The 110,904-nt window shown below is 61.7% G+C and carries 118 protein-coding genes and 2 riboswitches (1 of these 120 cut by a window edge); of the genes, 44 read left to right on the plus strand and 74 right to left on the minus strand.

All coding sequences use genetic code 11. The annotated features are described in order from the left end of the window. The first annotated feature begins 16 nt into the window (after positions 1-16). The 7 genes from CQ012_RS09770 to CQ012_RS09800 are packed head-to-tail and all read left to right on the plus strand — an operon-like array spanning position 17 to position 5,510. Positions 17-697 carry a GntR family transcriptional regulator gene (locus CQ012_RS09770; RefSeq protein ID WP_286134632.1) on the plus strand — a complete coding sequence of 227 codons (681 nt, stop codon included), beginning with the start codon at positions 17-19 and terminating at the stop codon, positions 695-697. Between the two features lie 30 nt (positions 698-727). Then, positions 728-1,396, plus strand: coding sequence for an amino acid synthesis family protein (locus CQ012_RS09775; protein WP_105656183.1), 669 nt, complete (start codon positions 728-730; stop codon positions 1,394-1,396). Continuing rightward, complete coding sequence (locus CQ012_RS09780; protein ID WP_105656182.1) at positions 1,393-1,944, plus strand: amino acid synthesis family protein; 552 nt, start codon at positions 1,393-1,395, stop codon at positions 1,942-1,944. Before CQ012_RS09775 ends, CQ012_RS09780 begins: the two co-directional genes overlap by 4 nt. Positions 1,945-1,978: 34 nt before the next feature. After that, on the plus strand, positions 1,979-2,731 hold the full coding sequence (locus CQ012_RS09785) for an alpha/beta fold hydrolase (RefSeq protein ID WP_105656181.1): 753 nt from the start codon (positions 1,979-1,981) through the stop codon (positions 2,729-2,731). Further along, complete coding sequence (locus CQ012_RS09790) at positions 2,728-4,212, plus strand: aldehyde dehydrogenase (protein WP_105656180.1); 1,485 nt, start codon at positions 2,728-2,730, stop codon at positions 4,210-4,212. The genes CQ012_RS09785 and CQ012_RS09790 overlap by 4 nt, the downstream gene beginning before the upstream one ends. A gap of 14 nt (positions 4,213-4,226) precedes the next feature. Then, the gene (locus tag CQ012_RS09795) at positions 4,227-4,433 is read left to right on the plus strand and encodes a tautomerase family protein (protein WP_286134045.1); all 207 of its coding nucleotides are present in this window, start codon (positions 4,227-4,229) and stop codon (positions 4,431-4,433) included. Positions 4,434-4,463: 30 nt separating this feature from the next. Continuing rightward, a complete protein-coding gene (locus CQ012_RS09800) occupies positions 4,464-5,510 on the plus strand; it encodes an LLM class flavin-dependent oxidoreductase (RefSeq protein ID WP_105656178.1) in 1,047 nt (348 codons plus the stop codon). A gap of 68 nt (positions 5,511-5,578) precedes the next feature. Here CQ012_RS09800 and CQ012_RS09805 read toward each other — a convergent pair whose 3' ends face one another. Beyond that, complete coding sequence (locus CQ012_RS09805; protein ID WP_105656177.1) at positions 5,579-6,364, minus strand: VOC family protein; 786 nt, start codon at positions 6,362-6,364, stop codon at positions 5,579-5,581. 191 nt (positions 6,365-6,555) lie between these two features. On the opposite strand from CQ012_RS09805, the gene CQ012_RS09810 reads away from it, so the two are divergent. Continuing rightward, on the plus strand, positions 6,556-8,115 hold the full coding sequence (locus tag CQ012_RS09810; RefSeq protein ID WP_105656176.1) for a long-chain-fatty-acid--CoA ligase: 1,560 nt from the start codon (positions 6,556-6,558) through the stop codon (positions 8,113-8,115). Between the two features lie 6 nt (positions 8,116-8,121). Here the strand turns inward: CQ012_RS09810 and CQ012_RS09815 are convergent, their stop codons facing one another. From CQ012_RS09815 to CQ012_RS09835, 5 genes are all read right to left on the minus strand, one after another. Beyond that, a complete protein-coding gene (locus tag CQ012_RS09815; protein ID WP_105656175.1) occupies positions 8,122-8,916 on the minus strand; it encodes an enoyl-CoA hydratase/isomerase family protein in 795 nt (264 codons plus the stop codon). A 212-nt stretch (positions 8,917-9,128) separates the two neighbouring features. Further along, positions 9,129-10,118, minus strand: a complete 990-nt coding sequence (gene yjfF / locus CQ012_RS09820; protein WP_105656174.1) for a galactofuranose ABC transporter, permease protein YjfF — start codon at positions 10,116-10,118, stop codon at positions 9,129-9,131. Then, positions 10,115-11,137: an ABC transporter permease gene (locus CQ012_RS09825; RefSeq protein WP_105656173.1), complete on the minus strand. Its 1,023-nt coding sequence runs from the start codon at positions 11,135-11,137 to the stop codon at positions 10,115-10,117. Before CQ012_RS09825 ends, yjfF begins: the two co-directional genes overlap by 4 nt. Further along, complete coding sequence (locus CQ012_RS09830; RefSeq protein WP_105656172.1) at positions 11,134-12,696, minus strand: sugar ABC transporter ATP-binding protein; 1,563 nt, start codon at positions 12,694-12,696, stop codon at positions 11,134-11,136. Before CQ012_RS09830 ends, CQ012_RS09825 begins: the two co-directional genes overlap by 4 nt. Before the next feature lie 110 nt (positions 12,697-12,806). Further along, a complete protein-coding gene (locus CQ012_RS09835) occupies positions 12,807-13,796 on the minus strand; it encodes an ABC transporter substrate-binding protein (RefSeq protein WP_105656171.1) in 990 nt (329 codons plus the stop codon). A 335-nt stretch (positions 13,797-14,131) separates the two neighbouring features. On the opposite strand from CQ012_RS09835, the gene CQ012_RS09840 reads away from it, so the two are divergent. Further along, on the plus strand, positions 14,132-14,632 hold the full coding sequence (locus CQ012_RS09840; RefSeq protein WP_208294262.1) for a DUF456 domain-containing protein: 501 nt from the start codon (positions 14,132-14,134) through the stop codon (positions 14,630-14,632). Here the strand turns inward: CQ012_RS09840 and CQ012_RS09845 are convergent. Genes CQ012_RS09845 through CQ012_RS09860 form a run of 4 tightly spaced genes read right to left on the minus strand, consistent with a single transcriptional unit; the run spans position 14,629 to position 18,051 of the window. Continuing rightward, entirely contained in the window at positions 14,629-15,234 is a 606-nt protein-coding gene (locus tag CQ012_RS09845) for a response regulator transcription factor (protein WP_105656169.1), read from the minus strand. The genes CQ012_RS09840 and CQ012_RS09845 overlap by 4 nt on opposite strands. Continuing rightward, complete coding sequence (locus CQ012_RS09850; protein ID WP_181148762.1) at positions 15,231-16,385, minus strand: sensor histidine kinase; 1,155 nt, start codon at positions 16,383-16,385, stop codon at positions 15,231-15,233. The genes CQ012_RS09845 and CQ012_RS09850 overlap by 4 nt, the downstream gene beginning before the upstream one ends. Beyond that, positions 16,382-17,134: an ABC transporter permease gene (locus CQ012_RS09855; RefSeq protein ID WP_286134633.1), complete on the minus strand. Its 753-nt coding sequence runs from the start codon at positions 17,132-17,134 to the stop codon at positions 16,382-16,384. The genes CQ012_RS09850 and CQ012_RS09855 overlap by 4 nt, the downstream gene beginning before the upstream one ends. Next, positions 17,134-18,051 carry an ABC transporter ATP-binding protein gene (locus tag CQ012_RS09860; RefSeq protein WP_105656166.1) on the minus strand — a complete coding sequence of 306 codons (918 nt, stop codon included), beginning with the start codon at positions 18,049-18,051 and terminating at the stop codon, positions 17,134-17,136. Before CQ012_RS09860 ends, CQ012_RS09855 begins: the two co-directional genes overlap by 1 nt. A 347-nt stretch (positions 18,052-18,398) precedes the next feature. Between CQ012_RS09860 and CQ012_RS09865 the strand changes: the two genes are divergently transcribed. Continuing rightward, the gene (locus CQ012_RS09865; RefSeq protein WP_388023432.1) at positions 18,399-19,073 is read left to right on the plus strand and encodes a DedA family protein; all 675 of its coding nucleotides are present in this window, start codon (positions 18,399-18,401) and stop codon (positions 19,071-19,073) included. A 3-nt stretch (positions 19,074-19,076) separates the two neighbouring features. Here the strand turns inward: CQ012_RS09865 and CQ012_RS09870 are convergent, their stop codons facing one another. Continuing rightward, on the minus strand, positions 19,077-19,433 hold the full coding sequence (locus CQ012_RS09870) for a DUF2695 domain-containing protein (protein ID WP_105656164.1): 357 nt from the start codon (positions 19,431-19,433) through the stop codon (positions 19,077-19,079). A gap of 104 nt (positions 19,434-19,537) precedes the next feature. Next, positions 19,538-20,734, minus strand: coding sequence for a pyridoxal phosphate-dependent aminotransferase (locus CQ012_RS09875; RefSeq protein WP_105656163.1), 1,197 nt, complete (start codon positions 20,732-20,734; stop codon positions 19,538-19,540). A 238-nt stretch (positions 20,735-20,972) separates the two neighbouring features. Here CQ012_RS09875 and CQ012_RS17890 point away from each other — a divergent pair, with 238 nt between their 5' ends. The 3 genes from CQ012_RS17890 (at position 20,973) to CQ012_RS09885 (ending at position 22,373) form a co-directional block, all read left to right on the plus strand. Further along, on the plus strand, positions 20,973-21,101 hold the full coding sequence (locus CQ012_RS17890; RefSeq protein ID WP_286134044.1) for a hypothetical protein: 129 nt from the start codon (positions 20,973-20,975) through the stop codon (positions 21,099-21,101). A 24-nt stretch (positions 21,102-21,125) separates the two neighbouring features. Next, entirely contained in the window at positions 21,126-21,974 is an 849-nt protein-coding gene (locus CQ012_RS09880; RefSeq protein WP_286134067.1) for a fibronectin type III domain-containing protein, read from the plus strand. Between the two features lie 153 nt (positions 21,975-22,127). Continuing rightward, positions 22,128-22,373 carry a hypothetical protein gene (locus CQ012_RS09885; protein ID WP_105656161.1) on the plus strand — a complete coding sequence of 82 codons (246 nt, stop codon included), beginning with the start codon at positions 22,128-22,130 and terminating at the stop codon, positions 22,371-22,373. A 50-nt stretch (positions 22,374-22,423) separates the two neighbouring features. Here CQ012_RS09885 and CQ012_RS09890 read toward each other — a convergent pair whose 3' ends face one another. The 6 genes from CQ012_RS09890 to CQ012_RS09915 all read right to left on the minus strand — a co-directional run bounded on the left by CQ012_RS09890 (position 22,424) and on the right by CQ012_RS09915 (position 27,727). Beyond that, positions 22,424-22,909 carry a carboxymuconolactone decarboxylase family protein gene (locus tag CQ012_RS09890; protein ID WP_286134043.1) on the minus strand — a complete coding sequence of 162 codons (486 nt, stop codon included), beginning with the start codon at positions 22,907-22,909 and terminating at the stop codon, positions 22,424-22,426. A 94-nt stretch (positions 22,910-23,003) separates the two neighbouring features. Beyond that, positions 23,004-24,215, minus strand: a complete 1,212-nt coding sequence (gene rlmN, locus CQ012_RS09895) for a dual-specificity RNA methyltransferase RlmN (protein ID WP_166650787.1) — start codon at positions 24,213-24,215, stop codon at positions 23,004-23,006. A 198-nt stretch (positions 24,216-24,413) separates the two neighbouring features. Beyond that, positions 24,414-24,734 carry a hypothetical protein gene (locus tag CQ012_RS09900; RefSeq protein WP_105662045.1) on the minus strand — a complete coding sequence of 107 codons (321 nt, stop codon included), beginning with the start codon at positions 24,732-24,734 and terminating at the stop codon, positions 24,414-24,416. A 32-nt stretch (positions 24,735-24,766) separates the two neighbouring features. After that, entirely contained in the window at positions 24,767-25,900 is a 1,134-nt protein-coding gene (locus CQ012_RS09905) for an FAD-dependent oxidoreductase (protein ID WP_105662046.1), read from the minus strand. Next, positions 25,893-26,621, minus strand: coding sequence for a methyltransferase domain-containing protein (locus tag CQ012_RS09910; protein ID WP_286134635.1), 729 nt, complete (start codon positions 26,619-26,621; stop codon positions 25,893-25,895). The genes CQ012_RS09905 and CQ012_RS09910 overlap by 8 nt, the downstream gene beginning before the upstream one ends. Continuing rightward, positions 26,606-27,727 (minus strand): type III polyketide synthase, encoded by a 1,122-nt coding sequence (locus CQ012_RS09915; RefSeq protein WP_105662047.1) that lies wholly within the window; start codon positions 27,725-27,727, stop codon positions 26,606-26,608. Before CQ012_RS09915 ends, CQ012_RS09910 begins: the two co-directional genes overlap by 16 nt. 167 nt (positions 27,728-27,894) lie before the next feature. Here CQ012_RS09915 and CQ012_RS09920 point away from each other — a divergent pair, with 167 nt between their 5' ends. Continuing rightward, the gene (locus CQ012_RS09920) at positions 27,895-28,560 is read left to right on the plus strand and encodes a GntR family transcriptional regulator (RefSeq protein WP_105656154.1); all 666 of its coding nucleotides are present in this window, start codon (positions 27,895-27,897) and stop codon (positions 28,558-28,560) included. A 39-nt stretch (positions 28,561-28,599) separates the two neighbouring features. Here CQ012_RS09920 and CQ012_RS09925 read toward each other — a convergent pair whose 3' ends face one another. The 3 genes from CQ012_RS09925 to CQ012_RS09935 form a co-directional block, all read right to left on the minus strand. After that, positions 28,600-29,262, minus strand: a complete 663-nt coding sequence (locus tag CQ012_RS09925; protein ID WP_105656153.1) for a GOLPH3/VPS74 family protein — start codon at positions 29,260-29,262, stop codon at positions 28,600-28,602. Between the two features lie 60 nt (positions 29,263-29,322). Continuing rightward, positions 29,323-30,495 (minus strand): hypothetical protein, encoded by a 1,173-nt coding sequence (locus tag CQ012_RS09930; RefSeq protein WP_146112210.1) that lies wholly within the window; start codon positions 30,493-30,495, stop codon positions 29,323-29,325. A gap of 78 nt (positions 30,496-30,573) precedes the next feature. After that, positions 30,574-31,311 (minus strand): sulfite exporter TauE/SafE family protein, encoded by a 738-nt coding sequence (locus CQ012_RS09935; protein WP_146112945.1) that lies wholly within the window; start codon positions 31,309-31,311, stop codon positions 30,574-30,576. A gap of 101 nt (positions 31,312-31,412) precedes the next feature. Here CQ012_RS09935 and CQ012_RS09940 point away from each other — a divergent pair, with 101 nt between their 5' ends. After that, positions 31,413-32,588, plus strand: coding sequence for an FAD-dependent oxidoreductase (locus tag CQ012_RS09940; RefSeq protein ID WP_105662049.1), 1,176 nt, complete (start codon positions 31,413-31,415; stop codon positions 32,586-32,588). Between the two features lie 4 nt (positions 32,589-32,592). On the opposite strand, the gene CQ012_RS09945 is transcribed toward CQ012_RS09940, so the two are convergent. Both CQ012_RS09945 and CQ012_RS09950 read right to left on the minus strand, forming a co-directional pair. Further along, on the minus strand, positions 32,593-33,624 hold the full coding sequence (locus CQ012_RS09945; RefSeq protein WP_219844106.1) for an agmatine deiminase family protein: 1,032 nt from the start codon (positions 33,622-33,624) through the stop codon (positions 32,593-32,595). Beyond that, positions 33,617-34,594, minus strand: a complete 978-nt coding sequence (locus CQ012_RS09950) for a nitrilase-related carbon-nitrogen hydrolase (RefSeq protein WP_105656149.1) — start codon at positions 34,592-34,594, stop codon at positions 33,617-33,619. Before CQ012_RS09950 ends, CQ012_RS09945 begins: the two co-directional genes overlap by 8 nt. A gap of 140 nt (positions 34,595-34,734) precedes the next feature. Between CQ012_RS09950 and CQ012_RS09955 the strand changes: the two genes are divergently transcribed. After that, positions 34,735-35,340, plus strand: a complete 606-nt coding sequence (locus CQ012_RS09955) for a TetR/AcrR family transcriptional regulator (RefSeq protein WP_105656148.1) — start codon at positions 34,735-34,737, stop codon at positions 35,338-35,340. Here the strand turns inward: CQ012_RS09955 and CQ012_RS09960 are convergent. The 7 genes from CQ012_RS09960 to glsA form a co-directional block, all read right to left on the minus strand. After that, positions 35,337-36,467, minus strand: a complete 1,131-nt coding sequence (locus CQ012_RS09960) for a signal peptidase I (RefSeq protein WP_105656147.1) — start codon at positions 36,465-36,467, stop codon at positions 35,337-35,339. The two genes, CQ012_RS09955 and CQ012_RS09960, sit on opposite strands and share 4 nt — an antisense overlap. Before the next feature lies 1 nt (position 36,468). Continuing rightward, positions 36,469-37,044, minus strand: a complete 576-nt coding sequence (locus CQ012_RS09965) for a hypothetical protein (RefSeq protein WP_105656146.1) — start codon at positions 37,042-37,044, stop codon at positions 36,469-36,471. Continuing rightward, a complete protein-coding gene (locus CQ012_RS09970; RefSeq protein ID WP_105656145.1) occupies positions 37,041-37,727 on the minus strand; it encodes a hypothetical protein in 687 nt (228 codons plus the stop codon). The genes CQ012_RS09965 and CQ012_RS09970 overlap by 4 nt, the downstream gene beginning before the upstream one ends. After that, positions 37,724-38,293, minus strand: coding sequence for a signal peptidase I (locus CQ012_RS09975; RefSeq protein WP_105656144.1), 570 nt, complete (start codon positions 38,291-38,293; stop codon positions 37,724-37,726). The genes CQ012_RS09970 and CQ012_RS09975 overlap by 4 nt, the downstream gene beginning before the upstream one ends. After that, complete coding sequence (locus CQ012_RS09980; RefSeq protein ID WP_105662050.1) at positions 38,290-38,865, minus strand: hypothetical protein; 576 nt, start codon at positions 38,863-38,865, stop codon at positions 38,290-38,292. The genes CQ012_RS09975 and CQ012_RS09980 overlap by 4 nt, the downstream gene beginning before the upstream one ends. Positions 38,866-38,890: 25 nt before the next feature. Further along, on the minus strand, positions 38,891-39,445 hold the full coding sequence (locus tag CQ012_RS09985) for an alternate-type signal peptide domain-containing protein (protein ID WP_105656142.1): 555 nt from the start codon (positions 39,443-39,445) through the stop codon (positions 38,891-38,893). 337 nt (positions 39,446-39,782) lie between these two features. Further along, positions 39,783-40,811: a glutaminase A gene (gene glsA / locus CQ012_RS09990; RefSeq protein WP_105656141.1), complete on the minus strand. Its 1,029-nt coding sequence runs from the start codon at positions 40,809-40,811 to the stop codon at positions 39,783-39,785. A 243-nt stretch (positions 40,812-41,054) separates the two neighbouring features. On the opposite strand from glsA, the gene CQ012_RS09995 reads away from it, so the two are divergent. Next, the gene (locus CQ012_RS09995) at positions 41,055-41,477 is read left to right on the plus strand and encodes an acyl-CoA thioesterase (RefSeq protein WP_105656140.1); all 423 of its coding nucleotides are present in this window, start codon (positions 41,055-41,057) and stop codon (positions 41,475-41,477) included. Between the two features lie 198 nt (positions 41,478-41,675). Further along, positions 41,676-42,098, plus strand: coding sequence for a VOC family protein (locus tag CQ012_RS10000; protein WP_105656139.1), 423 nt, complete (start codon positions 41,676-41,678; stop codon positions 42,096-42,098). 4 nt (positions 42,099-42,102) lie between these two features. Here CQ012_RS10000 and CQ012_RS10005 read toward each other — a convergent pair whose 3' ends face one another. From CQ012_RS10005 to CQ012_RS10015, 3 genes are all read right to left on the minus strand, one after another. Continuing rightward, positions 42,103-42,942, minus strand: coding sequence for an SGNH/GDSL hydrolase family protein (locus CQ012_RS10005; protein WP_105656138.1), 840 nt, complete (start codon positions 42,940-42,942; stop codon positions 42,103-42,105). Positions 42,943-43,046: 104 nt separating this feature from the next. Further along, positions 43,047-44,159 carry a 3-isopropylmalate dehydrogenase gene (locus tag CQ012_RS10010; protein ID WP_105656137.1) on the minus strand — a complete coding sequence of 371 codons (1,113 nt, stop codon included), beginning with the start codon at positions 44,157-44,159 and terminating at the stop codon, positions 43,047-43,049. Further along, positions 44,156-44,815, minus strand: a complete 660-nt coding sequence (locus tag CQ012_RS10015) for a GntR family transcriptional regulator (protein WP_181148761.1) — start codon at positions 44,813-44,815, stop codon at positions 44,156-44,158. The genes CQ012_RS10010 and CQ012_RS10015 overlap by 4 nt, the downstream gene beginning before the upstream one ends. A 207-nt stretch (positions 44,816-45,022) precedes the next feature. On the opposite strand from CQ012_RS10015, the gene CQ012_RS10020 reads away from it, so the two are divergent. From CQ012_RS10020 to CQ012_RS10030, 3 genes are read left to right on the plus strand one after another with little or no spacing between them, the layout of a single operon-like run. Further along, positions 45,023-46,471, plus strand: a complete 1,449-nt coding sequence (locus CQ012_RS10020) for an aldehyde dehydrogenase family protein (RefSeq protein ID WP_105656135.1) — start codon at positions 45,023-45,025, stop codon at positions 46,469-46,471. Between the two features lie 30 nt (positions 46,472-46,501). Next, entirely contained in the window at positions 46,502-47,272 is a 771-nt protein-coding gene (locus CQ012_RS10025) for an SDR family NAD(P)-dependent oxidoreductase (RefSeq protein ID WP_105656134.1), read from the plus strand. Between the two features lie 50 nt (positions 47,273-47,322). Then, entirely contained in the window at positions 47,323-48,102 is a 780-nt protein-coding gene (locus CQ012_RS10030) for a FadR/GntR family transcriptional regulator (RefSeq protein ID WP_105656133.1), read from the plus strand. Between the two features lie 79 nt (positions 48,103-48,181). Here the strand turns inward: CQ012_RS10030 and CQ012_RS10035 are convergent, their stop codons facing one another. From CQ012_RS10035 to CQ012_RS10055, 5 genes are read right to left on the minus strand one after another with little or no spacing between them, the layout of a single operon-like run. Continuing rightward, a complete protein-coding gene (locus CQ012_RS10035; protein ID WP_105656132.1) occupies positions 48,182-49,597 on the minus strand; it encodes an amidase in 1,416 nt (471 codons plus the stop codon). Positions 49,598-49,625: 28 nt separating this feature from the next. Continuing rightward, complete coding sequence (locus CQ012_RS10040; RefSeq protein WP_105656131.1) at positions 49,626-51,383, minus strand: dipeptide ABC transporter ATP-binding protein; 1,758 nt, start codon at positions 51,381-51,383, stop codon at positions 49,626-49,628. A 3-nt stretch (positions 51,384-51,386) separates the two neighbouring features. Then, positions 51,387-52,238 carry an ABC transporter permease gene (locus tag CQ012_RS10045; protein ID WP_105656130.1) on the minus strand — a complete coding sequence of 284 codons (852 nt, stop codon included), beginning with the start codon at positions 52,236-52,238 and terminating at the stop codon, positions 51,387-51,389. After that, entirely contained in the window at positions 52,238-53,185 is a 948-nt protein-coding gene (locus tag CQ012_RS10050) for an ABC transporter permease (protein WP_105656129.1), read from the minus strand. Before CQ012_RS10050 ends, CQ012_RS10045 begins: the two co-directional genes overlap by 1 nt. A 33-nt stretch (positions 53,186-53,218) precedes the next feature. Next, entirely contained in the window at positions 53,219-54,739 is a 1,521-nt protein-coding gene (locus CQ012_RS10055; RefSeq protein ID WP_105656377.1) for an ABC transporter substrate-binding protein, read from the minus strand. A gap of 214 nt (positions 54,740-54,953) precedes the next feature. Here CQ012_RS10055 and CQ012_RS10060 point away from each other — a divergent pair, with 214 nt between their 5' ends. Then, on the plus strand, positions 54,954-55,685 hold the full coding sequence (locus CQ012_RS10060) for a FadR/GntR family transcriptional regulator (RefSeq protein WP_286134041.1): 732 nt from the start codon (positions 54,954-54,956) through the stop codon (positions 55,683-55,685). Positions 55,686-55,745: 60 nt separating this feature from the next. Here CQ012_RS10060 and CQ012_RS10065 read toward each other — a convergent pair whose 3' ends face one another. Beyond that, entirely contained in the window at positions 55,746-56,354 is a 609-nt protein-coding gene (locus tag CQ012_RS10065) for a GNAT family N-acetyltransferase (RefSeq protein ID WP_105662051.1), read from the minus strand. A gap of 125 nt (positions 56,355-56,479) precedes the next feature. Between CQ012_RS10065 and CQ012_RS10070 the strand changes: the two genes are divergently transcribed. From CQ012_RS10070 to CQ012_RS10080, 3 genes are read left to right on the plus strand one after another with little or no spacing between them, the layout of a single operon-like run. Next, positions 56,480-57,772: a sensor histidine kinase gene (locus tag CQ012_RS10070; protein ID WP_105662052.1), complete on the plus strand. Its 1,293-nt coding sequence runs from the start codon at positions 56,480-56,482 to the stop codon at positions 57,770-57,772. Then, positions 57,760-58,449 (plus strand): response regulator transcription factor, encoded by a 690-nt coding sequence (locus CQ012_RS10075; RefSeq protein ID WP_105656125.1) that lies wholly within the window; start codon positions 57,760-57,762, stop codon positions 58,447-58,449. The genes CQ012_RS10070 and CQ012_RS10075 overlap by 13 nt, the downstream gene beginning before the upstream one ends. Next, complete coding sequence (locus tag CQ012_RS10080; protein WP_105662053.1) at positions 58,446-59,309, plus strand: hypothetical protein; 864 nt, start codon at positions 58,446-58,448, stop codon at positions 59,307-59,309. The genes CQ012_RS10075 and CQ012_RS10080 overlap by 4 nt, the downstream gene beginning before the upstream one ends. Positions 59,310-59,395: 86 nt before the next feature. Here CQ012_RS10080 and CQ012_RS10085 read toward each other — a convergent pair whose 3' ends face one another. The 3 genes from CQ012_RS10085 to CQ012_RS10095 all read right to left on the minus strand — a co-directional run bounded on the left by CQ012_RS10085 (position 59,396) and on the right by CQ012_RS10095 (position 63,037). Next, entirely contained in the window at positions 59,396-60,223 is an 828-nt protein-coding gene (locus CQ012_RS10085) for a PspA/IM30 family protein (protein ID WP_105656123.1), read from the minus strand. A gap of 84 nt (positions 60,224-60,307) precedes the next feature. After that, positions 60,308-61,027, minus strand: a complete 720-nt coding sequence (locus CQ012_RS10090; RefSeq protein ID WP_105656122.1) for an AAA family ATPase — start codon at positions 61,025-61,027, stop codon at positions 60,308-60,310. A gap of 111 nt (positions 61,028-61,138) precedes the next feature. Further along, entirely contained in the window at positions 61,139-63,037 is a 1,899-nt protein-coding gene (locus tag CQ012_RS10095; RefSeq protein ID WP_105662054.1) for an FAD-dependent monooxygenase, read from the minus strand. Positions 63,038-63,206: 169 nt separating this feature from the next. Between CQ012_RS10095 and CQ012_RS10100 the strand changes: the two genes are divergently transcribed. Beyond that, the gene (locus CQ012_RS10100; RefSeq protein ID WP_105656120.1) at positions 63,207-63,872 is read left to right on the plus strand and encodes an IclR family transcriptional regulator; all 666 of its coding nucleotides are present in this window, start codon (positions 63,207-63,209) and stop codon (positions 63,870-63,872) included. A gap of 408 nt (positions 63,873-64,280) precedes the next feature. Further along, positions 64,281-65,045, plus strand: a complete 765-nt coding sequence (locus CQ012_RS10105) for a DUF2786 domain-containing protein (RefSeq protein ID WP_105662055.1) — start codon at positions 64,281-64,283, stop codon at positions 65,043-65,045. On the opposite strand, the gene CQ012_RS10110 is transcribed toward CQ012_RS10105, so the two are convergent. Together CQ012_RS10110 and CQ012_RS10115 are read right to left on the minus strand one after the other, a co-directional pair. Further along, on the minus strand, positions 65,042-66,289 hold the full coding sequence (locus CQ012_RS10110) for a CynX/NimT family MFS transporter (RefSeq protein WP_286134065.1): 1,248 nt from the start codon (positions 66,287-66,289) through the stop codon (positions 65,042-65,044). The two genes, CQ012_RS10105 and CQ012_RS10110, sit on opposite strands and share 4 nt — an antisense overlap. 115 nt (positions 66,290-66,404) lie before the next feature. Then, the gene (locus CQ012_RS10115; protein ID WP_105662056.1) at positions 66,405-66,863 is read right to left on the minus strand and encodes a GatB/YqeY domain-containing protein; all 459 of its coding nucleotides are present in this window, start codon (positions 66,861-66,863) and stop codon (positions 66,405-66,407) included. 109 nt (positions 66,864-66,972) lie between these two features. Between CQ012_RS10115 and CQ012_RS10120 the strand changes: the two genes are divergently transcribed. Continuing rightward, on the plus strand, positions 66,973-68,397 hold the full coding sequence (locus tag CQ012_RS10120) for a DUF4232 domain-containing protein (RefSeq protein WP_105662057.1): 1,425 nt from the start codon (positions 66,973-66,975) through the stop codon (positions 68,395-68,397). A gap of 36 nt (positions 68,398-68,433) precedes the next feature. Here the strand turns inward: CQ012_RS10120 and CQ012_RS10125 are convergent, their stop codons facing one another. Both CQ012_RS10125 and CQ012_RS10130 read right to left on the minus strand, forming a co-directional pair. Next, complete coding sequence (locus CQ012_RS10125) at positions 68,434-69,708, minus strand: carboxylate--amine ligase (RefSeq protein ID WP_105662058.1); 1,275 nt, start codon at positions 69,706-69,708, stop codon at positions 68,434-68,436. 13 nt (positions 69,709-69,721) lie between these two features. Then, positions 69,722-70,864: a lipid II:glycine glycyltransferase FemX gene (locus tag CQ012_RS10130; protein WP_105656114.1), complete on the minus strand. Its 1,143-nt coding sequence runs from the start codon at positions 70,862-70,864 to the stop codon at positions 69,722-69,724. Positions 70,865-70,960: 96 nt separating this feature from the next. Here CQ012_RS10130 and CQ012_RS10135 point away from each other — a divergent pair, with 96 nt between their 5' ends. From CQ012_RS10135 to CQ012_RS10155, 5 genes are all read left to right on the plus strand, one after another. After that, the gene (locus tag CQ012_RS10135) at positions 70,961-71,290 is read left to right on the plus strand and encodes a metal-sensitive transcriptional regulator (protein ID WP_105656113.1); all 330 of its coding nucleotides are present in this window, start codon (positions 70,961-70,963) and stop codon (positions 71,288-71,290) included. A gap of 59 nt (positions 71,291-71,349) precedes the next feature. Continuing rightward, on the plus strand, positions 71,350-71,664 hold the full coding sequence (locus CQ012_RS10140; RefSeq protein WP_105656112.1) for a heavy-metal-associated domain-containing protein: 315 nt from the start codon (positions 71,350-71,352) through the stop codon (positions 71,662-71,664). Positions 71,665-71,720: 56 nt separating this feature from the next. Further along, positions 71,721-73,979 carry a heavy metal translocating P-type ATPase gene (locus CQ012_RS10145; protein ID WP_105662059.1) on the plus strand — a complete coding sequence of 753 codons (2,259 nt, stop codon included), beginning with the start codon at positions 71,721-71,723 and terminating at the stop codon, positions 73,977-73,979. Positions 73,980-74,207: 228 nt separating this feature from the next. Continuing rightward, positions 74,208-74,306: riboswitch (glycine riboswitch) on the plus strand. After that, a riboswitch (glycine riboswitch) is annotated at positions 74,307-74,415 on the plus strand. A 216-nt stretch (positions 74,416-74,631) separates the two neighbouring features. Next, a complete protein-coding gene (gene cycA, locus CQ012_RS10150) occupies positions 74,632-76,134 on the plus strand; it encodes a D-serine/D-alanine/glycine transporter (protein WP_105656110.1) in 1,503 nt (500 codons plus the stop codon). Positions 76,135-76,302: 168 nt separating this feature from the next. After that, positions 76,303-76,626 (plus strand): 4a-hydroxytetrahydrobiopterin dehydratase, encoded by a 324-nt coding sequence (locus CQ012_RS10155; protein WP_166650861.1) that lies wholly within the window; start codon positions 76,303-76,305, stop codon positions 76,624-76,626. Here CQ012_RS10155 and CQ012_RS10160 read toward each other — a convergent pair. The 4 genes from CQ012_RS10160 to CQ012_RS10175 form a co-directional block, all read right to left on the minus strand. Next, positions 76,610-77,665, minus strand: a complete 1,056-nt coding sequence (locus tag CQ012_RS10160) for an FUSC family protein (RefSeq protein ID WP_146112946.1) — start codon at positions 77,663-77,665, stop codon at positions 76,610-76,612. The genes CQ012_RS10155 and CQ012_RS10160 overlap by 17 nt on opposite strands. Beyond that, positions 77,662-78,114 (minus strand): MarR family winged helix-turn-helix transcriptional regulator, encoded by a 453-nt coding sequence (locus CQ012_RS10165; protein ID WP_105662061.1) that lies wholly within the window; start codon positions 78,112-78,114, stop codon positions 77,662-77,664. Before CQ012_RS10165 ends, CQ012_RS10160 begins: the two co-directional genes overlap by 4 nt. A 170-nt stretch (positions 78,115-78,284) precedes the next feature. After that, entirely contained in the window at positions 78,285-79,808 is a 1,524-nt protein-coding gene (locus tag CQ012_RS10170) for a GMC family oxidoreductase (RefSeq protein WP_105662062.1), read from the minus strand. Positions 79,809-79,935: 127 nt separating this feature from the next. Further along, positions 79,936-80,913, minus strand: a complete 978-nt coding sequence (locus tag CQ012_RS10175) for an EamA family transporter (RefSeq protein WP_105662063.1) — start codon at positions 80,911-80,913, stop codon at positions 79,936-79,938. 124 nt (positions 80,914-81,037) lie between these two features. Between CQ012_RS10175 and CQ012_RS10180 the strand changes: the two genes are divergently transcribed. Together CQ012_RS10180 and CQ012_RS10185 are read left to right on the plus strand one after the other, a co-directional pair. After that, positions 81,038-81,589: a CGNR zinc finger domain-containing protein gene (locus tag CQ012_RS10180; RefSeq protein ID WP_105656104.1), complete on the plus strand. Its 552-nt coding sequence runs from the start codon at positions 81,038-81,040 to the stop codon at positions 81,587-81,589. 322 nt (positions 81,590-81,911) lie between these two features. Then, positions 81,912-82,220: a hypothetical protein gene (locus tag CQ012_RS10185; protein WP_105656103.1), complete on the plus strand. Its 309-nt coding sequence runs from the start codon at positions 81,912-81,914 to the stop codon at positions 82,218-82,220. Between the two features lie 16 nt (positions 82,221-82,236). Here the strand turns inward: CQ012_RS10185 and rraA are convergent, their stop codons facing one another. The 6 genes from rraA to CQ012_RS10215 all read right to left on the minus strand — a co-directional run bounded on the left by rraA (position 82,237) and on the right by CQ012_RS10215 (position 87,949). After that, the gene (gene rraA, locus CQ012_RS10190; protein ID WP_105656102.1) at positions 82,237-82,713 is read right to left on the minus strand and encodes a ribonuclease E activity regulator RraA; all 477 of its coding nucleotides are present in this window, start codon (positions 82,711-82,713) and stop codon (positions 82,237-82,239) included. A gap of 83 nt (positions 82,714-82,796) precedes the next feature. Further along, a complete protein-coding gene (locus CQ012_RS10195) occupies positions 82,797-84,191 on the minus strand; it encodes an amino acid permease (protein WP_286134649.1) in 1,395 nt (464 codons plus the stop codon). Positions 84,192-84,398: 207 nt separating this feature from the next. Further along, a complete protein-coding gene (locus tag CQ012_RS10200; RefSeq protein WP_286134039.1) occupies positions 84,399-84,692 on the minus strand; it encodes a hypothetical protein in 294 nt (97 codons plus the stop codon). 38 nt (positions 84,693-84,730) lie between these two features. Continuing rightward, positions 84,731-85,324 (minus strand): DUF308 domain-containing protein, encoded by a 594-nt coding sequence (locus tag CQ012_RS10205; RefSeq protein ID WP_105662065.1) that lies wholly within the window; start codon positions 85,322-85,324, stop codon positions 84,731-84,733. 56 nt (positions 85,325-85,380) lie between these two features. Beyond that, a complete protein-coding gene (locus CQ012_RS10210) occupies positions 85,381-86,601 on the minus strand; it encodes an alpha-hydroxy acid oxidase (protein WP_105662066.1) in 1,221 nt (406 codons plus the stop codon). Positions 86,602-86,635: 34 nt separating this feature from the next. Beyond that, entirely contained in the window at positions 86,636-87,949 is a 1,314-nt protein-coding gene (locus CQ012_RS10215) for an MFS transporter (RefSeq protein ID WP_105662067.1), read from the minus strand. Between the two features lie 130 nt (positions 87,950-88,079). Here CQ012_RS10215 and CQ012_RS10220 point away from each other — a divergent pair, with 130 nt between their 5' ends. Both CQ012_RS10220 and CQ012_RS10225 read left to right on the plus strand, forming a co-directional pair. After that, complete coding sequence (locus CQ012_RS10220; protein ID WP_105656097.1) at positions 88,080-88,715, plus strand: GntR family transcriptional regulator; 636 nt, start codon at positions 88,080-88,082, stop codon at positions 88,713-88,715. Between the two features lie 77 nt (positions 88,716-88,792). After that, complete coding sequence (locus CQ012_RS10225) at positions 88,793-88,987, plus strand: hypothetical protein (RefSeq protein WP_181149050.1); 195 nt, start codon at positions 88,793-88,795, stop codon at positions 88,985-88,987. A 130-nt stretch (positions 88,988-89,117) separates the two neighbouring features. On the opposite strand, the gene CQ012_RS10230 is transcribed toward CQ012_RS10225, so the two are convergent. Beyond that, positions 89,118-90,458, minus strand: a complete 1,341-nt coding sequence (locus CQ012_RS10230; RefSeq protein WP_105662068.1) for an MATE family efflux transporter — start codon at positions 90,456-90,458, stop codon at positions 89,118-89,120. 152 nt (positions 90,459-90,610) lie between these two features. Here CQ012_RS10230 and CQ012_RS10235 point away from each other — a divergent pair, with 152 nt between their 5' ends. Continuing rightward, a complete protein-coding gene (locus CQ012_RS10235) occupies positions 90,611-91,444 on the plus strand; it encodes an MBL fold metallo-hydrolase (RefSeq protein ID WP_286134037.1) in 834 nt (277 codons plus the stop codon). Between the two features lie 41 nt (positions 91,445-91,485). On the opposite strand, the gene CQ012_RS10240 is transcribed toward CQ012_RS10235, so the two are convergent. The 9 genes from CQ012_RS10240 to CQ012_RS10280 all read right to left on the minus strand — a co-directional run bounded on the left by CQ012_RS10240 (position 91,486) and on the right by CQ012_RS10280 (position 102,970). After that, positions 91,486-92,685 (minus strand): MFS transporter, encoded by a 1,200-nt coding sequence (locus CQ012_RS10240; RefSeq protein WP_105662069.1) that lies wholly within the window; start codon positions 92,683-92,685, stop codon positions 91,486-91,488. 3 nt (positions 92,686-92,688) lie between these two features. Further along, positions 92,689-93,459 (minus strand): CPBP family intramembrane glutamic endopeptidase, encoded by a 771-nt coding sequence (locus CQ012_RS10245; protein WP_105662070.1) that lies wholly within the window; start codon positions 93,457-93,459, stop codon positions 92,689-92,691. 138 nt (positions 93,460-93,597) lie between these two features. After that, positions 93,598-94,362: an aquaporin Z gene (gene aqpZ, locus CQ012_RS10250; RefSeq protein WP_105656091.1), complete on the minus strand. Its 765-nt coding sequence runs from the start codon at positions 94,360-94,362 to the stop codon at positions 93,598-93,600. A gap of 158 nt (positions 94,363-94,520) precedes the next feature. Then, a complete protein-coding gene (locus CQ012_RS10255) occupies positions 94,521-95,315 on the minus strand; it encodes an FUSC family protein (protein ID WP_219844363.1) in 795 nt (264 codons plus the stop codon). A gap of 464 nt (positions 95,316-95,779) precedes the next feature. Beyond that, positions 95,780-96,703 (minus strand): LysR family transcriptional regulator, encoded by a 924-nt coding sequence (locus CQ012_RS10260; RefSeq protein ID WP_208294295.1) that lies wholly within the window; start codon positions 96,701-96,703, stop codon positions 95,780-95,782. Positions 96,704-96,852: 149 nt separating this feature from the next. Further along, positions 96,853-98,937, minus strand: a complete 2,085-nt coding sequence (locus CQ012_RS10265; protein ID WP_105656089.1) for an ABC transporter ATP-binding protein — start codon at positions 98,935-98,937, stop codon at positions 96,853-96,855. Further along, on the minus strand, positions 98,938-100,671 hold the full coding sequence (locus CQ012_RS10270) for an ABC transporter ATP-binding protein (RefSeq protein ID WP_105662072.1): 1,734 nt from the start codon (positions 100,669-100,671) through the stop codon (positions 98,938-98,940). A gap of 256 nt (positions 100,672-100,927) precedes the next feature. After that, positions 100,928-102,178, minus strand: coding sequence for an amidohydrolase (locus CQ012_RS10275; RefSeq protein WP_105662073.1), 1,251 nt, complete (start codon positions 102,176-102,178; stop codon positions 100,928-100,930). 141 nt (positions 102,179-102,319) lie between these two features. Then, positions 102,320-102,970: a 4a-hydroxytetrahydrobiopterin dehydratase gene (locus tag CQ012_RS10280; protein WP_105662074.1), complete on the minus strand. Its 651-nt coding sequence runs from the start codon at positions 102,968-102,970 to the stop codon at positions 102,320-102,322. Positions 102,971-103,160: 190 nt separating this feature from the next. Here CQ012_RS10280 and CQ012_RS10285 point away from each other — a divergent pair, with 190 nt between their 5' ends. Both CQ012_RS10285 and CQ012_RS10290 read left to right on the plus strand, forming a co-directional pair. Further along, a complete protein-coding gene (locus CQ012_RS10285) occupies positions 103,161-103,697 on the plus strand; it encodes a hypothetical protein (protein ID WP_105662075.1) in 537 nt (178 codons plus the stop codon). Next, positions 103,697-104,152: a DUF421 domain-containing protein gene (locus tag CQ012_RS10290; protein ID WP_105656084.1), complete on the plus strand. Its 456-nt coding sequence runs from the start codon at positions 103,697-103,699 to the stop codon at positions 104,150-104,152. Before CQ012_RS10285 ends, CQ012_RS10290 begins: the two co-directional genes overlap by 1 nt. Positions 104,153-104,226: 74 nt before the next feature. Here CQ012_RS10290 and CQ012_RS10295 read toward each other — a convergent pair whose 3' ends face one another. From CQ012_RS10295 to CQ012_RS10310, 4 genes are read right to left on the minus strand one after another with little or no spacing between them, the layout of a single operon-like run. Next, a complete protein-coding gene (locus CQ012_RS10295; protein WP_105656083.1) occupies positions 104,227-104,565 on the minus strand; it encodes a hypothetical protein in 339 nt (112 codons plus the stop codon). Beyond that, positions 104,556-105,152 (minus strand): cysteine hydrolase family protein, encoded by a 597-nt coding sequence (locus CQ012_RS10300; protein WP_105662076.1) that lies wholly within the window; start codon positions 105,150-105,152, stop codon positions 104,556-104,558. Before CQ012_RS10300 ends, CQ012_RS10295 begins: the two co-directional genes overlap by 10 nt. Beyond that, complete coding sequence (locus CQ012_RS18050) at positions 105,149-105,361, minus strand: metallothionein (protein WP_105662077.1); 213 nt, start codon at positions 105,359-105,361, stop codon at positions 105,149-105,151. Before CQ012_RS18050 ends, CQ012_RS10300 begins: the two co-directional genes overlap by 4 nt. A gap of 36 nt (positions 105,362-105,397) precedes the next feature. Next, positions 105,398-105,652, minus strand: a complete 255-nt coding sequence (locus CQ012_RS10310; protein WP_146112202.1) for a hypothetical protein — start codon at positions 105,650-105,652, stop codon at positions 105,398-105,400. Positions 105,653-105,845: 193 nt separating this feature from the next. Here CQ012_RS10310 and CQ012_RS10315 point away from each other — a divergent pair, with 193 nt between their 5' ends. Then, positions 105,846-106,262: a CBS domain-containing protein gene (locus CQ012_RS10315; RefSeq protein WP_105662078.1), complete on the plus strand. Its 417-nt coding sequence runs from the start codon at positions 105,846-105,848 to the stop codon at positions 106,260-106,262. Positions 106,263-106,367: 105 nt separating this feature from the next. On the opposite strand, the gene CQ012_RS10320 is transcribed toward CQ012_RS10315, so the two are convergent. Genes CQ012_RS10320 through CQ012_RS10325 form a run of 3 tightly spaced genes read right to left on the minus strand, consistent with a single transcriptional unit; the run spans position 106,368 to position 107,084 of the window. Next, positions 106,368-106,616 (minus strand): hypothetical protein, encoded by a 249-nt coding sequence (locus CQ012_RS10320; RefSeq protein WP_146112949.1) that lies wholly within the window; start codon positions 106,614-106,616, stop codon positions 106,368-106,370. A 27-nt stretch (positions 106,617-106,643) separates the two neighbouring features. After that, complete coding sequence (locus tag CQ012_RS17595) at positions 106,644-106,799, minus strand: hypothetical protein (RefSeq protein WP_181149051.1); 156 nt, start codon at positions 106,797-106,799, stop codon at positions 106,644-106,646. A gap of 24 nt (positions 106,800-106,823) precedes the next feature. After that, positions 106,824-107,084, minus strand: a complete 261-nt coding sequence (locus tag CQ012_RS10325) for a DUF7218 family protein (protein WP_105662080.1) — start codon at positions 107,082-107,084, stop codon at positions 106,824-106,826. A 311-nt stretch (positions 107,085-107,395) separates the two neighbouring features. Between CQ012_RS10325 and CQ012_RS10330 the strand changes: the two genes are divergently transcribed. After that, entirely contained in the window at positions 107,396-108,316 is a 921-nt protein-coding gene (locus CQ012_RS10330; RefSeq protein WP_105662081.1) for an SDR family oxidoreductase, read from the plus strand. Between the two features lie 37 nt (positions 108,317-108,353). Here the strand turns inward: CQ012_RS10330 and CQ012_RS10335 are convergent, their stop codons facing one another. After that, positions 108,354-109,448 carry a hypothetical protein gene (locus tag CQ012_RS10335; RefSeq protein ID WP_146112950.1) on the minus strand — a complete coding sequence of 365 codons (1,095 nt, stop codon included), beginning with the start codon at positions 109,446-109,448 and terminating at the stop codon, positions 108,354-108,356. Positions 109,449-109,693: 245 nt separating this feature from the next. Here CQ012_RS10335 and CQ012_RS17600 point away from each other — a divergent pair, with 245 nt between their 5' ends. Then, positions 109,694-109,864, plus strand: coding sequence for a hypothetical protein (locus CQ012_RS17600; RefSeq protein WP_181149052.1), 171 nt, complete (start codon positions 109,694-109,696; stop codon positions 109,862-109,864). 47 nt (positions 109,865-109,911) lie between these two features. Beyond that, a protein-coding gene (locus CQ012_RS10345) for an alcohol dehydrogenase catalytic domain-containing protein (protein ID WP_105656074.1) crosses the window boundary here: on the plus strand, positions 109,912-110,904 show its 5' portion. 180 nt of this gene lie beyond the right edge of the window; 993 of the gene's 1,173 nt are visible here — the first part of the coding sequence; its start codon is at positions 109,912-109,914; its stop codon lies off the right edge, out of view.

Here is a 110,904-nt window from a genome sequence, read left to right on the forward strand (position 1 = left end):
GCAAGAGAGTTCAAGCGTGGAATCAAAAACCAGGAGCACCCCGGAGACGCCGTTGCTGGGCCGGCTCCGTCAAATGATCGTCACTGGAGTTGTTCAACCCGGAGACCTATTGGCAGAGACAGCCCTGGCGCAAGACTTCGAGGTCAGCCGTACTCCAATTCGAGAAGCATTGAAGCAGCTGGAGCGCGAGGGCCTAGTTGAGGTGCGTTCGCGGGTTGGAACATTCGTCAGGAAGCCCACCCAGCGCGAAATTCACGAGATGTTTTCCCTGAAGGAGGCCTTCGAGGGACTAGCCGCTGGCCTGCTGGCCAGACGTGGAGCCGTACCTGAATTGGAGCAGCTCAAGGAAAACGTTGCACGCAGCCAACGGGCCGTCGAGCGCGGCGACGCGGAACTCTATTCGCAACTGGTCCATGAATTCCACAGCACGTTGGTTGCCGGGGCTGACAACAGGAAGCTCACCGAGCACTATGACCTGTTGATGAACCAGCTGGCCTACCATCGCATCGTTTCGCAGACCCTGAGCTTGCCCGGGCGCTTGCAGAATTCGAAGGACGAGCACCAGGCAATCATCGACGCCATCAGCTCCAAAGATCCGTTGGCCGCAGAACTTGTGATGCGCAGGCATGTTGCCGCATCAAGCCAGTCGGCGGCCCTGGCCGCAATGAAAGAAGAAGACGAAGAACAACCGGGTTAGCCCCAAAATAGCCATGCAAAGGAATACCAGATGAATTCTCCACTGGCCCAGCCGCCTCAGCTCATTGATTTGAGCACCCGATCAACGCTCGAAGACTACCAGGATTTGGCCCAGGCCATTGGTTTGCGCAAAATCTCGTGCACGGTGGAAGAAGTTCCCCACCACGAATTAGGCAGCATCACCCGCGCGACCGCCACCGCAGTCATCCCCAATCCTTGGCTCGGCACCGGAACGTCGCAAGATTTATCCGAGCGGACCGAGGCCATCGCCCCATTGCTGGCCAAGCTGCTGTCGGATCGCCTGCTCAATGCCCTGGGCGGAGCCGAACAAGTTGAAGCTTTCGGCAAGGCCGCATTGGTTGGCAGCGATGGGGAATTGGAGCATGCCGGAGCGCTGATCCACACCCCGTTCTTCGGCAACCTGCTGCGCGAAGCCCTCGGCGGCACCTCGATCATCTGCTTTGTCGACGGTCGCGGCGTTCCTGGTGAATCCCTGCGAGTACCGATGTGGCATAAGACCGCAGCTGCCACCCGAACCCACTACCAGACCCTGGAGCTGTCCTTGCCCGATGCCCCGCATGCTGGCGAGATCGCGGTCATTGCCGCGGCATCAAGCGGCCCCCGGCCACATGCACGCATCGGCGATCGAACCACCGACCGAACGGTCACTTCCGAAATACTGAAGGGAATACAACTATGAACTACCGCAAACTGGTAACCATCGTCGAGGAAATTGCCACAGAGGGCGGACGCCCGGTGGATCCGGTAGCCCGCGTGGTCATTGTCGCCGCCGTATTCGACAACCCGTGGGCAGGGCAAGGATTCGTCGAGGACTTGAACCCGGGAATCGACTCGGCAGCCTCGGACCTCGGAGCGCTGCTGGCACCGCGGGTCATCGAAGCGCTGGGCGCCCCGCTCCAGGCCTATGGCAAGGCTGCAATCGTCGGCCTTGACGGTGAAGTCGAGCACGGCTCGGCCCTGATCCACACCCTGAAATTCGGCAACCACTTCCGCGACGCAGCCAAGGCCACCACCTTGCTGCCGGCCGTGGAAAAGCGCGGACAGGCCGGAGTGCAGTTCGACATCCCGCTCAAGCATTTCACCGATGCCACGATCCGCTCGCACCACCAGAGCGTCGAGGCCAGGATCGCCGATGCTCCGCATCCTGGCGAAATCCTGATCGCCCTGGCCGGCGCAACCCGTGGCCGGCCGCAGGAACGCCTGGCCCCGCTGTCCACCGAACAGTAGCAGAGCGCATCAGCCGGAACGGAGCGAAGCACGCATGACAAGCACGAAGCAGCCATTGGTTGTCCTCCTGCATGGAGTCGGATTGGACCGGGCCATGTGGAAGCCGCTGCGCGAGCAGCTGGCGCACGAATCAGTGGCCCTGGACCTGCCTGGGCACGGGTTACGCCCGCCCCTGCGCAGCGAGCAGAATCTGGCGAGCTTGGCCGCCGATGTGCTCGAACGCCTTGAAACTCGCGAGCCTGTGCATCTTGTGGGATTCTCGCTCGGTGCCTTGGTTGCCCAGTACCTTGCGCGCTTCGCTCCCGGGCGCGTGCTGACCTTGTCTGCGGTGAACTCCGTATGCCGGCGCACCGCCGAAGAGTCGGCCGCGGTGGAAGAGCGCCTGGCTACCGCCGGCACGAACTTCTCCCAGGGAGTGGACCGCGCCATCGAACGCTGGTTCCCGGCCGCGGCCACCACGGTGGACGCGCAGCTCATCGAGGCTACGCGCCAAACTATGGCGGGCAACGATCTCGAATCCTATCTGCACGCCTACGCGGTTTTTGCCCGCGGTGACCAGGAGATTGCCGGCGAACTCGATGCGATCAAGCAGCCGACACTGGCCATCACCGGCGAGCTGGATCCCGGATCGACCCCGCAGATGTCCCGCCGGTTGGTTGCCGCCGTGCCTCATGGGCGGCTGCGCATCATCCCCGGAGCACGGCACATGCTTCCGGTCGAGAATCCGCGAGCTTTGGCCGCGGAATTAAACAGTTTTTTCAGCGATAACGAAGGGAAACAGGCATGAGCGAGCGTTACATGCATTTCATCAACGGCGAGCACATTGCTCCCAGCGAAGACCGTTTCTTCACCAGCACCAACCCGGCGACCCTCGATGAGCTTTACGAGGCCGCGCGTGGCAATGCCGAAGACGTGGATCGCGCAGTCAAGGCCGCCCACGAGGCATTCTCCGCACCCTCGTGGAGCACCCTGAGCGCTACCGCCCGCGGGCATCTGCTGCGCCGCCTGGGCGATCTGATCGGCGAGAACGCCGAGAAGCTGGCCCGCTTCGAATCCCTGGACAATGGCAAGCTGCTGCGCGAAATGCGCGGCCAGCTGGCCACCCTGCCCGAGTACCTCTACTACTATGCGGGACTGGCTGACAAGGTGCAGGGCGCCCAGATCCCGAGCATGAACCCGGCGATCTTGAACTACACCCAGCGCGAAGCATTGGGCGTGGTCGGAGCCATTACCCCCTGGAACTCGCCGCTAACGCTGACCACCTCGAAAATCGCCCCGGCGCTGGCTGCTGGCAATACCGTGGTAATCAAGCCGAGCGAGTACACCTCGCGGACCGTGCTGCTGCTGGCAGAGCTGGCAGACCAGGCCGGATTCCCTCCGGGCGTCATCAACGTTGTCACCGGCTTTGGAGCCGAGGCCGGCGCCGCGCTGGTCAGCCACCCGCTGCTGGCCAAGATCTCCTTCACCGGTTCCACTGCCACCGGCTCGAAAATCGCCGCCGAGGCCGCCAGCCGCTTCATCGGCTGCACCCTGGAACTGGGCGGCAAGAGCCCGAACATCGTCTTCGATGACGCCAACGTCGCCAATGCGGCCATGGGCGTGGTGGCCGGAATCTACGCCGCGGCCGGCCAGACCTGCATTGCCGGCAGCCGGGTCTTCGCCCACAGGTCTGTCTACGACGAGCTGCTGGAACGGGTTACCGAACGTGCCAAGTCCATTGTCATCGGAGATCCGCTCTCCGATGCCACCGAGCTAGGCCCGCTGGCGTTCGCCGACCAATTGGAAAAGGTCGCTTCCTATGTGAAGATCGGCGCAGACGAGGGCGCCAAAGTACTGGCCGGCGGCACCCGCCCCGAAGGCCTGGACCTGCCGGGCTACTATTTCTCCCCCACCGTGCTCACCGACGTCAATAACGACATGCGCGTGGTCCGCGAGGAGATCTTCGGCCCGGTGGCTGCGATCATGCCCTTCGAGCACGAAGACGAGCTGCTGTCCATGGCCAATGACACCGAGTACGGGCTGGCCGCCGGCGTGTGGACGCAGAACCTTGCCCGCGCCCATCGCATGGCCCGGAGGCTGGAGGCCGGCACGATCTGGGTGAACACCTACCGCGCGATGTCCCCGATGTCCCCTCGCCAAGGCTTCAAGAACTCGGGCGTTGGCATCGAGCACGGCCTGGAATCCATGAACGAATACACCCGCCTCAAGAGCGTATGGATCAACACCGACGAGTCCCCCGTCGCAGATCCGTTTGTGATGCGCGGCTAAGGAAAGGGAACCCCATGCCACTGATCGATGTATCCATTGCCAAGGGCCGCAGCCCCCGGCAGCTGCGCGCCCTGATCGACGCCTTGCACCGGGCCGCCGAAGAAACCGTTGATGCGGCCCCCGAGAACATCACAGTCATCGTGCGCGAAGTCGACCATGAACATTGGTCCCGGACCAACCAAACCATCGCCGAACGCAACCGCACCCAGGCAACTGCCTAAGGGCAGCAGAGCAACGAAAGAAGGACAGATATGCGCTTTTCACTGTTCATCCACATGGAACGCTATGACGACTCGATCAGCCACGCACAGCATTTCGAGAACCTCGTCGAACTGACTCAAATGGCCGAAGCCGGTGGCTTCTCCACAGTCTGGATCGGCGAACACCACTCGATGGAATACACCGTCTCCCCGAACCCGATCCCGCAGCTTGCTTACCTCGCGGCTCGGACCTCCACGATCCGGCTCGGAGCCGGCACCATCATCGCACCATTCTGGAACCCGATCCGAGCAGCCGGCGAACTCGCGCTGCTCGATGTCATCAGCAATGGCCGTGCCGAATTAGGCGTGGCACGCGGTGCCTACCAATTCGAATTCGATCGCATGACCGATGGCATGAAGGCCACCGACGGCGGAGCCTCCATGCAGGAGCTCATCCCGGCAGTCAAGAAGCTTTGGGAGGGCGATTACGCCCACGACGGAGAAGTCTGGCAGTTCCCGACGTCCACTTCGGTGCCCAAGCCCGCGCAAAAGCAGATCCCTGTCTGGGTTGCCGCCCGCAGCCCCGAGTCACACGAGTACGCTGTGGCCAACGGGTGCCACGTCATGGTGACCCCGCTGATGAAGGGCGACGAAGAAGTCGAATCATTGGTCCAGAAGTACGAAGCCGCCATTGCCGCCCACCCGGAGGTGCAACAGCGCCCCGACATCATGGTGCTTCGCCACACCTATCTGCACTCCGCCAACGAGCCAGAGGCCTGGCGCCCGGCCGCCGAAGGCATCAACAAGTTCTACCGCACCTTCGATGCGGTCTTCGGCAACAAGGCGGAGCCGGTCAACGGCTTCATCGATCCCAGCCCGGAGGAGAAGTTCTCCGAACGCGAGGAATTCACCCCTGAGTCCCTGCACCGCACCGCAATGATCGGCACACCGGACGTGGTTGTTGAGCGACTGCGCCACTACGAAGATCTGGGCGTCAGCGAATACAGCTTCTGGAGCGACAACGCCCTGAGCCACGAGGAAAAGAAACGCTCGCTGAAGTTGTTCATTGACGAAGTTGTGCCGAATTTCGTGAAGTAGGCTGCGAAGAACCAGCCCGAACCGAGGCCGCCGTGCATCCGATTTTTCGGTGCCGGCGGCCTTTGCCATCAGGCTTCAGATTCCTGTTTGCGCGACGGGGCGATGATCGCGAACTCTGCGCCGGTGACGTCGCTGAGCACGGCCATGCGGCCGAAGTAGGAATCATGGGGCTCATGGATGATCGTGCCGCCGAGCTTCTCGGCGAGCGCCACGGTCTGTTCGGCATCCGCCACCGCGAAGTAGGCGCGCCAACCGGCCTTGGAATCCGGATAGCTGGAGATGTCGAAGATTCCGGCCACCGCCTCGGAACCTTGGCCGTAGGTGTGGTAGCGGAATTCGTCCGTGTCCGAGACCGGGGACAGGCACCAGCCCAGTGCTACACGGTAGAAGCGGGCCACCGCCTCGAAGTGCCTGGTGTGCAGCTCGTTCCAGATGCGGGTGCCCGGTGCGCGGCTGGCGGTTGTGTCTGCTGATTGGAATGCCTGGAAGAGTCCAACGCCGGTTCCCGCTGGGTCCCCGATGATGGCCATGGTTCCCTGGCCGGGAATGTCGATGGGCTTGAGATAGACCTTGCCGCCGTGCATCTTGGTGGCATAGGCGGCGGCGTGCACATCGGTCACATTCAGGTAGGTGGTCCAGGCATCTTGCACCTCGGAATCCGGGTCATTGGCAATGAAGCCGGTGGCCATTTCCCCGTTGAGGTAGACCTCGGCATATCCCTCGTCGCGGGTTTCCTCGTCATGGCGGACTTCCCAACCGAAAAGCTGCCCGTAGAACTGCGTGGAGCCCTCCATGTCGCTGGTGAGCAAATCGACCCAGCACGGCTCGGCTCGAGGATCCTTTGGTGCCGGCATCGCTTCCCCATTCCACAATTCATCCAGCTCGTTTGGGCTGAGTCTATGTCCTTTTTACCCAGATCAGCAACGGAAATTTTCCATTGTTCAAGATATTTCGAAACTCAATACCTCGTACTGAACCGCAGTTCCAATATGGTTTAATGTGACACAACACACAATGCACTGCTGGGCGACCCGAGGAGTTCACCATGAGCGTTTCCACATCCAATCTCACTGTTTCAGTGGCGGCCATCCTCGCAGAAGGGGCTGCCCGCTACGGCGAGCTGAACGCCATCACCGTCGATGGCCGCAGCACCACCTATGAGCAGCTGTGGGAGCAGGCCCGGCAATACGCCGGAGCTCTGCAAGCCCAAGGCATCGAGGCGGGCGACCGGGTGGCCTTGCTCATTCCCAACGTCACGGACTTCGCCCGCGCCTACTACGCGGTTCTGGCCCTGGGCGCCGTAGCGGTACCGGTCCACGCGCTGCTCAAGGCGCGCGAGATCTCCTACATCCTGGAGGATTCCGAAGCCAAGCTGATGATCTGCGCCGCACCCCTGCTCGCAGAAGGAGCAGCGGGGGCCGCCGCTTCCGGGGTGCCGGTGCTCAGCGTGCTGGCTCCGGAGGAATCGGGCGCCATCCGGTTGGAAGACCTGGCCCGGCACGCCGCGCCGATTGGCACCTACCTGCCGCGCCGCCCCGAAGACCTGGCCACGATCCTGTACACCTCGGGCACCACCGGCAAGCCCAAGGGGGCGCTGGGCACGCATCTGGCGTTGATCGAGCAGACCCACACCACGTTGCTGAACACCATGGAATTGCGCCGCGGCGACAAGCTCTTCGGCGGGTTGCCGCTGTTCCACACCTTCGGCCAGACCTGCGTGCTCAATACCGGGCTGCGGGTGGGGGCCGAGGTCATGCTGTTACCCAAATTCACCGCCGAAGGGGCCCTGGAACTGTTGCTGGAGGCTGGCATCGACGTCTTCTTCGGGGTGCCCACGATGTATGTGGCCCTGCTCGAAGCGGGCAAGCAGCGCGAAGGGATGCCGGAAAAACTGCGCTACGCCATTTCCGGAGGGGCCTCGCTTCCGGTATCCATCCTCACCGCCTTCGAGCAGCGCTTCGGCGCGCGGATCCACGAGGGCTACGGGCTGACCGAGACCTCTCCGGTGGCTTGCTTCAACCATGTGGGCGTCGACCCGCGGCCCGGAACCGTGGGCACCCCGGTCTGGGGCGTGGATGTGGAAATCGCCGATCCTGCCTGCCCCGATGAAATCCGGCTGCTGCCGCGCGGGGAGCTGGGCGAGCTGGTGGTGCGCGGGCACAACTTGTTCTCCGGCTACCTGAACCGGCCCGAGGCCACGGCCGAAGCGGTGGTTGATGGCTGGTTCCGCACCGGGGATCTGGGGACCAAGGACGAGGATGGCTACCTGCGCATCCTGGACCGGACCAAGGACATGATCCTGCGCAACGGCTACAACGTGTACCCGCGCGAAATCGAAGAGGTACTGGTTTCCCATCCGGAGATTTCCAATGCCGCCGTGTACGGGGTGCCGCACGAAACCCACGGACAGGAGATTGCCGCATCGGTGACCTTGGAGGCCGGCTCCACGCTGGGCGCGCAGGAGCTGGTGGCGTGGGCCAGCAAGCAGATGGCCGCGTACAAGTATCCGCGGCTGATCGAGATCGTCCAGGAATTCCCGCTGGGTCCCAGCGGGAAGATCCTCAAGCGCGAACTGGTTGCGCAGTTCACTGCCGAGCAGGACTAGCGAACACTACTGGGGCCGTCCACCGTAATCCGGTGTGCGGCGCGAGCAGAACGCGGATCTGCCTTCGGCCAGGTCCGCGTTCGCCCCGTTCTCTTCCCACATCGCTTCCCACCAGCCCTCGGTGGCTTCTCCCTGGCGCACCAAGTTGATGGCCTCATTGGTGCGCGCAATGGAATATGGCGAGTTCGCGGACAGCTTGCCCAGCAGTGCGGCCAGCTCTTCTTCGAGCTGCCCATGGGCAATCACGCGGGTGAACATGCCCCAGCGTTCCGCCTCGGCAATGGAAATCTCCGCGCCGGAAAACAGCAGGTACTTGGCCCGGTGCTCCCCCACGGTACGCACCAGCCGTTCGATGCCCGGCCGCGGGAAAACCAGCCCGATTCTTGCTGGGGTGATCGCGAGTCGCACGTTATCCGAGGCCAACTGGATATCGCAGGCCGAGGCCAGCTGCCAGGCCCCGCCAAAGCAATGGCCTTCCACCACCGCGATGGTGGTTTTCGGGCAGCCCACGATGATCTTGTCGAGCAGGTCGAAATGGTTGATCAGCTCCCCGTCGGCGTCCCGGTCGAAGAGCACCTGGTCCATCTCGTCGATGGCAATTCCAGCGCAGAAGTTCCCTTCCGCGCCGCGAACCACAATGGAACTGACCTCGTCGTCGGTCGAAAGGCCGGCAAAGGCGCCCACCAGCTGCAGGCACATGTCCTTGGTGAGCGCGTTGAGTTGGCCCGGGTTATCCAGCAGCACCACGGCAGTGGACCCGGCTATTTCTACGCTGACCCGTGCTTCATTGTCCTTGCCCATCAGGTTCCTCCCAGTCGCGTGCAAGCCGCAGAAGTTTTAGAGGCAATAGCAATGCCCCCACTTCGCAATCTATCGCGAAATGGGGGCAAGCTGTTGTCCAGGCTGGAAATTATTACTTCCCGGTTCGTTGTACGCGAATTGGAGCTAGGTGGCTGGATACGACCCAGGGCCCGGTACGCTAATACCGGGCCCTGGGCCCTTCCCTTCCGGGCTTAATTTCGCCGCAAGGTAAGAATTCGTTGCAAGACCACGAAGATCAGCAGCAATCCGCCGATCACGATCTTGGTCCACCAGGAACTCAAGGTTCCCTCGAAGGTGATGATGGTTTGGATCAGTCCGAGCACCATCACGCCAACCACCGAGCCGAGAATGAAGCCCATGCCGCCGACAAGCAGGGTTCCACCGATAACCACTGCGGCGATCGCGTCGAGCTCCATGCCCACACCGGTCAGCGCATAGCCCGAGCGCGAGAACATGGCGAAGAGGATTCCGCCCAGCGCCGCACAGGTGCCGGAGATGACGTAGACAACCACCTTGGTGCGTGCCACACGCAATCCCATCAGGGTGGCTGATTGCTCGCCGCCGCCCACCGCGTAAACGGTGCGGCCGAAACGGGTGCGGTGCAGCACCCACCAGGACCCGGCAATCACCAGCACGGCGATGACCACGGCCGCGGTCAACCGCCAGCGCCCCGCAGAAACACCCCAGCTCGACAGGGCGACAAAACCCTCATCGCGGATCGGCACGGATTCCGGGGCGAAGATGAAGCACAGGCCGCGGGCCAAGAACATGCCGGCCAAGGTAGCCACGAAGGGCTGCACCTCGAAGTACTGGATCATCACTCCCATGCCCAGGCCGATGATCGACCCGCTGAGAATCGCGATAGGCAGCACCAGGGACAACGGGATCCCGGCATTGAGCATGGTTGCGGTGATGACCGAGGACAGGGCCAGCACCGCACCGACCGACAGGTCGATGCCGCCGGTGAGAATCACGAACGTCATTCCTGCTGCCAGCACGATCAAGTGGGCATTGTTGATGAACAGGTTGGATAGTACAGCGGGCGAAAGGAAATTCTCGTAGCGCACTCCGCCGATGACGAGCATCAGCCCGAAGACGACCACAGTGCCCAGAACCGGCAGGTAGCGCCGGTCCACATTCAATTTGGATACGGACTTGCGCGGAACACTGAGGATGCTCATGCTCCCACCTCCTGGTAGCGGCGGCGTTCGCGCAAGGAACCGAGCATGGCGCGCAGCCGGGTTGACATCATCAAGGTCACGGCAATGACCACGATGGCTTTGAATAGCGAAGTGACCAGCGGTGAAACGCCCAGAACGGTCACAGCCAGGCTCAGGGTGGTAATGATCAGCACGCCAATCATGGTGCCCGCGAGGTTGAACTTGCCGCCGGCCAGGGACGTGCCGCCGATAACCACGGCGAGAATGGCATCCAGCTCTATGAACAGTCCCGCATTGTTGGCATCAGCGGCCATGGTGTTGCCGGCGAAGATCAGTCCGGCCAGGCCCGATAGCAGGCCGCACAACACATAGACGGTGAATACCAGAGTTCTTGATTTCACCCCTGAAAGCCGGCTGGCTTCCGGGTTGATGCCTACCGCTTCGAGCAGCATGCCCAGCGCAGTACGCCGTACCACGAGGGCCACCACCGCAAACACGCCGTAAGCGATGATCGCGGCCACCGGCAGGCCCAGCACATAGCCCGAGGCCAGTTTGCTGAAAGGTGCGCTATTGACCGTGGTGATCTGGCCGTTGGTAATCAGCATGGCCACACCGCGGCCGGCAGTCATCAGGATCAGCGTGGCGACGATCGGCTGGATGCCGAAGTTCGCCACCAGCACGCCGTTGAATGCGCCGAGGATCAGGCACAGCCCCAAGGCCACGATGACGGCGCCGACGGCTGTACCTGCGGATCCCGGATTGGCCGAGCTGGCGATGAATGTCAGCGCCACGGCTCCGGAGATCGCGACGGTGGCACCCACCGACAGGTCGATGCCGCGGGTGGCGATCACCAGAGTCATGCCCACGGCAACCAGCAGCAGCGGCGAGCTATTGCGCAGGATGTCTATGGGGGCACCGAACAGGTGCCCGTCCAGCACGCTGATGCCCAGGATGTCCGGGCGCTTGATGGTGCAGGCTAGCAGCAGCGCGAGCAGCGCAATCGCTGGCCAAAACAGGCGATGCTTGTAAATACGGGTCATTTGTTTTCTTCCCCGGTGGCGATGATTTCGATCAGGCGTGGCACATCCACATCTGGAGTGCTTGGAATTTCGGCAACCTTGGCGTGATCGCGCATCACAACGATGCGATCCGAGAGGCGCAGGACTTCTTCTAGCTCAGCGGAGATGAAGACCACCGACATGCCCTGTTCAGCTAGTTCGGAGACCAGGTTCATGATTTCGGTCTTCGCGCCGATGTCGATTCCGCGGGTGGGCTCATCGAGGAGCAACAGCTTCGGAGCGGTGGCGAGCCAGCGGGCCAGCAGAACTTTCTGCTGATTCCCGCCCGAGAGGTTCTTGAGCAGGGCGTTCGGATTGGCCGGACGGACGCCCAGTGCCTTGATATAGGCGTCCACGATTTGGGTGGCTTTGGTCTTGGGCAGCGGGCGGATCCATCCGCGCGCTGCCTGCAGGCCGAGGATGATGTTCTCGGCCACGGTCAGCTCCCCCACAACCCCTTCACCCTTGCGGTCTTCGGATGTGTAGGCGATTTTGCGGCCCAGGGCCTGCCGGGGAGTTCGCAGCTTCACCGGTTTCCCGCCCAGCTTGATCACCCCGTCATCTGCCTTGTCCGCTCCGTAAAACAGGCGCGCGAGTTCGGTACGGCCTGAGCCCAGCAGGCCGGCCAAGCCGATGACTTCCCCGGGATAGAGGTCCAGATCGAAAGGCTGCACCGCTCCCTTGCGCCCGAGTCCCACTGCCTGCAGCAACGGTTCGGCGTCGGCCGCGCGTTCGGTTGCGGCGGTGCGTTCATTGGCGCCGCCCACTTGGGCATCGGAGGTGCCAGCGATCATCAGCGAGACCAGTTCACGTTGCGGCAGCTGGTCCTTCTCTCGTTCTTCCACCAATTGCCCGTTGCGCAGCACGGTAATGCGGTCGGCAATGGCGTAGATCTGGTCCAGGAAGTGCGACACGAAGAGGATCGCCACACCATCATCACGCAACTTCCGCATGACCTCGAAGAGCTGGGCCACCTCGTCGGTATCCAGGCTCGAGGTCGGTTCATCGAGAATCAGCACCTTGGCGTCGACCACCATGGCGCGGCTGATGGCCACCAGCTGCTGGACGGCCAATGAATGGGACCCCAGCGAGCTGGCCGGGTCTATCTTCAGCCCCATCCGCTCCAGATAGGTTTGGGCCTGGCGCCGCATGGTTCGCCAGTCAAGACCACCGAAACGGCGAGGCTCGCTGCCGAGCATGATGTTTTCGGCCACGGTGAGATTGGTGCAGAGATTCACCTCTTGGTACACCGTAGAGATGCCGCGTTCGCGGGCATCGGCGGGGCCTGTGAAGCGGGTGTCGTTGCCGTTAACCGTGATGGTTCCGGAAGCGATCGGATTCACTCCAGTCAGAGCCTTGATCAGGGTAGACTTTCCAGCGCCGTTCTCCCCCATCAGGGCGTGGACTTCACCGGGAAAAAGCCGGAAGCCAACGTTGTCCAATGCTTTGACCCCGGGGAACTCCACGGAAATTCCAGCCATTTGAACGATGGGCTTCGTTGTAGGAGAATGCTGCACGGTGATTTCCTCAGTCCGTGACATGGGTGTTGAATCAATCATTAACTTGCCTCTGCGAGTTGCTTGTCCTGCCACCTGGTGGTGAACCGGCGGGCCAGCTTGTGGCCCGCCGGTTCGTGCTCTTGCCTGCGTTTCTAGTAGGTGCGATCGGCCAGGACCTCGGCCGCTTCATCCTGGGTGAAGGCGGCGTCTTCAACGACGATGCGCTTCTCCACAGATTCGCCGGCTACAACCTTCTTGGCGATTTCTGCCAAATCCTCGCCCAGCAGCGGGTTGCATTCGACGATGTAGTTGATCTTGCCGTCAACCAATGCCTGCATGCCGTCCTTGACCGCGTCAATGGTGACAATCTTGATGTCCTCGCCTGGCTTCTTGCCTGCTGCCTCGATGGCTTCAATGGCGCCCAAGCCCATGTCATCGTTATGGGCGAAGACCAGATCGATATCGTCATGGGAGTTCAAGAAACCTTCCATGACCTGCTTGCCGCCTGCACGGGTGAAGTCACCGGTCTGCGAGTCGATAATCTCGATGTCCGTGCCCTCAATGGCCTTTCCGAAGCCTTCCTTGCGGTCGATGGCCGGTGCTGAGCCGGTAGTTCCCTGCAGTTCGACAACCTTCAGGTCCTTGTCCAGATTCTCTACAACCCAATCCCCGGCCCGCTGTCCTTCTTCAATGAAGTCGGAGCCGATGAACGAGGCAAAGAGCGTGTCATCGGTGGTGTCAACGGCGCGGTCCGTGAGGATCACCGGGATATTGGCGCTCTTGGCTTCTTGCAGCACAGCATCCCAGCCCGTTTCTACCACTGGGGAAAACGCCAGGACGTCAACGCCCTGCGCGATGTACGAACGCAGAGCCTGGATCTGGTTCTCCTGCTTCTGCTGGGCATCAGAGAAGCTGAGCTTGAAGCCGTTTTCTTCGGTCAGGGTGTCTTGGATGTCCTTGGTATTCGCCGCGCGCCACCCGGACTCGGCGCCAACCTGCGAGAAACCGATGGTAATGGTCTCAGAACCGGATCCTCCGCCTTCGCTGCCACTGGAATCCGAGCCGGCGCATGCGCTCATGGCTGCCATAGCTGCGATGCTGAGCGTTGCCAAGCCAGTGCGCAAAAAGGTCTGTCGTTTCATCGTGAGTTCCTCCTCGTAGGTCCCCGCCGGATAATGGTGGAGTGAATGGTCTCCGGCACCAGAACAATGTGTCGATGGTCACAATGTTAGCGCTAACAATTTAGGGTGTGAAGAGCCTTCCGGCTTTTGATTTCTTTTTCCATTGCCAACGGGCGACGCTTTTCAATCTAAATCGATATCCGACTAGGTAAAAAGGAATCAATGAGAGAAGGGAAATTATCCGGATTTAATCAATTGTTTGTTCGTCAGCTCGGCATTCGGAACAAATATCCCTGAATTCTTGTCCTGCTTGACGGTGCGCCTCATGCAAGGATGCAGTGTGCGAAACTGGGCATGTGGATGCACAAATTATTTACACGATTATCGCCGGGCTGCTGCTAGTTGTATCGGCATTGGGCACCATCTTCCCGGTGCTGCCCGGCTCGTTGCTGACGATCGGCACGCTCTTGGGCTGGGGCTGGCTGCTGGGTTCCGGCGCTTCCTGGTGGGCGGCCGGCCTGGGCATGGCGATCGCCCTGCTGGGCTGGTCCGCCTCTGCGATCCTGACCGGCAAGAAACTCAAGGAACATCAAATCCCCAAGGGTTCCATTCTCTTTGCGGTCGTGGGTGCCATCGCCGGTGCTTTCCTCATTCCCGTGATCGGCATGTTCGTCGGTTTCGCAGTGGGCCTATTCGCCGGTGAAAGCGTGCGCCGGCGCGAAGTCTCCGGCGCGCTCGGCTCATCCTGGGCCGCGTTGAAGGCCATGGGCCTGGGCATCGTCGTGGAATTCGGCTGCGTGCTGCTGGCCTCCTCAATTTGGGTCATAGGCCTGATTACCCACTTCGTAACGCGCTAGATCCAGCCCATCTCGCGGGCGTAGCGCGCGGCCTCAATGCGGTTGGCAGTGCTGGTTTTGCCGATCGCATTGGACAGGTGGTTGCGCACAGTTCCCACCGACAGGTGCACCGCCGAGGCAATCTGCGATACCGGCGAGCCTGAGGCGGCCAGTGAAAGGATCTCGCGCTCACGCCCGGTTAGCGGGTTGCTGCGGCTCTCCACGCTGAGCATGGCACGCTGCGGATCCACTACCTTGTCCCCGCAATAGACCCTGCGGATGGCGGCAATCAGCTCGGCCGGCGGAGAATCCTTGACCAGGAAGCCGTGCGCTCCGGCTTCGAAGGCCTGGCGGAAATATCCGGGACGGTCAAAGGTGGTCAGGATCAGCACCTTCACCTCGGCGTGGCTGGCCTTGAGTTCTGCTGCGGTGCGCAGCCCGTCGTGCCGCGGCATCTGCACATCCAGCAACGCGATGTCGGCGGGGTGCGCATCCAGTGCGGCGGCGACCTCGTCACCGTCGGCGCATTGCGCAACGACGTGGATGTCTTCTTCGAGGTTCAGCAAGGCTGCCAGTGCGCCCCGGACCAGGTGCTGGTCATCGGCGATGAGAATCCGGATCACGCTGCACTCCCCTCTGCCTCGAAGGCCACTTGCACGCTGGTTCCGCCCAGCCGCGATGCCCCTACTGTACAACTGGCACCGAATTGCTTGGCGCGTTCCTGCATTCCCCGGATGCCGTGGCCTGGCGTGCTGGCTTGCAGGCCATCCCCGTCGTCATCGACGCTGACTTTTCCGGGTTCCAGATGCAGCACGATGGTGCTGGCGTGCGCGTGGCGCAGCACATTGGTGACCGCTTCGCGCAGGATCCATGCCACATGCGAACGCAGCTGCATCGGGACTTGCTCGGCGGTTCCTGCCACCGTGAATTCGAGGTTGTTGTCGTCGCACGCCTGCTGCAGCTCGGCCAGTTCCCCGGCCAGGTCCTGGCGGCTGAGCCCCTGCACCGTCGTGCGCACGGAGTCCAGCGCGTCCACGGCCAGGGCGCTGAGTTGTTCCAGTTCCCCGCGGGCCTGGGCGTACTGTTCCTGGTCCATCAGGCGCAGGGCCAGCTGCGCCTTCAAATTCAATGCGGTCAGCGAATGCCCGATGCCATCATGCACGTCCCTGGCCACGCGTTCCTGCTCGGCGACCAGCAGGTAGTCGCTGCGGATCTTTTCTGCTGCGGCCGAGCGCCGAATGGCGGCCACGGTAATCGCGTACACCACCATCAGCACGAGGTTCAGGCCGATCAGGAAGATCGCGTCCATGAACTGCCCGTAGACGATCGGCAGCGCGAAACTGAGCACCAGCACCGCGGCGTAGGCCGCGATGGCCCACTTCCTGCTGAGCAAGAAGATCGCGAAGGAGGTGATGAAGGGGAAGAGCCCCATGGTGGTCAGCCCGATGACCGGGATGCCCAGGGCGATAATCGCGCAGAGGACCAGGAAGTTCGCATGCGCCCTGCGAGCGCTGGTTCCGCCTTGCCCGATGTTCTGGGAGAATTTGGCGTACGACTGCAGGTAGACGGCGGCGAAGAGGGCGATCAGCGCCAGGCCGATGATCCGGGTGGGCAGCGTGTAGTCTTCCACGAGAAGGTCCAGCACCGGGAAGACCAGGAAGATCACCCAGACGCCGGCGATCAGCCAGCCTCGGCGATCCCAGAATTTCTGGTCCTCGTCGATCTCGCAGAGCGGATCGTCCGCTGGCGCGGCGCCGGGCAGGTTGCGGCTCACTGGCGTGCCTTGGCCTTCCTGGTGGCGAGTACCGCGAAGAGAACGAAGATGAGTGCCCATGCCACTAGGTTAGCGGTTGGGATCCACAATGCGTCCGGGGCCATTTCGACTCCGGCGGGCATGTCCTTGAGCAATGGGTAGCGGGCCAGTGCTACGTAGCCGTACATCGGGGTGAAGCGGGCCGCGTCGAGCATGCCTCCTTCCAGGGGCATGAAGACATTGCCGAAGAAGGCGAAGAACACCATCAAGCCTGAGGCCAGGCCCAGGGCCGATTCGGATTTGAACACCATGCCCACCCCGATGCCGTAGCAGGCGAAGACCATGGCGCCGAGCAGGATGATCAGGTAGCTCGCTCCCCAGATCCAGCCTTCTTGCACTTCGGCTCCAGTCGCGGCGCCCAGGGCGAAGACTACTGCTGCCGAGGCACCGGCTACGGTGGCCGCGACGATCATCTTGCTGCTGACGAACATGGCCGGCGGCATTTTGGTCAAGGCTATTTGCCTGCCCCATCCCTGCATGGTTTCGGTGGCCACGGTCCCGGCGATTGCCACAGTGCTGACCGCCGCCCCGTAGGCTGCCATGGAAATCATCAGATAGAACTTCACGTTGCCTGCGCCCAGCTCGAACTCGGTGTAGCTGGGGATGTTGCCGAACAGGATGTACATGGCGGCGGGCAGCAGCAGGGCGAAGATCAGGTTGTACCCATCGCGGAAGTGCCGTGCGAATTCCACGCGGATGTAGGTGCTCATCATGATGCGTCCTTGGTCAGCTGGATGAAGGCCTCTTCCAGGCTCGGCGAGGAAATTTCCAGGTCGTAGCCCTGGTAGTCGGCGAGCAGGGCGGCCGCGAAGCGGTCCGAATCGACGCTGTGGAAAGCGAAGCGCAATCCGTTGCGTTCGGCTACCTGCACCGAATTATCAAAAGCTCCGGCTCGTTCGGCATGCTCCGCCGAGGGGAAGGAAGCGCTGACGGTGCGTCCGGAGATGAGCTTGCGCAGCTCTTCGGTGGCGCCGTCGGCGACAATGCGGCCTTGGCTCATCAGCACGGTGCGTTCTGCGAAGTTCTGGGCTTCTTCCAGATAGTGCGTGGCGAAAATGACGGTGCGCCCTTCGGTAGCTTCTTCTCGCATCGTGGCCCAGAAATCCCGGCGGGCCATCACGTCCATTCCGGCAGTTGGCTCATCGAGGATCAGTACATCCGGGTCGGGCAGCAGAGCCAAAGCGAACTTGATGCGCTGCTGCTCGCCGCCAGAGCATTTGCCCACGCGCCGCTTGGCGATTTTATCAAGCCCCGTGCGTTCCATGACCGGCCCAATGCGATCTGCTTGCTCATGCATGTGGGCGATGACTGACACTGTCTCCTTGACGGTCATATCGCGCAGCAACCCACCGGTTTGCAAGACGGCAGAGACCCTTCCAGCGGAGATGGCTTGGCGCGGATCCAAGCCGAGGATTTCCACCGACCCTCCTGTGGGTTGGGTCAGGCCCAGGATCATGTCCACGGTTGTCGTCTTGCCAGCTCCGTTGGGTCCTAGGAAGGCCACGATCTGTCCGGTCTGGATCTGCAGGTCAATGCCCTTGACTGCTTCAACTTTGCTGCGCGGCGTTGAGAAGGTCTTCTTCAAACCGCTGAGCGAAACTGCATTCGTTCTAATCAGCGTTTCCATGCTTCTTAGTCTTCCCCCTTTGCCGGGTGTGCAGAAGAGCAGAAAGTCATGCGTTGCCCATGACCGTTGTCATGGACCGAATCCAGGTGGCTCGATGCAACCTCGCCGACTTTTACGTCGAATCCCGCTGTGAGCTTGGCAACTTGCCGCTTCCCAATGCTCCCTCGGCTCTCGTTGCTGGCCCCGTGAAAAGCCATGATCACTACGGGTCAACGAACAACTTGGAGATTTTCGCCCTTGTGGCCGGGTTGTCCCCCATCAGAGATTACGGATGGCACTCTGGGAAACTCACAGCGTACTCACGTAGGATTTTTGCTGTGCTAGATCATTCTTCGTTTCTTTCCCTTGTGACCGATTATGCGGCTCCAACCATGGGCGCGGCTTTCCTGCCCGACTGGTTGAACCCAGTCGTCTTCCTGAACAACCCCGCGCTTGGCCCATGGGTCTTGCTGCTGGTTTGCGCCATTGTCTTCGCCGAGACCGGCTTGCTGGTGGGCTTCTTCCTGCCAGGCGACTCGATGCTCTTCACCGTTGGCATGCTCATTGCCACCGGCACCATCCAAATTCCGTTGTGGCTCTTCGCCGCCGCGATCTTTGTCTGCGCCTTCGCAGGTGACCAGACCGGCTACATCATTGGCAAGAAATCCGGACCTGCCATCTTCAAGAAACCGGATTCCCGCTTCTTCTCGCAGAAGAACGTTGAGCGGGCCCACGAGTTCTTCGAGAAGTTCGGCGGCCGCGCGGTGATCCTGGCACGCTTCGTTCCAGTGGTCCGCACCTTCGTCCCGGTAATCGCTGGCGTAGCGAGGATGAACCACAAGACCTTCATCCTCTACAACCTGATCGGTGCCGCCCTGTGGGGTATCGGCGTCACATTGCTGGGTTATTGGCTGGGCCAATTCACCTGGATCGAAGAGAACATCGACCTGATCTTCATCCTGATCGTCCTCATCTCGGTGATCCCTATTGGTGTTGAACTGCTCAAGGCCCGCAAGCCGAAGAGCAAGACCCCCGAAAACTGATCTTCAAGCACTTCGGCGGCGGAACTGACCGCCGCCCCACTGTACGCCGCGGCGCATCAACCAATGTTCACATGGTTGGATTGTGCCGCGGCGTACTCCTTTGCAGACAAGATTTTCGTCATTGTCCACGGCTTGAATCGCTTCACGCGTGATCGGGCGGATGGCATTGGCCAGCACTTCGCAGTCGCAGAATCCGCCCAGCAGCTGCATTTTCCGGTCAATCGCGGTAGCTCGCGGAGCGCTCGCATCGCGATAAGACAAGAGGAAGAGATGGGTCCCGTCGCATCCTTGCGCGCAGACCGCACGATACAAATAGCACGCAAGGCATTCATGTTCGACAGGTTCGAGTACTGCAGGCATTGGTGGCTCCTTGAAACAGTGGATGGCAGTAACGAAGCGTTACTGCCATCCACTGTCCATTTTGAAGCGCCGCGCGCAGCGCATTGCTCACCTAATGTGGAAAACTAGCTTCCTGCCAAGCTCTGCCGTAGGAAAGCCGCAACGCGTTCCAGGGCTTCTGCCACACGCTCATATCCGGCCGCGAAGGACAAGCGGATAAACAGGTGGCCTTCGAACGGATCAAAGTCGCCGCCAGGGGTCAGCGCAACATGCGCATGCTCCAAAACCGCTTGGCAGTACTTGCCCGCAGAACCGAAATGCTCCAAGACTTCGGGGGCCAACCGGCCGTAGAGGTAGAAAGCCCCATCGGCGGGAGCTGCCTCGCTGATGCCCAAGCTGCTGAAGTGCTCCAACACGTGGGCTCGGGTGCGGGCGAACTCGTCCACGCGCTCATTGGCTTCATCGAGGCTCCGCTGTTCAAAGGCAGCTACCACCGCGCGCTGTGCTGGCGCTGGAGCGCACAAGGCGAGGTTCGAAGCCAGTGCGTCCACCGTTGGCACTAGCTCATCGGGCACGATCATCCAGCCCAGGCGCCAGCCGGTCATCCCCCAGTATTTGGAGAAGGAGGAGACAACGATGGACGAGCGGGAGAACTCCCACGAGGTATGTGCCTTGCGGTCTGGGACGAATTCAATGCCGTGATAGATTTCATCGCTAATCAGCCGCACATCATTTGCTTCGCACCAGGTGGCCAAGTCCGAGAGCTCGCCTGCGCTGAACATGGTTCCGGTGGGATTATTCGGCGACGCAACAACCAGCCCATCGAGGCGTCCATGCTCCTTCTTGGCCGCCTCAAGCAGCTGCACGGTGGGCTGGTAACGCTGCGCTGCACCGGTGGGCAGGTCGACAACTTCCAGCCCCAGGGCACCCAGAATATTGGCGTAGGCCGGGTAGCCGGGACGGGCCAGCGCCACCACGTCTCCAGCATCGAAGGCTGCCAAGAACGAAAGCTGGAATGCACCGGAGGAACCTGTGGTCATCACGAAGTTCTTTGCGGGGATCTGTAAGCCATAGGTATCGAGGTAGTGCTTCGATAAGGCCTGTCGGGTTTCGAGCAGTCCCGCAGTTGAGGTGTACCCGAAGTCGGCATGCTCGGCATGCAGCTTCGCGGCCAGGTCATTCACGGCCGCTGGAGCACCGCCGCCAGGTTCTCCCACGCACAACGAGATCACGTCGTGGCCGGAGGTCCGCATCGTGGCGACCTGATCAACAATTTGCATCACTTCAAAGGGAGCTACCTTGGAACGCTGGGAGGCTTGCACTGTTTGTCCTTCTTTTCGCAGGCGTGGAAAACCGAAGCGCCCTCGCTTTGGTCTTCTCAGCTATCTGCTTCAAGGCTATCGGCTCCAGCTTGGTATTAGTGCGCGAGACAGCCGGTGAGCAGGCTCACCGACCCAGTTCACCCTTCGTTTGCCTCATATCCACCCTTGGGGCACGCGCCCCGGGCATCCTCAAGGTACCCGCCTTTTGCAGGCGACACCTCGCACAGGAGAACGCACTATGAACAACAAGCCCCTCTCGGCCGCACTTGCCGCCGCTGTATTGATCCCGTTGGTCTTGGCGCCGGCAGCCAGCGCCGCTGCTCTGCCAGGAACCGCTGCTTCCGCGCTTCCAGCGGTAACGGCCTAGTCCCCAGAACCGGGTTTCCGCGTACTGCCCTACCTCCAAGCTCCTGCTGCCACGTCGATGACCATCAACTGGATCAGCGAAACCGATGAGCCGGGCACGATAAGCCTCTCGGGACCGGGACTGGGAAAGTCCGGGAAGCAGAGCAGCGCACCACAGTACCTGGATCTCATGGAATACACCCGGGCCGAACTTGATCAGCAGATCGAGGGCTTGGAACAGGGCTCGTGGTTGAAGTCGAATTCGAACTACAAGCACTCGGTGACCCTCCAGGGCCTGCTGCCCGGAAAGTCCTACAACTACACCGTGACCCAATCAGGAGAAACCCACAGCGCGGCTTTCAAAACAGCTCCCAAGGGCGGGGCGTGGAAAAACGTGCGCATCATTGCGTTCTCAGATTCTGAAACCGAACCACGCGGACGCACCGAACACCGCGAGTGGGAGCTCTCCCCGGTCAACGGCTACACCGCAGATTCCATCCAGCGTCCGGGCGCGGGGTCCAAATGGGACCAGCAGTTCGGCATGACCACCCGCAACGGCGAACCGACCCTGCGCTACCCGCTGGACCAGTCCACCGCATTCAACGAGAACCTCAAGCACATCGAAGCTGCCGATCCGGACCTGGTCATGATGGCAGGCGATCTCACCCAGGGTTCGGGATACCAGCCGGCGTGGGATGAGTTCTTCGGCCATGTGGCCGGCGAGCATTCGGACTTGGCCTCCAGCGTTCCGCTGCTTCCAGCTTTGGGCAATTGGGAAACCTATGCGGCGCTGAACGGCGGCTACGGCACGGAAACCGACCTTGACCCCGGTTCACATTTTCCCCCAGCAGGATTCGGAATACCAGTTGGAAAAGACCGAGCGACGCGCCTATGACGACGTCGTGAGCTTCGCGGTAGGCAAGGATGGCGTGCCGCTGGCGAAGTAGTGCCCACGGCAGCGACGACTTGTCGCCACGGCTGCACGTAGTGGAGTATTGAAGCAGACGGCAAGACGCTGGTCAGAGCATCGTAGAGAGTAAGGCAGCAGATGAGTGAGCAACGCGTTTTCAAGGCAGTAGTCGGCAAGGAAGGCGGCTGGTGGAACATCTGGGTTCCGGAATTGGACCATGTGACGTCCACCCGGAAATCACGCAAGATCGCCCTTTACACCCGCTCACTGATCGCTGCGGTTCTGGGGATTGACGAGTCTTCATTCCGCGTGGAACGAGAAGTGGTCAGCGCCGAGGAATTCGAACGCCGCTACACCGAAGCCGTACGCAAAGCCAACGCCTGAGTTCGTATTGGCCGCCGTTTACCCCCACCCGGGCAAACGGCGGCCTTTTGCTATTTGTCCGCCTTTTCCAGTTCGCGTTCCTTGACCGGGTGGCGCGAAAGGATGGAAATCCTGTTGAAGGCATTCATGGCGACGGCGATCCATTGGATGGCTGCCACTTGCTCATCGCTGAGCACCAGCCGGGCCGAAGCCACCGCTGCTATGCGCTCATCGGGATTAGGCAGGTCCGTGGCGGCTTCTGCGATGGCCAACGCTGCGCATTCTTCTTCGCTAAACAGGCCGCCGCATTCATCCCAAGTGCTCAGCAGGTTGATGCGTTGCAGACTCTCCCCTGCGTCCAGTGCCTTGCGGGCGTGAAGGTCCAAGCAGTAGGCACACCCATTGATCTGCGAGACGCGCAGGTTGATCAGCTCGGCGGTGCGGTCGCTGATTCCGGCTGCGCGGTAGGACTTGGCGACATCTTTGGAAAATCTGCCAATCGAGTTCCATAGCTCTGGATTGGTCTTATCAAGGAAAAGCGGGTCTGAAACGGCCATATCAGAACCATACATGCAGTCGTAGACCTCCTGCACGAAGAGGGGTCGTTAACGCACCGTGGAGACCAGCGAAAGCTGGTCTCCACGGTAAATGCTACTTGTCGCCGTCGGCTGCGAGCTGGCCGCAGGCGCCGTCGATTTCCTTGCCTCGGGTATCGCGCAGCGTGGTTGGCACGCCGAGCTCATCGAGGCGGCGAACGAACTTGGATGTGATATCCGGTTCGCTGCGGGTCCAAATGGAGCCCGGCACCGGGTTCAGCGGAATCGGGTTCACGTGCACCCAGCCGCGGCCGCGCGCGTTCAGCTTCTTGGCCAGCATTTCTGCACGCCATTCGTGGTCGTTCATGTCCTTGATCAGCGCGTACTCGATGGAGACGCGGCGACCGGTCTTCACGTAGTAGTCGTACGCGGCATCCAGTGCCTCGTCGACCTTCCAGCGCGAGTTGACCGGGATCAGCTCGTCGCGCAGCTCGTCATCCGGCGCATGCAGCGACAGCGCGAAGGTGACCTGGACATTCTCCTCGGTCAGCTTGCGGATCGCCGGAACCAGGCCAACGGTGGAGACGGTGATGCCGCGGGCGGCCATGCCCAAGCCCTCAGGGGCATCGGCGACCATGCGGTGCACGGCGTTCATCACGCGCTTGTAGTTGGCCAGCGGCTCGCCCATGCCCATGAACACGATGTTGCCCACGCGCTCCTCGGGGTGCTGGCGTCCGCCCAGTCCGCCTTCGGCGATCACGCGGTTGGCCTGGACGATCTGGTCCAGGATTTCAGCGGTGGACATGTTGCGGGTCAAGCCCGCCTGGCCGGTGGCGCAGAACGGGCAGTTCATGCCACAGCCGCACTGCGAGGAAATGCACAGGGTGATGCGGCCCGGATAGCGCATCAGCACGGACTCGACCAGCGAGCCGTCGAACAGGCGCCAGAGGAACTTGATGGTCTTGCCATCATCGGTTTCCAGGCGCTTGACCTCGGTGAGCAGCTTCGGGAACATGGCCTCGGCCAGTTCCGCACGGCGCTCCTTGGGAAGATCGCTCATCTTCTCCGGGTCGGTGGTGTAGTGCTGGAAGTAGTGCACTGAGAGCTGCTTGGCGCGGAAGGCCGGCAGTCCCAGTTCCTTCAGCTTGGCCTGGCGCTCGGCCAGGGACAGGTCAGCCAGGTGCGTTGGCGGCTGGGAGACACGGCGCTTGGTGGCGAACTGCAGCTCTGGACGACCATCGGCACCCATCTCCTGCTTCCAGCCTTCGGCGGTTGGAACGACCTGGGCGCGGCCTTCGGCTTCGGCTCGGGACTTGGAGATGCGCATCTGCTGGGCGCGCTGGGCCGCGGCCTGCTCATTGCGCAGTGCCTTGCGTTCTTCGGCGGAAAGTGGGGTGGAATCGATGGAAGTCATTGCTACCTATTGTTTCATGTATCCGCGAGTATTTGGCGGTGAGTTTGGGCACGCAAAAACAGTGCCGCACCGCCAATCTACCGGCGGCGCGGCACTGCTGCATTCGGGTGTTCAGTACTTGACGGATTCCTTCAGGTGGCCGAGGTTGCCCACGGCACCGGCAAGGTCCATGTCTCCCAGATGCCCGCTGGTGGCAGAGGCCGGTCGGTCTTTGCTCCAGTGCCGGAATCCATCCTGATGCTCGTAGGTGACCACCGCATCACCGGTGCCGGCCATGACCGCCTCCAGCTGGAAGGTCTCGCCCCAGATGGACTCGCCGTGGTCGGTTTCACCCAGGTAAGCCCTGACTTCTCCGCTGACCGAGCCGTTGGCGAGCTGCTTGTCGATGTGCACTTCCTGCGCCGTTGGGCGCCATCCGGATAGATGCTCCATTCGCAATCAGTCTTCGAAACGTTGCCATTTCGTCATGCGACGGGAACCGAACGCTGTCCGGGACCGGTCATCGTGAAGTCGCGCGCCACCTTCTCATGCAGCCAGGCACTGGAGGCCAGCCGGGAAAACGCCGAATCCCGCAAAGGGACGGCCCAGCGCGGCAGTGCACGGCCCAGCAGCATGTTCGCCTGCGCACGCCGGGCCGCACTGCGGGCGGCCCCGAGCCGCAGGTCGTCCAAGGCTTCAAGGGGTGCCCTGGCGGCAATGAGCTGCACCACCGCCTGCGCATCAGCCAGCCCCAAGCTCAGCCCCTGCCCACCGATCGGGCTGATCTGGTGGGCCGCATCGCCCAGCAGCACCACGCGCCCATGGACCATCGAGGGCACCATCCGGGTGGCAGTGCCGAAATTGCTGGTCATCGTGCAGGCCTCGGCGTCAAGAAGGTATCCGGTGCGGTCCAAGATGGTCTCGGCCAGCATGCCCGGCGAATCATCGACCTGCGTTTGCTCGATGCGCACCACCCAGCGCCGCCGCGCAGCGGGCAGCGGGAAGGATTCGACAATCCCCTGCTGATGCAGGAAAAGCGCGGCAGTGTGCGCCAGCCCAGTGGTCTCCGGGAAGTCCCCCATCAGGTAGCGGTCCCGATGGTCCCTTCCGGCAAAGCCCACGCCGAGATCCCTGCGGACCGCGGAACGGACCCCGTCGGCTCCGGCCAGCCGCAGGGCCCGGTGAACCACGCCGCCAGCGGCAAATTCCACGGCTTGCTCCGATTGCCCAAGTACCTGCTCGAAAGCGCACTCCATCATCAATGACCCCGGTGCCAGCTGCTCCAAGCGCTCGCGCAGCAATTGCTCGGTGTCCTGCTGCGGCAAGGACAGCACATAGGGATACTGGCCGCCAATAGTGGAGAAATCCATCGAAGCGATACTCCGCCCGCGCGAGATCCCCAGTCCGCCGCGGATCTGCACGCCGCCGCGCTGCACCGCCGGTCCCACGCCGAGCCGCGCCAGGACCTCTTGCGCTGGAGGATGCAGGCCGATGGCGCGCGAGTGGGCTACCGGTGCGCCGCGCTGCTCGAAAACCCGAACGGCATGCCCGCTTTGGGCGAGCTCTATGGCCAGCGCCAGGCCCACCGGCCCGGCGCCGATGATCGCGGCGTCATCCATGGCCGCCAGCTTCCCAGAGCAGCAGGTTGCGGTAGGGCCGCTGCGTGCGCACCTCCCAACCAGGGCGGAGCAATGGCCCCAGTTCCCCCGGCACGAAGCTGCGCCGAATGGAGGTCAGGCCATCGCGCCGGATCAGCGAACTGCCTGCCAGCGGCAGGGTCGCCAGCCCGAACAGGCCCAGCGCCACCGGGGAACGCCGGATATCGCTGTGCAACCCGATCCCGGTGCACAATTGCTCGGTCTCGTCCTGCAACTGGCGCAGCTGGTCCGTACCCAGATGGTGCAGCAGGTGGTTGGAGAGCACCAGGTCGAACTGCTCGCCGTCGGCCGCTAGCCGGGTGCTGGTCGTTTCCCGGAATTCCAGCACCCCGCGCGGCAGCTTGCAGCGTTGCAGCGCTTGCCGGGCGTAGGAGATGGCCCGGGGATCCGGGTCGATACCGCACACTGCCACCTCGAACCCGTCGGCGAGCGCCCAGCGCGCCAGATTCGCCGCAATGTCTCCTCCCCCGCAGCCCACGTCCAGTATCCTGGCCCGGACCCGGCGCGCCAGCAACGGGCGGATGCACTGCACGTAATTGCCCCGCCAGCCGGCTACTATCCGGTTCACCAGAGGGAACTGGGCGTAGGTGCGGCGCAGCAGCACCGGGTCGCAATCCGGGCGGTCCATTTCCTCGATGGCTTCCGCTGCCCGCGCCAGCCGGAGCATTATCCTTGCCGGCATATGGTGAACAGCCCGGATTCCACGGTCAGCCCCGGACCGAATGCCATGGAGCAGACCCTTTCGCCCTGGTCCGCAGCGGCCGCTTCCAGGATTTCCTTGAGCACGAATAGCACCGTGGCGCTGGACATGTTCCCGTAGCGATCCAGGATCGCGCGGGCTGGCACCAGCTGCTGGTCATCCAGGCCCAGCCGGTTTTGCACCCGGTCCAGGATGGCCCGGCCCCCGGGGTGCAGACCCCAATGCTGGATCCGGTCCACAGAGAGTTCCGGGTCGGCGTCCTTGGCCAAGAGCGGCTGCAGCGCCCCGGTGATGTGCTCGTCGATGATGTGCGGAACGTAGGTGCCCAGCACCATCTCGAATCCATGGTCGCCGATATTCCAGGCCATGGCCTCCTCGCCCACCGGGGTGAGCACGGTTTCGAAGCCGTCCATTTGCAGCAGCCCGCTGCCCTGCGCCGAGACGATCACCGCCGCGGCCCCGTCGGCGAAGATGGCCGAACCCATGATGGTGTCCGGGTCATTGGAGCTGTGCACATGCAACGTGCACAGCTCGGCGCAGACCACCAGCACGGTGGCTTGAGGATCGGCCAGGCAGAAGTCGCGGGCCGCGCGCAGGGCGGGGAACGCCGCGTAGCATCCCATGAAACCAAGGTGGTGGCGCACGGTGCTCGGTGCCAGCCCCAGCGCCCGCACGATCTGGTAGTCCGGGCCCGGGTTGTAGAACCCGGTGCAGGAGACGGTTATGACGTGGGTGATATCTTCCGGGGCAAGGTCCGGGCAGGCGTCGAGGGCCTTTTTCGCGGCGTTCGTGAACAGCGCGCTGGCCTGCTTCGCATAGATGCCGTTGCGTTCGGCGGTGCTCGGGGAGAGCAACCGGCCTTCAACCCGGTCGTAGAACAGCGGAGTTTCGGGTTCGGGCAGGGAGAGGTCGAATTCATCGACGCAGCTGTACCTGGTGCTGATCGCGGCGGAGTTGAACGAGGTGGCGATGAGCCGTTCACCCAGCCGGCTCAGGTTCGGCTGGCTGGCGAAGACATCGCGGATCTCTTCCTGGGCCAGGGTCGTCGCGGGAACTGCGGTTTGAATCGTGCGGATCTTCACTGACATGACCCGAGCCTAGGACCGACGCGGCGGAAGGTAAACAGTTTTGGCGAATTACCAGCAATAGCCCGGGTATTCTGTTCCGCCGTGCGCGTGGATTATCTATCCCCTGCGAAGAATATGATTATTGTTATTAACATCAGATTCAATCGATCACGCATGAAGAGGTCAGCTTGGCAAAGGCATCAGTTCATTCCCTGGAGGGTATCCGCCGAACCATCCTTGATGGCTTCTGGTCCCCCGGCGACCGCCTTCAGCCGACCACTTTGGCAGAACAGTTCGAGACCAGCACCACCGTGATCCGCGAATCGCTGACACGGCTAGCGGGGGAAAACCTGGTGGTCATCCGCCCAAACCGCGGCTTCTTCGTGCCGGATCTGAACCTGCGCGAACTGGCGGATATCACCGAACTGCGGTGTTCCACCGAGGCACTGGCCGCCCGCTTGGCGGTGGAGCGCGGAGATGTCGCGTGGGAATCGAACTTGATCGCAGCCCACCACAAGCTTTCGCGCACCCCGCGGCGTTTGCCGGAGGAACCTGGCACCGTCAACCCCGCATGGTCCGAGGCGCACCGCGAATTCCACCATGCATTGCTGGTACCGTGCGATTGCCAGCCGATGCTCAAGCTCTCTGCCGACCTTTCGAACTTCACCGAGCTGTACCGCCGCTGGGCTGCCCCGTCGAAGGCCGCAGGCAAGCGCAACGTTGAGAAGGAGCACCAGGAAATCCTGGATGCCGCCTTGGATCGTAATGCAGCCCTGCTCGGCGAGCTGCTCAATAGCCATTACCGCTCCACTATCCAGGTGGTCATGGATGCGGGATTGAGCACCCTGCGCTGAATCATCGCGCAGTAGTCTTTCCTTGCGGGCGCCGTCCAGCTATTTCTTTCCGGGCGCGGGCGGAATGACGCGCTGGGTAACGATGGCGGCGTTCATCGCTGCCACTGCCCGTTGCGCTGAATCGGCTGCCGGTGAATCCTGTGCGAGTTCCGCAATCCGGGACTGCGCTTGGCTTCCCGACATGGGTGCCAGCTCGTCTTCCAGCACATGGTTCACCAGGCCTATCGCCTGCAAGATCGCGAGCACGGTGGTATCGCTGGTTCCCGGGATCTTCTGTCCGTGCAGGGCGCCTTGTAAATCGGTCCGGATCTGGCGCTGGATCTGCTGGTTGATGAGGCGGACCCGTTGCTTGCCCAAGCCCAGCAGTGTGCGTTCGCCGTATTCGATAATCCCGGCCTTGGCCAAGGAATCGGTCAGCGAGCGGGCATCGCACAAGGAATTGATCTTCACCGCTTCGTCGAGGCTCAGATTGCCTCTCTTTTCCAGCTTTTCCAAAGGCGCGGCGAGAACTGGATCCGGGCAGGGGCCGGCACCGATGAGGTGGATCTGCCGATGCTGATCCTCGCTCAACGCCACACGCCCAGCGATCATCAAGTCGGTGATGATGGCAGCATTCATGCCGTATCCCGTAGCTGATACAACTGTCTCCGGCTTTTCGGAGTCATCGGCCATTAGCAAGTAGAGCTTTTCCGCAATCAACATATTTTCAGGCTACCGGCCCGCAGAGGCGAAATGCTTCAGCCTTCCGACGGATATTCAAGTTCAGCCGCCCTTGGCCGCGGACTTCTTCGCCTTGGCTACTTCGGAAGGCGAGTGGGTGGTTCGGGGTTCTGAACGGTCCTGGGTCATCGCCGAAGTCGTGCGGATGAACACCGAGATCCAGCTGAACATGATGGCCACGACCGAGAGCTCGAAACCGGTCAGGTTGTAGTAGGACCATTCGCTCCACAGCTGGAAGGCCGCCCAGATCGCGCCAATGGCCGCGTAGGACAGCATATGGAACACCGCAGGGTAGCCAGGCAGCAGCACGACGGTGCCCAGCAGCAAGAAGATCATGGCTGCCGAGACCATCTGCACGAAGGCCGAATGCACTTCCATGGCCACGTCGAAGGGAACCAAGCCAATGCCGATAATGCCGACCGAGACAATCAGCAGGCACCAGCGCACGAGCCACGGCCGCGGACGCACCATTCGTGCAATCCTGTATCTTTCCAGCGCCGGGCGGCAACGGTAGGACTGCGCCAGGCGGACCAGGTCGCGGGTCAGGAACTCGGTGAAGGCCGCCAGCACCAAACCGGAAATCACCAGGGTGAGGTTGAAGGTCCAGAAGGAGCCCATGCCGGCCTGCGTTGTTCCCAGCGAAGAGAACATGCTCTGCCACCAGCCTTGGTCTTCAGCCAGCAGCATGCTGATCAGCACGCCAGCGCCCATGAAGATGCCCAGCACCACGGAAAGTGATTCCGCGTTGATCCGCGCGGTTGCTTCCAAGGACAGGTAGGCGGAGATGCCCGTGGCGACGCTGACCGCCAACGCGCCTGCCAGCACATCCAGATGCAGCCCGTAGAAGGCCTGTTGGAACAAATGGAACACAACCAGCAGGATCATGACAGAACTGGCTACGTGCACCAATACGAGGCCCAGGGCCGTGATGATCTGGCGCCATTTGGGGATCTTCTTCAGCCACGGTTCACGTGCCCGCAGCATCGAACGGAAAGCATAGGCGCTGCTGGTTCCGGCCGAGACAGCACCGCAAGCGGCGGAGACGATGCCCACGGACAGATCGCCAAAGAGCGGCGGACGCTCGCCGGCAAAGACAATGAGCCCCACAACCAACCCGAATAGGGAACAGAACAGGCCAGCCCACAGGGCACGGCGCTCAATGTCTAGTTCGCTGACTCGTTTGCTGAGAGTTACATCGGGATATTGGGAATGCACGGAGTACATTCTCTCATTTTCATTGAAGAACGTGTACCGCTCGCGGCGCCGCCGCACACCGCGCAGCAGCGCACTGCGCTAGTGGGAGGCCAAGTCGACCAAGCCGCTTGCCATGAGGCTCAAGGCACCGCCGAAGGCAATCAGTATCACGAATGCGCGACTGAATTTTTGCGGGATCCTCGGAGCCAGGTAATTGCCCAGCAAGATGCCCAGCACCATCGCACCAAGACAGGCACCCCACTGCTGCCAATCCAGTTGAGGCATGCCGCCCTTGGCGGCCAGGGACGTCAGCGACAGCACCAGGAAGTAGAGCTGCACGGAGATGGCGAATTGCGCCTGCGGCCAGCGGCTGGCCACAGCGTATCCCGCGATGGCCGGGCCGGAGACACCGGCCGTCACCGACATGAAACCGGAAACTGCCCCGGCACCGACGGCCAATCCCTTGCTTTGGGCCAGCGCTAGATTTCGAATCATGAAACTCGAAACCAGTGCCAGGATCACCATGAACGAAATGCCGATGGAAAGCCATGGACCCTCCAGCGAGTTCGCCAGCCAAGCCCCCGGAACGGTCATGAGCATGGCCGGTATGAGCATGAAGGCGACCTTCCGGTACTCGACCTGACGGAAGACCTGCGCAAAGATCAGCAAACTGCTGCAGGCGCCGAGCAGGTTGACCAGCATGACCCCCTCATGGGGTCCCAAGACCATGACCAGGAAGGGCGAGGAGACCAGCGCGAACCCCATTCCAGAGATCCGTTGCGTGGAGGCGCCCACGAAAACCGCAGCTGCCAAGCCGATTACCGCCACTAGTTGCACGCTGCCTCCGCTTTCCCGATTCCCATCCTCTATTACGTTAGTCCACGGCCAATGAGTCAATTGAATGGAGCCCGCTTCAGTTGGAGTTTTACGCTGTAGAGGTGAGCAATGACGTAGATTTCCTGATTATCGGCGGCGGCGCGATGGGCTCGGCGGCCGCGTGGTCCCTGGCCTCTGCCGGGCACGAGGTCCTGCTGCTGGAACGCTTTGCCCCGGGGCATATGGAGGGCGCCTCGCACGGAGCAACCCGCAACTTCAATCCTGCTTACACCGAACTGGAGTATCTTCGCCTGCTGCAGCGTTCCGACGCTTTGTGGGATTCGCTTTCCGAGCAAGCCGGCACTCCGCTGCTGGAACGCACCGGATTGGTCAATCACGGAATCGTTGCCGAACAACGGGCAATGCAGCAGAGCCTCGCCCACGCAGGATTCGGCAGCGAGCTGCTGAGCATCGCTGCGGCAGAAGAGCGTTTCGCGGGAATGAAGTTCGAGACCGAAGTCCTGCATATCCCCGCCGGCGGCCAGATCAATGCCGATCTTGCGGTAGCTTCGCTGCAGAAGCTGGCCGTAGCGCACGGAGCTGCCGTGGAATACGGGCACCGGGTGACCGCTCTGCAGGTGCTTGCCGATGACCGTGTCGAGGTGCAAGTCCAGCACCAGGGCACCGTTTCGGCTATCCGGGCCCGCCATGCCATCGTCACCGCGGGGGCTTGGACCGCGCTGCTGCTGGGCGATGCGCTCAAGCTTCCTGCCATCCACGTCACCGAAGAGCACCCGGTGCATTTCGCGCAGAAGGACCTGCCGGCGCACTGGCCGGGGTTCAACCACACCCTGGATCCGGCACGGGATATCGGATCACGCGTCTTCGGGCCCATCTACGGCATGCGCACCCCGGGGGAAGGCATCAAGGTGGGCTGGCATGGTTCCGGACGGATCATCGATCCGGAGCACCGGCCGCACCAGGCCAGCGACGAGCAGCTGCGCGGACTGCAGGACTACGCGGCACGCTGGCTTCCGGGAGCGGATCCTTCGCGCTACGAAACGGTGTCCTGCACCTACGCCAACACCGCCGACGAGCACTTCATCCTCGATTCGCTGGGGCCGGTCACCGTCGGCGCGGGATTCAGCGGCCACGGCTTCAAATTCGTGCCCGCCATCGGCGAATACCTGGCCGACCTGGCCCTGGGCCGGCGTGCGGCCGACCCCCTGTTTTCCGCGACTCGCACGGCGGCGAAACCGGTCTTCCTGGAACGCCGCCGCGCGGTCGGCCTGGGCTAGGGGCCTATTCCCGTTCGGTGGCGGGCAGCTGCTGGGTGATGCAGTGGATGCCGCCGCCGCGGGCGAACAGCTCGCGTGCATCCACGCTGGCCACTTCCCGTCCGGGATAGGCCGCCTCCAGGATGCTCGCGGCCTGGTGGTCGTTGGGATCATCGAAGCTGCAGGCGATGACCCCGCCGTTGGTCACCAGGTGGTTGATATAGGAATAGTCCACCCAGTCCTCGGCATCGCGCAGCACCGTCGGCGCCGGAACGGCAATGAGCTCCAGCGCCCGTCCCTGCGCGTCGGTTGATTGCTCCAGCCGTTCGCGCACCGCCTGCGAAATCGCGTAGTCCGGGTGCCGCGGATCCTGCTGGTCGTGGTAGAGCACCACGCCGGGCCGGGCGAAGCAGGCGACTATGTCCACGTGGCCGCGCGTGCCGAATTCCTCGTTGTCGCGGCTCAGCCCGCGATCGAGCCAAATGGTCTTCCGGGTTCCGAGCAGCCGGGCGAACTCGTCCTCTATGTCCTTCTCGGTCTTGCCCGGGTTGCGGCCCGGATCCAGCTGGACGCTGCGCGTGGCCAGTACCGTGCCCTCGCCGTCCACGTGGATCCCGCCGCCCTCGTTGGTGATCGACGCCCGAATCTCCTCTGCGCCAGCAAGGCGCGCGACATGGCCCGCCACCAGTCGGTCCTTGTCCCAGGACGCCCAGCTCTGCGCGCCCCAGCCGTTGAAATTCCAGTTCACCGCCTTGAGCTGGCCCTGTGCGGTGCGCACGAAGCTCGGGCCGGAATCACGCATCCAGGCATCGTCCAGCGGGTGCAGGCAGTAGCTGACCGCATCACCCAGATGGCGCCGGGCTGCGGCTTCGCTGGCCGGGTCCACCACCATCGTGACCGGGGTGAAAGCGCTGACCGCCCGGGCCACGGCGCTCCAGGCGGCGCGGGCCGCTTCGGCCTGCGCTTCGGTTTCTCCCAGCGTGTAGCCGCCGGAGGGAAATGCCATGAAGATGCGCTCATGGGCTTCGGTTTCTGCCGGCATGCGCAACTCAGGCATGGGTCTGCGTCCGTTCTCCCAGCTGGGCGTCTTCGCGCGGCGCCGCCAGCGCCGCGTAGGTATCGGGACGGCGGGTGCGCAGGAAGGGGAAGAGCTCCAGCCAGTCACGCCGGGCGTCCAGGTCCAAGGTGGCCACGAGCACCGCTGAGGCATCGCGCGGGGCGCGGGCCAGGATGCGGCCGTAGGGGTCCGAGATGAATGACGAACCGTAGAAGTCCAGTGCTCCCTCGTCGCCCCACCGGTTGGGGACAACCATGAACAGCCCGTTGGCAATGCCGTTGCCGATGATGGTCTGGCGCCACAGCGGCTCGGTGTCGAAGTCCGGGTGGTCCGGCTCGGAACCGATTGCGGTGGGATAGGCCAGCAGGTCCGCTCCGGCCAGCGAATAGATGCGCGGCGGCTCGCTGAACCATTCATCCCAGCAGGTGGGCAGGCCCATGGCCAGGTCCCCGAGCGCCGCGATGCGGTGCACCGGATAGGGCTCGTCATTGGGCCCTTCGCGGAAGTATTTGTCCTCGTAGTAGCCTGCGGTCCGCGGAATATGCAGCTTGTTGGTCAGCGCGACGATCCGGCCCTGCGGGGAAAGAACCACTGCGGTGTTCAGTCCCAACCCGTCGGCGGCCGGAGCCTTGCGGAACAGCGAGATGTGCACGTGCAGGTTGTACTTCGCGGCCATCTCGCGGGCGAAGGCCACGGTCGGCCCGTTCTCCAGATCCTCGGCGGTCTCGTCCGCGGCGTCGGCGTCCGGGATCTCGAAGGCCGGATATTTGCCCAGGGTCAATTCCGGGAGGAAGACGATGCGCGCGCTATGCTTGGCCGCGCGGGCAATGCCGTCCTCCAGTTCCCCGCGCAGTTCCCGCGGGTCTTCACGCCAGCGGTGCTGCACCAGCGCAATGGTGATCTCGCCGCGCGACTTGGCTTCGGCACGCGCTGGGGAAACGGGTGGTTCAAGGGCCAGGATCTCTTGCATTGGGCTCCCCTTCAGATATTAAACGAATGGTATTCGTTTACAGATTAGGTCCAGCGACGGCCTCGGCGCAAGAGATTTAACGAATGACTTTCGTTTATTTGTGTAAGCTCTACCCAGAACCTTCAACAACGGGAGAATTCATGGCCAGGCCTTCCAAGCCGAAGCTCAGCACCGCCGCGATCGCCGATGCCGCACTCAAGCTCGTCGACGCCCATGGCGAGTTCACGCTTCCGCAATTGGCCAAGGCCCTCTCGGTCTCCGCTTCGTCCCTGTACAACCACGTGTCCGGCAAGGATGAGATCATCGAGCTAATGAGAGGCCGGGCCATGTCGGCGATCAGCCTGCCAGATAGCGTTTCCAGCGACTGGCAGGAGATCGTACAGCAAATTGCCACGTCCTACTGGGAGTCGTATTCAAGGCACCCACGGCTGATCCCGCTGCTCACCAGCCACACAGTCCGCGACAGCACCACGCTGCGCGTCTACGATGCACTGGCCGAGGCCTTCGCTATGGCCGGGTTCGAACCGAAGCGGCGGCTGCAGGCCATCACGATCGTCGACTCCTTTGTGCTCGGATCCGCCTTGGATGCGGCGGCACCTGAGAATGTATGGGAAATCGACGGAGAGTCGACACGCGCTTTCAGCGAGACACTGGCCACTGCCCTGGGCGACGAGGACCGGGCGTCAAAGACCTTTGCGGTGGGCCTTGATCTGATTATCAATGGTCTATATTCGCTGCCAGGCTAGTGCGGTTGGCAGGTTAAACGCTTGTTGCTGCCCAGAAGTCCAGCGCTGCCATGAATTTGAGTAAAGCTCACCGGGGCTGAACTCCATGATCCGTAATTCGCCCTGATCGCCACCGTGAATTTTCTGTCGAAGCCTACGAGCAAATCCAGCAGGGCACCCAGTAGACCCTGGCTCGAAGACAGGGATGTCGTGTAGCTTCGCGTGTTGCCAGCAAGCGACTCTGTCTTTACCGTCGAGCTGCCATTGAGTTGTCCGGTGATGGTATAGGACGTTGGTTCTGGTCCGGAAACTGACCAATCGAATCGGATGGTTTGCTGGTCCCCGACATTGCCTGTGCATTTAGCGTTGGCTGGGGGCAGAGCCGTGAGCGCAGTAGCCGTGGCGGAAGCCGCCGCTTGGCTGGAGAAAGCTGCCTGGGTTTGTTCGATTTGAATCGGCAAAAGGCACAACGTGAGCATTGAAAACATGCCAGCCATCTGAATCAGGGTCCGTCGCCGAGATCGTTGCGACATGGATTCCCGACTAGCTCCGGATACCCGAAATTCAGTGGCTTGATGCTCGCGACCAGCAAAAGGGCCTGGGTCCATTTCGGCCTCATTCATGCCCTGCCCGGATGAAAGTCGGCCGCTTCCACCATCCCTCTTGATGAACGCGACATAGAGCAGGTAGGCGCACAGCAGTCCGCCGAGAAAATAGGCCCATGGCTGGGACAGCCACGATACGACGTAGCCCAGGACCGGTACACTGGCCAGCAGTTTGTCGACGCTGTCCACCGCATACGGTTGCAGGTCCGCGACGGGATTGGCATCACCCTTGAGGACCAGCCCCGCGTCCGTCTTTTCGACAACCCGGTGCGTCACCCGCACTTCGTCACTGATCACCACCGAAACCACGTCGCCCACGGCGACGTCCTCTACCGCGGTCGGAACAGCCAGCCCCAGGGAACCGGTGGGGATGCCCGGTCCCATTGATCCCGAGGCGAAAACCAGGGGCTTGATCCCGAAAGCCAACGCCAGCACCGCCATGACCAGGCACAGGGTCCCGGCCGCGGCGCAGGCGTTCAGCACGAGGCGCTGGAACAGCGTCAGCGAAGATCCTGTGCGGGGTCCAGTTCGATTCAACTTCATCTCATGAACCCACCGTCGAGGTGAAGTCCAGGGTGATTGCCGTCGTGGCGCCCTGCAGGGTATTGGCCGCGGTTACTGGCAGCGAGTACTGCACGCACAGGGTTTCGCTGCTGCCGGCGGCCAAGGGCCTGGCGGCCGAGGCACTGCCGAACTGGGATCCAGCGTTCTTCGACAGCAGCGTGGTTCCGCCCGAGCAAGTAACGCTGGAGCCGGTGCCGCTGACCGTGGCGCCTGTTTTTACAACGATATTGAGTGCCGCCCCCAGCGCAGCGTTGCCCGATTCGGTGATTCTTCCGCCGAAAACATAGGGCGCCGAGATGGAACCGGTGTTCTTCACTGTCACGACGGATGCCGATGTCGAGCCCGGAAACAGGTTATTGCCGCTGATGGGCATCTGGTAGCTGGCCGAGGTTGCGCTGGTCGCAGTAGCTCCAACTCCCAGGGCAACGGTGGCCGTGCTGACGTTCGAGGTAGCTGTCGCTTGTCCGGTCCATGAGGCCAGCGTCGAGACGGTGCCGAATCCTACGAGGACGCCCAAGGACAGAATTGCCTTGATGCGCATTGAACGGTCGCTCATTCTTCCACTCCGTCCGTTTCAAGTTCCTTTTGTTTCCTTCGTTGCGCAGCAAGCAACGATAATCCCCCGATACCCGCGATGCCTGCCGCCGCAAGCAGCGCCGCACCGCGGAACCCGGTATCTCCGAGCCCATCATGCCGCTCGGGAGGATCCGATTGGGGCAGCTCTTCCCTCGGCGCATCACTGTCGGGCGAATACCCTTCGTCAGGCGGCCGCGAAGAATCCGGAGCTTGCCCATCTCCGCCTGCTAATTCGACGGCGTCGATGCGCACCTGCAACGAAGGCACCTGCTGGTCCTCCGACTCATTTTTCGCCGACCAGGGCAGTCCGACCCTCAGTCCGAATTCCGCGGCTTTGTCCGGTTCCAACCGGACTACCGTGGCTCCGGCTGTTTCGAAATAGATCCTGGTTGACGCAGCGGGCTCGATCGTCCGGATGCGGACTTCGATATCCGACTCCCGGTCATTGCGAATCCACAAGGATCCTGTGGATTCAACGCCCGGCGCCAAGACCGGGGCTCCTCCAAATACCTGCGGTGGGGCATCGGAATAGACCCGGCCGTCCAAGCTGTAGCTTAGGCCCTGGTCAGTTTCCGCGGCTGATGCGGGCAGTGCCAGGCCGAGTGCCGCGCAGGGAATCACGGCCGTCATGGCCGCGCGGGCTGCAAGAAAACGGAGCTTCATCGATGCCCTTTCCCCTGCCGTTCACGCCATGCCCCGCCGAACATCACCAGCGAATACACGATCAATCCGCTCGTTGCGATCCAGGTCAGCCACGTTCTCTGCTGGAGTGACAGAGCGCTGTTCACGTATCCCAGGAGCGGGACGGAATACCAGAGCTTGCCCCGGATCTGTTCGGGTTGCACCGGCTCGTCATCGGCATTGTTTGCATCCCCGCGGAAAATGAATTGTTCTTCCCCGCCCAGGCTCGCGCCGATAGCGGAAACACGGTGCGTAACGACTTCAGGCTCACCTGATTCCAGCTGGTAGGTGGCAACCTCGCCAATGCGAAGGTGCTGTGGGTCAATCGGCTTCACCACCACCAAAGTACCGGGCGGCAAATGCGGCCGCATGGATCCGGTGAGCACGGTATACGCCGTCGCCCCGCCCAATTTCGGAACCACGATCATGACGGCAATCAGGGCAAGGACGATGAACAGCACGAGCCAGGAAAGCACCTGACCGCACCACCACCGGATCCCTGTGCGTTCCTGCTGTTCCCTGCGCCGGACGCGATTCCCAATTGTCATCGTTGCTGCCCCGCGAACCCCAGCTTGAGCGCTACTTTCCCGCCGGAAGCCGTTTGAGGTGCCCCGGAGGGAACCGAAACACGAATGCACAAGGCCTCATTCGCCATCGCCGGCGCGGCGCGCAGCACCCTGGCAGCTGCGAAGGAGGCGGTGGATCCCAGCGGCCCGGCATACAGCCGTTCCCCGGCCAACGGCTGGTCGGCTTCGCAGGCCGCTTGGTCCATGCCGGAATAGATGCTCAGTTGCAAAACGCTGGACAGGGCACGATCAGCGGCAGTCGGCGAAGCGGTCGCATTGACCGCCCCATCCAGCTGATAGGTCAAGTCCACAGTGCCAGCATTGCTGATCACCAGTGATGCTTGCGTAAACGCCCCGGGGATCAGCTCGCTGCCGGACAGCTTCGCGAACTGGTGCTCGGTTTCGCCACCGGCCAGCAATGCCAGCGAACCGGTTTTCAAGGCTGGCGGATCCACCGTGCTTTCGGCGCGCCAAGTTGCGGCCGTGCCTTGCGCGCTGATACCCAGCAGCAAGAGCACAACCGCGACTATGGCGAACTTCAAGGGTTTGGGCATGCACCAGCCAATCCACGATCCATGACTAAGCGCGGACTTGGTCCAAGGTCAGCGTCAGCGCTTCAAGATCCAGCGGCTGGTCGTAGGTCGACGGCGGGGTGTCCCCTACCGCTCCTTCGGCAAAGGTGACGGTGATCAGGAATGGAACTGAATAGGTGCCCGGATCGGCAAAGCTCAGTGTGCCGTCAGCTTCCTCCGTAATCCCCGGCGCCGATGCGTCGACCTGCAGAGCGACGGTCACGTATCCTTCCAACGCTCCCAGCGCCGTAGCCGCCTGGTCGACGCTCAGGGATCCAGCAATGTTCTTGCCTTCGGCATCGATGGTGGCGGTCTGGCTGAACGCAACGACGTCGCCGGGAACGAGCTGCTGGGTTGCCGGGTCGAACGGCTCGGGCGCTTCCGGATTGCTGATGTCCTGCCAGTTGCCCTCCCCGTTGGTCGTCAAGTTCAGGTGGCCGGTTTCCACGGTGCCCGCGTCAATAGTCTGCTGCGCCTGCCAGCGCGCGATCGTTCCAGCGCCGCCGAGCAACAGCGCTCCGGCTGCAACAGCAGCAATGGTTGCCTTGGTTACTTTCTTCATGAATTACGCATCCTCAAAGTTTAGGTGCCCCCAGTGACACACACTTTAAGTAAAGCTTGTTTAGTAGGTTTTACAACCCCCGGACGTCACATGACAATGCCGCCGGCTTGCACCGCTAAAGGAAACAAGACAACCGCCGTGAAAACGTATTCTCATGCCATCGAAAATTCTTGCTAACCAGCAGCTGACCAGTTCCTTTGCGCGAGGATTTCAACTCTCGAAACGATCCGGCGCCAGATGGCGAAAGATGGACGGCAAAGGCCATCCACCTGTCCATAAAAGTTTAGCTAGTTAGCGAATCAATCCGCCTTTTGGATAATGCGCGAAACGCCCGGGATCAGCTTTCCCGATCTGGCGCCGACGCAAACAGATTCAGGCCCATGGCACGCGAAAGCTGCCCGATGGCCAGCTGCGCGCGCACCGAGTTCCCGGCCATATCCAAGGGCGGCGAGAACGCGCCGATGGCACCCTTGCCCGGAGCTACCGCGACAATACCGCCAGAAACCCCGGACTTCGCCGGGATCCCGATCTCGAATAGCCACTCGCCAGAACGCTCGTACAAGCCGTTGGAGGCCACGGTCGCCAGGGTATCGCGGCAAACGTCTGCATCGACGACGCGCTTTCCGGTCACCGGGTTCACTCCGCCATCGGCCAGCGTCGCGCCCATGACGGCAAGATCATGCGCGCTGATATTCAGCGAGCACTGCTTGGTGTACACATCAACGGCATCCGCAGGTTCGTTCTCCAGCCGCCCATAGCTCTTGAGCAAATGCCCCAAGGCCTTGTTGCGCTCGTTGGCCAGCGATTCTGAGTGGTAGACCTCGTCATCCAGGCTCAGCGCCCGGCCGGCAAAGGCGGATAGCCCTTCCCGGACGTTCTCCCACTTCTTGGCAGCGGTCTTGCCGGGCATCATTGCTGTCGTGGCGATGGCGCCGGCATTGACCATGGGGTTCATCGGCAAGCCGTTGTTCAATTCCACGGCCATCACAGAGTTGAAAGACATGCCCGTATTGTTCACGCCGATGCGTTCGCGAACGACCTCGCGCCCGTGCTCTTGCACCACTAGCGCGTAGACGAACATCTTGGAGATCGACTGGATCGAGAACAGATGATCGCAATCGCCAACCATGTGGACAGAGCCGCCGACGTGGGACATGGCGATGCCAAAGAGATTGGGGTCCGCTTGGCCCAGGATCGGAATGTAGTGGGCAAGGAGCCCGTCGTCTGCATCCGCGTATCGCTCATGGGCTTCCTTGAGCAGGGAATCGATGCGATCATGTTCCAGCTCACCGGTAGAAACTTGCTGAACGACGTCGTCGAAATCGGTGGGAATAGTTTCGTTATTCCCTTCCGAAGGATAGGTCATCTTCACCTGCCTTTTAGTCCTGGGTCCGTTGATTCATGCTGCTTGATTTGACCTTATCAACAGCATTGCCGCTTAGCACCTTGGAACAGCCGTGAGCAGACAGGAAGCATTGGGCCAGTTCTCCCGGCACCCGCCCCAATCACGCGTCCACTTGGTATTCAATGCATGAATCGCATGTGTTTTCCCCTACATTGTGGAGCACCTTACAGCGCAATGCACCCGATCTGACTTAGCATTTTGTGTATGGCTAAGGGTATTACTTTTCATACGCGCAAGTGGGTTCGCCCAGAAGACTTGAACGCAAACGGCACGCTGTTCGGCGGCAGCCTGCTGCGCTGGATCGACGAAGAAGCTGCGATCTACTCGATCATCCAGCTGGGCAACAAGCACGTTGTCACCAAGTTCATGTCCGAGATCAACTTCATCGCCTCCGCAAAGGAAGGCGACCTGATCGAGATGGGCCTGACCGCTATCGACTTCGGCCGGACTTCGGTCACCCTGCGCGCAGAGGTGCGCAACATCTTCACCCAGGAATCGATCCTGACCATCGAGAAGATCGTCTTCGTGAACATCGGCGAAGACGGCAAGCCGGCACCGCACGGCTACGACCACATCACCTACACCCGCGATCGCATCCCGCTGGAAATCACCAAGGCACTGATCTAGTCCCCGCTTGAATGCCCGAAGCCCTCAAGAATTCAAGGGTTTGGTTCAAGGCCCCGCACGGCCGCGCTTAACTGCGTGCTCTAGCGGGGCCTTGTTTCATTTCAAGGTTAATCCCGCATAGCTCTTGCGCTCGGTTCATGCGTCCAGCAAAGTTGTTTTTGCACTGAGGAATTCCCCCGACGCAGAAGCGAGAAACCCATGGGCCAGATGATTTTCGTCAACCTACCGACCGCTGATCTAGCCAGAGCCGACAAGTTCTACGAGGCCATGGGCTTCACCAAGAACACGACGTTCTCCGATGAAAATGCCACCTCATGGATCATCGCCGAGAATATTCTCGTGATGGTGCTGCGCCAGGAGTTCTTCGCAAGCTTCCTGGTCAACGGCGATAAGCCGGCGCTCGGAAGCGGCCTGCGCGAAACCCTCAATGCCCTGTCGGCAGAAACCCGCGAAGGCGTCGACGACTTCGTCGCACGGGCCGAGGCCGGTGGCGGCAGCATCTACCGCCCGGCAGATGAGCCATTCCCGGGCATGTACCAGGCAGCCGTCCAGGACCCGGATGGCCACGTCTGGGAAATCGCGTGGATGAGTCCAGAAGCAATGGAAAACCCAGGCAGCTAGGCAGCTAGCCGACCTCGGAATTCCGCAGGTGCCGCAGCTCTTCTGCTTTGCGGCGCTTGCGGAACTGCTTCTTCATCCCCTTGGCCGGATGCATCGGCTCCGGCCAGCGGGGACGCAGCTGGTCCCCCAGGGTAATGCCGCGCATGCGCCGCCCGAACATCGGCAGCACCCACTGCCTCAGCCACTCCACGTCGCGCTGCGTGGCCTGCCAGAATCCGACCCGGTCCGCGGCGCCAAAGGGATCGAAAACCAGCTGGTGTGGATACCCGAGGATCTCCAGGATCCTGATGGCCATGTAGCGATGGCCGGCACGATTCATGTGCAGCTTGTCGATATCCCACATGCGCTTATCCCGGTACGCCTCCCAATTCCAGTAGTCAACGAGCACTACTGAGTCCGGATAGCGTTCAGCGAGCCGGCGCACGTGGTCATTGAAGCGCCAGTTGCGCCGCTTGAACGGGGCGAGCACCGGGTGCACGGGGATATCGAACCCGGTGAACAGCAGGACCTTGGCACCCGTGGAAACCAGGGCTTCGACAGCTTGCGAGTATCGGGCAAGGAATTCCTTCATGTCCTTGCGGAATTCCAGGATGTCGTTGCCGCCGGCATAAAAGGTGATCACCTCCGGCCTGAGTTCCAGGGCTATGGGGATCTGCTCGTCGATAATCGACTGGAGCCGTCGGCTGCGGATTCCCAGGTTCACGTACTGCCACTCGGGATCCGCTTTGGATAGCTGCTTGGCCACGCGATCGGCCCATCCGCGTACCCCGTTGGGCAGCCTCGGTTCCCAGTCCCCCACGCCTTCGGTAAAGGAATCCCCGATCGCCATAAACAGCCGTCCCATGATTGGCTAATCTACAAGGAACAGTTGACTAAGCAATGACGGGAAAACGAACTCCACCACTCTTTTAGATGACAATGGCGTGCAGTCGGTCTATTGGCATAAGCTCATCGTGCCGCAGACAAGCTCTTCATCACCGATAAACCCGGAACCATAACGAAATCCTCGGATACAAGCCGAGCAATATCGTCTGCAATGCCAGAGGTGTCCTTCCCCATGTTCGGTCCGGCTAGTTCGGGAAGCTCGCGCACCACGCTGACGGCAGCAGATTCAATGGCCATTGCGGCCCGCTCTTCTCCTAGATGCGCGAGCATCATCGCACCAGACAGGATCGCACCGACAGGATTGGCCCAGCCCTTTCCGGCAATGTCGGGAGCCGAGCCGTGGATGGCTTCGAACATGCTAGGTGAGTTTCCATCCAGATTGAGATTCGCGCTTGCTGCAACGCCCAGGCCACCCTGGATGACGGCTCCAAGGTCCGTGATGATGTCTCCGAAGAGATTGTCGGTAACTACTACATCGAATCTTTCCGGGGCAACAGGGAGATGGAAACACATGGCATCGACATGAACGTAGTCGACTTCAACTTCGGGATAGCGCCCAGAAACGTGGTCCACGACTTCCTGCCAAAGCTTCCCAGCTTCGATAAGTATGTTCTTCTTATGGCACAAGGTAAGTTTCTTACGCCGGCTCATAGCCAGCTTGAAGGAATACTCCACTACTCGCGAGATCCCCTGCCGGGTGTTGACCGATTCTTGGAGCGCCACAGTGTGAGGTGTATTTGCGTGGACTGTCGAACCTTGGCCAATGTAGGCACCTTCGGTATTCTCACGGACGATCACCAGATCGCAACGTTCAGGTGTCAGCCCGGCAATGGGGGTGGCGACGCCCGGGTAGAGCTTGACCGGGCGCAGGTTCACCGCCTGCTCGAATTCCTGGCGCATCGCTAGGATAAATCCGCGCTCAAGTATGCCTGGCTGCACTGCTGGATCCCCCATCGCGCCGAAGAGTATGGCATCATGGCCCCGCAGCTTTCGAGTCAACTGCGGGTTCCATAGCTCGCCGGTCTGCAGATAATGCTTAGCACCTGCGTCATAAGTAGTCAGATCCAGCGCGAAGCCGAATTTCTTCTCAGCTGCAGCCAAAACGTCAAGTGTTCCCCCCATGACTTCCGGGCCGATCCCGTCTCCGGGGATGACGGCAACGCTGTAGGTTTTCATTGGATAGGCCTTTCACTAGCGGCTAGGTGGTTTTGAAGTTCGTTGAAGTATTCGCGTACTCGGCGTTGTGCAGCCTTACCGTCTGATTCGGCTAAACACTCCAGGATGCCTACCTGGAGGTTCCGCAGTTTTCCGGTATTCGTCGGGAACCACGCGGTAGCTGGCAAATGCACTTCCTCGGTTATCCGCACAAGGGTCGAGAATCCTTGAAGATAGCGATTGCCCGATGATCCCAGCAGCAATAGGTGCACCTTGGAAGCATTATGTGGCGTGGCGGTTCCCGAGTTGCGCAACGCTTGAAGCAGGTCGGCGAGCAAGGGCCTCGATATCTTATCGACTGCCATGCCGCAGGCTGCCGATTCCAATAGTTCGCGGAATTTCAGTGCTTCACGCAGATTCGTTATGTCCATCTTCGTAACCGTGGCTCGCCCGTAGGAATCGAGCTGAACCACGCCTTCATGCTCTAGCAAGGCAAAGGCTTCACGCAAGGGTGTCCGACTGACGCCAAGCTCTTCGGAGAGCCGCTGCTGCGCCAAGACTTGTCCTGGCGCATACCGTCCCGAGAAGACTCGCTCACTGATGACGCCAGCAGTTTCCCGAGCCAGCGAAACGTTGCTCCTCCAGTCAAAAGCCACCGCCACCGCCTGTACTCGCACATCCGAATTTCTCGGTATCCCGAAGTGGAATTGTGAGCATTACTGTTCCCGGAGTTTCGCTTAATGTCAATGAATTCAACGTTTTAGAAGTGTGAAAGGGTCATTTTCCTCAAACCCGTTGACTGCGAGCTAGATCACTGATTAGCTTTGGTCATCTACTGGTCAGACCAGTAGGACTTCCATGGCGCCAATTCGAAAGTAGGAACGATGACTTCTCACTCAGATGCTTACCCTGCGGGATTGCCCATCGGCGATCGGTGGGTGCACTGCGCGGAAACAGCCCCCGTTATTTTCCCTTTCGATGGTTCAGTAGTTGCGCACGCGCCTGTAGGCTCCGCGGCACTAGCCAGCCAGGCATTGGACGCCGCCCAAAGCGTCGCCAAGGAAGTTGAGAGGCTGAGCACCGGCACCAAGCGGTCAATCCTCTTGGCGGTCCATCACAAGATTTCCGAGCACCGCGAAGAGCTCGAGAATCTCCTGGTCCTCGAAACCGGCAAACCCCTGGTGGACTGCCGGGTAGAAGTTGCGCGCACCCTGACCACATGGGCCGCGGCAGCCGAAGAAGTTGCGAACCTGCGCGGCGAAACAGTACCCCTGGATCTGCAGGCCAGCGGCGATGGCATGATTGGGTACTGGACCCGTAAACCGGCAGGAATCGTGATCGGCATCGCCGGTTTCAATTACCCTTTGCTCTTGGCCAGCCATAAGCTTGCGCCAGCGCTGGCGGCTGGGTGCCCGATCATCATCAAGCCAGCACCGAATACTCCTCTGTCCACGTTGTGGGCTGTGCACTTGATCCGCGAAGCCCTCGCCGCCCATCAGGTCAGCACCGCAGCGGTGCAGCTGGTTACCGGCGGCATTGACGTTGGCGAGACATTGGTCGCAGACCCTCGCTCAGCGGTGGTTTCCTTCACCGGGTCCGCGGCCGTCGGCCACCAGATCGCCAAGAATGCGGCACCACGCAAGGCAGTGCTGGAGCTGGGGTCTAACACCGGTTTCATTGTCGCCGAGGACGCCGACATCCATGCAGCAGTCGATGCCGTGCTACGCGGGGGGTTCTATGCCAACGGGCAAGCCTGCATCTCTGTTCAGCGCGTTCTGCTCGATGAGAAAATCGCTGGCGACTTCCAGCGGGAGCTGCTGGCGCGCATCGGCGAAATAGCGGTTGGCGACCCCCGCTCGGAACAGACCCGGGTGGCTCCGCTGATCAATAAGGCATCCACCGGACGCGTGCTGTCATGGATCGAGAAGGCAAAAGAACGCGGAGCACAGGTGCTGACCGGCGGAGGCTTGCTAGGAGAATCCATCCAGCCCACGATTCTGAGCGGCGTCCCGTCCGATGCAGAACTATGGTGCGAGGAAATATTCGGTCCTGTCATCTGCTTGCGCACGGTGCCTGACCTCGATGCAGCTTTTGAGCTGGTGAACGATTCACGGTACGGACTGCAGGCAGCCATTTACAGCAAGTCGCTGAAGACGGCCTTCCGCGCCATCGATGAACTGGAAGTTGGCGGTGTCGTAGTGAATGAAATCCCGGGATTCCGGTCAGACATCATGCCCTATGGAGGAGTCAAGGACTCCGGGATCGGCCGTGAAGGCCCCCGCTTCGCAATGGAAGAATTCACTGTCACCCGGATGGCCATCATCCGCCCGTAGCCCGAGGCAACATAAACGAAGGACAACATAATGGATTACACGCAGCTCTTCCAATTTGCCGGCCAGCGCGTCATGGTCATCGGTGCAGGCAGCGGCATTGGCCGTGAAGCGGCTCTGGCCCTCGACGCCCACGGCGCCCACGTGATTTGCGCCGACCGCGATGTCGAAACCGCGCAGGAGACCGCCGACATGCTCAGCAGCGGTTCCACGGTTATCGAGCTCGACGTTCTGGATATTCAATCTGTTCAGGCCGCTTCCAATGAATTCAATGACATCGCTGCCCTGGTGTTCACCGCTGCCACGAATGTCCGAAAGCGCATCGTCGACTACACGATGGAAGAATTCGACCGCGTGGTGAATTTGAACCTGAGGGCTTCATTCGGACTGATCCAGGCCTTCGCACCTCGGCTGGCAGCCAATGGCGGCGGATCCATCATTGGCATCTCGTCCATTCGCGCATCAGTTGTCGAGCCCGGGCAAAGTGTCTATGCGGCCACCAAGGCTGCACTGGTCCAGCTGGCCCGTACCGCGGCCGCCGAATTCGGCCCGCAGGGTGTCAGGGTCAATGTTGTTGCCCCAGGGGTTGTTGAAACCCCTCTGACCGCACAGATCAAGGCCAACCCCGGCTGGTACAACGCCTACGCCCAGAAGAGCGCCTTGGGCCGCTGGGCCAGGCCAGAGGAAATGGCTGGAGCCATTGTCTATCTTGCATCGCCGGCATCGAGCTTCGTGACTGGTTCGGTGCTCACCGTCGATGGCGGTTGGACCGCCATCGATGGTCGTTTCACCCCACCGAACTAGGCGGTGGTGCCAAGGATTCTTCAGACAGACCACCACGAAAGCGACTTAAGATGTCACAGACACCAGAGGTGCCAGCTGCAACTAAGACGCGCGCTTTTGAAGCCATCGTCAGTTCCATTGAAAGCCAGGTACTTAGCGGCGAACTGAAAATCGGGGATCATCTGCCCGGAGAGCGTGAACTTGTAACCCAGTTTGAGGTGAGTCGTTCATCGGTGCGTGAAGCGATGCGGGTCTTGGAAAGCAACGGGATAGTTGCCTCTAGGCCGGGTGATCCGCGCGGAGCGGTTGTCCTCTCTCCCACGTCAGCGCCTTTGCGCAAAATGATAAGCCGTTTGGCCACGACCTCTTCGTCGAGCCTCGCGGATCTGCTCATTTATCGCATGACCATGGAATCTTCGGCCAATTCGCTGGCCGCAACGCGACGTTCCGATGCGGACTTATTGAAGCTCGAGAAGGCGATGGCGCGGATGCGGGCGGCGCGTTCGCAGAGCCAAAGCGCTTTCAGCCAGGCAGACCTCGATTTCCATGACGTGATCGCGCAGGCCAGCGGCCATGCACTGCTGCAGATTACCGGCGAAGCAGTCCGCCAGTCCATCGAGCAGCTCATCACGTCCAGCATTGAACAAAGTTCCGATGACGAGGCTTTGATGCAACGCACCCTCGACCATCATCACGAGGTCTTCATGGCCATCCAGAAGCAAGATGCGCATCTGGCTGAGCATCTTGCCCGCAGCAGCCTGTTCGAATACTACGGTCATCTGGTACCTGCCGATGACCGGACAGCTCTTGCCGCGCTGGCGTCCTTCGGACAGGCCACGCAAACCAGCTGATTTCCCGATACTGCAGATCAGAACAACAAGCAGGGCACAGCAACTGCGGTGGTTGCTGTGCCCTGCTTATACGGGATTTTCAGTCCAAGTTCGACCACTGCGGTTTGGCGCTATCTGGCCGAGCTGCCTCATACCAGCTGGCTGCGCGAAGCACATCGTCATCGGTTCCAACTGCTCCGGCCAGCTGCACGCCAATGGGCTTGCCCTCGGACGTGAAACCGCAATTGACGGTAGCCGCTGGCTGACCGGACATGTTGTACGGGACGGTGAAGGCAATATGGCCCATGGTGGCGTCAGGATCCACCACTGGCATCGGTTGTTCCGCAGGAAAAGCAGCCATCGGGGAGACCGGAGAGATGATGAGGTCATACCCGGCGGTAGCCGCGATGGTCACCTTCTGCATCTGGTCGATCGCACCGAAATTCCTGATCGTGTCGGCGCCATCGAACTTGGCTCCTCCTTCGCACCAGCGCACGATGTAATCCAGGACCTTCGCCTGCTCGCTTTCGCTCAGTTCACGGAAATCGGCCCAGGACCGGGTACGCCAAAAGCGGTCAAGCTGGTCAAGCATGCCTTGGTCGATGAAGGGCGGCAACTCTTCCACCCTGGCACCGTCCTGCGCAAAAGTGTCCGCTACCGACTGCACCGCCGATCGGATTTCGGGGTCGACAGCGACCCCAGCGTTAGCTTCAAGCTGCAACCCGATTCTCATCCCGCGGACGCTGCCAAGCTTTGACTGCCATTGCATGGCCGGATAGGCCCGTGCCGAATAGTCACGGATATCTGGTTGTCCGAGCACTGACATGAAAAGGGCAATGTCATCCACGGTACGTCCCATCGGGCCGGCCGCCCGGCCAATGTACGGGACATCCAGGGGAATCAATCCTGCACTGGGTTTCAGTGTTGCCAACCCCTGCCAGCCGCCGGGCAGGCGAATGGATCCACCGATGTCGGTGCCGACATGCAGTGGCCCGTATCCAGCAGCAGCCGCCGATCCCGCACCCGCACTGGAGCCACCGGTGGTCCATCCAGGGTTCCAAGCGCTACGCGATATTCCGTGAAGGCTGGAAACACCCGAAGAGAGCATGCCCCAGTCCGGCATCGTAGTCGAGCCAGCCAGGATGCCGCCGGCTTCAAGAATCCGATCGGTGATCGGCGCGTTCTGCGTGGGCACCTTGGGGTTGGATAGGGCCGTTCCCGAAGGCATCGGGATGCCCTTGCGTGCTATGTTCTCCTTGACCGTTGCCGGCACCCCGTCTAGTGGACCGAGCGCTGTTCCGCTGGCCCAGCGTTGCTCGCTTTCGCGTGCCTGGCTCAGCACGTCTTCCGGATCGAACTGGTACATCGCGTTGAGTACCGGTTCACGTTCCTGAACCCGTTTGATGACCGACTCTGCTACATCCACCGGCGAGATGTCCTTCGCAGCATAGGACGCGTGAAGTTCCTGCGCGGACAGCTGGTGCAGTGCGGTGGTGTGTTCAGAAAGCTGGGACATGATGGCCTCTCAAGGAAAATGAGCATTACTAGCGCAGGGCCAGTTCGTTGCGCAGGGACATGGATGAATTCACCAAAGTCCGCGTATACGCATGCTGCGGACTGTCATAGATCTGTTCGGTGGTTCCGCTTTCGACGATCCGCCCTTCATTCATCACCACGACGTTGTCGCAGATATGCCGCACCACGCCAAGATCGTGGGAGACGAAGACGAGGGTCAGATGGTAGTCGTCGACCAAGTCCGAAAGCAGGTTCAGTACTTGGGCCCGGACGGAGACATCAAGAGCGCTGACCGGTTCATCAGCCACCAGCACCCGAGGCTCGCAGATCAGCGCACGAGCAATGGAGATTCGCTGGCGCTGTCCACCGGAGAATTGATGCGGGAAGCGCTCCGCGGCATCGGCCGGCAGTCCCACCGATCCGAGCATCTCTGCGACCATCTTCCGGTGCTTGGCGCTATCCACCTTTTGCCCCGGAACAAGCAAAGGCTCAGCGATAATGTCGCGGACACGCATCCGCGGATCCAGCGATCCCATGGGATCCTGGAAAACGATCTGCAGCTGCTGGCGCAATTGGACCAGATCCCGCTCCTTGGCCCCTGCAACCTCGCTTCCTGCCACACGAACACTGCCTGAGGTGGGTTGGTCCAGACCTGCCAAGATGCGCAAGAGGGTGGATTTTCCGGAACCGGATTCACCGACCACACCGAAACGTTGCCCGGCAGCAACGTCAAAGGAAACGCCTTTCAACGCATGCACCTCCGACCGCTTCCCGAAGAGCGACGAGCGTCCGACAGGATAGATTCGCGTCAGGTCCTTGACACTGATCAACGAGGGCACTTCGGGAGCAGTGTCCCCCGCGGCCTGGTCGTGTTCCCGGAGATCGCTTATTTCCGCGTTTGCTGCTTCCACGACTGGCTGCGCTTCGGCCAAAGGCGGGATGTAGGAAGCGGCCGAAGCCACGGTGAATAACCTGCCGTCGGCATCTGTGGCATTCAGGTCCGAGGCAGCCAGCAGTCCTCGGGTGTAAGGGTGTTGCGGATTGCTGAATACCTCGCCGGTATCGCCTTCTTCAACCACTTGGCCGTTGTTCATCACCAGCACCCGGTCGCAGACGTTGGCGACCACCGAAAGGTCATGGGTGATGAACAGCAACCCGGTGCCGCGTTCTTGGACCGATTCCAAGATCAGATCCAGAACTTGGCGTTGAACCGTAACGTCCAAAGCCGTGGTCGGTTCATCGCAGAGCAAGAGACCCGGGTTATTCGCCAAGGCCATCGCCAGCATGGCGCGCTGTCGCTGGCCTCCAGAAAGCTGGTGCGGATAAGAGCGGGCGGCCCGTGCCGGATCCGGGAGCTTAACCGATCCGAGCAGTTCCACCGCACGAGCCTGAGCCGCTGATTTTGAAGCGACGGTCTTATGACTGGTCATAATTTCCGCGACCTGCGGACCGACTTTCATCAGCGGATTCAATGCGGTCAGCGGCTCCTGGAAGACCATGCTCATATCCTTGCCACGGATTTTCTGCAGTTCCCTGTCAGTTGCCTCGACCAGATTCCGTGGGTGACCCGCAAGCTGGATGGAGCCACTGGCGCTGACACCTTCCGGGAGCAACCCCATAAGGGCGGATGTGGTCATGGACTTTCCGGAACCAGATTCGCCAATCAGCCCTACACGATCCCCCGGATTCATGCGCAGATTAAAGTTCGAGACAAGCGTGCGGTGCTTGGTGCTGATTGTCAGGCCCCTGACATCTATCAGAGCGCCGGTAGTTGTTTTCTTATCCATGGATTACCGATCTCCATTCAGTTTCGGATCGAACCGATCACGCAGACCGTCACCAAGCAAGGTGAAGCCCAACACTGCAACGGCAATGGCGGCGCCCGGCCAAACGGCGAGCATCGGGAAGGTCCCCAGGAATTGCTGGGATTCTTGCAGCATGCGGCCCCAGGATGGGACCGGTGGTGGAGTGCCCAAGCCAAGGAAGGACAGCGCAGCTTCGGCAAGTACCGCAATTGCGAACGATACCGAGCACTGCACCACGACCATGCCGATGATATTGGGCAACACATGGCGCCGGGCGATACGCCAGCTGCTCTGGCTGGATGCCTTGGCAGCCATGATGTATTCGGTGCTCATCACCTGCAGGGTGCCGCTTCGCGCAACACGCGCAAAGCCGGGTATCGAGCCAATGCCGATTGCAAGCATGGCCGTGAATGTGCTGGCTCCAAATACGGCGCCGAACATGATCGCTACCAGCAACGCGGGAAAAGCGAGGAGAATATCAGCGCCACGCATGGTAACTTCCTCGGTGATGCCGCCTCGCATGCCAGCCAGAATACCTAGCGGCGTCCCTATGATCAGGGCGATGCCTACCGCAACCAAACCCACCAGCAAGGTAATGCGCGCTCCGTACAGGATTCCCGAAAAGACGTCGCGTCCGTACCTGTCGGTACCCATCAGATGGGTGACGCTGGATCCTTGCAAGCGATCCTGGGGAACTGCTTGTACCGGATCGAAGGGGGTCCAGACAAAGGAGACGAGTGCAGCGAGCACCACGAGAGCTACGAGGATGCTGCCTACCAGCAGCGTCACGGAGAGTTTGCGACGGGTGCTTGAAGCGGTAACTGGTTCTGCAGACATTACGCGCCCTTTCGAATGCGTGGATCCAGGATTGTGTAGAGCACGTCCACGACCAAGTTGATGATCAAGGTAATCGCGACGAGCACCATGACCACCGATTGCACGGTAAGAAGATCGCGGTTGCCCACCGCGTCGAGCAGCATGGACCCAAGGCCTGGGATCACAAACACCCGTTCAATGACCACCGCGCCAATGATCAATGCCGCCAACTGCACGCTGGTAACTGTCAGAACCGGGATGGAGGCGTTGCGCAGACCATGCTTGATCAGCGATTCAAGCTTCCCGAGGCCCTTGGACCGTGCGGTCCGCAAGTAATCCTCGTTCATCACTTCCATCACCGCCGAACGGACATAGCGAGTCAGGATAGCTCCCTGCACGGATGCCAGAGCGAGCACCGGCAGGACGACGCGGGAAATGAAATCTCCGAAGTCCTCGCCGGGCGGTGTCCACCCGTTGGCCGGAAGCCAACCCAGGCCCACGGCAAAGACGACCACCAGCAGAATGCCGGCGAGGAAGTTGGGAATGGCCACGCCTACCTGGCTGATTCCGCTGACAATGATGCCGCTCGGATTGCGGTGCTTGACCGCCGCGTAGGTGCCGAAAGGAATCGCAATCGCCAGGGCGAGGACCATTGCCAGCAGTACCAGGATCAGGCTGACTTGCACCCGGTCGACAATCAGCGGACTGATATCTTGCCGCGTGACGTAGGATGTGCCGAAGTTGCCGGTGGGCAACCCCAGCGCCCAGTCAAAGTACTGGACGATCAGCGGCCGATCGGTCCCGAACTCGGCTCGCGTTTTGGCCAATAGCTCCGGGGTGGCGTTCACACCCAGGGCAATCTGGGCAGGATCTCCGGGAATTGCTCGCATGAAAAGGAACACTGCAACCGTTGCAATCACATAAGTGACAACGAATCTTGCCAAGTTGATCAGTAATCTAATACCCACGTGATTTTCCCTTTGTCGGTGCGGCTATGGAAGCTATTTCCAGCCGATATTGGTCATATCCAATGCTTCGGTCACGGAGTTGGCCGGAATGCCGGTCACCTCTGCCTTGGCTACCACGATGTTCGGGAAGATGAACAGGGTATCTGCAGCTGCATCATCAACGATGGTGCGAACCACCTTTTTCATGCCATCCACGTATCCGGCTTCGTCGGCAGCATCGGCTTTTGCGGCAAGCTCCTCAATGCCTGAATTGTCGTAGCCCAGGTAGTAGTCCGGGTTGTTGAACATTGCCAAAACATCTCGGCTCTCCACTGCCAGGACGACCGACATCTGGTAATCGTGCTTGGTGAAGACCTCGTCGAGCCAGACCGCGGGGAATTCGGAGGACTCGATCTTAGCGTCGATTCCGACATCAGCCAGTTGCGAGACGACTATTTCAGAGACTGCGGTTGCGTAAGGGCGAGTTGGAACCTTGAAAGTGATCTGCAGGTTCTCGGCTCCAGCTTCCTTGAGTAACGCCTTGGCCTTCTCCGGGTCGTACGGGTAGATATCGTTCAGATCCTCGTAGTACGGGTCGGTGGTCGGAACCGGTCCGCCCACCACCGTGCCGTAGCCGTTCCATGCGGTGTCGACTACAGCTTGGCGGTCGATGGCATACATGACGGCTTGGCGCACGCGCTTGTCATCGAACGGAGCTTTTTTGTTATTCATGGACAAGACGATCTCGCCATTGGAGGTGCCGTCAAGGACCTGGTACTTGTCATTTGATTCGAAACGGGACAGCAGTTCCGGGGACTGCATGTTGTAGACGACATCCACGTCGCCGGATTGAAGTGCATTGGTCGTGGCTACCGCATCGGCGAAGTAGCGCAGTGAGACCTTTTCAACCTGCGGTTTCTCGCCCCAGTAGTCATCGCGTGTCGCGAGTTCGATGGACTGCCCGCGGTTCCACGCATCAATTTCGTATGGCCCAGTCCCAATGGCGGTCGAAGCTAGTTCGTCAACGCCGCTTGGATCGAACATGGCTCCGACCAAGGTGCCCATGTCGAAAAGCCAGGCATTACTCGGCTGCTTCAGGGTAATGGCGACTTCGGAATCACTGAGGACATCGACAGAGTCCACGATTTCCATTTTCGTCTTCAAGCTAGAGACCCAGTCATCGGATTGGACTCGTTCGATACTGAATTTGACGTCATCGGCAGTGAACGCTTCGCCATTGGAAAAGGTTGCGCCTTCGCGAAGCTTGAACGTATAAGTCTTGTTCCCGTTGCTCAGCTCCCACGATTCGGCGAGCAACGGCTGGATCTTTCCTTCTTGGTCGATCTCGACCAATCCTTCATAGACATTGGACATGAGCGCTTGCGGAATAGCAGCGCCTGCAGTCGTGGTGAAGTCCAGATTGACCGGTTCACCAGTTAGCGCGACGGTCACTGAAGTGTTTTCGGCCGAGCCTTCCGACGAAGTCCCGCCTGATCCTGCAGAGCACGCGGTTAGCGCCAGAGAGCCAACCAGCACTGTCGCCGCAAGCCGACTGTAGTTCTTTTTCTCTTTCATGGGATCTCCATCGGTCAACATGTCCATTGAGTGATGTGATCCATACAACACCATATATGCTGATATTTCTACTAAGTTTTCTGGTCTTACCAGTTGTCGAAATATTTGACTGGGGCGGTGCCGCCCCGGAGAACTGCAATACCTTGTCCGCTAACCGTTTCCACTCGCAGCTAAAGGAAGGCCCCAATTGAGCAAGCTAACTTTCACGCCGGCCGTGCCAACATTGACCTACGAGCGAGTAGTGCAACAAATCGAGGAAGCGATTCTGTCCAAGGAAATTGAACCTGGCCAGCACCTTCCCAGTGAACGCGAGCTCATGGTGCAGTTCTCCGTCAGCCGGCCAACGGTCCGCGAGGCATTGCGAGTATTACAGAGCCAAGGCCTCATTGCGTCGCGTCCCGGTAGCCGCAGCGGTCCAGTTGTCTTGCCGGTTTCCACGGATAATCTGGGCAGATCCTTTGCCAATATGGCGCGCATAGCTACCCTCTCACTCTCGGAATTGGTTCAATTCAGAATCGTTCTGGAGAGTTCCGCCTGCCAGCTAGCGGCCGTAATGCATAGTTCCGAGCAATTATCGGTCATGCGCGATGCAGTTGAACGCATGGAATCTGAGGCGGCTGCGGGCTCCGGATCCTTCAACCGAGCCGACCTCGATTTCCACGCGGCCGTATGGGAAGCCAGCCACAACAGCCTGTTGCGGATCTGTGGCGAGGCGGTATCCGGTGCCATCTTGAGCGTCATGAATGACCAGATGAGCCACGCGGACAACGAGTCCCTAGAAATGAAAAAAGTGGTGGCATTGGACCGAGCTATCTTCGATGCAATTGAAGCCAGAGAGCCAGTCACCGCCGGAAACGCAGCCAAGACGGCCATTTCCACGTATTTCAAACCTCGTCTGGATGATGAAGGGGTGCGCGGCGTTGAAGCGCTGACGGAACCTCGCTAATTCACGCCGGTTCCTTATCCCGGTGCCAAAGCGGAGCAAATGCAACACAGCGTCACCGGGTCAGAGCAGTTTGCGCATGATCAGCCGGGGCATCCTGCTGGCCTGGGCGTCGCTGACCCCGACGACCTCGAACCCGGCCTGCTCGAACATCTTCCTGGTTCCGACGAAGGCCATGGTCAGGTCCATCCGCCCTGCCGGATCCACGGGGTAGGCTTCGACCGCTGGCGCCCCGAGGTCCCGCGCATACTGCACTGCGCCTTGGACCATTTCCCGATTCACGCCCTGGCGGCGGTAGCCGCTGCGCACCACCATGCAGGTGATGCTCCAAGCCTCCAGATCATCCACGGGCCTGATGAGCTTGGACTTTTCCAGCAGTGGGATCCTCGATCGCGGAGCGATGCTGCACCAGCCCACCGGTTCCCCTGCGCGATAAGCGATCACTCCCGGGGCAATCGGCTCGGTGCTCAGTGAGCGCATGGCGGCGAACCGGTCCCCTGCGCCTCGTTCCCTGATCTCGACGGCACCGATCCGGTGCGACAAGCACCAGCAATGCTTCTGCCTCCGGCTCGGATTCACTACCGTCGCGAAGTCGTCCATGCGTTCTTCGGCCAGCGGCCTGATCTCGAGGGGCGCTGTTCCTGCCGCCTGCGGATCCTGGTTCGTGTCCATCTGTCCATCCTGCGCTCCGAAAAGCCCAAAGGGCACCCTGGGAGGCAAATTCTTCGGGTTTTCCATAATGAAGAACTCCGGTTCCCTCGGTGTTGGCGCTGACCTGCGCGCTCTAGTGTTGAGGTATGACTTCGACACCTAAGGTTCTACCGGGCACCGCACCTGCCCGTCCCCCGCTGAGATTGGGCATGACGCTGCTGCATATGGCATTGTTCGGGTCTGCCGGCCTGATCCTGTTTTCGCTGCTGCTGGCCTGGCTCTCGGTAGGCGTCGCGCTGACCCCGATCCTCGGTTTGGGCCTGGTCGTCTTGGCCGGAATGGTCTATGCGCTCTTCGGCCTGGCCCGCTTCGAGCTGACTCGAATCAGCAACCTCTACGACATGGACGTCGCTCCGCTGACCTGGCGGCCACGCCGCCGTGAAGGCTTTGGCGAATACGTCCGTTCGCTCGGACGCAATGTGTCCAACGGACGCATGTGGGCGCTGCTGGGAAGCTTGCTCTTCTCCTGCCTGGCCGGCTCGCTGATGCTCACTGCCCTGCAAATGGCCGTGCGTTCGTCCATCGTTGCCTTCGCCCCGGTCTTGCAGGCAGATAGTGCCGACCCGCTGGCAACCGTTCCCGGGCTGTGGGGCTTCCAGACCCCGGTAAGCCAGGCACCTTGGCTGGTGCTGGCGGCGCTGCTGGGAATAGCAGTGGTTATCGGCTTGGTTTTCTTGCACCGGATGGTCACCGTGGGAATCGTCGGCTCTATTGCCCGCGAGAGTGCACTGGTCGAACGCGTGCGCACCACCGCGGTGCAGCGCGAAGGAGCGGTGCGCGCCGCAGAGGTGGAGCGCACCCGCATCGAACGCGACCTGCACGATGGGGTCCAGCCCCGGCTGGTCTCCGTGGCCATGACCTTGGGGCTTGCGCACCAGCAGATCGACAGCGATCCGCGCCAGGCCAAGGAACTGGTGGCCGAAGCCCACGCTTCAACCAAGTCCGCGATTACCGAACTGCGCCAGCTCACCCGCGGAATCTACGCGTCGGTACTCGATGACCGCGGACTGGATGCGGCACTCTCGGCTATCGCAGGCCGCTCGCATATCCCGGTGGGCCTGGATATCCAGCTCAATGGGCGCTATCCGCGCGTGGCCGAAGCGGCGGTGTACTTCGCCATTGCCGAGGCGCTGACCAATGCTGCCAAGCATTCGCGGGCCCAGCGCTGCCAGATCACCGTGAGGGTCCGGGAGCATGAGGGCCAGCAAAGCCTGTGGGCCCGCATCGAGGACAACGGCACCGGCGGGGCGCTCATCACCCCCGGCGGCGGCCTGGATGGAATCAATAATCGGGTGCTCGCCGCCGGCGGCACCTTCAACCTGGACAGCCCCCAGGGCGGGCCAACTGCAGTGGAGGTGAACGTGCCATGCGCGTACTGATTTGCGAGGATTCGGTCCTTCTGCGTGAAGGGCTGGTCAGGTTGCTGGCCCACAGCGGCCACCATGTTGTCGCGGATTTGCCCGAAACCAGCGGGCTGATGGATTTCCTGGACAACTCGTCCGCCGATGATTTCCCGCAGGTCTGCATCCTGGATGTCCGCCTCCCGCCGACCTACACGGATGAAGGCATCCGTGCGGCGCTGGAACTGCGCAAGAAGTATCCAGACCTGCCGGTGCTGGTGCTCTCCCAGTACGTCGAGGAGCGCTACGCCTCGGAACTGATTTCCACCCAGTCCGGAGCGATCGGCTACCTGCTCAAGGACCGCGTTGCGGATGTCAGCGAGTTCATTGCCTCGCTGGAGCAGATTGCAGGTGGTGGAACCGTCTTGGACCAGGAAGTGGTGGCACAGCTGTTGACTCGACGCAATCACGATGACCGCATGCAGAAGCTGACCGACCGGGAACGCACAGTCCTGGCCGCACTGGCCGAAGGAAAATCCAACCAGGCGATCGCCGCGCTGCTCTTCCTCTCGGAGGCCAGCGTAGAAAAGTACATCACTTCCATCTTCCAGAAACTCGGCTTGGAAGCCGACGGAACGGGCAACCGGCGCGTGCTGGCAGCCCTGGCTCATATTGAAACCCTGGGCACCAACCGCACAGACAGGACAGGATCATGACTACCACGCAAACCATGCCGCTACCGCCAAACCCACCGGCGCCACCCAACAACGGCAAGCCGCTGAATATCATCCTCGCGGTGCTCGGCGGGCTGGTCATTCTCACCTTGGTCATCGCCACGGCACGCAGCGCCTTTGCTTCGGTCTCCCGGGAGCATTCGGTCCACGAAGCAGAGGTCTCCGGGGTGACCGCCTTGGAAGTTTCGGCGAGCTCGGGACGCTTCGATCTGGTCTTTGCGGACACCGACAAGGCAACACTTGAAGTCAAAAGCGCCAAGGCCGCGAGCTGGAAGCTGCATCGGGAGCGCAATCGGCTCATCGTCGAAGCCCCGAATGCCTGGGACAACTTCTGCTTCTTCGGCTGCGGATTCGACGACAACGAGGCAACGCTGGTGCTTCCGCAATCCATGGACAACGGAACGCTGGATGCGGACTTCGAGCTGTCCACCGGATCCTTCAACGCAGTCGGCGCCTACAAGGACCTGGTGGTTGAAGTCGGTGCCGGGGAGCTGAACCTCACCGGCAGCGCGCACACCGCCGATATCGACTTGGGCGCAGGGGAAGCAACGGTGCGCCTGGACAATGTCCGAAGCGCCCGGTTTGATATCTCGGCCGGCGAACTCATTGGCGAACTCTCGGGCACGGCGCCCAAGAGCATCGAGGGCAGTGTCAGCGCCGGCTCGCTGGAGCTGGAACTGCCCGAGGCCACCTACGACCTGCGGCAGAATACGGCCGCCGGATCCGTCGAGAACCTGCTCGCCACCGATCCGAACTCCCCTAACAAGATCACGATCGATGTCTCCGCAGGCAGTGCCACCTTGCATCCAGCAGGCACCGCCCAGGAATCGGTTGGCCGCTAGACCCGGTTCCCACGAAAAAGGCAAAGCGTCCCTTCCCGGATCAGTAGTGATCCGGGAAGGGACGCTTTGGCGCTTGTGGCTAGGACCTAGGCCTGGTTCTTCTTCAAGGCAGCCAGGCGTGCTTCGATCTCGGAAACCTGCGGTGCGCCGGCTTCGATCTGCGCTGCGCCGTCGGCTTCCTCGAGGATGTCCTGTGGGGCGTTGCTGGCCTTCAAGGCTGCCAAGCGCGCATCAACTTCGGTCTCGGCACCGAGGTCTTCCAGCTGCGCGAACTGCGCATCCAGGGAAGAGGCCGCCAGTTCCTGCGCACCGCGGACCTTGGCTTCGTCCTGGCGGATCTGCTGCTCGAAGCGGCTGATCTCGCTGGTCGGGTCGTTGATGTCCAGGGCCTTGAGGGTGTCCATCATCTGGTTCTGGGTCTTGGCATTGCGCGCGCGGGCCACCAGCTCATCGCGCTTGGCCACCAGTTCCTGGCGCTTGGTCTGCATGGTGTTCAGACCGGTCTTCAGCTTGGCCACGACATCACGCTGGGTGGTGATCGTGGATCCCAGGTTCTTGGCGCGCTTCTCGGCGTCCATCTGGCGCTGGATGGCCACCGTGGCCAGCTGGTTGAACTTCTGCTGGTTGGTGCTGTCACCGGCGGCAGAATATTCGTCAGCCTTGTTCGACGCGGCCAGCGCCTTGTTGCCCCAGTCCTTGGCTTCCTGCTGGAACTTGGCGTGGTCGTCCTCGGCCATGCGCAGGTTGCCGATGGTCTGGGCAACCGCCTGCTCGGCCTGGGCAATGTTGTTGGTGTATTCGCGAACCGACTGGTCCAGCATCTTCTTCGGATCCTCCAGAGCATCCAAAGCGGCGTTGGCGTTAGCCTTGCCGATACCGAACATTCGAGCCCAAATTGAGCGCTTCTTGGCCATAGTGCGTCCCTTCGTCTTCCGTTGCTTAAAGCTTAGGGGAATTAGCAGCGCCGCTCTAACCGAAGACCACGCTGCGTCGGCAATCTAGTCATTGAAATGGCGCAGGTACCGTCCCGGGGCATCCAGGAAAAGCCGCCAGTTCCGCACCATGTCCAACTCGTCGTAGTCCGATTCGCGGATTCCCCACTCGCCAATTTCATAGATTCTCGCCTCCGGCAAGGAAGCAAGAATTGGCGAGTGGGTGGAGAGAATCACCTGGGAACCGGAACGCAGCAGATCTGCAATATGCGAGAGCAGCATGAGGCAGCCATTGAAGGACAGCGCTGACTCGGCTTCGTCGAAGACCCACAACCCATTGACATACGATCGCTCGGTGAAGAACTCGACGAAGGATTCGCCATGGCTCTGGAAATTGTGCTTTCCGCGCGAGCCGATGGAGCCCAGATAGGCGAAGTGCCCGTGCATGGTTTCTGCGCGCAAGAACACTCCGGCCTTGGACGCACCGGCTCCGCGTTCCAATTGCAGGTGCGAGGACAACCCGGATTCGGTGGGTTGGGTCTGGTGCATGCTGTTGCGGGTTCCGCCCTCGGCATTCAGCCCAAAGGCCGCTGCAATCGCCTCGACGAGCGTTGATTTTCCCGCGCCATTTTCCCCCACCAGCACAGTCAGCTGGCCCAGTTCAAGGCCCTCGTCAAGCAGTTGCTGCACCGCCGGGATCTGGGCGGCCCAGTCGGAACGATCCATGGGTGCCTTGGGATGTTCGGTGACGCGGCGAACCGGCAGCGTGTCGAAAAGTGCGCTCATGCACCCGAGGCTACCAGCAGCGCGCGACAGCTTGGCGGCAGTTATGCAGGCTTGGCCCCTTGGCCGCACCCATGGTTCAGTCGGGTGCGGCCAAAGAGCCAAGAGGGTTTTCTAGCCGTTGGCCGGAAGCATGTTCCCGGCGAAGAACGCGGCGATCTCCTCACGCGCATCCAGCGGGAAGATCCCGGCGACGTACTGGTCCGGGCGGACCACCACGATGGCGCCGTTCTTGCTGATTTCGCGGTCGCGGAAGATGTCGCGGCCGTGGCCGGCTGCGAATACCTGGTTGATGTCGTGCAGGCCGTACGGGACCTTCAACGGCTGGAAGGCCTTGGGCACATCATGCAGCTCGACCTGCGTATAGTCCTGCTGGTAGATGGCCTTGGTATCGAAAACGGCATCCTCGTCCCCGCCCGCCGGGGTGTACAGGTTGCGCGGCGATGCCGGATCGGCGCTCCACCAAGCGGCGAAGTCGGCCATTGCGGTGCCCTCCAGTGCCGGTGCTGCCGCATCGGCGAAGGCGTAGATGCGCCAGCGTCCGTCAGCCTCGTGGAAGTGGCCCAAGTGGCGCCAGCGGTTATCAGAACGGCGGATGACCTCGGCGGACTTGAAGCGCTTGCCCACCGGGAAGCCCGGGGCCAGATCCTGGTGCTCCAGGCCGGCGGTGATCGGCGATTGGGTGTACTGCGTCATGAACCCGGCAGGGAATTCCTGGGTCTTGGTGTAGTACTTCTCCAGCTCGTCAGGGTCTTCCCAATCGTCCACCGACTTGGCCATCAGGGTGGACCATTCCTTGTCGAAGTCGATCAGGTTCTGCGCGATGACCTTGCGTTCCCCGGCGTAGGTATCCAGCAGCGCATCCGGGGCGCGGCCTTCGAGCACGGCGGCCAGCTTCCAGCCCAGGTTGAAGCCATCCTGGATGGACACGTTCATGCCCTGCCCGGCCTTGGCCGAGTGGGTGTGGCAGGCATCGCCCATGATGAAGGCACGCGCGCAGCGGGTGCCGCGCTCCTCATCGGAAACGTCGTCGAAGCCGTCGGTGATCCGGTGGGCCACCTCGTAGACCGAGAACCAGGCGACGTTCTTCACGTCCATCGTGTACGGGTGGATGATGCGGTTGGCTGTGGCCACGATTTCCTCGACCGGGGTGTTGCGGATGGCCCCGGCATCCTCGGCGGTCAGCTCGCCCAGGTCCACGTAGAAGCGGACCAGATAGCCGCCCTCGCGCGGGATAAGCAGGATATTGCCCGCGTCATGGGACTGGATGGAGCATTTGACCTGGATGTCCGGGAAGTCGGTGTTGACCATGACGTCCATGACGCCCCAGGCATGCAGGGCCGCATCGCCGTGCAGCTTGTGGCCCAGCGAGCGGCGCACCTGGCTGCGCGCGCCGTCGCCGCCAACCAGGTACTTGGCCTTCACAGTGCGCTCTTCGCCAGTACGCGGCCCCGCCACGTATTTGATGCGCGCGGACACCGGGTATTCGGCGTCCGGGTCGATCTCGCAGCCGAGGTATTCCACGCCGTAGTCCGGGGTGATTTTGCCCGGCGCGCGTTCGGCGTCACGCAGGAAGTAGTCCAGGATGCGCGACTGGTTCACGTAGATGTGCGGGAACTCGCTCATTCCGGTGGAGTCGTCGGCAGCACGCGAATGGCGCTTGATGTTCGCCGGGTTCTCGGGGTCCGGGGTCCAGAAGCACATTTCGACATTGCGGTAGGCCTCTTCGACAACCTCGTTGGCGAAGCCGAAAGCCTGGAAGGTTTCCACCGAGCGGGCCTGGATGCCGTCGGCCTGGCCGACGTCGAGCCGGCCCGGGCGCATCTCGATGGCGCGGGCGTTGATGCTCGGGAAGCGCGAGAGCTGCGCGGTCACCACGGCGGCCGCCGGACCGGTTCCAACGATCAGCACATCCATTTCATCGGGAATTTGCTCGGCGCGGTCGATGCCGTAGCCGGCCGCTTCCTTGACCCGTGGATCCCCGGAAACGTATCCCCTGTGGTGAATCTGCATAATGTGGCTCCCCTATCGCTGTGCCGCTGAACTTCATTGTCTCTATAATTGCGACACTGTTCTAACTATAGAAACAATCGTAGCTTTCACGTAGGCTGTAGGCAAGACGTGGATCACACCGGGAACAGCACGGCAGGCATCTGCGCAGGCCAGATGGAATGATTGGAACATGAGCAAAACCACCGAAGGCGGTTCGCAGACCCTGGGCCGCGGGCTAGAGGCACTGACCCTGATCGGGGAATCCGCGACGCCGCTGAGCGTCTCGGAACTCGCCGGACTGCTGGGCGTGCACCGCTCCATGGCCTACCGGCTGGTCAAGACCTTCGAGCAGTACGGTTTCGTGGAACGCAATCCTGCAGGCGAGCTCGAGTTGGGAGCCCGCCTGGGCGCGCTGGCGCGCAACGTCGCCAAGTCCCTGCAGGCCGCGGCCGCACCGCATCTGGCCACCGTCTCCGATGAGCTGCAGATGACGGCGCTGCTTGTCGTCTTCGATGGCGAGGCAGCCGTTACCCTGAGCACCGCAGAACCCCGGCTCGCCGATGCCACCGTAGCCCAGCGCCCGGGCACCCGCCATCCGATCGACAACGGCGCACCGGGACGGGTCATCCGTTCCATGCTCAATCCCCAGGAGCACCCGGCCAAGGACTTCGAATTCAGCCATGACGAAGTGATCCCGGGACTAACCTCGATTGCCGTTCCGCTGGTGCTCCCGCAGGGCAAGCCCGCGGCCATCGCCGTCATCTACCCGCCACTGGAACGCGATCGCAACCACATTGCAGCCGTGCTTACGGCCGCCTCGGCACGCATCTCGGCAAGCCTGGGCATCCGCTCGTGAGCGGTACCTGCCCGCACGCTGCGCTAGCTAGGCGGTGCAGGCCTCATTGGAGCACCCCGCATCACGCGGACGGTAGGTCTGGGTTCCTTCAACCTTCTCCCACACTATGTGGCGGTGCTGCCCGCAGCGATCGCATGAAGGAGCCAGGTACGTGGCCCGCTCTTCCATGGTGTATGCACGAAAATCACCCATCACAACCTCCGATGACCAGCCGCGAAGCGAAGTTCGCGGGCCTGCTGGACCTGCTTGGTGCCTTCACTCTACGCGCGGTTTGCACAACCGGCTAGGGTCCACTGGCGGCAGTTACCCACAGCCCCTCAAGCAGGGCTCTGCACCTCGTGGCAAACTAATGCAGAGAACCGGATATGACCGCTTCGCCACCGCCGGACCGCTAGCAAGGAAGAAGCCATGAGCACCTCTGAGCAAAAGCTGCAACGCTTGAAAGAACGCATTGCCCTATTGCTGAACAAGGCCGAGAACACCACTTTCCCGCACGAAGCGCAGGCCTTCCAGGAACATGCCGAACGGCTCATGGTGCGCTATGGCATCGGCCGTGCGGAACTGGATGCCGACTCGGCCCACCGGGGCAAGAAGAAGGAAGCCATTATCGAGGAGCACTTCGATATGCGCGGCGTCTACCGCCTGGGACAGCGCGATGGCCTGTCCGCTGTGGGCCGGGCCTTCCGCACGGTGTCCATGCTGCAAAGCAACTACTCGACCTCGTGCAGGCTGTACATCATCGGCCATGAATCGGATGTAGCTACCGTCAAGAATCTCTTCGCCTCCTTGGTTGTCCAGGCGACTGCCGCCATGGCCCACTGGTGGGCACAGGAGGGCAAGCTCTACGCGAACTGGTACACCGATTCCGAGAAAACCATTGAACGCCGCGAATTCCAGCGCAGCTTCTACCTGCAAGTCGCTTCGCGCATCGCCATCCTCTACCAGGAAGAAAGCGTGCACAGCGGCAGCGGGACCGAACTGGTCCTGGCTAGCCGCAAGGAACAGGTCGACGAATTCGTCAGCAACCAATATCCGTTCCTGCGCCGCAGCAGGAACCGCGCCGCAGCCGGAAGCGCCAATGCCTCATTGGCCGGACGGGTCGCAGGAAGCCAGGCAGATCTCGGTTTCGACAAGCACGTCGACTCAGCCGCGACCGGCGAAGTCGCCAGCTAGCGCACTTGCTCTAGTTGCGTGTCCTCGATGTAGCGCGGACGCCCGGCCATGATGCCGACCAGGGTCTGGAAAACGATCAAGCCGGCAATAAGCCACATTGGCGCAACCCATGAACCCGAAGTTTCGTGCAGCACCCCGACCAGGAACGGACCGGGGAACGCCAGCAGATAGCCCGCAGACTGGCCGAAGGTGGAGAGCTTCGAGACACCCGCGGCGGTGCGGGCCTTCAAGCCGATCATGGTCAAGGCCAGCGGGAAGTTCGACCCGCAAATGCCCAGCAGCACCGCCCACAGCACCGCTCCCTGGACCGGAGCAAGCAGCATGCCGATGATCGCGATGATGCCCACGGCACCGTTGAAGATCACCAGTGGCGCCTGGTTCGAGAATTTGGCAGCGAGCGCCGGCATCACGAAGGACAAAGGCACGCCCACACCCAGCAGGATCGCCAGCAGGGATCCAGCGAATGCCGGCGAGACTCCCAAGTCGATGAAGATCTTGGGCAGCCACCCCATGAAGATATAAGCCACGGCGGACTGCCCGCCGAAGAACAACGCCACCCACCATGCGGTGGCGTTCTTGCTCATCGGCCCGATGCCGGCCGCATCATTTGAGTTACTGGCAAGATGCTGCTGCTGGGCTGCGATTTGGTTGCGCATCCCGAAGTACACCAAAAGCCACAGCACCAGCGCCAGCAAGGCCAGAATTGCCCAGAATCCCAAGCCCACGCGCCAGTTTCCGCCGAGCATCTGATTCACCGGCACGGCGACCCCCGCAACTCCGGAAGCACCCAAGGCAACCGCCGTAGTGTAGGCGCCGGTGACAATCCCGATCTTTCCCGGGAACCAGCGCTTGACCAGTACCGGCATGAGAATGTTGCCCACCGCGATGCCTGCAAGGGCCAATGCGGTGCACAGCAGGAAGAATCCGGTCCCCGGAGCCACCGCGCGCAGGGCAATGCCCAACAGGACAGCACCCATGGCTGAGGCCACCACTAGTTCCGGTCCGCGCTTCCCGGCCAGCCGTGGCGCCAAGGGACCCAGCAGCGCGAAGCACAGTGGAGGGATGCCGGTGATCATTCCGGCCACGAAGCCATTCATCTGCAGGTCGCCAATCACCAGATCAAGCAGGGACCCCAAGGAGGTGACGGCAGGACGCAGGTTCAGCGAGGCCAGGATGATGGCAAGGATCAGCAGTGCGCCAGAGCCCTTGGACAGGGTGGCGCGGTTTTTCGGGAAGTCAGGCATGGTATCCACAGACTATCTGCTTCAAAACCCGGATCCCATCCCCGTTGCCTGGACTACGGCAACGGGCCGCCCCAAAAGTTGGACGGCCCGTGCCGAATGAAAAGTCCAGTGTTGGCTAGCCCAGTTTGGCGCGCACCATCTGGGAGACAGCCTTGCCATCGAAGCGGCCAGCGATTTCGGCGCCGACCAGCTTCATGGCCTGGCCCATGTCCTTCATGGTCAGGTCGTGATCGGCTGCAAGTTCGGCCATGATCCTCTCGACAATGTCCTGGGCTTGCGCTTCGTCAAGCATCTTGGGCAGGTACGTGGAGATGAAGGCGGCTTCGGCCAATTCGCGTTCAGCCAATTCGGTGCGGCCGTCCTTGGCGGCCAGGCCAGCAGTTTCCTCGCGGTTGCCGACTTCCTTGCGAAGCAGGTTCTCGACATCCTGGTCGTTGAGCTCGCTGGGGTTCTTTCCCGACTTCTCCTTGGTGCCGATGGCACTGAGGATATTGCGCAGGGTCGTCTTCTCCAGCTCGTTGCCGGCCTTCAGATGGGCGATGCTGTCATCGCGCAGGCGATCTTTCAAACTCATGGGAACTCGCTTTCAATACGTGTGCTTGAAATTTTACTCGCATTATCCCGTTACCGTTTTCCGGAGTACCAGCGGTCAAGCATGAGGTCGCATTTGATACAGTAGCCAGATGAATTCACTGCGCGCTGGAGCTAGCGTCATCGCACTGGCTCTTATCGCAGCCATCCTGGTGATCTGGCAGCCATGGAATTCCTGCGACGCGCCCGATGAAGTTTGCGATTTCGTTGCAGCCGTCGAGGACCGGGACGGGGTCCTTGGCGTCCAGATGTCCTCTGAGGTCATGGATCACGATGCCTTGGCCGCACCGGATCTGTCAGTTGACCTGCAATTCGTGCTCTCGGATCAGCTCGATCCTGTGCAAGCGGAAGAAATCGTGCGGGAGATGGCACAACAGATCCAGGCTGGGGCCCATGCCCTGAACTTGCGGGACATCGATCTGGCCTTTGTCGCCGGTGAACCCCAAAATGTCCCAGGCTCAAAAACAAAAACCCACCCTCTGGAAGTCTCCGACAATCTTTCGCACTTTGGAGGCGAAGAGCAAGCGAAGCCTGGTCTTCTCGGCGAGCGAGCTTCATTCGCATTCCGCCTACGCGAGCTGGGCGCGGCAAGTGCGGCTAACTACTCGGCCACGGCGCTTAGCTTGGAGCAGCTGCTGGCTCTGGGAAAATTCGCTGCACGGGCCAAGCATCCCACCGACCTGGCACTAGCAGACCGATCCGTGCGCTATTCGCCCGCGAATCGCACTGATATTCCCGAGCTCCAGCTTCTTATCGAGGCGGCCAAGCGAGGTGTCTTCGAGAACGCCAGCATTGACCATTCCGGATTGAACCTGGTCCTCGGCAACGAGGCGCCAGCAGAAGCGGAAAAGGAAACCCGCTTATGGCTGGAGAGGCATGATCCATTTGGCGAGCCCATGCCCTACACGCTGGCATCGCCTCGATACGAGGTCCTTGCTGAAGGCTGGGTTGGAAACAAGAAACCACAATGGCTGATTCCCAAGCCTGTGGTTCTTCCCGACAAGGTCAAAAGCTGGCCAGCGAATCAGCCAGCTCCGTTGTGCGCAGAGGGGGACTTGGAAATAGCCCTCGGCGCACCCGATGCAGCTGCCGGTTCACGGTACATGGCGGTCTACGCCAAGAACATTTCTGCTCGCTCGTGCGCGTTGCAGTCCTACCCGCAGATCGATTTCCTCAACGAGGCCGGCGATGCCCAGCCGGATATCGAGCTGCAGCCCGAACCGGATATCCTCCTTGAACGCGTTGCCATCCCTTCCGGCGAAGCGGTGATTTCGACGCTGGATTGGAATGCCATGTCAACGTCCCAGGATCCGGATGAAACCGTTGCCCTGGTCATCGCCGCAGCCAAGGGAATGAAACCGGTCCAGCTCGCACCCCAATACGATGGCCAGCCGACGTCCCTTGACATCCTGGACGGGGCGCAGATCGCCCAAAGCCCCTGGGTCCAGGCGCGCGACGGGTGGGCAATTCCTGGAGACGCCTTCAAACCGCAACCACCGGCCACTCCTAGGCCCTAGGCCTGGGCCTGGGCCTGGGCCTGGGCCTGGGCAAGCCTACTGGGTGCGCGGCGGGAACGCCTTGAACTTGCGGTAGTGGTTGGCCGCATTCAACAGCAGATAGAGCTTGCGGCGAGGGTTCTTCTCGGCTGCGAACTTCAACGGGTTCGAGACCTTGCCTGCCTTGAGCAGTGCTTCTGCCTTGCGGCCGGTTCCGCTGTCCAGGAAGCGGCGCAGCAAGTGGTGCGGCAGCACGGTGAATAGCCGCTGGCGCGACAGCTGCAAGACACCTGTGCCGGTGTCCACCACCGCGTCGGTTTCCGGGTTCGACTGATCGAACTGCGCGCCGAGGAACTCGGTGACATAGAAACGGGCCGGGTTCACCCCGGCTGCGGTCAGGTAGAAGTGGTTGCGGCCCAGGCGCGGGTTGATCTCGAAGAATTTGATCTGGCCATCGCGGTGATCGTATTTGGCATCGATCATGGCAATTCCGCGCCAGCCCAGTTCTTCGAGCATGCGCGCGCCATCGGCGGCCATCGCATCGTTGCGACCGCTGACAATGGCGGCCGAATTGCCCAGCACCAGCGGGGCATGCTCCTCGATCACCACTTCGCCGTAGCCGGCGAAGATGACCTTTTCTTCCTGGGTGGCGAAGTAGGTGCACAGGCGCATCGCGTCATCTCCACCCGGAATGTACTCCTGGAAGATGTAGCCCGAGTCGTAGCCGCTGCCATCGATTCTGGAAGCCAGGGCTTCGAGGTCGGCGCGGCTGTCGATGGTGTGGATTTTCTGCTTGCCCTCGAACTTGGCGGCGATCCAATCCGCGGAGCTCGATGGCTTGCCGATGACCGGGTAGTCGAAGGAACCTACAAGCGAATCCAGCGGGGTTCCCGGGTAATACACGGCGGTGCGCGGATGGGCGATGCCCAATTTTTCGGCGAGCGCGTAGAAGTTCTCTTTCAGTGCCGCACCCTCGATGGTTTCCAGCTGGGGGTACGGGATGACGTACTGTTCCTCAAGCTGCTCACGGTTCTTGGCGATCAGCATGATGTGGAAGTCCAGGGAGCCGAAAAGCATCAGCGGCCGATCCGCCGCGGCCTTCAGCTCATCGGCCAGCTCGACCAGGGCCGCGACTACGCGTCCCTCGTCGGCCATGGAACCGATGGGGCGCAGTTCGATGGCTACCGAGTGCTCGATGACGCCGTTGCCGGCAGCCGGCAGAACCACCGAGCGCACCCCGTAGGCCTCGTAGAATTCGCGCGCCAAGGTGTAGGTGCCGATGTCCCCGCCGAGGATGACCGGGACAAATGGCTGGGTTGGATCGATTGCCAAAGTGGTGTTTTCCCTACTTCTTGCGCCAGTTCATGTATTTTTCGAAGGCCCACGCCAGGGGCTTGTTCAGCGCCAGGTCCCACTCGCCGTTGGTCTGCACGATGTCGCAGCCGGTGTTGGTCTTGAACTTGGTCAGCCCCGAGAGGTGGTGCTCCTTGTCCAGGGTCGCGCTCACGCCGCCCTGGTCCAGATAGCGGCAACCTGCCTCGATGGAATCGATGACCATGTGCTGCATGATCGCCTTCGGCGCGAACAGCTTGCGCTGCTCCGAGGAGGAAGCGCCGTACAGGTACCAGGCCAGGTTCGAGGAACGGATGACAATGGATGCGGCCAGGTCCACGCCTTCATTGCTGGCGATGTACAGGGTGCAGGAGCCCGGCACCGCTTCGTTGAGCACGGTGTGCATCTTCTCGAAGTAGCCCAGCGGGCGGCCGGTGAAGTCCTGGCGGTCCGCGGTGTGGTTGTACAGGGCATGGAAGCGGGCCATGTCCTTGGTCTGGCCAACTTCGATTTCCAGGGTGCTTTTCAGCGCCTTGCGGGTCTCGTTGCGGGTGGTCGCCGAGTAGCTGGCCATGACCTGGTCCACGTCCAGCTGGTTGCCGTCATCATCTTGCAACGCCACGCGGGCCACGAATTCCGGCTGGCCCGCAGCGAAGTCCAGTCCCACATCTTCTTTGGAGAAGCCCATTTCCAGCAAGGCGTCATTCAGCGCTAGCGCGGTGCCTGAGGTGCTCTGGGTTTCAAGGTCAGCGAGCTGGGTGAACCCTTCCTTGCCCAGGTTCTTGCGCACCGCGGCGGCACCCCAGGTGCGCACGGCCAGTCCCGGGCCCATCTTCAGCTGGAATGCGCCACGATTCTTCAGGTAGGCGGCCAGCGGCTGGATTACCTGTCCAGGAGCATAGGTGCCGAAGTCGATGACCGGGCCATCGGGGATGTAGGCGAGGGTCTTCTTGATGACCGGGGCTGCACGATGCAGCACCAGTGCCGCGCCTACCAGCTCGTCTTCCTCGAACCAGCCGAGGGATTCACCGCGCCAGCCGCCCTTGACCTGGGCCCATTCGGGACGCTGCAGGAAGCTGACGTCTTGGGCGGTCTCAAGGAATGATGAGTGCTCGGTGCCGGAAATCGGACGCACATGAAGTTCGTTGTGGCTCACGGGTGAAATCCTACCGTGCTTCCCTCTCCGGCTGGGGGATGCTGGATACCCCCAGGGGGTACTTGACTTAATACCCCTAGGGGGTATGATCGTTATATGGATACCAACCACACGCCACATGAAACAGCTGAGCACCACGGCTATCACGCGGATAAAAGCGCCTTGGAACGACGCCTGAAGCGCATTGAAGGCCAGGTGCGCGGAGTGGCCAAGATGGTAGATGAAGACAAGTACTGCATCGACATCCTGACCCAGATCTCCGCTATCAACGCGGCATTGCACAAGGTCAGCGTGCAGCTGATCGATGACCATATCGGCCATTGCGTGGTTGATGCGGCCAAGTCATCCATCGAGACGGGTGATCCATCCATCGTGCAAGACAAAATCGCCGAGGCCACGGCCGCCATCTCCCGTTTGGTGCGCTGAGCGCGCCCCAACGGACCCATTTCCAATTCACACAGAATTCATCGAAAGAGAGCAAGATCATGAGCCACAACTGCAATTGCGGATGCTCCTCGGAAAAGAACTCCAACCAGGGCCTGCAGATCATTCCCCGCGAGCAGAGCACCCCGCTGACTAGCCATGTGGAAATCAAGATCTCCGGCATGACCTGCGGCCACTGCGTATCCTCTGTCACCGAGGAGCTCAAGGAGCTTGATGGGGTGCAAGAGGTGGAAGTGTTCCTCGATGCGAAGGGCGTGTCCACCGCCAACGTCACCACCAGCGCAACCGTAAGCGAAGAGAGCATTCGCAATGCCATCGACGAGGCTGGTTACACCGTCGAAGCAATTAACGCCTAGCCGCAAAAAAGCCAGGCACCAAGCCACAACGGCAAGAAAGTGCAAGGTCGTAAATCATGACTTCCCATGCCCCGCATGAAACAATCCCCGAATTGCGCACCGTCGATCTGGACATCCAGGGAATGACCTGCGCCTCGTGCGTGAATCGGGTGGAACGCAAACTCGGCAAGCTGCCCGGTGTCAGCGCGACGGTGAACCTGCCCCTGGAAACCGCCAAGGTCCAGGTCCCAGCCGATGTCACCGATGAAGCACTGATCGATACGGTGCACGCCGCCGGCTATACCGCTTCCCTCAAGCACCCGCCCAAACCCGCCAGTTCGGATCACCAGGGACACGGGGAGCATGATCACGGCGGGCACGAGCACATGGTGCCCAACCACCTGCTGCGCCGCCTGCTGGTCTCCGCGATCTTCACCATTCCGCTGTTCATCATTTCCATGATTCCCGCAGCGCAGTTCCCGCATTGGGGTTGGGTCGCCTTCGCGCTGGCCACTCCCGTGGTCTTCTACGGCGCCTGGCCTTTCCACAAGGCAGCGGCCGTCAACGCACGGCACCTGGCCTCGACCATGGACACTCTGGTTTCCCTCGGTGTGCTCGCGGCCTACTTCTTCTCTGCAGTGCAGCTGATCCTCGATCCGCAGCTGACCGCCCATATCGGCATGTCCATGTCCGAGCATGCGCTCTACTTTGAAACTGCCGGCGTCGTAGCCACCTTGCTGCTGCTGGGCCGTTTCCTGGAGCACCGCGCCAAGTCCTCGGCATCCGATGCGCTGAAGTCCTTGCTGAACCTGGGCGCCAAGGATGCAGTGGTGCTTCGCGACGGCGCGGAAGTGAAAATCCCGGCCGGGCAGGTGCAGGTCGGGGACCATTTAGTGGTGCGCCCCGGCGAGAAGATCGCTACTGACGGCGTGGTCATTGACGGCGCCAGCGCGGTAGACACCTCGCTGCTTACGGGCGAATCGGTCCCGCAGAAGGCCGGGCCCGGCGATGAAGTCACCGGCGCGACCTTGAATGCCTCAGGCCGGCTGGTGATCGAAGCTACCCGCGTTGGCGCGGACACCACCTTGGCCCAGATGGGCAAGCTGGTCTCCGAAGCCCAATCGGGCAAGGCGCCCATTGCCCGCCTGGCTGACCGGATATCCTCCGTCTTCGTGCCTATCGTACTGGCCATTGCGCTGCTCACGTTCGTGACCTGGTTCTTTGCCAGCGGCGATCCCTACCAGGCGTTCACCGCTGCGGTCGCCGTGCTGGTCATCGCCTGCCCCTGCGCATTGGGCCTGGCGACCCCGATCGGCTTGCTGGTCGGTACCGGCCGCGGCGCGCAGCTGGGCATCCTGATCCGCGGCCCGCAGGTCCTGGAAGATACCCGCAAACTGGACACCATCGTGCTGGACAAGACCGGCACCGTGACCACCGGGGTCATGGCCCATCAGGGCACCGAGGCCATCGACGGAGTCGATCCCGATGAGGTCCTGGCCTTGGCCGGTGCCGTGGAACACCATTCCGAGCATCCGATCGCCCAGGCCATCGCCAAGGCCGCAGCCGGCTTGGGCACGCTGCCCGAAGCCAGCGACTTCGATTCCGATCCGGGCGGCGGCGTGGTCGGCACGGTCAACGGGCATCGCGTTGCCGTAGGCCGCTCCAGCTGGCTCGAAGCCCAGGGCGCGTCCTTGGATGACTCCGCCAAGGCCATGCTCGCGCAAGCCGAGCAGGCCGGCGCGACCGCCATCCTGGTCGCGGTGGACCAGCGGTTCCAGGCAGTGATCTCGGTGGCGGACAAGATCAAGGACAGCTCCGCAAAAGCTATTGCCGAACTCCAGGAGCGCGGCCTGCGCGTGGTGCTGCTGACCGGCGACAACCAGTCGGTGGCTACCGAGGTTGCCGCCCAGGTAGGCATCAAGGCCGAGGACGTATTCGCCGGGGTGTTCCCTGCCGGCAAGGCCCAGGCGATCACCTCATTGCAAGAGCAGGGCAAGGTCGTGGCCATGGTGGGCGATGGCGTGAATGACGCGCCAGCACTGGCGCAGGCCGACCTCGGCATCGCCATGGGCTCGGGCACCGATGTGGCCATCGAAGCCGCGGACATCACCCTGATGGGTAACGACCTGCATCAGGTCACGCAGGCCATCGACCTGTCGGCCCGAACCCTGTCCACCATCAAGATGAACCTGTTCTGGGCTTTCGCCTACAACACTGCCGGCATTCCGATTGCGGCCCTGGGCTTGCTGAACCCGATGATCGCCGGAGCGGCCATGGCAGCCAGCTCGGTGCTGGTGGTACTGAACTCGCTGCGGCTGCGACGGTTCGGGAAGTAGCCCTCCGTACCTCCCCACGCGGGGCATCGGTTGAACCGATGCCCCGTTTTGCCGCATCCATGCCCTTGCTTCCCGAATCATTACGAAGCGGAGAATCCCCCATTTCGCCAGCCACTTTCCACGATTGGCGTGGCCAAGCGGTTATCCGGGGCCCGAAGTGTGAAATTGCGACTTGCACCACGTTCATTTTTCTGCGCATACTGTGATGGCAATCACCACATATGCCGTTGATGCGTGGCGGGAGAGATCCGCTCACACCATGGGCGGGCGCCGTAGGAGCAATTTCCTCCCCGGGAAACTCTCAGGCACCTGTACCGCTACGAACAGGCACCTCTGGAAAGCAGCCCAGGTTCGTCCGGGCTCACCGAAGGAGCAAGCTTCACCCAGTATTCGGGTGGAAGTGAAAACTCTCAGGTTGTAATACAGATTGGGGAGGGACCAAGAACAGTGCCGCACCGAGCGCACCAGTTTCGAGGGACTCCCCGTGGCATTCGCAGCAACTGCTCTGAGCGCAGCATGCCGCGCAATGCCCAGCTGGAATCCTTCCTAGTCGGATGCGTTCTTCAAAGCGAGCAGCTGCTCTCCAAGCCTTCAGGGCTTGGGGGCAGGAGCGCTTCGAGGCGTCACACCACACTCCTGGAAGGCAATCAGCATGAGTACCACCAGTTCTGGCCCCGCACTCGAACGAGGGCTCTCCAATCGTCACATCCAGCTGATCGCCATTGGCGGCGCCATCGGCACCGGCTTGTTCATGGGCTCCGGCAAGACCATCTCGGTAGCCGGCCCGTCGGTCATCTTCGTCTACATGATCATTGGCTTCATGCTGTTCTTCGTCATGCGCGCCATGGGCGAACTGCTGTTGAGCAACCTGAACTACAAGAGCTTCGCCGACTTCGCCGGCGACCTGTTAGGCCCTTGGGCCGCATTCTTTACCGGCTGGACCTACTGGTTCTGCTGGGTTGTCACCGGCATCGCCGACGTCGTGGCCATCGCCCATTATGTCGCCTTCTGGTGGGGCGATTTGCCGCTATGGATCCCGGCACTAGCCTGTATCGTGCTGCTGCTGGTTCTGAATCTGGCGACAGTGAAGGCTTTTGGCGAAACCGAATTCTGGTTCTCGCTGATCAAGATCGTCGCCATCGGCGCACTGATCGTGGTTGGCCTGGTTATGGTGATCACCGGTTTCGAGCACAACGGTGCTTCTTCATCCTTCGCTAACCTGTGGAACGACGGCGGCATGTTCCCGACCGGCTTCATGGGCTTCGTAGCCGGTTTCCAGATCGCGGTCTTCGCCTTCGTTGGCATTGAGCTGGTTGGCACCACCGCGGCGGAAACCAAGGACCCCGAAAAGACCCTGCCCAAGGCAATCAACTCGATTCCTGTCCGCATCCTGTTCTTCTACGTTGGCGCGCTGATCATCCTGATGGCCGTGACCCCCTGGGATCTGTTCTCCGCTGCGCAATCGCCATTCGTGGGCATGTTCGCCCTGGCCGGTCTGGCTGGCGCCGCTGGCATCATCAACTTCGTGGTCCTTACCTCGGCGGCTTCGAGCGCCAACTCGGGTATCTACTCGACCTCCCGCATGCTCCGTGGCCTGTCCATGGAAGGCGATGCACCGAAGACGTTCACCAAGCTGTCAGGCCGCAAGGTTCCGCGCAACGCCCTGATGTTCTCCTGCATGTTCCTGCTGGCCGGCGTCGCACTGCTCTACGGCGGCGATTCGGTCATGGGAGCATTTACACTGGTCACCACCGTCTCGGCCCTGTGCTTCATGTTCGTCTGGACCATCATCCTGCTCAGCTACCTGGTCTTCCGTGCTCGTCGCCCGCACCTGCACGACGCATCGAAGTTCAAGGTCCCTGGCGGCAGCTTCATGCCATATGTTGTGCTGGCATTCTTCGGCTTCATCTTGTGGGCCCTGACCACCCAGACCGATACCCTCATGGCTATGGCCATTACCCCGATCTGGTTCCTGATCCTGGCTGCAGGCTACCTGGTCATCCGCCGCAACCCCCAGCACCAGGCACTGCGCGCCGCGCACCTGGCCAAGGTGGCGCACGAACGCTATGAGGCCTCCGCCTACCGTGATGCGGAATCCTTCGCCAAGCGCGAAGCGGAAACCGCCGCACAGGTTGCCGAGGACATCCGCCAGTAGCCCGAGCACTTGACAGCTCTCTCAGCCGGGCCCCGGCATCACCAGATGCCGGGGCCTAACTGCATAGTCGCTGGGATCGCTACCGCAATAGCCGGGGTCGATGCGATCATGATGGCAGGCAGCAACCACTTGCATAGTCCGACCCGCTGCCGCTTGGAGGAGAGAACCATGGCATCAACCGGTCCGTTACCGCGCTTCGAATTCGATCAGAGGCTGGGCGCCTTGCCTGATTGGAAGCGTGATGACTTGGGTTTGCGGGCCGCTTACCGTTTCGATTGCGCGAGCACGGCCTTGCAGTTCATTGTCCAGGTAGGCCTGCGCGCCGAGCAGGACAACCGGCATCCGCACCTGGAGTGGCGGGTTACCATCGTCGAGCTGCGCCTAACGCACAACCAGCCCGAGCATCTGGGAACACTGGACCTGGAATTAGCCCGCCATATCTCCATCGAGGCCGGCAAGCTCGAAGCGCAGGTTGTCACCGAGCACTGGTAGCCCCCGGCGTTCGGCCTTGGCGGCGGCGGGCCACCAGCAGCGAAATGGCGATGCTCTGCACCGCACCCACCAAAGCGCCCAGCGCCGTCATGGAAATGCGGTCGATGAGCAGGGACGCGGCCGGTTCAGGGCTGACCAGGTGGACCATGAGCAGTGCGGTGACCGTCATGAATGCCATCCCCACCGCATAGTTGCGCAGAATCACCAGCTCGATGACGAACTGCGAGGCCAGCGCAGCGGCCAGGATTACCCAGACCGGGGAATCGAAGGCAAAAACTATTGCGGTCAGCGCTACGCCAATGCAGGTGCCTGCGCAGCGCTGCAGCCCGCGGGCTACCCGCGCATAGGCATCAGCGCCGGTGACTGCGGCGATCGCGCCGAGACTGGCCCAGTACCAGTGGCCGTCGCTGAGCAGATGCCCTGCGATTCCCGCCAGCAGCACGCCCGTGCCCATTTGGAGCGATTGGGCCATGGCCCGGCGCGAGGGCGACCAGGCGTATCCGGAGCGCAGGGTATGAAGCAGGTTGGCTTTGCGCATCGACAGGCCAAGCATCAGCAGCATGCTGAAGGCCATTGTTCCGCCGCCGGCCAGCAGCACCCCGGTGAAGCTTTGCGAAGTGGCCGGGATGCCCAGGCAGGCGCCGCCGGCGAAGACCGCGAAGACCGGTCCCGGCGGCATCCAGCGCGTGGCATGGGAGACGTAGTTGGCGCCAAAACCAATGAATGCCAGCACGAGCACGCGTACCGGGAACGGTGCCTCGATGAGCGAAAAATAGGTGCCCAGCAGCATTGCGGCCAGTTGCACGATACCTGCCGAGAGCTGCTGCCAGAAACGCGGCGCGTACGCGTCGAAACGGCCGAAGACCGCGCAGAAGGCGCCGAACGCTGCATACATTGCCCAGTCAAGGCGGCCAAGGCCGGCCAACAGGATCAGCGGCGCGGCCAGGCTGATCGTCGCCTTGGCTGCCGGGATGAGCGACGGGCGGTGAGGGGCCACGACGACGCTGCGCTGCACTATTTCTTCTAAGTGGCGCTTCACTGGCGTGCCTCGCCGTCCTGCGTAGCGACCAGCTGCAGCAAGGCGCGCAGCTGCTCCCGCTGCGGCTCATCCAATGCGCCGAAGACCTTGGCTTCGTTATGCGAGGCAGCCTCCATCGCCCGGGCAGCGAATTTCCGGCCCTCGGGAGTCAGCGTGATGACGTTGCGGCGGCGGTCCTCCGGATCAACTTCGCGTTCCAGGATCCCACGGCTCGACAGCTGATCGAGGTAGGCCACCAGATGGCCGCGGTTCACATTCGAGCGATCTGCCAAGTCGTTCTGGGAGATGCCGCCGAACTCCTCCAGCGCGCAGATGATGGTGAAATGATGCCGGGACAAGGACTCGGATTCCATCAGCTCGGTGAGCTCCTGGGTGCCGATGCGTCCGGCTCGGGCGGTGAGATAGCTCAGCGAGTTCCATTGGAACTGCGGAATCCGGTGTTCGTTCATCCCTTCAAAATATCATTTCAGCTTGAAACGATTTCGCCCTGAAGCAGTTTATTCGATGTATCTCACACGCAGCTGGCGCGCGTTCCATCGCCAGCTGCGGTCCACGGAATCATCGTCTCTTGGAATGTGAGGGCTTGTTCTCCTTGGCCGCCGCCATAGTGCGCCGCCTGTCAGAGCCGAAGATCCGCTACCAGGAACTTGGCTCCCAGCTCGCCGATGAGGATGGCCGGGGCATTGGTGTTTCCGGTGGTGATCTTGGGCATGATCGAGGCATCGATGACGCGCAGCCCTTCCAAGCCGCGTACCCGCAGCTGCGGATCCACCACGGCCTGCGCATCCGTGCCCATGCGGCAGGTACCCACCTGGTGGTGGTAGGTCACTACGTTGTTCCGAATGTAATCCTCCAGCTGCTCATCGCCGCGTATTTCTTCGCCCGGGTAGATTTCCCTCGCTCCCCAGTCCCCGGCCAAGGCATCTTGCTCCACCATCGCGCGGCATTGCTTCATCGATACCAGGAATGCCTGCATATCCCGCGGATCATCCAGCGCATTCAAATCGATGTTCACCGGGTCATCCAGGCCGGGCCCGCCCAGGGTGATTTCTCCGCGGCTGTGCGGGGTGACGATCCCGGAGTGCAAGGTGAAGGCAGTGCCGTCGACCGGTTCCATGCCCGGGGAGTACATGGGCACGGCGAAGAAGATCGGCTGGGTGTCCGGGCGATCCAGGCCCTCGCGGGATCGGGTGAACATGTGCGATTGCGAGACGGAGACCCCGGCACGCGGGGCGGGTATCGCGCGGGTGGTGGTTTCGGCAATCACCGGTGCCAGCAGGTGGTCATGCAGGTTCTTTCCGACCTGATCCAGCTCATGCAGCGGCATGACGCCCGCGGCTTCGAGCTCGGCCACCGGGCCGATGCCTGAGCGCAACAGGATTTGCGGGGATCCCAGGGCACCGGCGCTGAGCACCACCTCATCCGCGCGCAGCTCCTGCAGCTGCCCGCCGATCCGATAGCGCACGCCTACAGCGGATCCGGATTCGAGGATCACCGAATGCACCTCGGCGTCCGTGATGATTTCCATGCACTCGCGCACCGGCTTCAGATAGGCCTTCCAGGTGTTGATGCGTTCGCCGCCAGCAACGTTGATCTGCTCCTTGGAAACGCCTTCCAGCTGCTCGCCGTTGTAGTCGGGATTGAATCCGATTCCGGACTGCACCGCGGCGTCGATAATCGACTGGTGGATCTCATCCAGCTCGTAGTCGTTGTCCACCGGCACCAGCCCATCGCTGCCGTGGAATTCGCTGGCGCCGCCAGAGAAGTTCTCGATTTCCTTGTAGATCGGCAGGACATTCTTCCAGGCCCACTGCTCGCCGCAGTCCTTGGCCCAGTCATCGAAATCCTGCGGGGCGCAGCGCACCCAGATGGTCGCATTCAGCGCGTGGGAACCGCCGAGCACCTTGCCCCGTGGCAGGTGCATCGGCTTGTTCGCTGCCCCGGCCATCGGGACGGTGTGGTAATCCCAGTCGTCCTTGCTATGCCACAGCTCGCCCATGCGCGAGAGGTCGTGGATGGCAGGGTTGGTGTCCTCGGAGCCAGCTTCGAACAAGGTCACCCGCGCCCCGGCATCCACGAGCCGGCGCGCGACCACCGAGCCAGCCGAACCTGCGCCTACGACTATGACCGACTTGCTGCCCATGGGTATTCCTCCAGCTAGGATGCCTGCGAAACTTGTTTCTCCCAGCCTGTACAGGCCAGCGGGTTTTCCCTTGGCATCCGGCGCACAACAATTGGCATCGCGTGCGCGTTTTTACCCTACGGGCCGCTTAGACCCCCTTGCGTGCCGCACGCAGTTCATCGACACGCACCAGCACCACGCCGCACACAATCAGCAGGCCGCCGAACAGCTGCACCGCACCCGGCAGCTCGGAGAGCAGCAGCCAAGCCCACAGCACCGCGAAAAGCACCTCGGTCAAGGAGATGAAGCTGGCCACCTTGGACCCCAGTTCCCGGGCGGCCATCACACCGGTGGTGTAGGAGAACACGGTGGCGATCAGGATCAGCCCGGTCAAGGCCAACCACCACGGGGTTTCATATCCAGCAAATGATCCGCTGCCGGCGGCCCACTGCATTGGAAGGATTCCCAAGCCGCCAACCAGCAGCATGGTTAGCGCGCCAACGGCCATGCCACCGGCCGACAGCATGATGGGTGGCAGCGCGCCATCGACCTTGGCGCTAATGAAGAAGTAGACCGTCAGGCCCACCGCTGCCCCCAAGCCCCAGAGCACGCCGATCGGATCAATCCGCGTGGTGCCGGTCAGATCCAGCACCGCCACCAGGCCTGCCAATGACAATAGGGTGCCAGCGATCGTTGCCGCCGACGGGCGCTTCTGGTGCTTGGCCCAGAGCACCAGCACGATGAGCACCGGAGCCAGATACTCCAGCAGCAAAGCCACCCCGACATCCAAGCGCTGCACCGCCAAGAAATAGCACAGCTGGCAGGCTCCCACTCCAAACAATCCGAAGAGCACAATCGACACCCAGTTGGTGCGCAGCAACGTCCAGCGGCCGCGCATCGCCAGGACCGCAGGGATCGCCAGGACCAGCGCGGCGCCGGCCATGCGTGCGGCCACGGCCGCAGTGGGACTCCACCCTGCTTCGAAAAGCCCCTTGGCGAAGGAGCCGGAAATCCCGAAGGCCGCGGAGGATGCCAGCGCAATCCAGATCCCCCGGGACTGGCTTTGACGCAGTACTGGACTGCCGGCAGTGGCGGCCGGAAGGCCGGAATCAGACAGGTCGCTCATGAGGGTCTTTGAAGTCTTTCGCGAAGAATTTCATGCCGCCGTTCAGGGGCAAATGGGGGTATGAGCATGACGATACGGTTAGGCTTGAGTGGCAGTCAATCTACCCAGCTTCCAGGAACGAATTATGACCTTTGCACCAGATATCGAAGCTTCATTGAAGTCCGTGGTGAACCTTCTGAATACCGAGGTGCAAATCGTGGATATGCTCTCCACCGTCGCTGATCTCGATGAGTTCCTTGATGCCGAGAATTTCGAAGGCTCCCGCGCGCACAACCAGGCAGAGCTTCGCTCCATTCGCCAGTTGCGTTCCCAGCTGAAGAACATCTGGATAGGTACCGAAGAAGAATCCGTCTTCCGGGTCAATGCGATCCTGCGCAACGCCAACGCCCAGCCTCAATTGATCAAGAGCGAATCGCTGGGTTACCACCTGCACGCCACCACCAACAGCACCCCGCTCTACGACCGCATGGCCGTGGACGCCGCGATGGCACTGGCGGAAGTGATCCGCTCCGGCGGATTGCAGCGGCTGCGGATCTGCGCCTCGGAGGACTGCGAGGCGGCCCTGCTGGATCTGTCGCGCAACCGCTCCAAGCTGTACTGCGATACCGGCAACTGCGCCAACCGCGAGCACGTGCGCGCCTACCGTGCGCGCAAAGCCGGAAAACGTATCGACTAGCCAGAACCCCGACACTGAGCACACCAAGTCTAGTTTCGTCCGTGATCGGCCAGCGCCCCTGCGCACTTCATCACCACGCTGCCATCCCAATCTCGGTGGCAACACCCCCCGGATCATTGGTTAGACAGGGGCAAGACACCATGCCGAGATTGGTCGGCCGACAGTCCCTATGATCCTCTTTTTAGGGACTATCAAAAAGATAACGGGCCAGCACGTGGCCAAAATGGCGTTGGGCGATGCCCCTCGCCTTTTACCTTGCCCGGGCCATATGATGAACACACAACCGGGATACCGGCAGTTGCAGTAGTGGAAGGGGCAGGTCATGACTCAGGAAACCCACGCTTCGGATGATTACGAGGCACGGATAGAAGCAGCTGAGAGCGGACCATTGAAAGCCGCGGCCCGCTGGGTTGTAGCTCTGGCTTCTGCCACGCTGGGCGATGCCGAGTACGAAGCGAACGAGCCCCAGGTAGTCGTGCATTCCCGCCAAGACGATTCGGTACTGCTGCGCATGACAACCTCCAGCCTCGAAGAAGCTGAGCGGCTGATCGTCCAGATCCGCGCGGATTTGGAGGCCTTGGGCACCGAGGAGTTCAAAGCGGAATGGGAAGGCGCAGGCGACAAGCCCTAGCTGGATGGGCCAGCGGCTAGTTTTCGACAAGAATCCCGTCGATATCCGCATACACCATCGCGCCCGGTCGGACCTTCACATCCCCGATGCTGATCACTTCATCCACCGAACCGTGCGAGCGCTTGACGGTTTTGCGCGGGTTGCTGCCCAGTGCCTTGATCCCGAGTTCCATCTCAGCCAGTGCCGCACGGTCGCGTACGGCGCCGCTGATGATGACCCCGGCCCAGCCATTGGCTTCGGCATTCGCGGCAATCATGTCACCCATCAGGGCGTAACGCAGGGATGCTCCCCCATCGACCACGAGCACTGCGCCATTGCCCGGGAAGCTCAGGATCTCCTTGACCAGGCCGTTGTCCTCATGGCACTTCACGGTACGTGCCGGCCCGTGGAAGGACAGCCGCCCGCCAAAGTCCTGGAATTGAGCCGAGACGGACTGCAGTGCATCCCCATGCTGGTCGTAGAGGTCGGCGGTGCTGATCGGTTCCTGGTGCATGGTGTTTCCTTCATGAGCTGCGATAGTGGTCCACCACACAGCTTAGCCCGCAGTGCCCGCAACCCCAGCGCATGACGAAAGTGTCAGAGATTCAGTTCCGCTTCATAGGCCTTGGCGTCCAAGGCGCCGAGGCGCGAATTGCGGCGGCCGAAGCCCAGATAGATCGCAGCTCCCACAGCCATCCAGATGGCGAAGACCAGCCAGGTGATGCCAGCCAGGTTGAACATCAGGAACAGGCAGGCAGAGATGCCCAGAATCGGGGTCACCGGATACAGCGGGACGCGGAAGGTCCGTGGGGTATCCGGCTGGGTTTTGCGCAGGTACATTACCGAGACACCTACCAACGAGAAGGCGAACAGGGTGCCGATGCTGGTCGCTTCGGCCAGCTGGCCCAGAGGAATCAGCGAGGCGGCAATGGCCACGACCGCGCCGGTGACGTAGGTGCCGATGACCGGGGTGCGGGTGCTGGGCGAAACCTTGGCGAAGAAGCGAGGGATCAAGCCGTCGCGGCCCATGGAGAGCAGGATGCGGGTCTGCCCGTACAAGGTGGTCAGCACCACCGAGACGATCGCGATCACCGAGGCCAGGGCGAAAGCCAAGACCATCCACTTCTGTCCGGTGATTTCGGAAACAATCTGCACCAGGGCGGCTTCTGACTCGGCGAACCAGTTCCACTCCCGGGCGCCAATGGCAGCTACGGCAACCAGCACGTAAATGGTGGTTACCAGCACCATGGCGATCATGATTGCCCGCGGCAGGTCCTTCTGCGGATTCTTGGCTTCCTCGCCGGCGGTCGAGGCCGCGTCGAAGCCGATGTAGGAGAAGAAGACCATGGACGCTGCCCCGGTCACACCCGCGGCGCCCATGGGCAGCAGCGGAGCGAAGTTCCCGGCATTGAAAGCGGTGAAGGCGACCACCACGAAGAAGACGAGGATGGCGATCTTCACGATCACCATGACGGTGTTGGCCAGTGCCGATTCGCGGGCACCGCGAACCAGCAGCAGGGTCGCCAAGATGACCACGATCAATGCCGAGAGGTTGATGACGCCGCCGTCGCCCGGGCCGGCGGCCAGGGCTTGGGGCAAAGCCAGGCCGAAGATCTCCAGCGTCTGGTTCACGTAGGCGCCGGCACCCACCGCCACCGCTGCCGCGGAAACTGCGTATTCCAAGACCAGGCACCAACCGCACACCCAGGCCATGCCTTCGCCCAGCGTGGCGTAGGAATAGGAATAGCTGGAGCCGGAGACCGGGACCATGCCCGCCATTTCGGCATAGGAGACCGCCGAAAGCAGCGCGGTGATGCCGGCCAGCACGAAGGCGATCCAGATCGCCGGGCCGGCGACCGGAACGGCAGATCCGAGGATCACCAGGATGCCGGTGCCCAGGGTGGCTCCGACGGAGATCATGACCAGCTGGGTGACGCCCAGCGAGCGCTTGAGCGTCCCGAGCCCGGCGTTGTTCGCGGCGTCGTTGGCCATCGCCTGGATGGACTTGCGCCGTCGCAGCTGCTTGCCCAGTGGGGTGCGGCCATGCTGATCAGAGATACTCGTGCTACTCACTTGAAATCCTTGGTGCGTGCTTGAGGCGTCCTGCCTCGATCAATTGGCCCGGCAAACGACAACGCGCTGGGACTATCTGTGGATGGACAGTCTCAGCGCGTCATGCCGCGTGGCTAAGCTTTATTATCAGTCTTCAAACTTCTTGTCCGGGTTGGATGAGGATCGGTTTACCCCGGTCCCCTTTCCCAGGTCAGGATCATTGTCCTTGGCAGCCATGGTCATCACCGAGATGACCAGCAGGCTTGCGACAAAGGCGATGCCGAAACAGGCCAAACCGATATCGAAGCGCAAGGGATTCTGCGATCCGCCGGTGGAGCTAACCAAGCCGACCACGCCGGCGACGATGGCCAGGATCAGCGAGAAGCTCAGTGGGCCCTTGATTGACTGGCTCCACGGTTGCTTCTTCTTGTTGTTTCCCACCAGGAACTCCGTTTCTACTTTTACTGCAGACCTAAAGACTAGTTGCTTTCCTGGTCCGGCGAATTGATCGTGGTCGGGGCGGCTGCCTTCATTTCATGGCGATGGCCGAAGGCGGCAATCAGCGCGAAAACGGCCAGAACGATAGTTCCGCCGCCAATCAGGCCGAACAATGCGTGCGCATCCATGCCACCGCTGAAGCACAGCGAAATGGCCAAGATCACGCCCACCGCGCCGGTAACCAGCTGGTTCCTGAACGGCGGGAAGGCCTCGCGATGCTTGGCAAAGACGATGAGCTCGGCAATGCCTCCGGCCAGGAATGCAAAGGCACCCACATAGCCGACCCAGGCAATCGAGCTGACGAAGATGGTGGCGATACCAGCCAGAAGCATCAATCCCGCACCCAGCGCGTAGGGGGCGCGCGACTTCTCCGGCGCGCTTTCCACAGATACGTACTGCCACATGAACACGCCAGTGACAACGAGGAACGCTGCCGTGGAGTAAGTGACAACCTTGTCATCTGCGCCGATCCAGAAAATCGACATCAGGGCATAGGCCAGGGCTGTCAGGCCGCGCAGGAATACTGGGCGGAAAACTTCTGAAGCTTGAACTGGGGTGGTTTTTGGTGCAGGCACAATTTCTATTCTACCGCTCATAGAACTAACCGCCACTTCGCCCGGGGTTAATCACATCAGCCACGGCGGCGAATCAGCGACTGGTCCAGATCCCCGATGCTCGCCGCGCCCATCAGCTGCATAGTCACTTCCACTTCCTTGGCCAGCAATTCGATGGCACGGCTGACGCCTTCCTCTCCCCCAGCCATCAGGCCGTAGAGGTAGGCGCGGCCAATCAGCACGAAGTCCGCTCCGGCGCACAGCGCGGCGACAATGTCCGCGCCGGACATGATGCCCGAATCCATGATGATTTCCATATCCTCACCGACTTCGGCACGCACTTCGCCCAAGGCCTCGAAGGCGATCGGCGCGCGGTCCAGCTGCCGGCCGCCATGATTGGAGACCACCAGTCCGTCAGCACCGGCGGCCTGGGCCTTGGCAGCGTCTTCGCTGGTGAGCACGCCCTTGACGAAGAGCTTGCCCTTCCACAGCTCGCGGATCCATTTCAGATCCTCGAAGTCCAGGGAGGAATCGAACATGGAGTTGATGATCGTTGGCAGGTCTGCCGACGTATCCGACAATGATGCGAACTTCAGCGAATCGGTGGTCAAGAAGTTGTACCACCATTCGGGTCGGTACGACGCATCGAGCACGGTCTTCACGGTCAATTCCGGCGGGATCTTCATGCCGTTGCGGGTATCGCGGTGGCGCTGGCCGGCCACCGGGGTGTCCACGGTGACCAGCAAGGTGTCATAGCCCGCTGCAGCGGCACGTTCCACCAGCGCCCTGGACTTTTCCCGGTCCTTCCACAGATAGAGCTGGAACCATTTGCGGCCCTCGGGTGCCGCCTCGGCGACCTCCTCGATGGATCGGGTGCCCATGGTGGACAGGCTGAAGGGAATCCCTGCTTTCTGGGCAGCCCGCGAGCCGCCGATTTCGCCCTCGGCGTGCATGAAGCGGGTGAAACCGGTGGGGGCGATGCCGAAGGGCAATGCCGATGGGGCACCGGCAATGGTGGTGGAAAGATCCGACTGCGCGGTTCCGTGCAGGATTCGCGGCAACAGCTCAACGCTGTCGAACACCGCTCGGGCGCGGGTCGCGGTGATTTCTCGCCCGGCAGCGCCATCTACATAGTCGAAGGCCGCGGCGGGGGTGCGGCGCTTGGCGATCTTGCGCAGATCCCAGATGTCGGCGGCACCGGCCAGGCGGGCGGCGCGAGGGCTAGTGGAGGGGAGCTTGAACTTCATCAGGCTGACCAGTTCGGCCACGTCGGGCAGTTGGCGCTTGAGATTACCCATGGATTGTTCCTTTACTTCGGTAGAAATTGCCGGTCTAGTACAGGGTGCGCGAGCTTGCGCGGGTGCCGATGAAGATTGCAATGGCCGAGGACAGGCAGCACAGCGCCAGGTATCCCGCTGGCATCGCGATGGAGCCGTTGCCCGTCTGCAAGAGCGCAGCGGCAATCAGCGGCGAGAGCCCAGCGACGATGGCGCCGTTCAGTTCGCGCGCGATGGCAATCCCGGAGAAGCGCACCGAGACGGGGAACAGCTCGGTGAGGAAGGCCCCTTGGGCACCGGAAGTGCACGGGATCACCAGCGCGTAGCCGGCAGCGATGCCCAGGAATCCGAAGGCGAACTCGCCGGTTGAGATCATCGCGAAGATCGGGAACGCAAGGATCAAACCTGAGATATTCCCGGCCGCCAGGACCTTGGATGCGCCGAACCGATCGGCCAGCCAGCCACCCACCGGGGTGAGCACGACGGAGACCAATGAGCCCAGGGTGACCGCCAGCAGCGCATGGCTTCGCTCCATGCCACTGGTGACCATCAGGCTCAGCGCGAAGACCGCAAGGATGTAGTTGACAGCATTGTGCCCGGTGATGGCCAGGAAGCCCAGGATGACCCGGCGCCAATGCCCCGAGAATACCTGCACGATGGGGAGCTTGGCCTGCTGCTGCTCGGCACGGGCCGAGGCCATGGCGGCGGCATAGTCAGGGGTCTCTTCCAGCTTGTTGCGGATGTAGATGGCCACGACGAACAGCAGTGCCGAGACCAGGAATGGGATGCGCCAGGCCCACCCGAGCAGTACCTCGTCACCGGCCAGCGAGACCAGGAAGAAGCACACGGTGGCCAGGGCGATGCCCAGCGGCGGGGTGGAGAGCACCAGCGAGGTGTAGAACCCGCGTTTTCTCGGCTCCACGTATTCGGCCACCAGCGTCATGGCACCGGTCAGTTCCGCGCCAGCGCCGAATCCCTGGATCAGGCGCAGCAGCACCAGCAGGCCCACGGACCACACGCCCCAGGTCTGCGCGGTCGGCAGCAGGCCGATGCCCACGGTGGCGATGCCCATCAGGATGACCGAGAGCAGCATGGCCGGGCGGCGCCCGAACCGGTCCCCCAGGTGGCCGATGAGCACACCGCCCAGCGGGCGGGCCACGAAGCCCACCGCGAAGGTCGCAAAGGACGCGATCGAGGCCGCCGCTTCTCCGGCTCCGGCGAAGAACAGCGGACCGATCACCACCGATGCGGCCGCGCCATACAGCGCGTAGTCGTACCATTCAATGGCCGTGCCGAAGACAGAGGCGAACAGGGCCCGGCGCCGGTTGCGCGCTTGCTGCGTGCTGGCAGAGTTCTGGGTGATCGGCACAGTCGTAGTCCTTGCGATAAAGTGGTGTTCCGTAAGATACCTGAAATATATTTCATCCCAGACTAGAGTGTTGCCCAGAGCGATAGCTAGATCAGGTCGCCAAGTTACGCCCCTTAGGAATCGGAAAACCATGGCCAGCTCGCTCTCCGAACAGCTCACGCTCACCTTGCGCGAACGCATCAACCGCGGGGAACTTGCCCCGGGAAGCCTGATCATCGAACCGGCACTGGCCCAGGAGTTCGAGGTCTCCAAGACCCCGGTGCGCGAGTCCCTGCGCCAGCTCACCAGCGAGGGCCTGCTGCAGGTGCTGCCCAAGAAGGGCTATCTGGTTCGCGCCATCTCGATGAATGATGTCTATGAAGTCCTGGAACTGCGCAGCTTGCTCGAACCGCATGTGGCAGGACAGGTAGCCAGCATGCATTCGGCCGCGCTTGTGGTTTCCCTGGCCGGGCACCTTGAAGCCCAGCAAAAGCTGGCGGTCTCCGACCCCATTGCCTCCATGCATGCCGCCCAGTGCTTCCATAGCGAACTGGCCGCAGCATCGCGCAACTCCCGCATTGTGGACAGCCTGGAGAACTGCTTCACGCAAACCGCCCGAGCCCACTACGTCTTGCCTTCCATGCAGCCATACATGTCCCAATCGGACGAGCTGGCCGAGCACCAGTCGATCTTTGCCGCCATACAGAATTCAGATCCTTCAGCGGCCGCCGAGGCCATGACGCTGCATCTGGAATCCATCCGCCGAGCCATGCTGGGACATCACTAGCGGCCAACCACTGGTGCATCATGGGCAATGCACACAGCATCTCCGTGCTCGCCGGTAGATGATGCCCGATAACCGGATTGAGCGGCTTGGCGTGCACGACACGATCTTCTTCGGCGCAGTGGGGCAGCCTGCTGCCATTCCGCCAGCCAGGGGACGTGGACTTCTTCGTGGTCCGCGAGAACATCTTCGAAGGCACCGAACGCGAGACCCTCGTCCGGGAAACGGCAATGACCCGTACCGGTATCGGCCGCACCCTCAGTCCAACGCACTAGTCGTTGCCCAGCCCGGATCCGGGTGCCGGGGCACCACCAGCTCACTGGACCATGCGGTCACCTATGAGATTGCCGCCCAGGCAATGGAGCTCCAGGAGTAATCGGTGGCGAGCGGCCCGGTGGCCTGGGTTCAGCTGCCCAACCGCATCCAAGCGCTGTTCCTGGCACGCAGGGACAGGCTCACGCCGCGAGCTGCCATGTAGCCGATGGCGAAAGCAACCCAGATCCACAAAATCGCTGACGTGGAATCCTTGGCAAAGACCTGAACCGCCCAGAGCATCGGCACGTAGAGAACAAGGTTCGCTACGCCTACCAACCCGAGATAGCGGGCATCCCCCGCACCGATGAGCACGCCGTCCAGCACGAACACCAAACCGCACAACGGCTGGGACAATGCCAGCACCCATAGCCCAACGGTGGTCAGCTGGCGGATCTGCTCATCCGGGGTGAAGATCATCGGGAAGACCCACGAGGTGGCAAGCAGCAGGATCCCGGTTACCACGCCGAAGCAGATGCCCCAGCGGCTCATGATCCCGGTGAGCTTGCGGACCTGCTCTGCATCCCCGCGGCCCAGCTCCTGGCCAATCATGGCCTGGGCCGCAATAGCCAACGCATCCAGTGCAAAGGCCAGGAAACTGAAGATCGTGAAGACCAGCTGGTGCGCTGCCAGTGTCTGGGTGCCGGCGTTGGTGGCGACAAGAACCGTGAGGAGCAACGCCGCGCGCATACTCAGGTTGCGCAGCATCAACCAGGAACCGACTTGCCCGGTGGAAATGAACCCGGACCAGCTCGGCGCCATGGAAATTCCTTGCTTGCGGATTCTTGGCAAGATCATCCACAAATACACCACCGCCATCATCCACTGGGCGATCGATGTGCCAAGCGCGGCACCGGCTACGGACATATCGGCCCAGTAGACCAGCACGAAGTTCAGGACGATATTCAATCCGAAGCCAGCGGTGGCCACGATCAACGGTGTTTTCGTGTCCTGCATGCCACGCAGCACGCCGGTGGCTGCCAGGACCAGCAGCATCGCCGTCAGGCCAGGCATCGAGTACCTGATGTAGTCGACCGCGAATCCAGCGGTTTCCCCTTCGCCGCCCATCAAGCCCACAAGCCGATCGGCACTGAAGTATCCGAGCAGCGAAAGCGCCACCCCGAGGACTACGGCAAACCACATGCCATCACGGCCCGCCGCCATGGCCTTGCCGGGGTTGCCAGCGCCCAGGGCTCTGGCTACAGCTGGCGTGGTGGCATAGGCCAAGAAGATCATCAACCCCACCGCAGTGTGCAGCACCGTGGTGCCCAGTGCGGCGCCGGCCAGCTCGGCCACACCAAGGTGGCCCACGATGGCCGAATCGGCCATCAAGAACAGCGGCTCGGCGATCAAAGCACCCAAGGCGGGAACTGCCAAGGCAAGGATCTGCCGGGCCAAGCTCCGCGGGGATTCGGTGGGGGTTGAAGGATTCACAACCTCAACTCTACGAAGCAGAGTGGACTTTCACCATTTGCTTGCGCGCAGGAGGATTCCCGGTGCAGTCCTCTTTCCTGCGTCCGGAGCGAGCACTAGGTTTGGAAGCAAGCAGGGCACAGCCAGCACCGCCAGCAGAAGACAGGTTTCCCATGGGACAAGAACATATTGGCCATTGGCAATGCGCGGGCTGCGCCGTGGAGTTCCCGCCGGGCCCGCAACCCACCGGCACCTGCCCCATCTGCGCCGATGAACGCCAGTACATTCCGGGCGGAATCCAGCGTTGGGTGCGCACCGAAGACCTGGCAGCAGCCGGCCACCAGCTGACGATCACTTCGCTGGAGCCGGGACTGAATGCGATTGCTTCTCCCGAAATCGGCATAGGCCAAAGCTCCTTGCTCGTGGAGACCACCGCGGGCAACCTGCTCTTCGACGTGCCCGGGCTGATTACCGGAGAAATCATTGATTGGCTGGATAGCCGCGGAAAGCTGGCGGCCATTGTGGCGAGCCATCCGCACATGTACGGGGTGCAGCAGCAATACAGCCAGGCGCTGGGTGATGCGCCGATCCTCGTCGCCGAGAAAGATGCGCAGTGGGTCCAGTATTCCTCAGCCGCCGTCAGGACCTGGTCCCAGCCTTTTGAGGTGCTGCCCGGGATCAGGCTGATGCAGCTCGGCGGCCACTTCCCGGGCAGCACTGCGGCTGTTTGGGAAGCAGGGGCCGATGGCCGCGGAGTCCTGCTGGCTGGCGACGCGATTTTCCCCGTGGCCGATGGCAATGCGACCTTCTTGCGCAGCTACCCCAACCGCATCCCGCTCTCGGCTGCCGTGGTGCGGCGCATGGCCAAGGATCTGGAGCCGGTGAAGTTCGACCGCCTCTACAACAACTTCGCCGCCTGCATCCAGGCCGATGCCCACCGGGTGGTCCAGTTCTCTGCGGAACGCTATGCCAGGTGGGTATCAGGAGAATTCGACGATCTGACCTGATATTTCGCGCAAAGTTGAGTATTCCGAATGCGGAATATGAATTATCCGCGAAGGGATGGGTCCCTTTTGGAGAGCAAGGAAGCCATGATCAGGGCAACCACCTGCAACGCGCCAACGCAGAGCACGACGCTGGCCCAGCCGTAGTGCATGAAGGGGATGCCGATGAGCCAGCCAAGCAGTGACGAGCCCACGTAGTAGAACAAGTTGTACAGGCTGGAGGCCTGCGCCCTGGCTCCGGTGGCCAGCACCGGCACCCACCCGCTGGCGACCGCGTGGGCCGCGAAGAAGCCAGCGGTGAAGATCAGCAACCCGCTGATGATCACGACCAGGTTCCCGGCCAGGGTCAGCAGCAAGCCCAGGGCGCTGGTGAGAATGCTGATGCGCAGGGTATTTCGCCGTCCAGCCTTGGCGACGAGTTTGCTGCTGGCCACCGAGGTATAGGTTCCAGAAAGGTAGGCCAAGAAGACCAGTGCCGCCCACGAAGCCGGAATCAGGTAGGGCGGTGCTTCCAGCCGGAAAGCCAGGTAGTTGTAGACGGCCACGAATCCGCCCATGAGCAAGAATCCCTGGGCATAGACCAGTGCCATCTTGCCGTGCAATGCATGTGCGAACTTCTTGGCGATGCTGCGCAGGTCCTGGCCGTGGATGGGGTCGAAGCCCTGGGCGCTGGGCGCCTTGAACAGGAAGAAGAGCGTCGCCAGGCCGGCCATGATGCTCACTGCCGCGACCCCCCAGCGCCAGCCGGCGGGGTCTGCGACAAAGCTGGCGACCAAGCGTCCGGCCAGCCCGCCAAGGGTGGTGCCGGAGATATAGGTGCCGCTGGCCACGGCAACGGCTCGCGTATTGACCTCGTCAACGAGGAAGGCCAGTGCAGAGCCGGGAACACCTGCCAAGGCAATTCCCTCGAAGAACCGGATCGCCACCAGGAACTCGAAGCTTGGCGACAGGCAGCTGAGCAGTCCCAGGGCAACCGAAGAGATCAGGGCGATGCTGATGACCTTGCGGCGCCCGACGCGGTCGGAAATGATGGCCCATGGAGTCACGGCCAACGCCAGCCCCAGGGTCGCTGATGAAACGGCAAGTGCCGTGTGCGAAGAGGTGATGTGGAAATAGCCGGCGATCACCGGCAGCAGCCCCTGCACCGCATAGAGCTGGGAGAACGTGGCAACGCCGCCGGCAAAAAGCGCCAGCAGCATGCCCCGATAGGCGGGGGTGTTCGGTTCGAGTCCGGTAAATGCCACTGCCTAGGCTCCCACAGGAAGCAGCGGGTAGATCAGGTACACCACCAGCAACGCTACTGCATTGTTAATGACATGCAGCATGTAGGAGTAGGCCAGCGACTTGCCGCTGAGGATGTAGGCAACACCCATCATGACGCCCAGCATGAAGTACGGCACGACCTCCAGCCACGAGCCGATGCCCGCGCCAATGAAGTGGATGCTGGCGAACAGCACCGTGGAGATCAGTGCGCAAATCCAGACGTTGAGCTTGCGTGAAAGCTTGCCGATGAGCAGATGGCGGAACAGGTATTCCTCGACGAATGGGCCGAAGAGCGCAGTGACCACCAGCATGACCGGCAGCGGCACCGTTCCGGCCATGGATTCCAGGGCCGCCTGGTTCTCGCTGGTGGCCGCTTGGCCCGTCAAGGCGGCGATGATTCCGTTGGCCATGATGGTCAGGAACCAGCCACCGGGCAGCATCAGCCATTTGGCCCAGGGGTGGTAGCGCATGGTCTTGAACGACTCGAAGAACTGCGGACCGCACTGGATCATCGCGAGAATGAAGAAGGTGACATACAGGATCAGGTTGATCCCGAACAGCGCCTGTTCCTGGGTGGAGAAGGCGCCCATGTAGCCAGGGATCAAGCCGATGAGGCCTGCTGCGCCCCCGACAAAGAAGACGAGGTAGGCAAGAACTGTCCAGAAGTCGCCCTTGGTGAATTGCCCGGCGTTGAAGACGCGTTGCTTGGGCCGCGGAGCCGAATAGGGGTTCATGTACTCTGGCCGTTGTTGCATATGACAAGCCTAATCGCCTTCCATGTGGATTTCCCAAGTTCATCGTTCCACGTGAAAGGACGAACCCAGTCCAGCCGACGTCGAAGTCTGCTGGACTGGGTTCAGCGAGCTGCGGTAACCGCGAGCTCCCATCATCTGCTAGTTCTTGTCGAAACCTTCGCGACCCTTGTCCACGAAGGCCGGGAAGAGCACCTTGTAGCTGACACCGGCAATGGCCGCACCGATAACCGGTGCCAGGATAAACAGCCATACCTGGCCCAAGGCTTCCGGGCCGGCGAACCATGCGACGCCCAGGGAACGTGCCGGGTTGACCGAGGTATTGGTGATGGGAATGGACACCAGGTGGATCAGGGTCAATGACAGGCCGATAGCGATCGGCGCGAAACCCTGCGGCGCGCGCTTGTCGGTGGAGCCGAGGATCACGTACAGGAAGATCGCAGTCAAAACGATCTCTGCGACCAGTGCCGCAACCAGCGAATAGCCATCTGGCGATCGCTCCCCATAGCCATTGGAAGCGAAACCGGATTCGACTGCGTTGAATCCGTCCTTGCCCGAAGCGATCCAGAACAGCACGGCACCCGCCACCGAAGCAGCGACGATCTGCGTGACGATGTACGGGAGGACATCCTTCCACGGGGTGCGCCCGGCAAAGGCCGTGCCCAGGGTGACGGCAGGGTTGAAATGGCCGCCGGAGATATGCCCTACTGCGTACGCCATGATCAGCACAGTGAAACCGAAAGCCAGAGCTACGCCCAGGAATCCGATGCCCATGTTCACGGTTTCATCTGCGATGACCTTGGCTGCGAAGATCGCTGAACCACAGCCACCGAAGACCAGCACGAATGTGCCCAAGAATTCTGCCGATAGTTTTGCGCCAACAGTTGGCACAGCTGCATCTGACATGCTTTTTCCTTATCCTCGATGAATTATGCGAGTTCAAGGCCAGCTTATGTCCTGCCGATGGGGCTGCGGTAGGCCTGCGGCTACTTAATAGATCTCGTTCGTCGTATTTTTCTTCTGGGTTCATGCTTCTGATCTGCCGCGCCGCAGTTGCGGCGTTTCTAGATCGTGGTTCGGGGCTGCCGTTCGAAAATTGAAGCGGCCGCAATGCCGACAACGACACCGAGAAGATTTCCCATAGCGCAGTCCCACACCATCTGGGATCCGCTCTTCGGATTAGCCAGCTGAAGCATCAGGATAATCAGCGGCGTGAAAAAGCTGAGGGCAAGGCCGTAGTTCCGGACCATATAGGCCTCGGTTGGGAACATCAGCAAGATGATGCAGCAGCCGATCATCAGTTCGCTGGGAGTCAGGGCCGTGATCCCAAACAACACGCCTATACCGGCCACGGTTCCCCCGATGCGGTGAGCCCCACGTCGCAACCGTCCCCGGGCATTGCCGACGGCAAGCGGAACGGCCGCCCCGGCCATGGTCCATTGGAGATGCTCGACCTGCAGAGTAATCCCGACAGCTCCAGCTAGGAAGACAACTATCAGGTAGGTGCATGCCCTGCGCAGGATGCGGGGCCATGGAATCGCGAGGCCTTCCGAGCCGCACTCTTCCACTCGTCCGAAGCGTGCGGCTTGGCCGAGCAGGATGCTGAACAGAGCGGTGGCGACGAACGCGGCCAGGCCATCAAGGGCGGGAAGTTCCCCCACCGGCAAAGTTCCCAACGCACCAAACGCAAAGAGCGGAAAGAAGGCACCGCCGGGCTTGAGCCCATATCGATCAGCGATCAATGAGCTGAAGGCCGCCCAGAACATTCCTCCGGCAAGCAGCGTCCACCCGCGCATACCCAAGGGGGCCATGGCGATCCCGCAAATTCCCGCACACAGCATCAGTGCAGCTCCGAGCACCTGGTCCTTCAGTCGCTGCGAGCGATGCGGATTTCGGCCGTACCTCCCGACAATGGAGCCGAAAACAGCGTAGGCAAGGAGGTCCGTTCTGCCAATCAGCAGCAGCGCAATCCCCGGAAGTCCCAATCCGAGGCCTACGCGCAGGGCCGGGCGGATCTCTGGGCTGTGCGAAATGGCGAAGAGCTGCCAATTCACGAGCGAACCGCGCGTGAATTTGAACTTACCAATGGCTGTGGAGACCGGAGCTGCTCTGCCTGCCGTCATCATGGAATCCCGAGTCGTCCTGGCAATTATCTGATTGCCTGCATCCCTCGGATCCCATGGTGCCTCAAGATGGTCAGGTTCCACTGTTCTCTCCGCTCCCAGTTGCACGGCCCAATTCCTAAGCGACTTGGGGTCTGGTTCTAGGTTCAGGGATTACCATTGATCAGATCCAATAATTAGATCCGATGATTCAGTAAGTGCTACTTATGATTCCTGCTGAGATGCATATCGACCGCAGGGAATGTGCTAGAAATTATCTTTTCGAGCGCCTGCGACATCAGGGTTAATGGACTGCTGTCTTCCATTACAAGAGAAATTTGCGAGGTAACTTGCGGATCATCCAGCCTGTAAAGCTCAATACCAGGCAGAGCTCCCAAGGGTGGCAACCACTGGCGCGGAACTATGCTGGCCCAGTTCCCGGTGGACACATGCGCGAGCAACGTGACTATCGAGTCGCATTCGATTCGCGGCGAGACTACCAGATCGTGCCGGCTGAGCGTCTGGTCGAGGACCTGGCGCCCTCGAAGAGATGAGTCGAGGAGGCATAAGGGCAACTCCAACGCCGTCGCCCAAGCCGTCGTTGCGCCCTCGGGGAGCATCCCCGGCGCAGTGAGCAGCACATGTTCCTCGGCATAGAGCGGATAGACCAGCAGTCCAGCTAGGTCCTGCGGCTCCGCGTAGATAAGGCCCGCGTCAAGCTCGTAGTTCCTGATCTGACGGACGATGTCCGCCGAATGGAGACTCGCCTGGACGTTGATGCCCACTTGCGGATGCGCACGGGCAAACTTGTCGGTGAGGGTTGCAACAGTTGAAGAGGCAGCAGGAACCGTTCCCAATCGAAGTGTTCCGTTCAGGCCATTCTCGTAATGGGAGATTTCCTGTCTCAGCGAGGCATGGTCTTTCAGGATTTTCCGAGCCCATTTGAGAACCGTCTCGCCTTCAACGGTCAGTCCTTGGAAGGCATGGCCCCGGCGGACCAATGGCGCGCCCAGTTCCTTTTCGAGTTTTCGAATGCCCTCTGATAATGCTGGCTGGGAGACCGCGCATTCTTCAGCTGCCCGGGCAAAATGTCCCTCATTGGCCAGTGCCACCAGATATTCCAACTGTCTAAGCATCATGTTCATATTGCATCATTTCCTGCAGGAACAAGTGCTATCGATGGCCTGGGGGCGTGCCGCAGCGGTTCGATCAGAAGCAGGCCTGGCAATGCAAAAAGACCCCGGCACCGGCAGTGAAAATCTGCCAGATGCCGGGGTCTTCGCGACTCAAGGTCCTACTCGGTTTCTTCCTTTGCTTCCGGTGCCATGTCACTGGCCACCGTGGCTCCGGCCGCTACCGCGGGCACCGCAGCTGTATCCGGATTCGCATCCACGTCCTCGGCCGGGCCGGCGAACTGCGACTGGTACAGCCGGTAGTAGGCGCCCTGGGTCCCCAGCAGGTGCTCGTGGTTGCCCTGCTCCACGATCCGGCCGGACTCCATCACCAAGATGGTGTCCGCATCGCGGATCGTGGACAGCCGGTGGGCAATCACGAAGCTGGTGCGGTCGCTGCGCAGCGCGGCCATCGCCTGCTGCACCAGCAATTCGGTACGGGTATCCACCGAGCTGGTCGCCTCGTCCAGGATCAGCAGCGACGGGTTGGCCACGAACGCGCGGGCAATGGTGATCAGCTGCTTCTCGCCGGCCGACACGTTGGTGCCTTCCTCGTCGATGATGGTGTCGTAGCCATCGGGCAGCGCGCGCACGAAACGGTCCACGAAGGTCGCCTTCGCGGCCGCGATCACTTCCTCATCGGTCGCATCCAGCCGGCCGTAGCGGATGTTCTCCATGATGCTTCCGCCAAAGAGCCATGCGTCCTGCAGCACCATGCCCACCTTCGAGCGGAGGTCAGCGCGGGAAAGGTCGGTGATATCGCGGTTATCGAGCATGATCTTCCCGGAGTTCAGCTCGTAGAAGCGCATCACCAGGTTCACCAGCGTGGTCTTGCCCGCGCCGGTCGGGCCGACAATCGCCACCGTGTGCCCCGGATCCGCGTCGAAGGACAGGTCCTCAATCAGCGGCTTGTCCGGGGAGTAGGAGAAGGACACGTTCTTGAAGGAGACATGCCCGTCGGCACGGGCAGGAAGGCTGTCCTGCGCGTCGTCCGGTTCCTGTTCCTCGGCGTCCAGCAGCTCGAAGGTGCGTTCAGCCGAAGCCACGCCGGACTGCAGCATGTTCGCCACGCCGGCAATCTGGCCCAGCGGCTGGGTGAACTCGCGGCTGTACTGGATGAACGCGGTCGCGTCGCCCAGGCTCATCGTGCCCGAAGCCACGCGCAGCCCGCCCACCACGGCGATGCCCACGTAGGCCAGGTAGGACACGAAGTTCATCACCGGCATGATCATGCCCGAGACGAACTGGGCGCCGAAGCTGGCCTTGTACAGTTCCTCGTTGCGCGCGGTGAAGCGGTCCACCATGTCCGCTTCGCGGCCGAAGACCTTCATCAGCTCGTGGCCGGAGAAGGATTCCTCGATCTGCCCGTTCAGCGCCCCTGTGTTCTTCCACTGCGCGGTGAACAGCTTCTGCGCCCGGGTGCCGATAATGCCCGCGGCAGCTGCCGAAAGCGGCAGGGCCACCAGCGCGATCAGCGCCATCTGCCAGGAGACCACGAACATCATGATCACGATGCCGATAACGGTCATGGCCGAGGAGACCAGCTGGCTCAGCGCCTGCTGCAGCGCGTTCTGGATGTTGTCCACGTCGTTGGTCACGCGCGAGAGCAGATCGCCGCGCTGGCGCGTGTCGAAGTAGTTCAGCGGCAGCTTGTTGATCTTGTCCTCGACGTCCTTGCGCAGGTTGTAGACCACGCGCATGACCAGCTTGTTCAGCAGCCAGCCCGAGGCCCACGAGAAGAGCGAGGCAACGAAGTACATGGAGAGCACGATCAGGATGTACTGCGAAAGCTGGGTGAAGTCGATGCCCTGCCCGGGGACGAAGTCCACCTTGGAGAGCATGTCGGCTTGGGTTCCCTGCCCGGAGTCGCGCAGCTGCTGGATCACCAGCTCCGCGGGCGTGCCGGCCGGGATGTTCTTGCCGATCAGCCCGGCGAAGATCACGTCCATGGCCTTGCCCAGGATCCGCGGTGCGATCACCGAGAGCACCACGTACACGGTGATCAGCGCGAACACCAGGACCATGCCCAGCTTGTACGGGGACATCAGCCCGACCAGGCGCTTGGCCGATGGCCAGAAATGCTCGGCCTTGCGCACCGGGGCGCCGCCGCTCCAGTCGTCGGCTCCCGCCGCGGCATCGAATTCATTGACGTCCGCAAGCTCGCTTTCGAGCTGTTCCGGATCGATATTCTTCTGCTTCTTCGCCATTTAGGCCACCTCCTCCACGCTCAGCTGGGATGCCACGATTTCCTGATAGGTTTCCGAGGTTTCGAGCAGTTGCTCGTGGGTACCCCGGGCCACGATTTCGCCATGGTCCAGGACCAGTATCTGGTCCGCACCGGTAATGGTCGATACGCGCTGGGCCACGATGATCACCGCGGCGTCCTTGGTCGGTTCGGCCAGGGCCGCACGCAGCCTGGCATCGGTGTTCACATCCAGGGCCGAGAAGGAATCATCGAACAGGTAGGTGTTCGGCTTCGCGGCCAGGGCCCGGGCAATGCACAGGCGCTGGCGCTGGCCGCCGGACACGTTGGTGCCGCCCTGGGAGATCTTCGAATCCAGCAGGCCTTCGCGTTCGGCGACGAAGCCGTCGGCCTGGGCCACCCTCAGCGCATCCCACAGGTCATCTTCGGTAGCGTCCTGGGCGCCGAAGCGCAGGTTGCTGGCGATGGTCCCGGAGAACAGGTAGGGGCGCTGCGGCACCGCGGAGATGTTCCGCGAAATGGTGTCTCGTCCCAGTTCCCTCAGCGGCACCCCGCCGATCAGGATTTCGCCTTCGGTGGCGTCGTAGAGCCGCGGGATCAGGTTCAGCAAGGTGGTCTTGCCGGCACCGGTGGAGCCGATGATGGCAGTGGTCTGCCCCGGCTTGGCGGTGAAGGAGATATCGTTGAGCACCGGCGCCTCGGCGCCGGGGTATCCGAAGCTGACGTTCTTGAATTCCACGGTGCCCGGGGTGGGCAGCGCGATTTGCCGTTCGGCGGCGTCGAGCATGCTCGGCTCGCTGTCCAGCACCTCGGAGATGCGGTCGGCCGAAACCATGGCACGGGGAATCATCATGGCCATGAAGGTACCCATCATGACCGCCATCAGGATCTGCAGCAGGTACTGCAGGAAGGCGGTCAGCGCGCCGACCTCCACCTGGTTGTTATCCACCCGGTGCCCGCCGAACCACAGCACGGCGGCGGTAGACAGGTGCAGGATCATGGTGATCGCCGGGAACATCAGCACGAACAGGTTGCCGACCTTGACACCGAGGTCGGTCAGCTTCTGGTTGGCATCGGCATAGCGCTGCGTCTCATGCTCTTCGCGCACGAATGCGCGCACCACGCGGATGCCGGTGATCTGCTCGCGGAGCACGCCGTTGATCCCGTCGATGCGGGTCTGCATATCGCGGAACAGCGGCATGAGCTTGATGACCAGCAGGCCCACGACTATGAGCACCAGCGGTACCGAAACCCAAACGAGCCAGGACAGTCCGGGATCTTCGCGGATCGCCATGATCACGCCGCCGATGGACATGATCGGCGCGGTGATCATGAAGTTCAACGCCATCAAGGTGAGCATCTGGATCTGCTGCACGTCGTTGGTGCCGCGGGTGATCAAGGTGGCGGCGCCGAATTTGTTGACGTCCTGTGCCGAGAAGGTCGAGACCTTCTCGAAGACCGACTGGCGGATGTCGCGGCCCACGCTCATGGAGGTCTTGGCCCCGAAATAGACGGCGGCCACCGCGGTGGCTACCTGGATGAGGGCCACCACCAGCATCAGTCCGCCGGTGCGCCAGATGTAGTCGATATCGGCTTCGACCACGCCGACGTCGATGATCCTGGCGTTCAGGCTAGGGAGATAAAGAGTGGCCACGGTGGTGGCCAGCTGCAAAATGACTACGGCAATGATCCACCCCGTGTACGGCTTGGAGTGTTTCAAGATGAGCTTGAGAAGCATGTGGGAAATCCTCGCTGGCATCAAGCTCTCCGGCATGCTGGACCTTCGGATTAAGGGCAGCGTGATTGAAGAGCGATTGCCAGTCTAGCGCTCGCCTTGGACACTTTGAATCATCCTTGCGATTGATTTTTATCAATCACTGGCAGGCACCCGCATTCCCGCAGGATCCCGGGCATGGTGGCGTTAATCATAAACCGTGTACTTACCGGCAGGACAGGTGCCGGTTACTTGCCACCAGCTCCTCTTGCGGTGGACATCACCGTTCTGCCGAGTCCTGTGCCCCGCGGCCCAGGTAGGCCAGCGCGGCCACCACCTGGGTGCGGCTCGCGGTTTCCAATGTCGGGTTGATGGCCGGGGCGAAGAACGGCGAGTGGTTTGCCGGAATCTTCGAGGCGACAGTCCCTTCGGCGAGCGCTGCCTGGTAGGTCTTTGGATCGGCGCAGCCCACGGTCCAGTAGACGTACGGGATCCCGAAGGCATCGGGAATGGTGCTGAAGTCTTCCGAGGCGGTGGCCGGGTCAGCCTGGTAGACCTGCCCGTCGGCGAAATGCTCTTCAAAGGCCTTGGTGACCTTCTCGTTGGCCGCCGCGTCATTGCTGGTCAGCGGGAACTGGTCGTAGAACTCGAAGTCCGGTTCCTTGGGCGAGCCGGCCGCGGCGCATTCGCCGCGCACGATGCGTTCGATGGAGTCGATGACGTGCTGGCGCAGCTGGAGATCATAGGTGCGAATGTTCAGCAGCAGCTGGGCCCGGTCCGGGATGATGTTCGCGGCGCTACCGGCATTCAACGCGCCGACGGTCAATACTGCGAACTGCCCGGGCCGGGTTTCACGCGAAACAATGGTCTGCAGCTTGAGCACGATGGACGAGGCCAGGACTACCGGGTCCACCGAATTATGCGGCATCGAGCCGTGCGCACCGCGCCCGTAGACGGTGATGCGCAGGCTGTCGCCGGCGGAAAGGATCGGTCCCGCGGTGGTGCCGATCCTCCCCGCTTCGACGGGCATCACGTGCTGAGCCAGCGCCACATCGGGCTTCGGGATCCTCTCCACCAGCCCATCGGCCACCATGGCCTTGGCCCCTGCGGCGGTCTCCTCGGCTGGCTGGAACAACGCCAGATAGGTGCCGGACCAGCGCTCGCGGTTCCCGGCCAGGAACCTGGCCGCTCCCAGCAAGGTGGCCATGTGCATGTCATGGCCGCAGGCGTGCATGGCCCCGGGGACCGTGGAGGAATATTCCAGCCCGGTGTCCTCGGCGACCGGCAGGGCATCCATGTCGGCCCGGGCCAGTACCACCGGCCCCTCGCCATTGCGCAGGATTCCGACGATTCCGGTACCGCCGATCAGGCAGGTTTCATAGCCCAGATCCTCCAGTTCCTCGCAGATTCGCGCCGAGGTCTCGTGCTCGGCCAGGCCCAGTTCCGGATGCCGGTGGAAATGCTTATAGAGCTCCTCCTGCCAGGGCAGCTGCTGCGAGATCGAGGCGGTGATTTCCTGTGCAGTGCCCATCGGGTTCCTTCCATCGCGCCCAGCATCCGAGCCCCCAAGGCCCCGCTGGCTTATCCGCTGTCAATCTATCCCCTGGCCGGCAGGACAGTCCAGAATCCGGTCGATTGCACCGGGAGAAATCGCCGGCTCAGGCCAAGGCCGCTAGCGGTCCTGCTCGGTGCAGATGCAGAAGCGGTTGCCCTGGTGGTCGCTGGCTATGGTGAAACCCGGAGCGCTGCGCTCATCGAGCACCGCACCCTGGCTCTCCAGCTGCGAAAGCACGGCAGCGCTTTCGGTGTGGGGAACCCACACATCCAGATGCAGCCGGGAGGGATGAGGCGTCGGGGTGTGCTGGAACCAGATGTCCGGCAACCTGCCCGCAGGATCGGCGAGGCTGCCGTCGGGCTGCTCGCGGTAGCCCAGGCCGGCGGCCCAATCCCCGGTTATGGCTTGGGCGTCGTCGGTGTCGATGCCGATTTCCACCACCTTGATCAAATCCAGGCGCGCTTTGGCATGCAAGGCGGCGGCCCGCTGCGTGATTTCCGAGGCCAGCGCGAGGTCCCTTTCGGTGATGTCGCCACCGGCGTCGTGGGACACTGTCGAAACGAACAAGAGGTTGTAGCGCCAGTCCACATCAGGATGGTGGTTGGCCATCTGCGCTGCGGCAGCGATGTCGCTGAACAATTCGATGGCTTCTGCCGAGCTCTTGGCCTCATACACCGCGCAGAGCTTCCCGGCCAGCTTGCGCCACTGCGGCAGAGCCTCCAGCCTGGAGGCCAATTCGGTGCTTTCAATGCGGTCGTTTACGGTCATGATCTCCTCCTCCTGGTGCAACTGTGGCACCACTTCCGGGCCGGCTCAAGCGGTCGGCCGCAATGCACAGGTTGGCGCCAGCGCCAGCTGCTGCGAACTGGATGCCGCCTGTGAACCGGAACTCGGCTGGTCCTGGCGCAGACGAATCGGCTTAGCCTCGATAGCAAGAGCGCAAGGAGGGCCCCATCCCATGCTGAATATCTTCCAGGCCAAGATCAGCGACTCGACGCTGGATGACATCACCTCGGAGGACAGCAATCGCAGACGCCGGCTGCTGAGCCTCGCCGCCCTGCTCGTGATTGCAGCCTTCGTGCTGGCGGCTCTGCTCGGCGCATTCGACCAGAAGAAGAGCATGGAACGACAGGCCGACGGCTTCGCGGTCCAGCTGCAGTTTCCCGCGGTGGTCCGTGCCGGCAATGAAATCCAGCTGAGGGTTGGGATCAGCTCTGCCGACCCTTTGACCGAGACCATCACGCTGGACCTGAGCGAGGACTATCTCATGCTCTTCGAGGACTTCTCGGCCTTTCCCGAACCGGAGTCCGAGTCGAGCCGAGCTGATGGAACCACTGAATTCGAGGTGGCCCCGGCACCGGGGTCGCGGCACATGGTTGCCACCCTCACGGGTCGGGCTTCGGACGAATGGTCGCCGAGCGCCAAGGGCGTGCTCGGAATTACTGCCAACGGCGAAAGCACCGACCTGAAGATCAGAACTTGGAGGATCCCCTGATGGAAATAGTCATCCGCGCAGCCACCGCCTTCATCATCCTGTGGCTGGTTACGCGCGCCGCCGGCAGATCGACCCTGGGCGAGCTCAGTTCCTTCGAGCTGGTGCTGTTCGTCGTCCTGGGCGACCTGGTGCAGCAGGGGATCACCATGGAGGACCGTTCGCTCACCGGCAGCCTGCTGGCAGTATTCACCATGGTGGTCCTGGCCGCTGCGCTGAACTTCGCCAATATGCGCTGGCCCAAGCTGGGCAAGCTGATGCAGGGCCGCCCGATTGTGCTGGTCCGCGACGGGGTCCTGGACCGCAAGGCCCTGCACAACGAGCGCATTGGGCTGGACGAATTGAGCATGCTCGCCCGCCAGGCTGGCATCGAGAACTACAGCAGCATCCGGCTGGCGATACTGGAAGCCAGCGGCAAGATTTCCTTTTTCACCCAGGAAGCCGAATCCCGTCCGTGACCACGCGATGGCAATGGCAGAAGGGGCATCCCTGCACGGGATGCCCCTTCTGCGGTTCTCAGCCCACCGGTGCGCTACTGCTGATCGGGTGTTTCGCGCTGGTCCGGCAGGTTGGCGGTCCGCTCGGCGTCCAGGCCTTGCTCGTCATCCTGGTCGGGGTAGTCCAGCAGCGTATCGTCGACCGGACGCTGCCCGTCAATCGGTTCGGGAAGCAGCGTTTCGGGATTGAGCGCCAAGGGATCGCCGTCGTTTTCCTCCAGCACCCGGTCTGCTCCGCGCAATGGATCCTCGGCGTCCTGGGCTTGGGGTGCATCCGATGACCCAGCCGCCGGCTGGCTATCGCGCCCATCCAACGGCTCGTCCGTGTCCGAGTCCTTGCGCACGTCGTCGAATTCAGAATTATTCAGTGACATTCCAGCTCCTTCTCGTGTTTCCAATCGGAAATGATTTCCAAGGTGGTCTTCAGCTTCTGCCGATGCTGCTTGCGCATGAATTCCAAGGTAGTCCCTTCGAAATCCGGGTCGGCCGATGCGGTGGCGTCGGTGGCCACCGCCACCGGCAAGTTCGCAGCGAAGGCATCGGCCGCGGTGGCGGAGATGCACGTCTCGGAGGAAACCCCGGCGAGTACCAGCGAACTAGCGCGGTGCTGCAGCAGCATGTCCTTGAGCTCCGTATCCCAGAACGCGCTGTCCCGGCGCTTAACCACTTCGATGGCCCCGTCCAGTTCCAACTCCGCCAGGTACGCGGCCTGCTCCGTTCCTTCGAACAGGTAGCCCTGGTCGTCTTCGAGCATCTTCAGCGTCCAGGTGGATTTGTCTTCCTTGTGCACGGTGCGCACGCTGATCACCGGGTACCCGGAGGCCCTCGCCGCTACGGCCAGCTGGTTGCAGCGGGCTGCCAGATCCTGGCGGGCCAGCGCCAGTGCCGGGTCCTCGAAGAATCCTTCTTGCAGGTCAATGAGCAGCAGCGCGGGATGGCTGAAGTCGCTTGTCGCGCTCATTGCTCAGCGTGTTCGGCGCAGTGCTGGCAGCAGTACGCCTCCTGGCCGTGGTGTACGGCGTGGCCCAGAATGGCGCAACCGCAGTGCGTGCATCTTTCGGCCATGGCGTGGATGGCGCATTCGAAACTGTCGAAGCGGCCCGAATGCCCGTTCCGGCTGAGCGTGAACACCGTTTCGCTCGCATTTCCGCAGATATCGCAGGTCTGCATGGTTTGCCTCCTGAACTCGGTTTGGCCATGGGACAGCTAGCGGTCCCCGTCGCCTTCGGAATACTGGTCTTCCGGGGAATCGTCGAGGTCCGGGTCGGCTCCTTGGACAGGAGGCAGGTGATTGCCGGGCTGCTCCAAGCCCTCTTCTGCCGGTTCCCCGGAATCGGCTGGCAGGTGCTCGTCGTCGGGTTGCCCCAGCGGCCAGAGATTCTCAACCAGGTCCTTGTCGGGATCCTTGAATCTGTCGGCAGCATGCGAAATGGCATCTTTGGCTTTGTCGATGAATCCCATGGTCATTCTCCTCACGTTGCGTTTCCCGGTGCTCTACCAACTACCAGCTATCGGCTGCACAAGTACATGATTAATCGGCTGTTGCCAGAGTCGAGGGGGCGCATCTGCAAGCTCGCTGGCAATGGTTGAAGACGTGCTTGCTGTGCTGGAGCGTGGAGGGTGTCCCACAAAAATACGCGAAAGGAGCACGATCATGGTTGCAGCCAAGGAACTAATGACCTCGCCTGCCAAATGCGTCAAGGAGCAGGACTCGATTCAAGTGGCCGCCCAGATGATGAAGGACTTGCAGGTCGGCATGCTGCCCATCTGCGGCAAGGATGACCGGTTGGCCGGCACGATCACCGACCGGGACATCGTCATCAACGCCGTGGCCGACGGTGTGGTCACTTCCAGCACCAAGGTCGCCGATTACGCCCAGGGCAAGCCGGTCACCATCGGAGCCGATGATTCGGTCGAAGAAGCCATCCGCACCATGCAGGAGCACCAGGTGCGCAGGCTTCCGGTCATCGACGGGCATTCGCTGGTCGGAATGCTCGCCCAGGCTGATATTGCCCGCTATTACGACCAGCAGAGCACCGGCAACCTGGTCGAAGGGATTTCCCAGGACTAGGATCTCCCAGCCCAGCCGGACCACAACGCAGAGCGTCCGGGAAAACCATGGTTTTCCCGGACGCTCTGCCCTTGTTCTGCTGCGATTCTCCTGGAGGGAGCGCCGTCACCGTCCGTTGGCGTCGGTGCCGGCGCGTGGATCATCCAGGGAGCTCGGTCCGCGAATGATGCGGTACAGGCCGTAGATGAAGACCAATGCGCCCCAGCCGGCCACGATCCATAGCGGCCCCGAGGTGCTGTCCGGCGCTGCGAGCAGCGCATAGATGGCGAATCCTACTGCCACCAGTCCGCCCACAATCGCCAGCCATAGACCAGGCCGACGCCTGCGGGTGCTGTCCACTGGTTTGCCAGTCATGGCTTTTCCCTTCGCTGGAGGGAAAGTTCAGCCCGCGTCATAGCGTTCTTCCCTTTCCTCGGATTCATCTTCGGTGTTCTCGTTGATGCTGCCGCGGCGAACCACGCGCTCGTCCCCTGGCTGGGCATCCTCATCCGGTTGGGTGGTGCGAGCCGGATTTTCAGGCTTCTCGCGTTCACTCATTGCTTCTCCTTCCATGGCGGTCTGCTACGAATTACGCAGGGCTTCGATGAGTTCGGCCTTGCGCATTTTCGAACGGCCATTAATCCCGATTTCCTTGGCCCGGTCCTGCAGTTCCCGGACCGTCCAGTCCTCGTAGTCCCCGGCCTTGCCTCCGCGCTGGCCCACTGCTGACCGGCCATCGCGGGCGGCGGCGTTGGCGATGCGCGCCGACTTCTGCTTGGAGTTCCCCTCCTCGCGCAGCTCCTCGTAGAGTTCTTCATCCTTGATCCGGCTCTTGCCTGCCATGGGTTTCCTCCCTCGTACGCTTCGCCAGCTGGCTCCTTGCAGTGCCAGCACTGTGCGTTCCACGCTAGCCACTTCACTGATCAGGGGACAGTGCCCCTGCCGGACTTTGCGCTGAATCCCAGACTTCAGCGGTAGCACAATTCATGCAGCGGGGTGCGAAACTGGATCTTCGCAGAAAAAAGTCTGGCTGTTGTCGCCGAAGGTGGAGGTGATCCTCGCGCAGCGGAAGGCCCGGAGCAAACTGGAATTGAACCCGGACGCCGCTGAGCGCACCGCGCCGGCGTCCTGCCGCAACAGCAGGAGGAGATCCCATGCCCGAGAAGAATCCCCAGGACCGCACTGAGCCGCTCGGTACCGGAAGCGAAGGCCGCGCCGGCAAGGAAAAGATCAGCCCGCCCGAACAGCGCCAGGAGGAACCCGGCCTGGACCGGGACCTGAAGCCCAAGGCGGATCATGGCGAGCGCAGCTACAAGGGCCGGGACCGGCTGGCCGGAAAACGCGCCCTGGTCACCGGCGGCGACTCCGGCATTGGCGCGGCGGTGGCTATCGCCTTTGCCCGCGAGGGAGCCAAGGTCGCCTTGGCCTATCTGCCCGCCGAACAGCCTGATGCCGACGCCATCGCCGGGGTCCTGGAAGATGCGGGAGTCGAAGTCCACCTGCTGCCCGGGGACCTGCGGGACCGCAATTACCGCGATTCATTGATCGATGAGGCGGTGACCGCGCTGGATGGCTTGGACATCCTGGTGAACAACGCCGGCAAGCAGATCAGCGTCGAGTCCCTGGAAGAGCTGAGCGACGAGCAGGTCGAAGCCACCTTCGATGTGAACATCTTCGCGATGTTCGCCTTGAGCCGCGCAGCCCTGCAGGTGCTTCCCGAAGGCGGCTCCATCATCAACACCACCTCCATCCAGGCCTTCGATCCCTCGGATCACCTGATGGACTATGCCGCCACCAAGGGCGCGATCAGCAACTTCACGAAGTCGCTGGCGTCCCAAGCAGCGAAGAAGGGCATCAGGGTTAATGCCGTGGCGCCCGGCCCCATCTGGACTCCATTGCAGCCTTCGGATGGCCAGCCGATCGAGGCGCTGCCTGAGTTCGGCCACGATACCTGGCTTGGCCGGGCCGGCCAGCCGGTGGAAGTGGCCCCGGCCTATGTGTTCCTGGCCAGCGATGAGGCTTCCTACGTGGTCGGTTCCACGGTGCACGTGAACGGCGGCAAGAACCAGCCGTAGGACGGTGAACCGGTCCCCGGGCGATTGGGCCCGGGGATCATTCCACGTCATCCTTGCTGATGGTGAATTCCATATTCCTCCGCTCGTATTCGCGCTGGCTGAAGGTGGCGCGCTGGACTTCCTTGACTTCGTCAAAGCTGGAGCCGATGGCCCCGCCCATGGTTCCCAGCGAGGATGCCAGCCAGGCAAGGTTGATGTATTCGGCCAGCGTGACATCATGGCGCAGCTGGTAGGCGAGATATTCCTGGTCAATGACAATCAGCGAGCCGGCCAGCAAGGCAAGGAACAAGAGCAGGTACATGACCGTCGCGGCAAACCCGACCGTCAGCACGGTGGCCGCGTTGTAGACGACCATCCGCTCGCGGCGGCGGTTGCCCTTGGGCCTCTCCCACAACCGGTTGTGCAGCAGCAGCCAGAGCGTGAGGATCAGGATGCTTGAGACCGTGATCAGCGAAAGCCGCCCGGCAGGCAGGTAGTCGGCCATGGCCCAGATGCTCGTGTAGAACACGCCGAAGGCACCGGTGGCCACCGCACCTGCCATCGCGGAGGAAAGCCGCGGCACCAGTTTCCACGGCTGGTTGCTGCGCACCATCCCGGCAATCAGCAGCAACCGCCCGCGCAAACCTTCGATGCTCGAGATGCGGTTCTGCTCGTTTTGCCCGTCCTGCCGGCTGGCGTGCACGCTCATCGCCCGTCCCAGCGGGGTCGGAGGCGGAGCCGGCTGCTTGCCGGTAGCCAATTCCCTGACCAGTTCGGCCAGTTCCCGTGCCACGGTGCGCGGCCGGGCCAACCCGAGGCTGGGCATGGAAAGCACGGCCGAGGCATCCTCGACGGAAATCACCGAACGCACGGGCCGGTTCTGCACATAGTGCGGGGCATCGGTGAGGTAGATGATGAAGTCCCAGCCATGCTTTTCCCGCAGCCTGGGCACCTTGTCGTTCAGCGCGACCCGTCCGCTCTCCCCCAAGGGCAGGGAAAAGGGAGCTACCTGCACGTCCCATTGCTGCTCGTGCTCCTGCAACTTCTCTATGACCCCTTCCAGCCGGGCAGCGATCCGATTGGCCATCGCGTCGGCTATGCCAGGGTCGGCAATTAATCCCACCGTGCGCTTCTCGGGCTCTTGCACGCTCATCAGCACCTCGCAGCTCTCAGGGCAGCAGTTTGGCCCGCTCCCACAGCACACACTAGGAAGTCGCGCCCGCGCCTGCAGTGCCGTTCAGCAACCTTGCAGGAATCAGCCCCGGCAGTGCACGCTTGATCCCCGGAATTCCGGGGATCCCCGACTCACAGGTAATGCCCATCAAACTTGCCTTGTTGCCTGCTGCCCGGTGTGGAATGGTCGGTGCCATCGCCCATCTGATGAAGAAAGGACCATCCATGGAATCCAACCAGCCAGACGAAGAGCAGCACCCGGGGATCGTTCCAACGCCCGATGAGCCCACGGAGGAAAAACAGAATTCTGTCGGGGACCACGAAGACGCGTTCGAGCAGCCAGCCGAGGAGCAAGACCCGGACCAGGTTGACACCGACCAGTTCAATACCGACTGATCCGCGTTTGTATTCCGCCGGCAACGATACGACTAGGAGATAACCTCTTGAAAGCATTGACATGGCAAGGCAAGCGAAAGATCGGTTTCAGTGATGTCCCGGATCCGGTGATTCAGGATCCCGGGGACATCATCATCAAGGTCACTTCCACCGCGATTTGCGGATCGGACCTGCATCTCTATGAGCTGCTGGGCCCCTACATGCATGCCGGCGACGTGCTGGGCCACGAAACCATGGGCATCGTCCAGGAAGTCGGCAGCGGCATAACCAAGCTGTCGGTAGGCGACCGGGTAGTCATCCCGTTCAACATCTCCTGCGGCCACTGCTGGATGTGCCAGCACGACCTGCAGTCGCAGTGCGAGACCACCCAGGTGCGCAAGCACGGCAAGGGCGCCCAATTCTTCGGATACTCCGAACTCTACGGACAGGTGCCCGGCGGCCAAGCCGAATACCTGCGCGTGCCCCATGCCGATTACGGTGCGGTGAAAGTTGGCGACCAGCTGCCCGACCACCGCTACCTTTTCCTCTCCGATATCCTGCCCACCGCGTGGCAGGGCGTGCACTATGCCAATGTCCCCGACGGCGGAACTCTCGCGGTCTACGGGCTCGGGCCGGTGGGCCAGCTCGCCGCGCGCATCGGCCGGCACCTGGGCTATGAGGTGCTGGGCATCGACCCGGTGGCAGAACGCCGCGCCATGGCTGAGCGCCACGGCATCCAGACCCTGGACTTCACCAAGGACACCGTGGGCGAATTGCGCGGGCGCACCGGTCGAGGCCCCGATGCCGTGCTCGATGCGGTGGGCATGGAAGCCCATGGTTCCCCGGTCTCCTCGATGTTCCAGCAAGCCACCGGGTTGCTGCCGGACAAGGCCGCGCAGCTGGCCATGGAGAACGTCTCCGCGGACCGCACCAGCGTGCTGGATTCGGCCATCGATGCCGTGCGCCGCGGCGGCACCCTGTCGATCAGCGGCGTCTATGCCGGGGCCGCCACCCCGATGCCGATGGTGAAGCTGTTCGACAAGCAGATCCAGATCCGACAG

Origin of the sequence: Arthrobacter sp. MYb214 (assembly GCF_002979865.1) — a bacterium.
In the GTDB taxonomy this organism is placed as follows: domain Bacteria; phylum Actinomycetota; class Actinomycetes; order Actinomycetales; family Micrococcaceae; genus Glutamicibacter.

What these genes read in the sequence shown, in the direction of transcription:
- rlmN (WP_166650787.1), bottom strand. Translation starts at nt 24,215, where the DNA reads ATGCGCATCTCCAAGTCCCGAGCCGAAGCCGAAGGCCGCGCCCAGGTC.
- CQ012_RS17890 (WP_286134044.1), top strand. Translation starts at nt 20,973, where the DNA reads ATGAACAACAAGCCCCTCTCGGCCGCACTTGCCGCCGCTGTATTGATC.
- CQ012_RS10245 (WP_105662070.1), bottom strand. Translation starts at nt 93,459, where the DNA reads ATGCAACAACGGCCAGAGTACATGAACCCCTATTCGGCTCCGCGGCCC.
- CQ012_RS17600 (WP_181149052.1), top strand. Translation starts at nt 109,694, where the DNA reads ATGGAATCCAACCAGCCAGACGAAGAGCAGCACCCGGGGATCGTTCCA.
- CQ012_RS09860 (WP_105656166.1), bottom strand. Translation starts at nt 18,051, where the DNA reads ATGGAAACGCTGATTAGAACGAATGCAGTTTCGCTCAGCGGTTTGAAG.
- CQ012_RS10180 (WP_105656104.1), top strand. Translation starts at nt 81,038, where the DNA reads ATGACCTTTGCACCAGATATCGAAGCTTCATTGAAGTCCGTGGTGAAC.
- CQ012_RS09905 (WP_105662046.1), bottom strand. Translation starts at nt 25,900, where the DNA reads ATGGATGACGCCGCGATCATCGGCGCCGGGCCGGTGGGCCTGGCGCTG.
- CQ012_RS10155 (WP_166650861.1), top strand. Translation starts at nt 76,303, where the DNA reads ATGGCATCAACCGGTCCGTTACCGCGCTTCGAATTCGATCAGAGGCTG.
- CQ012_RS10325 (WP_105662080.1), bottom strand. Translation starts at nt 107,084, where the DNA reads ATGGCAGGCAAGAGCCGGATCAAGGATGAAGAACTCTACGAGGAGCTG.
- CQ012_RS09965 (WP_105656146.1), bottom strand. Translation starts at nt 37,044, where the DNA reads ATGAGCGACCGTTCAATGCGCATCAAGGCAATTCTGTCCTTGGGCGTC.
- CQ012_RS10075 (WP_105656125.1), top strand. Translation starts at nt 57,760, where the DNA reads ATGCGCGTACTGATTTGCGAGGATTCGGTCCTTCTGCGTGAAGGGCTG.
- CQ012_RS09900 (WP_105662045.1), bottom strand. Translation starts at nt 24,734, where the DNA reads ATGGAGCATCTATCCGGATGGCGCCCAACGGCGCAGGAAGTGCACATC.
- CQ012_RS09960 (WP_105656147.1), bottom strand. Translation starts at nt 36,467, where the DNA reads ATGAAGTTGAATCGAACTGGACCCCGCACAGGATCTTCGCTGACGCTG.
- CQ012_RS10045 (WP_105656130.1), bottom strand. Translation starts at nt 52,238, where the DNA reads ATGTCTGCAGAACCAGTTACCGCTTCAAGCACCCGTCGCAAACTCTCC.
- CQ012_RS10030 (WP_105656133.1), top strand. Translation starts at nt 47,323, where the DNA reads ATGTCACAGACACCAGAGGTGCCAGCTGCAACTAAGACGCGCGCTTTT.
- CQ012_RS09805 (WP_105656177.1), bottom strand. Translation starts at nt 6,364, where the DNA reads ATGCCGGCACCAAAGGATCCTCGAGCCGAGCCGTGCTGGGTCGATTTG.
- CQ012_RS10315 (WP_105662078.1), top strand. Translation starts at nt 105,846, where the DNA reads ATGGTTGCAGCCAAGGAACTAATGACCTCGCCTGCCAAATGCGTCAAG.
- CQ012_RS09970 (WP_105656145.1), bottom strand. Translation starts at nt 37,727, where the DNA reads ATGAAGCTCCGTTTTCTTGCAGCCCGCGCGGCCATGACGGCCGTGATT.
- CQ012_RS09790 (WP_105656180.1), top strand. Translation starts at nt 2,728, where the DNA reads ATGAGCGAGCGTTACATGCATTTCATCAACGGCGAGCACATTGCTCCC.
- rraA (WP_105656102.1), bottom strand. Translation starts at nt 82,713, where the DNA reads ATGCACCAGGAACCGATCAGCACCGCCGACCTCTACGACCAGCATGGG.
- CQ012_RS10175 (WP_105662063.1), bottom strand. Translation starts at nt 80,913, where the DNA reads ATGAGCGACCTGTCTGATTCCGGCCTTCCGGCCGCCACTGCCGGCAGT.
- CQ012_RS10300 (WP_105662076.1), bottom strand. Translation starts at nt 105,152, where the DNA reads ATGAGCGCGACAAGCGACTTCAGCCATCCCGCGCTGCTGCTCATTGAC.
- CQ012_RS10090 (WP_105656122.1), bottom strand. Translation starts at nt 61,027, where the DNA reads ATGAGCGCACTTTTCGACACGCTGCCGGTTCGCCGCGTCACCGAACAT.
- CQ012_RS10290 (WP_105656084.1), top strand. Translation starts at nt 103,697, where the DNA reads ATGGAAATAGTCATCCGCGCAGCCACCGCCTTCATCATCCTGTGGCTG.
- CQ012_RS09785 (WP_105656181.1), top strand. Translation starts at nt 1,979, where the DNA reads ATGACAAGCACGAAGCAGCCATTGGTTGTCCTCCTGCATGGAGTCGGA.
- CQ012_RS10210 (WP_105662066.1), bottom strand. Translation starts at nt 86,601, where the DNA reads ATGGGTAATCTCAAGCGCCAACTGCCCGACGTGGCCGAACTGGTCAGC.
- CQ012_RS09985 (WP_105656142.1), bottom strand. Translation starts at nt 39,445, where the DNA reads ATGAAGAAAGTAACCAAGGCAACCATTGCTGCTGTTGCAGCCGGAGCG.
- CQ012_RS10165 (WP_105662061.1), bottom strand. Translation starts at nt 78,114, where the DNA reads ATGAACGAACACCGGATTCCGCAGTTCCAATGGAACTCGCTGAGCTAT.
- CQ012_RS09915 (WP_105662047.1), bottom strand. Translation starts at nt 27,727, where the DNA reads ATGTCAGTGAAGATCCGCACGATTCAAACCGCAGTTCCCGCGACGACC.
- CQ012_RS10285 (WP_105662075.1), top strand. Translation starts at nt 103,161, where the DNA reads ATGCTGAATATCTTCCAGGCCAAGATCAGCGACTCGACGCTGGATGAC.
- CQ012_RS10260 (WP_208294295.1), bottom strand. Translation starts at nt 96,703, where the DNA reads ATGAACATGATGCTTAGACAGTTGGAATATCTGGTGGCACTGGCCAAT.
- CQ012_RS10295 (WP_105656083.1), bottom strand. Translation starts at nt 104,565, where the DNA reads ATGTCACTGAATAATTCTGAATTCGACGACGTGCGCAAGGACTCGGAC.
- CQ012_RS09780 (WP_105656182.1), top strand. Translation starts at nt 1,393, where the DNA reads ATGAACTACCGCAAACTGGTAACCATCGTCGAGGAAATTGCCACAGAG.
- CQ012_RS09910 (WP_286134635.1), bottom strand. Translation starts at nt 26,621, where the DNA reads ATGCCGGCAAGGATAATGCTCCGGCTGGCGCGGGCAGCGGAAGCCATC.
- CQ012_RS10265 (WP_105656089.1), bottom strand. Translation starts at nt 98,937, where the DNA reads ATGGCGAAGAAGCAGAAGAATATCGATCCGGAACAGCTCGAAAGCGAG.
- CQ012_RS10195 (WP_286134649.1), bottom strand. Translation starts at nt 84,191, where the DNA reads ATGGCCAACGACGCCGCGAACAACGCCGGGCTCGGGACGCTCAAGCGC.
- CQ012_RS10270 (WP_105662072.1), bottom strand. Translation starts at nt 100,671, where the DNA reads ATGCTTCTCAAGCTCATCTTGAAACACTCCAAGCCGTACACGGGGTGG.
- CQ012_RS10310 (WP_146112202.1), bottom strand. Translation starts at nt 105,652, where the DNA reads ATGGGATTCATCGACAAAGCCAAAGATGCCATTTCGCATGCTGCCGAC.
- CQ012_RS10025 (WP_105656134.1), top strand. Translation starts at nt 46,502, where the DNA reads ATGGATTACACGCAGCTCTTCCAATTTGCCGGCCAGCGCGTCATGGTC.
- CQ012_RS09825 (WP_105656173.1), bottom strand. Translation starts at nt 11,137, where the DNA reads ATGACCCGTATTTACAAGCATCGCCTGTTTTGGCCAGCGATTGCGCTG.
- CQ012_RS10115 (WP_105662056.1), bottom strand. Translation starts at nt 66,863, where the DNA reads ATGAGTTTGAAAGATCGCCTGCGCGATGACAGCATCGCCCATCTGAAG.
- CQ012_RS10145 (WP_105662059.1), top strand. Translation starts at nt 71,721, where the DNA reads ATGACTTCCCATGCCCCGCATGAAACAATCCCCGAATTGCGCACCGTC.
- CQ012_RS10120 (WP_105662057.1), top strand. Translation starts at nt 66,973, where the DNA reads ATGAATTCACTGCGCGCTGGAGCTAGCGTCATCGCACTGGCTCTTATC.
- CQ012_RS09835 (WP_105656171.1), bottom strand. Translation starts at nt 13,796, where the DNA reads ATGAAACGACAGACCTTTTTGCGCACTGGCTTGGCAACGCTCAGCATC.
- yjfF (WP_105656174.1), bottom strand. Translation starts at nt 10,118, where the DNA reads ATGAGCATCCTCAGTGTTCCGCGCAAGTCCGTATCCAAATTGAATGTG.
- cycA (WP_105656110.1), top strand. Translation starts at nt 74,632, where the DNA reads ATGAGTACCACCAGTTCTGGCCCCGCACTCGAACGAGGGCTCTCCAAT.
- CQ012_RS10110 (WP_286134065.1), bottom strand. Translation starts at nt 66,289, where the DNA reads ATGCCTGACTTCCCGAAAAACCGCGCCACCCTGTCCAAGGGCTCTGGC.
- CQ012_RS10085 (WP_105656123.1), bottom strand. Translation starts at nt 60,223, where the DNA reads ATGGCCAAGAAGCGCTCAATTTGGGCTCGAATGTTCGGTATCGGCAAG.
- CQ012_RS10040 (WP_105656131.1), bottom strand. Translation starts at nt 51,383, where the DNA reads ATGGATAAGAAAACAACTACCGGCGCTCTGATAGATGTCAGGGGCCTG.
- CQ012_RS10220 (WP_105656097.1), top strand. Translation starts at nt 88,080, where the DNA reads ATGGCCAGCTCGCTCTCCGAACAGCTCACGCTCACCTTGCGCGAACGC.
- CQ012_RS09815 (WP_105656175.1), bottom strand. Translation starts at nt 8,916, where the DNA reads ATGGGCAAGGACAATGAAGCACGGGTCAGCGTAGAAATAGCCGGGTCC.
- CQ012_RS10055 (WP_105656377.1), bottom strand. Translation starts at nt 54,739, where the DNA reads ATGAAAGAGAAAAAGAACTACAGTCGGCTTGCGGCGACAGTGCTGGTT.
- CQ012_RS10080 (WP_105662053.1), top strand. Translation starts at nt 58,446, where the DNA reads ATGACTACCACGCAAACCATGCCGCTACCGCCAAACCCACCGGCGCCA.
- CQ012_RS10135 (WP_105656113.1), top strand. Translation starts at nt 70,961, where the DNA reads ATGGATACCAACCACACGCCACATGAAACAGCTGAGCACCACGGCTAT.
- CQ012_RS10100 (WP_105656120.1), top strand. Translation starts at nt 63,207, where the DNA reads ATGAGCAAAACCACCGAAGGCGGTTCGCAGACCCTGGGCCGCGGGCTA.
- CQ012_RS09890 (WP_286134043.1), bottom strand. Translation starts at nt 22,909, where the DNA reads ATGGCCGTTTCAGACCCGCTTTTCCTTGATAAGACCAATCCAGAGCTA.
- CQ012_RS10335 (WP_146112950.1), bottom strand. Translation starts at nt 109,448, where the DNA reads ATGAGCGTGCAAGAGCCCGAGAAGCGCACGGTGGGATTAATTGCCGAC.
- CQ012_RS10330 (WP_105662081.1), top strand. Translation starts at nt 107,396, where the DNA reads ATGCCCGAGAAGAATCCCCAGGACCGCACTGAGCCGCTCGGTACCGGA.
- CQ012_RS18050 (WP_105662077.1), bottom strand. Translation starts at nt 105,361, where the DNA reads ATGCAGACCTGCGATATCTGCGGAAATGCGAGCGAAACGGTGTTCACG.
- CQ012_RS09830 (WP_105656172.1), bottom strand. Translation starts at nt 12,696, where the DNA reads ATGTCACGGACTGAGGAAATCACCGTGCAGCATTCTCCTACAACGAAG.
- CQ012_RS09955 (WP_105656148.1), top strand. Translation starts at nt 34,735, where the DNA reads ATGGCCAGGCCTTCCAAGCCGAAGCTCAGCACCGCCGCGATCGCCGAT.
- CQ012_RS10320 (WP_146112949.1), bottom strand. Translation starts at nt 106,616, where the DNA reads ATGACTGGCAAACCAGTGGACAGCACCCGCAGGCGTCGGCCTGGTCTA.
- CQ012_RS09795 (WP_286134045.1), top strand. Translation starts at nt 4,227, where the DNA reads ATGCCACTGATCGATGTATCCATTGCCAAGGGCCGCAGCCCCCGGCAG.
- CQ012_RS10275 (WP_105662073.1), bottom strand. Translation starts at nt 102,178, where the DNA reads ATGGGCACTGCACAGGAAATCACCGCCTCGATCTCGCAGCAGCTGCCC.
- CQ012_RS17595 (WP_181149051.1), bottom strand. Translation starts at nt 106,799, where the DNA reads ATGAGTGAACGCGAGAAGCCTGAAAATCCGGCTCGCACCACCCAACCG.
- glsA (WP_105656141.1), bottom strand. Translation starts at nt 40,811, where the DNA reads ATGACCTATCCTTCGGAAGGGAATAACGAAACTATTCCCACCGATTTC.
- CQ012_RS10020 (WP_105656135.1), top strand. Translation starts at nt 45,023, where the DNA reads ATGACTTCTCACTCAGATGCTTACCCTGCGGGATTGCCCATCGGCGAT.
- CQ012_RS09925 (WP_105656153.1), bottom strand. Translation starts at nt 29,262, where the DNA reads ATGTTGATTGCGGAAAAGCTCTACTTGCTAATGGCCGATGACTCCGAA.
- CQ012_RS09945 (WP_219844106.1), bottom strand. Translation starts at nt 33,624, where the DNA reads ATGCCTGAGTTGCGCATGCCGGCAGAAACCGAAGCCCATGAGCGCATC.
- aqpZ (WP_105656091.1), bottom strand. Translation starts at nt 94,362, where the DNA reads ATGTCAGATGCAGCTGTGCCAACTGTTGGCGCAAAACTATCGGCAGAA.
- CQ012_RS09870 (WP_105656164.1), bottom strand. Translation starts at nt 19,433, where the DNA reads ATGCCTGCAGTACTCGAACCTGTCGAACATGAATGCCTTGCGTGCTAT.
- CQ012_RS10065 (WP_105662051.1), bottom strand. Translation starts at nt 56,354, where the DNA reads ATGGACACGAACCAGGATCCGCAGGCGGCAGGAACAGCGCCCCTCGAG.
- CQ012_RS09810 (WP_105656176.1), top strand. Translation starts at nt 6,556, where the DNA reads ATGAGCGTTTCCACATCCAATCTCACTGTTTCAGTGGCGGCCATCCTC.
- CQ012_RS10095 (WP_105662054.1), bottom strand. Translation starts at nt 63,037, where the DNA reads ATGCAGATTCACCACAGGGGATACGTTTCCGGGGATCCACGGGTCAAG.
- CQ012_RS10185 (WP_105656103.1), top strand. Translation starts at nt 81,912, where the DNA reads ATGACTCAGGAAACCCACGCTTCGGATGATTACGAGGCACGGATAGAA.
- CQ012_RS09950 (WP_105656149.1), bottom strand. Translation starts at nt 34,594, where the DNA reads ATGCAAGAGATCCTGGCCCTTGAACCACCCGTTTCCCCAGCGCGTGCC.
- CQ012_RS09775 (WP_105656183.1), top strand. Translation starts at nt 728, where the DNA reads ATGAATTCTCCACTGGCCCAGCCGCCTCAGCTCATTGATTTGAGCACC.
- CQ012_RS09975 (WP_105656144.1), bottom strand. Translation starts at nt 38,293, where the DNA reads ATGACAATTGGGAATCGCGTCCGGCGCAGGGAACAGCAGGAACGCACA.
- CQ012_RS10140 (WP_105656112.1), top strand. Translation starts at nt 71,350, where the DNA reads ATGAGCCACAACTGCAATTGCGGATGCTCCTCGGAAAAGAACTCCAAC.
- CQ012_RS09980 (WP_105662050.1), bottom strand. Translation starts at nt 38,865, where the DNA reads ATGCCCAAACCCTTGAAGTTCGCCATAGTCGCGGTTGTGCTCTTGCTG.
- CQ012_RS10280 (WP_105662074.1), bottom strand. Translation starts at nt 102,970, where the DNA reads ATGACCGTAAACGACCGCATTGAAAGCACCGAATTGGCCTCCAGGCTG.
- CQ012_RS10005 (WP_105656138.1), bottom strand. Translation starts at nt 42,942, where the DNA reads ATGGGACGGCTGTTTATGGCGATCGGGGATTCCTTTACCGAAGGCGTG.
- CQ012_RS10105 (WP_105662055.1), top strand. Translation starts at nt 64,281, where the DNA reads ATGAGCACCTCTGAGCAAAAGCTGCAACGCTTGAAAGAACGCATTGCC.
- CQ012_RS09855 (WP_286134633.1), bottom strand. Translation starts at nt 17,134, where the DNA reads ATGAGCACCTACATCCGCGTGGAATTCGCACGGCACTTCCGCGATGGG.
- CQ012_RS09800 (WP_105656178.1), top strand. Translation starts at nt 4,464, where the DNA reads ATGCGCTTTTCACTGTTCATCCACATGGAACGCTATGACGACTCGATC.
- CQ012_RS10235 (WP_286134037.1), top strand. Translation starts at nt 90,611, where the DNA reads ATGGGACAAGAACATATTGGCCATTGGCAATGCGCGGGCTGCGCCGTG.
- CQ012_RS09885 (WP_105656161.1), top strand. Translation starts at nt 22,128, where the DNA reads ATGAGTGAGCAACGCGTTTTCAAGGCAGTAGTCGGCAAGGAAGGCGGC.
- CQ012_RS10170 (WP_105662062.1), bottom strand. Translation starts at nt 79,808, where the DNA reads ATGGGCAGCAAGTCGGTCATAGTCGTAGGCGCAGGTTCGGCTGGCTCG.
- CQ012_RS10000 (WP_105656139.1), top strand. Translation starts at nt 41,676, where the DNA reads ATGGGCCAGATGATTTTCGTCAACCTACCGACCGCTGATCTAGCCAGA.
- CQ012_RS10035 (WP_105656132.1), bottom strand. Translation starts at nt 49,597, where the DNA reads ATGTCCCAGCTTTCTGAACACACCACCGCACTGCACCAGCTGTCCGCG.
- CQ012_RS09995 (WP_105656140.1), top strand. Translation starts at nt 41,055, where the DNA reads ATGGCTAAGGGTATTACTTTTCATACGCGCAAGTGGGTTCGCCCAGAA.
- CQ012_RS10010 (WP_105656137.1), bottom strand. Translation starts at nt 44,159, where the DNA reads ATGAAAACCTACAGCGTTGCCGTCATCCCCGGAGACGGGATCGGCCCG.
- CQ012_RS10070 (WP_105662052.1), top strand. Translation starts at nt 56,480, where the DNA reads ATGACTTCGACACCTAAGGTTCTACCGGGCACCGCACCTGCCCGTCCC.